At 70.0% G+C, this 81,873-nt stretch carries 28 protein-coding genes and 4 pseudogenes; 11 read left to right on the top strand and 21 right to left on the bottom strand.

Annotated features, from left to right (window positions below):
* Nucleotides 1-93: 93 nt before the first annotated feature.
* The 3 genes and pseudogenes from ABZ370_RS36395 to ABZ370_RS36385 all read right to left on the bottom strand — a co-directional run.
* Nucleotides 94-427: pseudogene (locus ABZ370_RS36395) on the bottom strand (transposase); the annotation flags it as partial.
* A 307-nt stretch (nucleotides 428-734) separates the two neighbouring features.
* A complete protein-coding gene (locus ABZ370_RS36390) occupies nucleotides 735-1,640 on the bottom strand; it encodes an NADP-dependent oxidoreductase (protein ID WP_358630184.1) in 906 nt (301 codons plus the stop codon).
* Between the two features lie 382 nt (nucleotides 1,641-2,022).
* On the bottom strand, nucleotides 2,023-2,874 hold the full coding sequence (locus ABZ370_RS36385) for a recombinase family protein (protein WP_358630181.1): 852 nt from the start codon (nucleotides 2,872-2,874) through the stop codon (nucleotides 2,023-2,025).
* A gap of 272 nt (nucleotides 2,875-3,146) precedes the next feature.
* Here ABZ370_RS36385 and ABZ370_RS36380 point away from each other — a divergent pair, with 272 nt between their 5' ends.
* From ABZ370_RS36380 to ABZ370_RS36370, 3 genes are all read left to right on the top strand, one after another.
* Nucleotides 3,147-3,716, top strand: coding sequence for a TetR-like C-terminal domain-containing protein (locus ABZ370_RS36380; protein ID WP_358630178.1), 570 nt, complete (start codon nucleotides 3,147-3,149; stop codon nucleotides 3,714-3,716).
* Nucleotides 3,717-4,087: 371 nt separating this feature from the next.
* Nucleotides 4,088-5,704 carry an AMP-binding protein gene (locus ABZ370_RS36375; RefSeq protein WP_358630176.1) on the top strand — a complete coding sequence of 539 codons (1,617 nt, stop codon included), beginning with the start codon at nucleotides 4,088-4,090 and terminating at the stop codon, nucleotides 5,702-5,704.
* Between the two features lie 4 nt (nucleotides 5,705-5,708).
* On the top strand, nucleotides 5,709-5,912 hold the full coding sequence (locus ABZ370_RS36370) for a hypothetical protein (protein WP_358630173.1): 204 nt from the start codon (nucleotides 5,709-5,711) through the stop codon (nucleotides 5,910-5,912).
* 458 nt (nucleotides 5,913-6,370) lie between these two features.
* On the opposite strand, the gene ABZ370_RS36365 is transcribed toward ABZ370_RS36370, so the two are convergent.
* The 5 genes from ABZ370_RS36365 to ABZ370_RS36345 all read right to left on the bottom strand — a co-directional run bounded on the left by ABZ370_RS36365 (nucleotide 6,371) and on the right by ABZ370_RS36345 (nucleotide 11,970).
* Complete coding sequence (locus ABZ370_RS36365) at nucleotides 6,371-7,189, bottom strand: Tn3 family transposase (protein WP_358630170.1); 819 nt, start codon at nucleotides 7,187-7,189, stop codon at nucleotides 6,371-6,373.
* 267 nt (nucleotides 7,190-7,456) lie between these two features.
* A complete protein-coding gene (locus tag ABZ370_RS36360) occupies nucleotides 7,457-8,902 on the bottom strand; it encodes a DUF4158 domain-containing protein (protein WP_358630167.1) in 1,446 nt (481 codons plus the stop codon).
* Between the two features lie 70 nt (nucleotides 8,903-8,972).
* A complete protein-coding gene (locus tag ABZ370_RS36355) occupies nucleotides 8,973-9,329 on the bottom strand; it encodes a hypothetical protein (protein ID WP_358630164.1) in 357 nt (118 codons plus the stop codon).
* A gap of 110 nt (nucleotides 9,330-9,439) precedes the next feature.
* The gene (locus tag ABZ370_RS36350; RefSeq protein ID WP_358630162.1) at nucleotides 9,440-10,660 is read right to left on the bottom strand and encodes a DMT family transporter; all 1,221 of its coding nucleotides are present in this window, start codon (nucleotides 10,658-10,660) and stop codon (nucleotides 9,440-9,442) included.
* A gap of 656 nt (nucleotides 10,661-11,316) precedes the next feature.
* Nucleotides 11,317-11,970 carry a GPP34 family phosphoprotein gene (locus ABZ370_RS36345; RefSeq protein WP_358630159.1) on the bottom strand — a complete coding sequence of 218 codons (654 nt, stop codon included), beginning with the start codon at nucleotides 11,968-11,970 and terminating at the stop codon, nucleotides 11,317-11,319.
* Between the two features lie 128 nt (nucleotides 11,971-12,098).
* On the opposite strand from ABZ370_RS36345, the pseudogene ABZ370_RS36340 reads away from it, so the two are divergent.
* Both ABZ370_RS36340 and ABZ370_RS36335 read left to right on the top strand, forming a co-directional pair.
* Nucleotides 12,099-12,710 (top strand): annotated as a pseudogene (locus ABZ370_RS36340) (prolyl oligopeptidase family serine peptidase); the annotation flags it as partial.
* A gap of 430 nt (nucleotides 12,711-13,140) precedes the next feature.
* Nucleotides 13,141-15,033 (top strand): S9 family peptidase, encoded by a 1,893-nt coding sequence (locus ABZ370_RS36335; protein WP_358630156.1) that lies wholly within the window; start codon nucleotides 13,141-13,143, stop codon nucleotides 15,031-15,033.
* Between the two features lie 179 nt (nucleotides 15,034-15,212).
* On the opposite strand, the gene ABZ370_RS36330 is transcribed toward ABZ370_RS36335, so the two are convergent.
* Entirely contained in the window at nucleotides 15,213-16,049 is an 837-nt protein-coding gene (locus ABZ370_RS36330) for an SDR family NAD(P)-dependent oxidoreductase (RefSeq protein ID WP_358630153.1), read from the bottom strand.
* A 102-nt stretch (nucleotides 16,050-16,151) separates the two neighbouring features.
* On the opposite strand from ABZ370_RS36330, the gene ABZ370_RS36325 reads away from it, so the two are divergent.
* Nucleotides 16,152-16,964 carry a helix-turn-helix transcriptional regulator gene (locus ABZ370_RS36325; protein ID WP_358630150.1) on the top strand — a complete coding sequence of 271 codons (813 nt, stop codon included), beginning with the start codon at nucleotides 16,152-16,154 and terminating at the stop codon, nucleotides 16,962-16,964.
* A 146-nt stretch (nucleotides 16,965-17,110) separates the two neighbouring features.
* Here the strand turns inward: ABZ370_RS36325 and ABZ370_RS36320 are convergent, their stop codons facing one another.
* On the bottom strand, nucleotides 17,111-17,725 hold the full coding sequence (locus ABZ370_RS36320; RefSeq protein ID WP_358630147.1) for a helix-turn-helix domain-containing protein: 615 nt from the start codon (nucleotides 17,723-17,725) through the stop codon (nucleotides 17,111-17,113).
* A gap of 123 nt (nucleotides 17,726-17,848) precedes the next feature.
* Here ABZ370_RS36320 and ABZ370_RS36315 point away from each other — a divergent pair, with 123 nt between their 5' ends.
* Nucleotides 17,849-19,225 carry an FAD-binding oxidoreductase gene (locus ABZ370_RS36315; RefSeq protein ID WP_358630144.1) on the top strand — a complete coding sequence of 459 codons (1,377 nt, stop codon included), beginning with the start codon at nucleotides 17,849-17,851 and terminating at the stop codon, nucleotides 19,223-19,225.
* A 337-nt stretch (nucleotides 19,226-19,562) separates the two neighbouring features.
* Here the strand turns inward: ABZ370_RS36315 and ABZ370_RS36310 are convergent, their stop codons facing one another.
* Nucleotides 19,563-20,372 carry a class I SAM-dependent methyltransferase gene (locus ABZ370_RS36310; RefSeq protein ID WP_358630141.1) on the bottom strand — a complete coding sequence of 270 codons (810 nt, stop codon included), beginning with the start codon at nucleotides 20,370-20,372 and terminating at the stop codon, nucleotides 19,563-19,565.
* A 1,021-nt stretch (nucleotides 20,373-21,393) separates the two neighbouring features.
* Between ABZ370_RS36310 and ABZ370_RS36305 the strand changes: the two genes are divergently transcribed.
* Nucleotides 21,394-21,519, top strand: a complete 126-nt coding sequence (locus ABZ370_RS36305; RefSeq protein WP_358630138.1) for a hypothetical protein — start codon at nucleotides 21,394-21,396, stop codon at nucleotides 21,517-21,519.
* A 1,370-nt stretch (nucleotides 21,520-22,889) separates the two neighbouring features.
* On the opposite strand, the gene ABZ370_RS36300 is transcribed toward ABZ370_RS36305, so the two are convergent.
* On the bottom strand, nucleotides 22,890-23,522 hold the full coding sequence (locus ABZ370_RS36300) for a DUF6668 family protein (protein ID WP_358630135.1): 633 nt from the start codon (nucleotides 23,520-23,522) through the stop codon (nucleotides 22,890-22,892).
* Between the two features lie 352 nt (nucleotides 23,523-23,874).
* On the opposite strand from ABZ370_RS36300, the gene ABZ370_RS36295 reads away from it, so the two are divergent.
* Nucleotides 23,875-24,747, top strand: a complete 873-nt coding sequence (locus tag ABZ370_RS36295) for a hypothetical protein (RefSeq protein WP_358630133.1) — start codon at nucleotides 23,875-23,877, stop codon at nucleotides 24,745-24,747.
* Nucleotides 24,748-24,761: 14 nt separating this feature from the next.
* Here the strand turns inward: ABZ370_RS36295 and ABZ370_RS36290 are convergent, their stop codons facing one another.
* From ABZ370_RS36290 to ABZ370_RS36280, 3 genes are all read right to left on the bottom strand, one after another.
* Nucleotides 24,762-25,337 (bottom strand): sigma-70 family RNA polymerase sigma factor, encoded by a 576-nt coding sequence (locus ABZ370_RS36290; RefSeq protein WP_358630130.1) that lies wholly within the window; start codon nucleotides 25,335-25,337, stop codon nucleotides 24,762-24,764.
* Between the two features lie 232 nt (nucleotides 25,338-25,569).
* On the bottom strand, nucleotides 25,570-26,454 hold the full coding sequence (locus ABZ370_RS36285) for a hypothetical protein (protein WP_358630127.1): 885 nt from the start codon (nucleotides 26,452-26,454) through the stop codon (nucleotides 25,570-25,572).
* A 232-nt stretch (nucleotides 26,455-26,686) separates the two neighbouring features.
* Nucleotides 26,687-26,938: a transglycosylase SLT domain-containing protein gene (locus ABZ370_RS36280; RefSeq protein WP_358630124.1), complete on the bottom strand. Its 252-nt coding sequence runs from the start codon at nucleotides 26,936-26,938 to the stop codon at nucleotides 26,687-26,689.
* A 913-nt stretch (nucleotides 26,939-27,851) separates the two neighbouring features.
* Between ABZ370_RS36280 and ABZ370_RS36275 the strand changes: the two genes are divergently transcribed.
* Both ABZ370_RS36275 and ABZ370_RS36270 read left to right on the top strand, forming a co-directional pair.
* Nucleotides 27,852-29,642 (top strand): sulfatase, encoded by a 1,791-nt coding sequence (locus ABZ370_RS36275; RefSeq protein WP_358630121.1) that lies wholly within the window; start codon nucleotides 27,852-27,854, stop codon nucleotides 29,640-29,642.
* A 540-nt stretch (nucleotides 29,643-30,182) separates the two neighbouring features.
* Complete coding sequence (locus tag ABZ370_RS36270) at nucleotides 30,183-31,346, top strand: RICIN domain-containing protein (RefSeq protein ID WP_358630119.1); 1,164 nt, start codon at nucleotides 30,183-30,185, stop codon at nucleotides 31,344-31,346.
* 901 nt (nucleotides 31,347-32,247) lie between these two features.
* Here ABZ370_RS36270 and ABZ370_RS36265 read toward each other — a convergent pair.
* From ABZ370_RS36265 to ABZ370_RS36240, 6 genes and pseudogenes are all read right to left on the bottom strand, one after another.
* Nucleotides 32,248-32,805 (bottom strand): annotated as a pseudogene (locus ABZ370_RS36265) (type VII secretion system-associated protein); the annotation flags it as partial.
* Nucleotides 32,806-33,167: 362 nt separating this feature from the next.
* Nucleotides 33,168-33,485 (bottom strand): hypothetical protein, encoded by a 318-nt coding sequence (locus ABZ370_RS36260; protein ID WP_358630116.1) that lies wholly within the window; start codon nucleotides 33,483-33,485, stop codon nucleotides 33,168-33,170.
* A gap of 61 nt (nucleotides 33,486-33,546) precedes the next feature.
* Entirely contained in the window at nucleotides 33,547-78,726 is a 45,180-nt protein-coding gene (locus tag ABZ370_RS36255; RefSeq protein WP_358630190.1) for a lonely Cys domain-containing protein, read from the bottom strand.
* A gap of 273 nt (nucleotides 78,727-78,999) precedes the next feature.
* On the bottom strand, nucleotides 79,000-79,368 hold the full coding sequence (locus ABZ370_RS36250; RefSeq protein ID WP_358630114.1) for a hypothetical protein: 369 nt from the start codon (nucleotides 79,366-79,368) through the stop codon (nucleotides 79,000-79,002).
* Between the two features lie 3 nt (nucleotides 79,369-79,371).
* Nucleotides 79,372-79,818 carry a YbaB/EbfC family nucleoid-associated protein gene (locus tag ABZ370_RS36245; protein ID WP_358630112.1) on the bottom strand — a complete coding sequence of 149 codons (447 nt, stop codon included), beginning with the start codon at nucleotides 79,816-79,818 and terminating at the stop codon, nucleotides 79,372-79,374.
* Between the two features lie 65 nt (nucleotides 79,819-79,883).
* Nucleotides 79,884-81,873 (bottom strand): annotated as a pseudogene (locus ABZ370_RS36240) (microtubule/TRAF3 and DISC1 binding protein); the annotation flags it as partial.

The following is an 81,873-nucleotide window of genomic DNA, read 5'->3' as shown; positions in this document are numbered from 1 at the left end:
CCAACACCAAGCTCGCCTCAGTCACTACAAACGGCGTGGCCACAGCCCCTGAAAACTGCCCAGCAATCAGAACAAGCACCGTTGCAGTACTAGGGAGAAACGCGTCTGGATGGCCTGTTGGCGCAGGTTTCGCAGGTGGGTCAGGAACGCTTTGGCCCTCCGGCGCTGTCGGTGCGGATGAGGATGTCGGTGCCGTGGCGGTGGGCATCGGGGATCTGTGCGAGGGCGGCGTCCAGGGCGGTGATGTGGTCGCTTGTGGTGTTCGCGCCGGCGTTGCCCGGCCGCAGCAGGCCGGAAGGGGCCTCGCCGGTGGCCCCAGGAAGCGCAGCAGTGGATGGAAGCCGAAGCCGCCTTTGCAGGTGGCGGCTGCCTGTTCCTCTCGCCAATGGCAGGTGTCGAGGGTGGCGTCGAGGTCCAGGACCACGCCGGGCAAGCTCGCCGAATTCCTCCGCGCCACCGAGCCGGACGACGCCGAGCGGGCCGCGCTCGAGCAGGGCGTGGCCGTACGACGAGGTCGGCTACGCGCTGCGCATCACCGCCGCTCCCGCCGTGCGCTGCCAGCCGCCCGGCGGCCCACAGGGCGCCCCGACCGTGCCGAACGCAGCGCAAGGCCCGCCGGGAGTACGAGAACCGCATCAACACCCTCGTGGCAGGCGTCCAGCGCTGAGCAGTCAGCGCCAGCCCACCAGGGTCATCCCGTGGCGGGCCGACCGCGTCTGGGCCGTGCCCCCACTTCAGATGCGGATGACGATCTTTCCGCGTGTGCGTCCGCGCTCGGCGTGCGCGTGGGCGTCGGCGATTCCCTCCAGGGGGTAGGTCTGTTCGATACGAGGTGTGTAGCGGCCTTGCCGGCCCAGTTCCGCGGCCGCGGACAGGAGGGTGGAGTCGTTCTCCGCCCATACCACATGCGTGCCCAGGCGCTGCCCGCCTGCTGGGTCGGCGAGCGTCGCGACGCGCGTCGGGTCGCCCGTGATCGCGACGAGGTCGTCCAGCGAGGCGGAGGCCGCGGTGTCGAGGGCGATGTCGACGCCGTGCGGAGCGAGAGTGGTGAGGCGCTGTGCGAGGCCGGGGCCGTAGGTGGTGGGAACGGCACCGAGAGAGGTGAGGAACTCGTGGTTGGATTCGCCGGCTGTCCCGATCACGGTGGCACCTTGTGCTACAGCGATCTCGACTGCGGCGCTCCCCACGCCTCCGGCGGCCCCCTCGACGAGAAGGGTGCGCCCCGTGAGGGAGCCGAGCGCGTTCAGTCCACGCATCGCGGTCACGGACACCAGACCGGCGCCCGCGGCCTGCTCATCGTTCCACGTGTCGGGAGCATGGGCCCAGGCCGAGAGGATGGCCAGCTCCGCAGTTGCGCCGGTGACACCGCCCAGCCCGAAGACACGGTCGCCGATGCGCATGCCCCGCACTCCGGCACCGATTTCGTCGACCACGCCGGCGGCCTCGCGCCCGGGAATGGCGGGCAGGTCCAGGGAAACAAGCCGCTGCAGCGCGCCGGTGCGCAGCTCCCAGTCGATGGGATTGACGCTGGCCGCCGCGACGCGGACACGGATCTCACCAGCTCCGGGGTGGGGGTCGGGGGCCTGCTCGATCACCAGGCTCTCCGCTCCGCCGTATGCACGGAAGCGGGCTGCGCGCATAGTGTCCTACCTTGCCTTCATGAATTAAAATGTCGTATTTATTCATGCAATTCCAGGACAGACCGGTCCGACCGGTCCTGTCCGACTTCGGTGTGCCCTCTGGCGAGCAACAACGGGACTACGGCGCCGACGGTTCAGCCGGAGGTACGGCTCCGAGGGCCCCGACCGCGGAGCCGTCGGCCCTGCGCCCCCGAAACCACGCCGAAGCGACATGTAGCCGAGAGTGACGTTCTGCTCCATGCCGGGTGTTGAGGATTGCGCCCGGCGGGATGTGGTGCGTGGATACCGCTGGTCCACCAGCCGCTGAAGGACGGGCCGCCCTTCCCGAATTGGAGGGTGACGCGGTACGTGGCGGCCTGTTCGTCGCTTTCGCCGCGCGCGGTCATACCTGCAGGCCCTGTGCGGCTTCGGTGAGGGTGCGGTACAGCGTGGACAGGCTGGGGTGCTGGCCCTTGTGCTTGCCCCGGGTGATGAAGGTCTTCTGCCGGATCTCCTTCATGGGGGTGCCCTTGGCGGGCAGGGCGAGGGCGTACTCGGCCTGGCCGGCGTCCAGCGACGGCGGGCGTCCGCCGGTCCTCCCGCGCTTGCGGGCGGATCCCTGCCCTTCCAGGGTGCGTTCGCGGGTATAGGTGCGTTCGGCGCCGGACAGTACGGCCAGGACGCCGAAGAGGATGGCGCCCTGGCCGTGGCAGTCGCCGGGGCCGCACAGGCCGGTGATGGGGCCGGTGAGGAACTCCAGGGCGATGCTGGCCTTGCGCAGGTCCTCGACGGTGACGAGGAGGTCGGTGCCGCGCCCGAGGCGGCGGAACTCGTGGACGGTCAGGATCACTTGGACGTTCGGGTGCCGTTCCTGGAAGCGGCGGGCCATCGCGACGGCCTTCTCGTACTCGGGCCAGACCTTGACGCGGGTGGAGACCTGCTCGTGGAACACCTGGAAGCAGATCGACTCCAATGCATCGAGCTGGGGCTGGAGTTCCTGGGTGGCGGTCGAGCAGCGGGCTCGCTTCGGCGCCGGGCTCGGGCCGATGGCCCAGCGTTTACCGGGGCCGCGGTCGGGCGGGGTGAGGATGTGGAGTTCCTCGGCGACGCGGGGCACGAGCTGGAGGCGGCGGGTGTGGTACTTGACCGCGGTCTTCCCGGCGCCGGTGCGGCAGGCCGATCCGGCGGGCACGTCACAGGTCGGGCAGGGGTGGCGCTCGATGGCGGTGGGGGCGTCGAATTCCTCGTCTGGCACGCTTCAGAAGCTACCGGTGTGACGTGGCCCCAAGAAGGCATTTCAACACAAAGCGGACACCGGGCGGGGCCGGTGCGGCGGTTTCTCATTTGGCCATCTACGAGAACCCGGGGCCACCTCTGGATGGTGCCGCCGGGTTGGATGGCTGCGCCCCCTCGGGCGAGTCGACGGCCCCGGTGGCGTCGGCGGTGCGGAAGTGGAGCCGGGAACAGACTTGCCTGAAAGCTTCAGGTAATTGCATGATGGTCTTCGTTAGAGCGGAGGAGCACATCATGGCCCGAGCAGGACTGAACCTGGACACACTGGCCCAGGTCGGCGCCGAACTGGCCGACGAGACCGGCTTCGGCCAGGTGACCCCGTCGGCCCTCGCCCGGCATGTCGGCGTAAAGGTCCAGAGTCTGTACGCCCATGTGGCGAACGCGCAGGATCTGAAGACCCGTATCTGCCTGCTTGCCCTGGAGGAGATGGCCGACCGGGCCGCCGACGCGGTGGCGGGGCGCTCCGGAAGGGACGCCCTGGCCGCACTCACTGCCGTGTACCGCGACTACGCCCGGCAGCACCCGGGCCGGTATCAAGCCTCCCGCTTCCAGCTCGACTCGCAGACCGCGGCCTCCAGCGCCGCGGTGCGGCACTCGCAGATGATGCGGGCCGTCCTGCGCGGCTACGGCCTGCCCGAGCCCGAGCAGACCCATGCGGTCCGCCTGCTCGGGGCCGTCCTCCATGGCTTCACCGACCTGGAGCTCGCCGGATCCTACGCCCACAGCAGCCCCGATCCCGGCGAGTCGTGGACCTGGTCCATCGATGCCCTCGACCGCCTTCTCCGTACCTGGACCACCGCCTGACCGCTGCTCCCATCCCCCGCCGGGGGTGGGCAGGGCTCACAGATCATCAGGGAAGCAATGACAAGAACGAACGTCCGGCGCACGGTTACCACCGGTGCCGTTGTCACCACCGCGGTCGCGGCGACCGTCGCTGTCGGCCTCGGGGCCTCGGCGGCGCAGACCACGAGCAAGCCCGCCGCCCCGGGTCGTCGATTCCTGGAGCACCCGGCCCGCGAGCCCTGTACCGGGCCGAGAACCAAGAACTCTTCGGTCTTCGCCAGGCAGAGCAGTGACGGATGTGATGCACCAGCACAGCCACTCGCCCGCCTTGCTCGCCGTCGTGTCGGGTGAGTGCGCAAGAACAGCACAACGCACATCAGGAGGAAATTGATATGTCCGTAACTTCCCTGCCTTTCCGCTCGTTCGTGGATGACATCCTGGATTCGCTCGGGGTCGCACCCGCACACGAGGCGCTGGTTCACCAAGGCCGACGGATCACCGCCGGGCAACTCCGCGGCCTGGTCCACCGGTTGGCACACGCACTGCGCGCCCAGGGCCTTGGGCGCGGGCAGACCGTGACGCTGCTCAGCGGCAATCTCCCCGAGGCCCTGGCCGCCCGCTATGCCGCCAACCTGGTCGGCTGCCAGGTCAACCACCTCTACAACAAGCTCTCCGCCGACGCCCAGGCCGCCATCGTGCGCGACGTGGAGACCCAGGCGCTGATCGTCGATCCCGCTTACGCCGAGCAGGCCGCCGAGGTCATCGCCCAGGCCCCGGTGCCGCACGTCCTGACGCTCGGCGTCAGCAAGCTGGGCACCGACCTGCTGGAGCTGGCTGCCGCCGAGTCCGCTGAGCCGATATCGGGCCTGGCCCGCCCCGGGGACATCTGTTCCATCCGCCACACCGGCGGCACCACCGGCCACCCCAAGGGCATCTGCACCAGCTTCGAGAGGGCCGGCCGGATGCCCCGCACGCCCCGCGGGGAAGAGGCCGCCCTGCCCCGACAGTTGGTGGCCACCACCCTCGCGCACGGTGCCGGGCTGATCGCTGACCACCTACTGGCCGAAGGCGGCACCGTGGTCCTGCTGGATGCCTTCGACCCGGGCCAGGTGCTCGCGGCGATCGAACGCGAGCGCATCACCCACCTCTACTTGCTGCCGCCGCTGCTGTACCGGCTCGTGGATCACCCGGACGCGGGCCGTACCGATACCTCAAGCCTGCGTCAGCTGATCTACGGCGGCTGCCAGGCGTCCCCGGCCCGCATCGCCGATGCGATACGCCGCTTCGGCCCCATCCTCCTGCAGGGCTACGGCCAGACCGAGTCCGGCAGCATCAGCGTCCTCGGGCCCCAGGACCACGACCCGGACCGCCCCGAACGGCTGCGCTCCGCGGGCAGGGTCCTCGACGGCGTCGAGGTGGCCATCCGCGACACGGACGGCCACGACCTGCCCCACGGCGAACACGGCGAGATCTGCGTCCGCTCCCAGCACGTCATGCAGGGCTACTGGAAGCAGCCCGAACTCACAGCCGAGGTACTCCGGGACGGCTGGCTGCACACCGGCGACGTCGGATTCCTGGACAACGAGGGCTACTTGACCATCGTCGACCGGATCAAGGACATGATCGTCGTGGTCGGCGGCCACGTCTACACCACCGAACTGGAGGACCTCCTCAACTCCCACCCCCAGGTACTGCAGAGCGCGGTCTTCGGCGTGCACGACAGCGACCGGACGGAACAGGTGCACGCGGTGGTGGTGCGGGCCCCGGATGCCGAGGTGGACGCAGGCGAACTGCGGGCCATGGTCCGCAAACAGCGCGGAGACATGTACGAACCGGCGCGCATCACCTTCGCCGAACAACTGCCGCTGACGGACACAGGCAAGCCGGACAAGAAGCTGCTGCGGACCCGCACTGCACAGGCAAAACGAGGTCAGCCCGCTCTCCATCGAGGAACAGGCTTCCGTCCTGGGCCGTCAGTGGCCCCAGCTGGGACTGGGCAGCACCGATGACTTTGTGGCCGCCGAGGCGGTGGCAGCCATCACCCGCATCAGCAACGGCAACTTCCGCCTGACTATCCGCCTCGTCGACCAGATCGAACGCGTCCTGGAGATCAACGAGATGACCACCGTCACCAAGGAAGTCGTCGAGGCCGCCCGCGAGAACCTCGTCATCGGCGTCATGTGCCCCTCACCCACGAGCGCCGTCGCACGCCCCTGACGGTAGGGCCATGCGACGGAGCTCTGGCCGTTCCACAACCCGTCTCCCGCACCGGCAGAACCACAACCGAGGACATGTCAAATCGGCTGAGTATCCACACCACCAACCCTTAAAGGTCACAGCCGGAGACTTTCACGCTGCACGTGTACGACAGGGGCAGCCCTTGCGCCACCCGCAGCTGCCCGGCCTGCCCCCGCCCAGGCCCTGAGACGGCCCGCACACACCGGGCTCCCGGGCAGGGAGAGTGACGGCCCCCGCCCGGGAGCCCGGCCAACGACCCGGCTGCCCAGGAGCGGCGTCGGCCTGGTCACGGACCTTCAGGATGCCGGTCCGGCCGCAGGGTCCGGTGCCGGCCGAGGAGCCCGATGATCCGGGGCGGTGCGCGGACCAGGCACCACGGGGCGCCCGCGCGAGGGCAAGCCGGTTGTTCATGTCCAGCTCGAAGCGGCCATACGGATTCACGTGCGTCCAGAACAGCGGGGACAGGGCTCTCCGGTCATGGCCCGGTAGGTGGGGTGTTTGGGGCAGCCTCGGGTGAAGCGCCGCAGGACCTGCTCGGCCTCCGCGGTGCCCAGGCGCAGGGCGGTGGTGTACTTGACGATTTGGTCGTACTGCTGACGGATCAGCTTCCAGTCGATCGTCTTCTTCGACAGCACCGGCCCCAGCTGCGGCCAGCTCTCGTCTTCTCTGGTGGCCGGTCGGTACAGGCGGGCGGAGCCGACGTTCTTCAGCCTCGGCAGCAGGTTGAAGCCGAGCATGTGGGCGAAGGCGAACCCGACGATGGAGGCGCCGTGCGTATCGGTGTACTGCCGGTCGACGACCATCTCGGTGCAGTGCCGCAGCACTCCCTCGATCATCGCCGCCACCTCCGAGGCGGAACAGGACTTCAACTGGCTGTCGACACAGACCGACTTCCGCTCGACGTGCCAATAGATCATGACGCCCGGGCCGCGGTAGCGCTGGTGCCACTCGGTCATGAAGTTGCTGGACCGGGAGCCGAGCTTCTTGCTGTCGCTCGCGCAGGCGGTGCCGGCGCCCCACCACTGCTCGTCGCGGGCGGTGAAGGTGGAGTTGACCAGTCTCACCAGCGCGGAGCGCATGTTGGCGCGGTTGACGAACAGGTGCCGCACCCGGCGCAGGGCCGCCTCGGACTCGCCGTGCTTGCCCGTCACGGTGACCCGCTTGATCCCCATGTTGGTGCCCAGCGCAAAAAGGACCAACAAGAGCCGTCGGCGCAGCACGGCCTTCGGCGTGACCTCCCGGGTGGCCACGGACACGAACTCGTCGGTGAAGTTCGTGGCGAACTCGGCCTCTTTCTGCCGCCGACTTCGAGGACAACCGGGACGTGCGTTACGACGTCATCAAGCAGTCGCTGGACGCGAAAGCGTTCACCGACGGCCTGGAGAAAAGGCTCCGCGCCGCGCTCACCCGCTTCGATACCGCGCTCGAACTCGGCACCACGGGCGGGGTGGAGATCACCACCAAGCGCGGCGAGCCCTGGATCAAGGTGTCCCCGCTGGGCAAGCAGGAAGAGCCGGAGAACCTCACCGCACTGAAGACGGAGATCGAACGCCGGTGGGGCACCGGTTCGCGCCCACCACCCATATCTCCCTGCGGCGCAGCGCGTCCCGCAGCGAGACCAGGACGCACAGCTCGTAGGGGATGCGCTCGACGCGGTCCTGGTCGTCGACCACGGCCTTGCGCCACTGGTCCGGCACGACCTTGTCGAGGGGGATCTTCTCCGCGTTGTCGAAGTATGCGCCCTCCGAAATGGGCTGGTCCAGATACCGCTTGAGCAGGTCGATCGCGCCCATCACCGGCCGGTAGACGGTGTTGTTGCTCTTCAACTCCAGGGCCTTGAGCAGCGGCTTGAGCATCCGCCGCCAGTGCCCGGAGTACGACGAGCGCAGCACGGTACGCCCTCTTGCCTTGTAGCGGGCCTCGTTCGCCGCGGCCTCGGCCGCCAGGGCCTTGAGGGTCTTCTCCCCGCCGACCACCGGATAGATCACCCGCCGCACGGTGCCCGCCGACTCCGCGAGCGCCGCCTCAGCGACCCGCAGCATCATCCTCTCCTTGCCGCGGACCCGCTTGAGCTCCTTGACGAACTCGCCCTCGGCCTTCTTCCCCGCCCGCGTATTGATCTTCTGCACCAGCTGGATGAACAAGTCCACCAGGGTGTCGGTGATCTCCGTCTGCCGCACATGGCACAACGTCGCCAGCAGCGTGTAACGCACGGGAGGCTTCGCCGCCCGCAGATCCGAGGGGTACTCCTTCGACGCGCGGGCCCGCCAGGCGGCCACCTGCTTCTCCGACACATCCGCGAACAACTTCGGCGTCATCTGCAGTTTCCGCACCCGCCGCAGCTTGGTGATCTCACCCAGCAGCGACTCCAGGCCCAGCCCGGCCGGGTCCGCCATCAGCTCGGTGAAGAACGTCTGCCCGCCGCCGACACTGGCCTTCTCCTCACCGTCCCCGCCGTCGTTCTCGGCAACCAGATCGTCCAGCCTCGACCGCGTCGCCGCAGACAACCGCCTGGTGGTGGTCGCGCAAAACCGGCTCTCGAAGGTGTTCACCGCCGAGCCCACCACCCGCGCCACCTGGCCGGGCGTGGGAGGCTCTATCGACTCATTGCGGCAGCGGGCCACCACCGCCTCCGCCAGCCGCTCGCGCGAGAGTTCCACCGGGCACAGCTCCTCGGCCGGCCACTCAGCAATCTGGGCCTGGTCCTCCTTGGTGCACTCGCGGAACCCGTACGCCTCCCGGACCTCCGTGCGGTGCCGCTGGATGGCCCGGCCCTTCCAGTCGTACGCACTCCACTGCTCCGCACCAACTTTCACCTGCTGGGCCACGTACGACACGGCCGCCGCCGGGACCTCCCCCGGCGTTCCCGGGAAACGCGCCTCGGCCTCGAAGAACTTCAGCATCAGCGCGAAGCCCAGGCGATTCGCCCCGGACTTGTTCCGTACAACGGTCGCCCTGAGACAGGGCACGGCTCTGTAAGAACCCCGAAATCCCCAAGCCCCAACAGGCGCCCCCCCTTCGCCACACCATTACGTACCGTTACTTGTCGCTGCGGCATAGCTTCGGGAGCGCACAGTAAGAAGGTTCCACCGTGCCCAGATGGTTGATCTGCGCGATCAGCCATGGCCGACCCGGCCCGGGTGAGGAGCCGGTCCCAGCGGCGAAGACCGCTCCGTCGAGCCGGCCTCCGGATTGGTCCAGCACCCCAGCAGCCTCTCCAGAGCGCCCTTCCGGCCTACCGAGATCGGCGACGATATCCGCGTCGCGCAGGTCTATCCCGATCACGGTGTACGCGGCTGCAAGCAGCATCAACGTGCCCTGGCCGGCGCCTGATACGCCCGCGCCGACACGGCACTTCGCCCAGATCGCGGTCGGCTTCGGCATCTCCATCAGCACGGCACACACCTACATGACTCGTGGCCGTACATCACGCGGTGGCGAGCACGGGTGACCCGAAGTACGGAGTACGGCCGCTGAGCGGCCTGTGGCACTTGGCGATCAGGCTCTTACTCCTCCTGCGGCCTGCCCGAATACATGGTGTCGAAGGCCCCGGCGCCGTGATAGGTGAGCGTGATCGTCGGATTCTCGTCCCTGCTGAGTCCCGCCCATTCCACTCTGGGATCCCGTTTGGCATGGTGCCCGAAAGGCTGGGGTTCCGGTGACGTCGGCCAGGCGGCCATGAAAGCTCGGTGCGGCGTGGTCAGTTCCCGCTCACCGGTGGTGAATCCACCGGTCGTCGACGGTAGTTGTGGTGTGTACGGGGCGTGGTCCGGATACGGCGGTGTTCCCTTGCGGCGTTTGCCTTGCTGTGGCGCGGCTTGTTCCCCGTCGCCGCTCGTTACCACGACGGTGACGCCGACGATGATCAGCAGGAGCCCGGGGATGGATGTGGGCTCGACACCTTGCCCCATCAGCCACCATGCGGCGAAAGCGGCCACCGGAGTCTCCAGCAGCAGGAGGACACTCATCGTCGTTGCCGATGCCCTGCCGAGGGCGAAGTTCATTGAGCCGAGCCCCAGAAGCTGGGGGAGGATGAGCAGCCCGAGCAGCGACAGGTGGGTGGATGTATCGAATCCTGTGAGTGGGATGTCGGCCAGCCAGCAGACGGCGAGGAGTTCCAGGCCGCAGACCAGCGAGGTGACCGTCGAATACATGGGGGTACTGATATCTGTGCGAGCCTTTTGACTCAGGGCGGTGTATCCGGCCTGAGCCACGGCCCCGGCGAGGGCGAGTAGATCGCCCATCAGTGCCGCGCCGCCGGACTGTATGTCGAGACCGGCGGCCGCGGCCGCTCCCACCACGGCGAGCGTCAGACCCGCCCAGGTCCTGCGAGGGACCCGGACGCCCTGACCCGCGGCGATGAGGGCCTGCCAGACGGGCTGAGTGGCCACGAGTGCCGTGGACATGGCGACCGTGGTCATCCGCGTGCTCGTCATGAAAGCCGCGAAGTGGAGGGCGAGCGACGTGGCCGCGAGGAAGCCGTAGGCCAGGGGCCGCCACTGCTCCCGGCGCAGCAGGCCGCGTTCACCGCGTGCGACACGCACCACCTCGCGGCGGCGCAGTATCAGCAGGAACGGCCCGAGCGTAACGAAGCCCAAGGCGTTGCGCCAGAAGGCCATGGCGAGCGGCGAGGCGGAGGCGGCGGCAGTGAGAGGGGCGGTGGCCGAGATGGCGACCACGGCGACCGCCATCGCCGCGACGGTCAGCGGATCGATTTTGGATTTCACGCGCCCGCACCGCCGGCCGCGGTCGGTCGGGGCGTGGCCGGCACCGGGGCTTCGCGGTCGCCGTCCGGCAGGTGAACGGTATGCCCCGAAGGCAAGGGCGTGAGCGCGGTGAAGTCGTTCAACTTCTGTCCAGTATTCACCATTAAGTACATGTCTTCTGTGTCCCCGAAACGGGGGTGACGGGTAGCAGGGAACGAACCCTGAAGGCTTGGAAGAGAGGTGGGGCGGGCCACCGCTGACTCGTCCTCACCGTTCAGGCGGCCCGTGGGGCAGCAGAAGCATGGCGAGGGCGGCGGAGGAAATGTGGCGTGGCGCGGGACCGAGGGGGTGCGGTCCTTGGTGTCACTCGTCTCAACGTGGAAAAGCTCGCCGCGGTTCATCCGTGGACGGGCGGGGACCCGTGGCGGGTGGCCGGGCGATGCCCCTCCACGCCGAGCAGGGGGCGGCAACCGGGCCTCGGCGGCCAGCGCCGCCACTGCTGCCACTCATTCGGATGAGGGAACAACACGCGGCATCTCAGGGCAAGTTGGTTGGTCACGAACCTCGCCCGGTATGCGCGTACCACACCAACGGCGCAGAGGCCGTGAAGCAACGTGTTGATCCGGTCCCTTTGGGCTCGCGTTCTGAGGACGCGCGCATTTTTAGGCTTGACTTGGTCAGCTCCACCCGCCGCCGACAGACCGACTGGAAAGCACCGAGTTTGACAGGGCTTTGCGCAGGCCCGGTATTTCTCGATCGAATTTCTTGGCGAGTTCCTCTAGCGTGTGCTTGTACTTACGACGCTCGGAACGGTCCAGTACGACCCCCATGGTCGCGTCGCTCTCCAGGGCGATCACCGGCAGCGCCACTTGCGCCAGGGGCAGAGTGGACGGGTCGGGAGTGGTGGTGACCCGCGTACGCAACGCTTGCTGCACGGCTCGGGCCTCCTCTTCCCGCCGCAAGACAACCTTGCTCCCTCCAAGCAGGCTCAAGGTGAGGCCGGTCTTCTTTTCGATGATCCCAGCAGCCGCCAACTGGTCTTCGACCGGCTTCTCCGCCTTGTGCGCAGCGTTGTGCACCAGTGGAATCCAGCGCTTCGGCCTCGCACGCAGCTCTTCCCAAACAGAGGCGAGAAACGGGTCGGTCGGTGGCAGGTCTCCAAGTGGGCGAACGTGGCGTCCGTCGGGCTCAGCCTGTCCCGCAAGGACCAACTCGACCAGGGCCGCAGCGCGCAGCCGCTGACCGCGAAACTGCAGAAGAGTAGCCGGAAACTTACCCTTCTCGAAGGCGTAGGCGCACAGGTAGATCTGCTGGGGAAGCGTGAGATCCATGTGGACTCCTTGAATGCGTGGAAACAGGACGGGGTGACTATTGACACCCCTCGCCATCAGTTCAAACTGATGTGGCGCGACACACAAAGGCCGCGTTCCGTTAAAGCACTGACTGAGGCTCCCCCTGCATGGAAGGTGCTGACGAGTTCACCGTGAGCGACCTCACCAGTGCGTCACTAAATGCAAGCCTGACACTTAGTGACAGATCTCGACTACCCCTCGCGCGTGTGATCTGGGCCACGCATTCACCGCCGATCGATCAACCGTTTGCGGTGAGGCAAGGCTCGCCGGGATGGCCCCGTCCGGCCGGATGCGCGCATCACCGAGCTTTACCCGATGACAGGGAGGCGCGCTTGGTCGGCATCGGGGGGTTCTCCGACAAGATGCACGACGACCTCATCGACGGCATGCAGTGGACGGTCGACCAGGGACACACCGACCTGGAGCGCCTGGCGATCACGGGCGGCTCCTACGGCGAATACGCGTCACTGACCGGCGCCACTTTCGCCCCGGACGTCTTCGCCGCCGTCATCGACGTCTCCGACCTGGCCAACTTCATGCGCAGCTGGCCCGGCTCCGTCAAACCGATGCTCGCCTACAACTGGTTCACCCATGTCGGCGACCCGGCCAACCCGGAGCAGGATGCCGACACGCTTGCCCGCTCCCCGATCAGCCGCGTCGACCGTATCCGCACACCATTGATGGTGGTGCACGGCGCCGGCGACGCCCGCGTCGAACTGGCCGAGTCCGACCAGTTCGTCGAAACACTGCGCACGCAGGATGCCCCCTGTCGAGTACACCGTCACGCGGGACGGCCATACCATCGCGAATCGGAGTACGTGATCACCCTCTACACCGCCGCAGAACGCCTCCTGGGCAGCACATCCAGGCTTCGGGACCCACAAGGCGTAAAGACGCACGGCTTCGTCTGCCACAGCCGAGCTGACGCGTGGGTCAGTCGCAGACCCGAACGCGGAGTCGGGACATGTGGTCGATGGCCTCGCGGGCGGCTCAGCATGTGGCGCACTTGCCATGACTGTCACTTAATGACAATGTCATTAAGTGACAGTCCCGCCCGCTGGACGAAGCTGCGGATCCGCCTAGAGCCCCTGCCGTTCAGCCGCGGGGCCTCACCACTCGCCGTCGGGCACAGCCACAGGAAGGACCGACATGGCATTGCCGAAGACCATCAGCGTCGAGGAGCTCTTCGCCCCTCCCGTCCGTTCGAGAGCCTCCCTCTCGCCGGACGGTACCAAGATCGCGTACCTGGCTCCCTGGGAGAACCACCTGAACCTTTGGATCGAGAGTGTCGACACGCCCGGGGACGCCCGGCGGGTCACCTCCGAGGACCGCAACCTGCTGAGCTACCACTGGACCGACGATCCGAGGTGGCTGCTCTATACCCGGGACCAGGGGGGCGACGAGAACCGGCACCTGTACCGCGTCGATCTCGAAGACCCGGACGCAGCGGCGACCGACCTGACTCCCTTCCCCGGCGCACGCATCATGGATCTGAAGCTGCCCGCCGCGCGGCCGGGGAAGGCGGTGTTCTCCTCGAACAGCCGGAACCCCGCCGCGTTCGACCTCTTCGAGCTGGACATCGCCACCGGTGACCTGCGGACCCTCGCGGAGAACACCGAAGGCGCTGCCACCACCCTCTTCTATGGCGGCAGCGGAGACCCCTTCACCAGCGACGTCACCGAACAGGGCGACCTCCGGCTCTCGCGCTGGAACGAGGCCACGCAGACGTTGCGCCACATCACGCAGTTCGACGGTGCGGACTATCCGCTGGGCGTCTATCCGCTGGAGGTCACCCCCGACGCCGGCGGCGTGCTCTTCGGTTCGTACCGGGGCTCGGACAGACTCCGCCTGGCCCGGCTGGATACAGCAACCGGCGAGGAGACGGAGGTCGACTCCCACCCGCGGTACGACCTGGACACACGAGCCCGTGTCTTCCCCGCACTGCCCTCGCCTCTCATCTTCAGCCGGCGTACCGGCGAGCTCATCGGAGTTCGCTACCTCGGGGAACGACAGGTGATCCACGCACTGGACCCGCACTTCGCCGAGGTCTTGGAAAACCTGAGGAACCTGTCCGACGGCGACCTGGCCCACATCTCGTCCGACGAGAGCGAGCAGCGGTGGGTCGTCAGCTTCGCCCACGACCGCGACCCCGGGGCCACATACTTCTACGACCACTCCTCGGGCGAGAGTCGCCTGCTGTTCCGGCCCCGTGGTCACCTGGATCCCGGGCAGCTGGCACCGATGACACCGGTGACGATCACCGCTCGGGACGGTCTCGCGCTCCCCTCCCACCTGACCCTGCCAATCGGGACAGAGCCGCATCGACTGCCGCTGGTCCTGCTCGTGCACGGCGGTCCCTGGGACCGGGACAGCTGGGGATTCAACCCCCTCGTCCAGCTGCTGGCCAACCGGGACTACGCGGTGCTTCAGGTGAACTTCCGCAGCTCCACGGGGTACGGCAAGTCGTTCATGAAGGCCGGCATCGGGGAGCTGGCCGGCAAAATGCACGACGACCTGATCGACGGTGTGAACTGGGCCGTCGAGCAGGGATACGCGGACCCGGACCGGGTGGCGATCCTGGGCGGCTCCTACGGGGGCTATGCGGCACTGGTCGGAGTCACCTTCACCCCCGATGTCTTCGCCGCCGCGGTGGACATCTTCGGGGTCTCCGACCTCGCCAGCTTCATGCGCAGTCAGCCGGAGTTCGTCCGCCCGGCCCTTGCCTCCAACTGGTTCCGCTGGGTCGGCGACCCCGCGGATCCGCAGCAGGAGGCCGACATGCTGGCCCGCTCACCGATCAGCCGGGTGGACCAGGTTCGTACACCGCTGCTCATCGCCCAGGGCGCCAACGACGCCCGGGTAGCGCAGGCAGAATCCGACAACATGGTCCAGGCGCTCCGGGCACGGGGGGTTCCGGTCGAGTACATGCTCATGGCGGACGAAGGGCACTCCGTCGAGAACCCGGAGAACTTGATCGCTTTGTACCGCGCCGTGGAGCGCTTCTTGGACGAGCATCTCGGACACGGCCGGGACGAGGCGTAACCGCCGTCCGGGCCGTGGCGGTCGGCGGTCGGCGGTGCCAGCGCCCGCTCCGTCAGGGAGGCCGGCCCCGTCGCCGCGGACCTACGGCGTACGGGGCCACGGGGAAGTCGCCGATGGCCATACGGTTCACCACCGCGACCCAGGATCTGCCGGATAGGACGTCGTCTCGGTAGCGACTGTTATGTCAATGCGTGGGTGAGCTCGTGGGCCCGCTGCCACAGTCGGGCACCGAGACCCGCGTCCGCGGCAGGGGTGCGCAGTGGCTCCGGCTCAAGCCGGTTGTAGAAGACGTCTCTCAGTTTGCCGCGGTCGGTGGTGGCGATCCTGATGATGGGCTCGGCGCCCTCCTCCGGTGACCGCGTCAGGCGCCGGCCGATCAGGCTTGCCTTTGCTGCCGTGACCAGTGCGGAGTCGCGGTCGAGGCCGGAGCGGACGGTGCCGGGGTGGAACGCGACAGCGGCCATGGTGTCCGGTGCCCGGCGGTTGATCTCGGCGGCATGTACGACACTTGCCAGCTTCGAGGCGTTGTACGAGCGCATCTGCCCGTAACGGCTCCGATTCTGATCCAGATCGTCCGGGTCGAGCTTGCCGAACCGGTAGAGACTGGAGCCGGTGTTGATGACAAGGGCGGAGGGAGCCTGCAGGAGCTTCTCCCAGAGAAGCGATGTCAGCAGGAAGGGAGATAGGAAATTGACCTGCATGGTCAATTCATGACCGTCTGACGTCGTTTTCCGCTTGGGCGAGACGATGCCGGCGTTGTTGACCAGGATGTCTATCCGCGGTACGCGGGAGATCAGGTGCTGAGCGAGTTCGCGCACCTCGCTGAAGCGCGCGTAGTCCGCGGGAAGGGCGATGCCACCGACTTCGTCGGCGACAGCACGGGTTCTGGTCACCGCACGGCCCACGACTACGACTGACGCGCCCATCGCGGCCATCCGCCGTGCCGCGGCCGCGCCGACGCCGGAACTGGCGCCGGTCACGACGGCGGTCAGGCCGTCAAGTGTTTCTGCTGCCATGGACCAGACGCTAGGTCCCGCGTTGCGGCAGAGGAAGCGAGCCGTGACCCTGGTGCTGCCGGCACCAGGGTCCGTTGCTCGTTCCGGCTTACCCTTGCCCTCATGGATGACCGCACCATAAATCTGCTGGGCGACTATCTGCGTGCCCGTCGCGAGCTGGTGCGTCCTGCGGATGTCGGTCTCCCTGAGACCGCACGACGGCGCGTGCCCGGCCTGCGCCGCGAGGAAGTCGCGACTCTCGCCGGTATCAGCGTGGACTACTACCTCGGTCTCGAACAGGGACGTGACCGGCGGCCGTCAGCGGAGATCCTCCGGGCGCTCGCTCAGGCCCTACGGCTCGACGAGTCAGCGACCACGCACTTGTTCGCGCTCGCCAACTCTGTCCCGCGTTCACGCCGGCATGCTCACCGCCATCGGGTGTCTCCCACCTTGGCTCGGCTGATCGACTCCTGGCCGGCGACGCCCGCGTTCGTACAGACTCATACGTTCCTGGTGCTGGCAGCGAATCCGCTGGCCCAGGCCCTCTCACCCGCGCACACACCGGGAACCAACCTCGTCCGAACCGTGTTCTTGGAGCCGGACAACTTCCTGGTCGAACCGGATCCGCGTCAGGACTTCGTGGCGTGCCTGCGCGGGCTGGCCGGCGCGGAGGCCGACGATCCGGACCTGGAAGAGCTGGTAGGCGAAATGTCCATGCGCAGCGAGAGCTTCCGACGTCTTTGGGCCCGGCACGATGTCGGGGGCCGCACCCATGGCAGGGCTACGATCGCCCACCCACGGGTCGGTACCCTCACACTCGATCTCGAACGGTTCCCCGTGCCCTCCGCACCGGGGCAGCAGCTGGTGGTCTACTCCGCAGAGGCGGACAGCCGGTCGCATGAGGCACTGCATCTGCTCGCGGAATCAGCCGACTGACAAGTTGCCATTTCGATTGCACTGGTGTGGAGGCCGACGGGGCAATCGGGGCGATCACCCTGGACACGACCAACCCGGCTGCCTGACCGGATGGTCTACGACGGCGGGCCAACCGCGTCGTCGGTGCGCGACCGGTACCTGTGGTCTCAGGGTGCCGCGCGCAGGGCCACACCGGCTTGTCGGGTGAGCCAGTGTTCGGCTTGGTCGAAGGTCCAGCCGCTGTCGTCGACCAACGTGAAGAAGCCCGCGTAGCCGAAGTAGAACCACAGCACGTCGGTCGCCTGCTCCACCGTGAAGTCGGGGTGCAGGCCGCCGACCTCGTCCAGCCGCCTGGCGAGGGCGGCGACTGCGTCCCTGTACCGCCCGGTCGCGACGCGCAGACCCTCGGCGACCGCGGCGTGGTGCGGGGCGGTGGCCAGCACCACCCGCATGATGTCCCCGTACTCCTCGCGCATGCCCCGCACGGTGGCGGCCGCGTTCCGCAGAATCTCGTCCGCGTCTGTGAGTTCCGCCCGGCGGCGGTGTGTCTCCTCGACGATCGGGGCCTGGCTCCACAGGTCGACGAGCGTGCTGATCAACCCCTGCTTGCCGCCGCCGACCGCGTAGACGGTCGCGGGCGCGACCCTGGCGGTTTTGGCGATGTCCTCGACGGTGGTCGCGAAGTATCCCTGCTGGGCGAACAGTTGGCGGGCGGCGTCGACGATGGCGGCGCGGGTGGCTTCCGCGTACTCGGCGCGGCGGCTCGTGGGCGATGACGTCATGGCCTGGTGAGCATAGCGGTTAAGCCGAGTTCAGAGCATTCAGTTGTTCATCAGAGGTTGACTCTGATCAATAGAGTCATATTCTGAACGCGTCAACTACCCATCTCCGAGGCAAGGCAGCTCGTGACCACATCGACGGACAAACGGATCGACCGCCTGGCCGACACCCTTCGCCGCACGATCGACAACGGCCAGGTCGTCACCTCCGGGTCCGCCTACGACGCCGGCGTGAACGTGTGGAACGGCGCGGTCGCACACCGCCCCGACGTGGTCGTCCGCTGCGCCACCCCCGCCGACGCCCGGGCGGCAGTCCTGGCCGCCCAGGAGCACGGCGTCCCGCTCTCGGTGCGCGGCGGCGGACATGACTGGGCCGGCCGGGCGCTGACCGACGGCGGCCTGACCATTGACCTGTCCGGCATGCGTGAAGTGCGGGTGGACCCGGACACAGCGGTGGCCGAGGTGGCAGGAGGAGCGACCGGCGCCGACCTCGCCCGCGCTGCCCGGCCCTTCGGCCTGACCGCGGCGACCGGCACCGTCGGCACCGTCGGCATGGCGGGCCTGAGCCTCGGCGGCGGCTACGGGCCGTTGAGCGGCCGGTTCGGGCTCGCGCTGGACAACGTGCTGTCCGCGGACGTAGTGCTCGCCGATGGCTCACTGGTCACGGCCGACGCCGAGCGGGAGCCGGAATTGCTGTGGGCGCTGCGCGGCGGCGGCGGCAATTTCGGCCTGGTCACCGCGATGCGCGTCCAGCTCCACCGGACGCCGACGCTCCTGGCCGGCCAAATCCTGTTCCCCTGGGCGCAGGCGTCCGCGGTGCTGGCCCGGCTGGCGGAGTTCGTGCCCGAAGGGCCCGACGAGCTGACCGTGCAGTGCGGCGTCCTCGCCGGCCCGGACGGAGCGCCCGCAGTGTTCGTCATGCCGACGTGGAGCGGCGACGACGCCCGGGCCGGCGAGGAAACGCTGGCGCGGCTCACCGCCCTCGGTGAACCTCTGGTCGCTCAACTCGGCCCCACCACCGGTAACGACATGCTGGCGAGCACCGACGCGATGTTCCCGTACGGCAAGCACGTCGAGATCCGCACGCGGACGGTCCCCGCGCTCACTTCCGCTGTGCGGGCAGCGCTCCTCGACGCAGGTGACACTTTGACTTCGCCGCTGTCCGCCGTCTCCCTCCACAGCCTGCACGGCATCGCGTCCCGGATACCCGCGACGGACACGGCATTCGGAAACCGCACTCCCCATCTCATGGTGGAGACCATCGCCCGCTGGGAACCGGGCGACCCCCGGGAGCCGGAACACCGCGCATGGGCACGTGACGTGTCCGCGGTGCTGGAATCCGAGGCGATGCCGGGCGGTTACCCCAACCTGCTAGGGCCCGACGAGACCCAGCAGATCGCACACGCTTACGGACCGAACACCGAACGGCTGCTCGCGGCGAAGCACCGATTCGACCCTGATGGGGTGTTCCGCGCCATTCCCCTGCCGGTCCCGTCCGTCTGAGGTCCGCGTCTTCCCACTGCCGACCTTCAGTCCGGCCACAATCGGTGACCTCCGGGTCAAGGGCCGCGCCGCCAAGGTGTACGACGCGGCCATCACCGCACTCCGCAGCGCGTCAAAGGCAACAACTTCTCAGGTCAGCCAGGCAGGTTGCTTCGGGACGAAGCGGTCCGGCCATCAGAGTGTGCCCGCATGACCGACGACGCTCCTGCCTGTCCCGAGTGCAGCCACATGCAGTTCGGCGGTTTCGTCCTCGCCAGGCGCGAGGACGGTGGCCAGCGGCTGTCGGCACCAGCCCAAACGCCCCGGCCCGAGCACGGTCCGGGGCGAAGTGTCGAGCTCAGGGAACGCGGGCCCAGGCGGCGGCCAGTTCGGGGCTCCAGCACATCGCACCTGCCTCCTTGAGCTCACGGGCTATCCGCTCGGCCACCGTATCGACGTCCACCTCGGCTTCGGTGACCTGGCCGTGCGCCAGCACCGCGGGGAGGAGGCTACGGACACAGCCCTCCATGTACTCCGGCATGACCGATTCGGCGGAGCCCGCCGACCCGGTGGCGGCCGCGCCCTCTACGGACAGGCCGGCATCACGCAGGATCGACGCGGTCTGCTCGCCGAGGTCCGGCGTGAGACCGGCAGCACGCAGCGCATCGATCATCCAGCCCATGCTCCTGGTGACCACCGGGGTCGGCGGCACGGAGCGGGTGCGGGTGAGATTGCACTCCTGGAAGGACACCACGCCACCGGTGCGGACGAGTCGGGACAGAGCGCGTATGGTCGCGGCCGGCTTTTCGAGGTGGAGCAGGATCAGCCTGCCGACCACCGCGTCGACCTGCTCGTCCAGCCGCAGGTCGGTCAGGTCCGCCTCGAGGTACGACACGTTGGTCAGGCCGGCGTCGGTGGCGCGGGCGCGGGCCGACTCCAGGATGGTCGGGTTCATGTCGACGCCGATCACCGCGCCGTCCGGCCCGACCAACTCGGCGAGCAGCATGCTCACGTCGCCCGCGCCGCAGCCGACGTCCAACACCCGCATACCCGAGGTGATCCCAGCCAGGCGGAACAGGTACGCGCTGTGCGGAGCGAGGATATGCGCCTGAAGCTGGAGCCGCTCGGTCTCGGCGGACGTACGGCCCATCACATAGCCGTCGGTCATGTCCCCACCCGTCCTGCCGCGGTGACAACCCCGTATGAACGACCTGAGCGGTTGAAGCCGCCGGACAACAAAGTCATCGGGGCGGCCGGCCCTGTGCCGAGAGCCGGCGTCAGCACCGATGACGCGCGTGGCACACGACGGCTGCCGAGACGGGAGGACATTGCACAACCTCCGTGAGGCATTGGTGGTTCCTTTGAGCGAAGTGGGTCTGCTTCCGGTCTGAGCAGACTGAACTCCGGACGTATCCGGTCGGCAAGCAAAACGTTCTTGCCGGGACATCGGTTCACCACCTTCCGCCCCCAGATGCCGACCTGGACGGATGAGGCGGAGGCGGTCGGCCTCGGGCGGCCCAGGGTCTTTCGCGGCGGTGAGACCGGCCATTGAACCGCTCCCGGTGTCCATCCGTTCGTGCTCTACACGTTGTCGCTCCGTGCAAGGGAGCGGATTAGCGAGAGACGCCGTGGCCACCGTGCGCCCCGGATCTCTCAGGTGGCTGTCGCCGCTTCCGATTCGAGGGGAATCACATGGCCTTGTTCGAGTATCCATCCGTGGCGGCTGGTTCCGCCCGTCCCCCCGTGGGCGACACGGGACGGATGATGCGGATGATGGCCGACCATGGGGGCCACCGCGGCCGCGGCGGAGTCGCTGGACCCTGGCTCGACGTTCCGGTTCCTGCGACCGTGCGCCTCGCTCGGCCTGGCCGCATCGACGGACGGGAAGCGGTTCGAGTGCACGTCCCTGCTCGACACCTTGCGCACCGACGAGCCCGGCTCCCCGCGTGATCTGGCGTTGTGGGGCGGTACCGAACGCACTGGCTGCCCTGGGGACGGCTGGCCGACGCAGGTACGCACCGGCACCGCCCCGGCACGCGCCGCCCTCGGCGCGCCGGTCTGGAACTCGTCAAGGCTGAGGCGCGCCCGGCGAACTGCGCACCGAAATGCGCAGCCTCGTTCTCCGACACATAGTCGAACAGGGGCGGGCCAACGTACAGCACTACCACAGCGCCTCGGGTGAACAGGTCGTGGCCATCGTCGACAGTGACATCCACGTCGAGCCCGACGCGGTGCGTGACGCAGTGAAGGCATACGCGGAACTCAAGGTCGACGAGCTCATCTTCATCCCGGCGCTCGCCGAAGTCGTCCGCTGAGCAGTGCTGTCCGGCGTCGCGGTGGGTGGTGAGGAGATCCCCGCACGTTTACGCGCCTGGGCGCACTCGATGGAAAGGGCCAAGAAATGAGGGTTATGTCGAGGTACCGACCTTGCTCGGAGATTACATTGGAAATTCTGAAGGGCGGGGAGATGACGCTTACCACGCCCACGACGCAGATATGGTGCACACCAAAAGAGACGGCCATGTGGATTGCGCTGCGTGAGCACAAGGGAAACCCCGAAGCAGCCGCTGATCGGCTCTCCGCCGCGTGGGGCTCAGGCGCGTTCAGCGTTTACGTGGAACTCATGGACCGGATAGAGAGGTGGCGTCATGCGGGTCTGCTCTCGCGAGAGGACATTCCGCTCTGAGCATCAGATGCGCGACGATCGCTTCCTCATGGCCCTGCCGAACAAGCGATGAGTCCGGTGGAGTCCTGACCGGGTGGGCGCCCGGTTCAGCGGTTGCGCCCCGCCCGTACAGACCAGCGCCTGGCCTGGTGAGTTGCCGACCCGGCGCCCGGCCCGCACGGGCGGGGCACGCCTCCAGGATGGCGAGGACCTCAAGTCCGGTCGCTGATCCGAGGGCGGATGGTACACCCGGAGCGCCGCCACGCCCTCGGCCACCTCGGCTCAGGTCTTCAGGCAGGCGCCACTGGTGGTCGTCGCGATCACCGCATGTGAAGAGCCTGAGGTTGGCGTGCGGGGACTTCTTGTCCGTCCTCGCCAGGTCCAGGCACGTGTCGCCGCTCTTCTGGTTGCGGATTCAGTACGTGCCGCCCGGGCGCTTGTCGAGCCACCAGAGCTGGTTGTCGATCTCTGCGCCGCCGCAGTGGTACTCCGTCACCGGTGTCCTGATCAGGACGGGACCTACGGCTGGTTCTTGATCAGCACCGGACCGCTGGGGACACCGGGGCCACCACCGGTCTTCAGGGGCTCCTTCGGCTTCGACCGCCGCGGTGTCCTCCGCCGCCGGCCGGTCGGGTGGGGGTCATGGCGCGCCCGCCGTCCGGCGTTCCACGGGCCCCCTCCGACGTCCCGCCCGCCCCGTCGGCGCCCCGCGCAACCCTCGTACTGCCCGCCCGTGCGCCGGCGATCTGTCCGTGAGCGCCGCCGTCCCGGTCCGTGGGCGCGTTCTCCTCCGCCCCCGCCCGCTCGGCGATGTACGCGTCGCGGCGCGCGCCGACGGTCTGGGTCCGGGGTCACCGTCCGCCAGTCGTCGGCGGCCAGGTAGCGCACGCTGATCTGACTGGTGGCCAGCAGGGCGCCGACGGGGGGTGCGCGCGTAGCAGCGCGCCACGTCCTCGCCCGCCACGGCCGGGCCCGCCGCCTTGGACGAGGGAAGGGCGACGGCGCCGTACAGGTCCCAGGTCACGCCCCTCCGGGGGGGGCGGTGGGCACCTCCTGCCGCTCGTCGGCCAGTTGGGGATAGACGTCGTGACCGTCGTCACCGCCCGCCGATGAACGCGGGGCAGGTCGTTGGCGCCGGGCGGTGCCTCTCCCCCGCCGATGTCGGGCACGCCCGAGGGCTGCGGGGACGTGGGCCAGGTACGGGGAGGCGTCCGTGACGGCGGCCAACAGGCTGGACAACTTGACACCTTCCTGGTCGAGTTGGGTGAGTCGGTTCAGGTCGCGCGCGAGGGACACGCACTCCTTGGGCGGTTCATACGTCTCGCCGAACCGCCAGGGCCCCACCCACGGGATTTCCCACAGCCGGGGCACAGCGCCGGAGACCAGCCGCACCCGGTTCCGCAGGATCCGGGGAAGCGGGCCGGGAGCGTCGGCCACGACGACCGGGCCCAGCAGATCGACGCCGGTGACCATGCGCGAGGCCCACTGCTGGGCGGCGTTCTGCGCGGCTTCGAGGCCGTGCGCGCTGGAGCGGGCGACCAGTACGACCCGCTCGGAGCCCCGGTGGCCGGCCAGGCGCGACCCGCGTCCCGGCCGCCGGGCACGGCACGCTCCAGCTTGCTGACACCCGCGCCGCCGTGCACGCCCAGCCACCACCACGCCAGCCCCGCGGCCGGGTGGCCGACAGCGCCCGCTCCGGCCGCGGCACTCCGGTGCACTGAGGTGCCGCCGGGCCGGTGAGTCCGGTCGTCACGCCGTGAACCGATTGCCGGGGTTTCCCGTTAGTGCCCCCGGAGAGCCCGGCTGCGGCAGCCAGGCATTGACCACCTGCGCATCCCCTGCCAAGGCATCTCCTTCGACCGCCGACACAACAGGCACCTCATACACATAAGTTGACAATCATCCGTAACCATCTCTTTCCTGGCTTAGAAAACGTAAGGATTGATTCACCCATGTCGGATCACAGGACCTTCCCGGAGGTCGCGGATCATTCGGGGTGCCGCAGATGAACGGCCGTCCCGGCCGCGCGGGACCGGCGACGCCGGTCAGGGGATGCGCCAGCGAACCGGACGGCACCATATGGCACCTGACCATCTCGTCCGACGGAGAGGTGGGCGAGGCCCCGGGTGGTGGGCCGCGCGCCGCGGCGTCGAAGAAGCGCCGCGCGAAACGCCCGGAGACGGCGGCGGGCACCGAGCCGGCGGCAGCGGTCTCCGGCGTCTCCGGGTCCGGACCCCGCACCCGCTCAGGGGCCGGAGCGCACCCTGATTCCCTGTCCCGGGTGGCGGAGTCCCTGTCCCAGGTGACGGACCACCTCGAGGCGGGCCGTATCGACCAGGCCACCAGCCTCGTCGCGCAACTCGACGAGCAGGCCGCGAGCGCCCTCGGGGTCTCCCACCCCGACGCACTGCGCATCCGCGAGGTCCGGGCCCGGGTCACCGCCCTTGCCGGGGATCCGGTCGGCGGCGTCCGGTTGTACCGCGACGTGGCCGAGCGCTGGTACTACCAAGGGGACGGCGAGCAAGCCGAGTCGATGGCGGGCCGAGCCGAAACGCTGTGGCGGCAGATCACCGACCCGGAGCAAGCGCTGTCCGCCGGTGACGCCGTGATCCGTATGCGCAACCAGATCCCGGGCAGCGCCGGTCACGCGCTCACCGCCACCCTGGAACACCGGGCGTGGCTGCTGGAGGCCCACACGGCCCACGATGCACCCCACGCGTCCCATGCACCCCATGCACCCCATGCACCCAGTGCCCACGACGCGAACGGGGCGGGGACGCGGGAACCCTCCGTGGCGGTAGAATCGCCCGAACCGCCAAGTCCCCGTCCCGTCCTGACCTGGGAGCGGCCCGCGGTACGGGACCGGCCGACCGGCTGAGCGAAGATCCCGCGTCACGCCGCGGACGGGTAGGCCCACGGAGGCTTCTCACCGACCTCGTCGTCGGCGCTCTCGACGAGGCCCATGGCCAGCCGCAGGGCGCGTACCGCGTGATACGTCCGCGACTTGACGGTGCCCGGCGGAATACCGAGCAACTTGCCCGTCTCCTGCGTCGACCTGCCGGAGTAGTACGTCTCGTACAGCACTTCCCGGTGCTTGGGCGACAGTTGCCGGAAAGCCTCCCTGATAAGCAAGGAGGTAAGCAACCTGTCCACGTCGTCGGGCCGGGTCACCAAGTCGTCCAGCCAGTCGTTGCCACTGACCTCCTGGGGGCGCGTCATGCGCAACCGGTAGTCGTCGACGACGAGGTTGCGGGCCACCCTGAACAGCCACGGCCGAATCGGCCGGTCGGTGTTCAGGTCCTGCGTGCGCCAGCAGCGCAGCAGCGTCTCCTGCACCACGTCCTCGGCCCGGTATCGGTCACCGCCCAACAGCCGTACCACGTAGGCGTACAGAGGCCCCGCCTGCTCGTCGTAGAGCGTGTGCAGCGCGCGTTCCCGGGCGCTCTCCGCCCCCGAAGAACCAATCATGGTCCAACTCACGTTCGTACTACTCCCTCGATGCGTGACCTCGTCGAGGTCAGGCCGCCAAGCAGGGCTCGGAGGCCGCGATTCGGGGCGAGTGTTTCGAGCGGAGTTCCACATCGCTTTGACGTTCGATTGACAGACGGAACAGTCGATTCCGGTGATCCGGAAGGCGGGATACCGCAGCGGCGGGGCGGCTCTTCCGCCACATTCACGCCGCTGACCTGCGTGTTCCCTCTCAGGTTGCTCCGGTTTCTGGCGTGGCGGTCGCGGCGGAGAGGGCGTGTATACGGCGTTTGACGTCGCGCACCAATGTGACGTCCCCCGCGGCATCACGGCCCTGTTCCGCAAGCCCGGACCACACGGCGAGCAGCTCCCGGCCGTAGTCAGCGGCGGACGCCGGGTCGTCGATCAGCCGCCAGGCGGCAAACGCGCGCATCAGCTCCTCATGGGCGCGTGGATCACCCTGCCGGTGGCGGACCCGCGCGAGTTCGAGACACATGGCGGTCGCGGCGGAGTAATTCCCGCACCGGTGCGCCGTAAACGCCTTCAGCGCGTGTGCTTCGAGAGTGAAAGGGTGCTCGTCGCCGAAGGTGCGGGCCGCGTGTTCCCGCAGCCCCGAGGCGAGCGCCACCGCGCGTTCGAGGGCGCCGGTATCCACGGCACGGGTGATGTGCGCGACGAGGACGGCGAGTTCGTCCGGCACCCGTGTGCCCCCGTGGGCGGACCATGTGCCATCGGCGAACGATCCGGCGGGCGGCGGTTCGGCGGGCGGCGGTTCGGCGGACGACTGCCGCTCCGTCCCGGCCCCCTCCGGGTCACTCCCGTGCCGCAGTATCCGGCTCGAACCGTCGGGGGCGACCTCGATGCGGGTGACGTCCCCCTCCCGCCGGTTGTCGATCACCGCCTCGACGGGTCCGCCCCGGGCCCGCGCGTGTCGCTGCAGCGCGTCGAGCACGGCGATGTGGAGCGGTTCGCCGTCCGGTACACAGAAGGGTTCACCGTCGAGGTTCGCAGTGCCATCTCGGCGTATCAGCACCTCGATGGGGAACGGCGACCGCCGCGATGTGCCGTCGTGTGCGTCGTGGTCCTGCCGGACCCGGTCAGGCCGCTCGCTGGGCATGGCGTCGCTCCTCGCTGTACTGGTCACTGACGGCCCGGGGGATACGACGACCCGCTGGGAATCGGCCGTGGGCTCATGCTGGGGTGCTCCTCCCCGTCCGGCGGTTTCATGGCACCGGAGTACAGGGCGAACGAGCTCCTGACGCCCATGACGTAACCGTTCGCCGGGGATCCCGCCGGAATACCCTTCGCACCCTTGATCGTGTCAAGGCCGATGTCGTACGCGGCCAGGGTCAGGTCGAGAGGGTCGCCGTTGACCTGATCGGTGTCCAGGAGCGTGTCAGGCCCGAGGTCTTGTCGTTGTCGTTCTCGTCCTCGCCCCATTTTTTGAACGTGTCCGGCGGCACCTGGGAGATGCCCTCGGCGCCGTTGATGCCGACCAGTTCCTTGTTCCACCCGGACTCCTGCTGGATCTGCGAGGCGATGACGACGGGGCCGATCTGTGAGCACAGGTCCCCGATTCCCGTAGCTGCCCGACGGACCACCGCGAGCCCCGCATGCCGCAACGGGCACAGCGGCACATCAGTTCAATGCGAATCCGTCGCGTTACGTGACACGAGGGAAGGAGTGGACACACATGGGCGTCCCTTCGGCGCTGTCCGGCGGCCCGCAGTTGTGGGCCCGCGGACCGACCACGAAGCAGGCTGCCCCGGCCCCGGCCGGTGCCGACCGCACCATCGGGGCGCTCGGCACCGGCCGATGCGACGATGCGCGCGGGTGTGACCACCGCCGAGCGGATGGGCGACCGACTCGACCCGCCGATGACCGCGGCACCAGCTCCGTACGGGCGGTGAGCGTGGTGCCCATCACCGGCAGCTCACCACGCTCGGCACCTTCCAGGAGCGCCCGCTGGGACAGCGCGGCCCGGGGCCGGGTCGTACAGGCCGGGCTCCGGTCCGGGAGGGCATCCAACGGCTTACCCGTCCGCCCGTCCTCCTGCACCACCCCCTCAAGCTGCCAGCCGGTGGGGAGGAGGCATCAGTGCCTGCGCGCCGGCGTCACCGCGCGCACCAGCCACTCGCCGAGACCGGGCGCCCCCACGGGATTCACCGGTCGCGGCTCAGACGGTCACCACGGAAGCCCCCGCCCACCGTTCAGCCGATCCCGTCCGGCGGCATCGCGGCCACTCATGTTCCCGAAGAGGGTTGAACCGAGTCCGCGCTCGCCCCGTAGTAGCGACCGACGAAAACCGCACGCGGAGGAGACCCCGACTCCAAAGGAGCGGGCCATCTCCGTTCGACTTGCAGGTTCCAAGATTGGTTGAGATACGGCTTCTGAGCACAAGATGTGAGCCGAGTCTGAGCACAAGAGGTGAACGTAAAGGCGGTTCCCGTGAGAGACACACGACCTGCCCGATCGGGCCTATCTCCACGGACGGGTGTTTTGGATACCGGACCCATGAAAGCCACGATCACCGCGAAGACCGCGGCGAAGACCGAGAGGGGTACGGCGGGAAGGCGCCGACGCTCGGGGGTCTCCGTACCAACCACCGTACTCAGCCTGCTTCTTCTGCTGCCGGCCGCCACGGGGTGCGTCAGCGTCCAGGACGAACCGGAGGCCGAGAAGAAGCGGCCCAACGTGCTGATGGTGATGACCGACGACCAGTGGCTCGAGTCGATGAGAGTCATGTCCGAAACCCGGAAGCTACTGGGCGACGAAGGCGTCACCTTTGACCGCTACCACCCGTCATCACCTCTGTGCTGTCCCTCACGGTCGACCTATCTGAGCGGGCAGTTCGCGCACAACAACGGCGTACGGCACAACTCCGCCCCGCAGGGCGGCTACGACAAGCTCAACGAGAAAAAGACGCTGCCGGTGTGGATGCAGAAGGCCGGCTATGTCACCTCGCACATCGGCAAGTACCCCAATGGTTACGGCGTAAAGGACCCGAAGCACGTGCCGCCCGGCTGGGACGAGTGGCGCGGCGCGATCGATCCGACCACGTACAGGATGTGGGGCTACCAGCTCAACGAGAACGGGAAGCTGCACACCTACGGGAAGCCCGGCGAGGAGGACCCGAAGCTCTACCAGACCGATGTGTACCGTGACAAAGGCGTCGACTTCATCAAACGCAAGGCCGAAGGAGACAAGCCCTTCTTCCTGAGTCTCGCCTTTCTCGCACCGCACAGCGAGATTCTGCCGAATAGGGAGAAGGTGAACTCGGGAGACCACCCGGAATCCGGGCAGACGCCGCATCCGGGCGTCGGGCCGTCCCCGCGTCCGGGCGTCGGGGATGCCCCCCGTCCGGCGCCTCGCCACAAGGGCGAGTTCGCGAACGAGAGGCTGCCCGAGAACCCCGCGTACAACGAGAGCGACATGCGGGACAAGCCACTGTTTCTCCAGAAGCGCCCGAATCTGGACAGCGAGACCACCGCGCGCATCACCGAGAGCTACCGGGGACGGCTGGAATCGCTGCTGGCCGTCGACGAGGCCGTGGAGAAGCTGATGAGCACGCTCAAGTCCACTGGTCAACTGGACAACACCTATGTGCTGTTCGCCGCCGACAACGGATTCTTCTTCGGCGAGCACCGCGTACCGACGGGAAAGTTCCTTCCGCACGGCGCGTCGGGACAGGTGCCCATGCTGCTGCGCGGCCCCGGCATCGACGCGGGGCAGCACTCGAAGGAACTCACCAGCAACGTCGATCTGGCCGCCACCATCTCGGACATCGGCGGCGCGGACCCGGACCTCGCACTCGACGGACGGTCACTCCTGCCGTACGGGCGTGATCCCCGCAAGAGCAGCGGCAGGCCGGTGCTTCAGGAGATCGCGGAAGGTGCCCGCAGCACACCGGTGGCTCCCCCGGGCCCCGTCAAGCCCCCGGCCGGGGGGCCGCCGAACGACGACGTCTCCGCGGGCCGGGCCGCGGCTGCCGGGGACCTCGACATGGATGGCCCCGCCTCGTCCACCCCTCAGTCGCCGGGGAAGAAGCGGATGGACGGCAAGGGGGAAGAACTTTCCGCGGCATACGAGGCAATCCGCATCGGCGACTATCTCTACGTCCGCTACAGCGCCGGCGGCCGGGAACTGTACGACCTGGCTGTCGATCCGCACGAATTGAGCTCACGCCACAACGATCCCCGTTACAAGAAGGTCCGCACATTCCTCGACCAACAGCTGGACAAGCTGCAAGGGTGCGTGGGCCAGGAGTGCCGGGAGGAAATACCACAGCCTCCCGAGCCCGAGTGAGCCGCCGTTCTCCAGCAACGCCAGATCCTGAAACGCACCCCGGTATGTGCACCGGATGAATATCGGTAGGGACCTCAATGAGCCCGGATGGGCAACCAGCCAGCTCCGCCGGTAGGGCGCCGAGCAAGGCGTTCGCCCTGCCGCGGCTCTGGTCTCCCTCGATCCGCTTCCCTGTCAGCTTCTGTCCACACTGTAACTGTCCCCACGGTGTCAGACTCACCGCCGGCACCAGGAGGAGAATCCATGTCCGATCAGCACAAACCCGGTGAGGCGGAGGCGCTACCCGGCCGCCCCACCGCCGAACCCTCGTCGCGTGAGCGACGACAGGCCTCACCCGATTCGTCCGAGCGGTCGTCGACTCCGTCGGACGCGGCGTCCGTCGCGCGGAGCCTCATCGGCCGGCGCTTCGGAGGGCGATCCGGTGGGCCCGACCGCCCTACGGCAGCGAACGCGGCCGGGGAGGGCGACGAAGAGGGCGGCGCGAGCCGCCGAAGTGAACATGGTGGCCAGACGCGGGACGCCGACGACGACACCGGGCCAATGAGTTTGCTGGGCAGGAGCACCACCCGCGCGGCCACCACCGGGGAGCCGTCCGCGGCCACTGCCGCCGAAAAGGGCGAGACCACCGCGAAGCCGGACGGCGACGCGCGGGGCACGGACACGATACGTACGGAGACGAGCACCGCCTCGGCGAGCACGAACGCCGACGGCAAGAGCGGCGAGTCCGCCGCCGAGGGTCAGGCCGGTGCCGGAAAGGCCCGTGGGACCAAGGCGAAGGGCGTCGCGTCCGGCGCCGGACAGGGAGCGGTCCCCGTGGCCCCCACCGCCGCCGCGGCAGGGGACGGCGGAGGGCCCGACGACCGGCACGGCGACCTCTCCGGCCGTCCCAGGAAGCCCATACTGGCGGGTGCCGCCCTGGGGGGCGTCCTCCTCATAGCCGTGCCGCTGCTCGTCATGGGGATGGGCTCGAAGGAGGACAACGACCGGAAGAGGACGACCAACGCCGCGGCCGACACCGTCCTGGAGGAGGACGGCTCCCGCGCGGGCGCGTTCGTCGAGAAGTCGCCATCGCCGTCCGAGCAGCCCGCGGAGAAGGAGAAGGAGAAGGAGAAGGAGAAGGATTCCGCTCCGCCCAAGCCCACCGCGGACTCGTCGCCCGGCAAGGAGGAGCCGCAGAAAGAGGCGGAGCCCGCCAAGACCCAGAAGCCGTACCGGGCACTACCGCCCACGATGCCGATGCTCACGCAACGGGTGCTCATCAAGAACCGGGCGAACGGAACCTGCGCCGCCCCGCCCGGCCCGGGCGCCGACGACGCCCCGGTCCGCCACTTGGCGTGCAACAGCAAGCCGGACGGCAACCAGCTGTGGGACCTGGAGAAGAAGCTCTCCAAGGCCGGCCCCGGCGGCAAGGACCTCTTCGCCATCCGGAACGTGTCGGACAACCGGTGCATGGACCTGCCCGGCTCCGGGCCCGTGGGCCCCTCAACGCCCGTGACCGAGTTCCGGTGCAAGACCACCACCGATGACAACCAGCTCTGGTGGGCGGACAAGAAGGCCGACGGCCGCTTCTGGATCCGCAACTACGCCAGCAACCAGATGTGCCTGGACTCGTTCGATACGAACGACAAAAACCGGAAACTGCAGATCTACCCGTGCGCGGCGGAGGACACCAACAACCACGAGTGGTTCTTCACCAAGTCCTGACGCGGCCCCGCGCCACCCTCAACGGTCCGCCTCTCCCCGCTGCGGGGAGAGGCGGACCGTGACCGTCATCCGAGGCCCTCCCGCCTGTTACCGGAAGGTCCACTTCTCCTCACCGCCCTCCTTCGCGGGGCTCTCGCTCGCCTTGGGGCGGGGGTTCCGAAGAGTCCTCGGGCTTGCCGCAGGGGCGGTGCGGTCGGGGCGCGTCGGGAACGTCACCCCGGGGGTGGGGTCCCTCTCCTCGGCGGTTTCCTGTCGTCGTCGCGCCCGATGAGGAACGCCGGCGGTACGGCGATGAGCAGCACACCCAGCATGGCCGGCCCGGCGAGCAACGCCTTGTCCGGCCGACTGGTCGGCCGGGGGCTCGTCGCCCCCGTGCGGAGGGCCGGAGCCGGCCGATGCCAGGGGCGACGCCGAGGCCGATGTGGAGCGCTTCGTACGGGTGGTGCCGTTCTTCGCGGTGGCGGCCCCGGCGTCAGCGGTTCCGGCGTCAGCGGTTCCGGCGGAGGCGGCCTGCGTGGCCACTGGGCCAAGTGGTCCTCGGCCCCCCTGCCCGGCTCACTCACCGGGGCGGGCGGCCCGGACGGCTCACCCGGCGTCTCGGCCCGGGTGGCCGACCGGCGCGCCACGGCGCCGGTCGGCGGACCCTGGCGGGCGCGCAGGGCGTTGCCGTCCGCGCCGCTCAGCTCGCCTCGCCCGCGCCGGAGTCCGGGAGCGGTACGTCGGTGACGCTCTTGGGAGAGGCTGCCCTCTCACGGGGCGCCTCCACACCGCCCGCCGCCGCGGTGTCTTCCGCGGCCTCGTCCGCCGGCGGGGTATCCTCGCTGGTCAGCATGGTGGGCCACGCGACGCCGGCCTCCTCGTCCTCGGCGGTCTCCTCCGCGGGCGCCTCGGCCGCGGCGGCCATGATGTCCGCCAGGCCGTCTGTGGTCATCACCATGCTGACCGGGGCGGAGCTGTTGATGCACAGGCTGTGCCCCTCTGGCAGCCGGTCCAGCAGCGCGGGCACCCGCACCCGCTCGAAGCCCAGGCGTCCGGCGGCGTGCAGGTAGAGCGGCGAGGTGAAGATCGGGACCACTGCGGTGCCGTCCGGCGCCGACGCGCTCACCGGTTCGCCGTTCGCGGTGACGAGCACCGCCACCTCCGCCCTGGCAAGCGCGGCGGTGATGTCCTCCGCCGGGCCGTAGCGGGTGGTGGCGAGCTGGATGGCGGCGTCCACGTCGTCCTCGGGCACGGGCCAGCCGAGCGCCTCCGGGGAGGGCTGGTAGTTCTCGTTGTCCTGCCACTCCACGATGTCGCCGTCGTCGTCCGAGCGCCACTGGCCCACCACGGCCCAGTCCGGCGGCGGGCCCTCGCCCTGCCACGCGGGGTCGGTCAGGTAGAGCCAGTGGTTCGGCGCCAGCTTGGCGGCCTTGACGAACTCCTCTGGTGGCTCCGGCACCGCGTTGTCCTCGGATATCACGGGTGCCGCCCCGTCACCGGCGGGCGCCTCGGGGGCCGCGGTGGCGGTGGCCTCCCCGGCCTCCGCGGCGCCGGTCGACGGCTCGTCCGTGTCGGTTCGGGTGACCTCGGCGGAAGCGCCGTTGTCGCTCATGCTGTCCTCGCTTACTCGGCCGACTGGCTCACTGCTGGAAATGCTTGGCATGGTCGGTGAAGTGGGTATGCTCCGGCGACCATCTGGTGTGCCCGCCGCGCCCCTCGAGGCAACTGGCGCCCCGGAGAGCCCGGCGTACCCGTAACTCGCTCACCGGGGCGAGCCGGGCCACCTGGGCGGAGGAGCCGGAGTGGACCGGCTCCCGGAACTCGGGCCACTCATCGGGGAGATCAGTTGCCCGCGTCTGTGGGCGGCGCGTCGCCCGGGCCGACCGCCATGAACGAGCAGTGCCTGTCGAGTTCGACATAGTTCCCGGGAGGATTCGGGCCGACCCAGTAGTGGTCAGCGAAGTCGGCGTACAGCATCGGGTTCGCCGGCAGCCTCTCGGCGAACGTGAAAACCGGCTGAGGACCGTTCCCCGGGGCCGGCGCGGGCGCGTAGGGGGAGCCGGGCGTGGGGGTGGCCGCCTGGGCGGGCGCGGGTGCGGGCGCCGTCATGACCTCGCGGTGCACCTCCCACGCGGCCGTGTCCAGGTCCAGGGCGTCCACACGCCGTCGGCGGTCGGGAGGGCGAGGCGCGGGGGCCCGCCACCGGTGGTGGTATCCCCCGTCACCGAGAACCCTCCTGAGCCGTGCCGGGGGCCTCCTGGGCCGTGCCGGGGAGCCGGACACTGTCCTGGGCGTCCCACAGCGCCGACTCGAAGACCTGTGTGGCCGCCTCGAGTTCGGTGAACAGTTCGGGCAGATCGTCGGATTGCAGCAGCCACGCGCGCTGGAGCCGGCCGACCTTCTCCCGCACCGCGTGCAGCGGCTCCAGGGCGCCCGGCAGCGTCGAGGAGCCGGCCACCGCCAGGGCGGCGTCGACTTCCTTGAGGAGGTCGGCCAGCTGACGATAGATCACGCGCCGGACTACGACCGTGGCCTCCGTCCCGGCCCGCCGACCGGTGCCGATCAACGTGGTGATCGACCCCAGCAGCCCTTCGAGGGCGACGGCTTCCCGGACGGCCTCCGGCCACGGCGCGGCGGCGGTGTCGTCCCGGGTCAGGGCCGGGTTGTGGCTCATCGCCGCCGCGAACTCCCTCGCCATGACAGGGAGAACGATGCCGTTCAGCGGAAGGGACGAGGGACGGTAGGGAGCGCCGCGCGCCTCGAAGAGCAGGCGGCCGTTCTCGGCGTCCACGCCCATGGCGCCCATGCCGAAGTCCTTGTCCAGGTCGCCGGTGTGCAGGGGGAAGCCCGGTGGGGGCGAGAGGAGGTCCTTCTTGAACGGCCCCTCGCCACGGCCGTGGACGATCGAGTGCAGCCAGTCGATCCGGGTGGGGCCCTCGTTGAGGTTGTTGTCCTTGTCCTCGTAGGGCTCGCGGAACACCCGGTCCGCCGGGGAGTGGCCGAGGGCCCGCATGAGGTCCGGCATCTCCTGGCCGCTCGGGGTCAGCAACAGCGCGTCGATGTCCCGGCGGTCGTCGTCGTCCAGCAGTCCGTCGTGGATGGAGCAGAAGTCGCTGCGGGTCATCAGCCGGAAGGCGGCCACCACATGGCGGCGGATGCGCCGCGCCTTGCGCATATCGTACTTGGCCCCGCCCCGCTCCAGGTACAGGACGATCAGCCGCAGGAACCCCTGGGCGCGCGGCGAGAGGGGGCGACCGTGTTCCCGGGCGAAGAACTCCTCGACCTCGGACACCCGCTGCTGGAGCCGCTCCGCCTCCTTCGGTACGAGTAGATCGTTGGCGGTGTCGGCGAGGTCCTCCAGGCCGGTCCCGTACGTGGCCTGGAGGACCGCGTCGAACCTGAGGTTCCCGGCCGTGACGGTCGCGTCCTGGACCACCCCCGCGGGGTCCAGCCCCGGGACTGCGGCGAACAGGTCGGAGAGCTGGAACCGGCGGTCCGGGGCGGCCATGGCCATGGTCCGCATGCTCCCGACGACCGCGATGATCTGACGGAGGGCGTCCTCGGCCTGCCGCATGTCCGACGCCGGGTCCAGCACGAACTCCAGGTTGGAGCGGGTGTACGGCGGATCGTCGGGCGTATCGGTCTCCAGGCGCCAGCCCTTGCCGCGGAAGAGCACCACGCCCCGGGCGTAGAACGGCACGGTGACGCCGAGTTCCAGCTCGAAGCCGACCTTCGCGGTCAGCCGCGGCGACAGGACCGGCTGCTGCCCGGCGGGGGCCGCCGCCCCGGCGAGGTACCGGTCGCCGTCCCGGACCAGCAGAACGGACACCTCGGCGCCGGAGCCGTGCTCGGCCACCACGCCGCCCGGCCCGGCGAGGGTGACGGCGACGCCCAGCTCCCGGGCGACGGCGGCGGCGAGGGCCGAATCGATCGCGCGCGCGGTGGCGGCCGGGTCGGAGGAGAGGCCACCGTCGGTGTCGGCCAGCAGGTGGAGACGCTGGGCCGGGGTGAGCCGGAGGTCGCGGACCGGCAGCGCGTTGCCGAGCAGGACCGCCTCCATCTCCTGGCCGGGTTCGAGCGTCACACCGGCCGCGGTGAGCCTGGCGACGTCGATCGCGCGGCTGCCGTCCAGCGGCGGCACGCCGGCGTCCGACAGCTCGGACTCAGTCACCCGCTGGGCTGCCCAGTCGCGCAGCTCCCCGTCGGCCACCGGCGGCTCCGCCCCGGCCTCGCGCAGGGCGTGGGCCAGCGCCGCGCCGAAGGTGTCGCCGGACGCCTCGACGGCGTGCGGGGCGACGGTGCCGTGGGGCCGGGCGTGGGATCCGGTCGCCGTGTCGGCCGAGTCCCCCAACGGCCCGTGCACCCCGAACGTGGCCCCCGGGTCGGGCGCGGGCGTGACCGGCGTGGCGGGGACGGTGGTACCGAGCACGGTGGTGGGCGGCTCCTGGAGGGCGACGTAGCCGGGGGGCGCCTTCCGCCCTACGAGGTGGAAGTCCTCGGCGGTCAGCGGGTTGCCGCCCGGGTCCGGCTCCAGGGCGATGGTGGTCTTCCCCGTCGCCGGGTCGGTGAAGAAGACGGGCGTGCCGTACGCGGCCCACATGAAGCGGCCCGAGCGCTGCGCGCCCAGGACCGGCAGGCTGCCCCCGGCCGGATCGCCGGGGCGGCGACGCGAGCGGGGAACCATGAGGACGACCCTGGTCGACAGCGGGAGTCGGGCGGTCGCGGGGTCGCGGTACATCAGCTCGCCGATCTCGTCGTGCGGCGCCGCGAGTCCGCGCACCTCGACCCGGGTGGCGTCACGGCGGTCCGCCCGGTACACCCACGGCGAGACCTCCGGCCGCCGCGGGTTGTACCAGGGGGCCTGGACCGTGGAGTCGGCCACCAGGGTCCCGTCGGGCGCGCGCCGCAACAGGGTGAGCTTCGTCCAGTCCAGGTCGACGGTGCCGGCCGGGTTTCCGGTGTGGTCCCGGCCGATGATCGAACCGTCCTTGGCACGGATCATCGTGGTGGGCGCGAACGCCCCGCCGCTGGTCTGCAGGTGGTACTCCGCCAGTTCCTCGCGTACCAGGCCGCGGCCCTGGGCCAGCGCGCGCCGTACGAGATGGAGCATGGGAATCTGCTGGGCGGGGTCGGGGGCGTCGAGGTGCAGGATCTTGGCGGCCTCCTCGCCGATCTTCTGATCGCCGCCTATGGCACGGAAGTTGGCGATCAGCTCACGGCCGCTGACGTCGTTCCACAGCAACTGCGACCGCTCAGCGGCGCCGACCGGCGCGTCCGCGGGCAGGCCCAGGAACTCGATGGCCCGGCCGTCCACGCCGGGATCGCTCATGGTCGTCTGCAGGACGCTGAGAATGATCTGCAGCGAACGGCGGTCGACGTAGTCGGAGAGCTTGGTACCCGGGACCTTGGCAATCTGCTGCCCGGCCCGGTACAGCACCTGCGCCTTGCCCTCCTGGTCCAGCGGGGTGCCCGGGGCGTGCTTCTTGTGGTCGGCCTGTGCCACCCGCGCGAACAGGTCCAGGGTGAACAGGGGGACGAGGTCCAGCGCGCGGTCGTTGCGCAGCATCCGGTCCAGCGCGCCCGCGCCCCCCAGCAGCACGGGGTAGGCGGCGTGCCGCTCGATCGTCACGCCGAACTGGCGGCGCACCATCCGGACCAGGCGCAGGGTCCGTTCGCGGATGTGGTCCGGGGCCGGGCCCGGACCGCTGTGCAGTCCGGCCATGCGGGCCCGATCGTCCAGCTTGGCCCCCTCCGGCTCGTGGAGCGCCCGCTCGATGCCGAACTTGGTCCCGCTGACGTCGTTGGCCACGGCGAAAAATGCCCCGTCCGGTGTGACGACACGGTTCATGACCCGGCCCTGGGTGGCGTACACGGTCTCGAGCTTGTCCCGGTCCCGTTGCGCGTCGTTGACGAACTGCTGGGCCCCGGAGACGACGCCGAGCGGGTCGGGGACGTACGACGGCGGACTGAACCGGCCGAAGCGGGGCACGCTGCCGGGCTGCGCGGCGTCGGAGCACAAGAGTTTCACCGTGGAGGTCCCGGCAGGCTTGGCCTGCCAGCTCCGCCGCCGCCGCAGCGCCCCGGAGGACTGCGCGGCCGAGACGGCCCGCGGCCCGCCGGTCGTCTCCCACACGGCCCAACCGGGCCCGCCGTGCTTGATCTCGAAGAACGGGCCGGCGCCAGGACCGCCCACCGGCCAGGGGACCTTGACCGGCGCGCTGACGGTGTTGGTCGTGGGGTCGTAGTGGACGAAGTGCGTCGCCTTCGCCAGTTCCCGCGCCATGAGGGTCCTCAGGCGCAGGGTCGCGGGGGCCTCGTCGAGCGAGACGGACAGATGTCCGGTGGCGCGGTGGTCCCGGCCGGCGACGGGAAGGGAGACCACCTGCTGTTCCCACTCCTCGCCCCCGTCCTCCGGCCCGGGCGGCATGGTGGGGTCGCTGAGCAGCCAGTCCCCGACGATACCCAGATGCTCGGACACGTCGATGGCGATCCCCAGCCAGCCGGCATGGTCCGGCAGATCTCCGACACCCACGGTTCCACTGACAGACCAGACGTCCCGGCCGAGCGTGAACGCGGCACCGCGCGGGAGGAGTGTGTCGCCGACCGCCGCCAAGGACACGAGCATCAGCAACGGAACGTCCCCCGGCAACGCCCCCAACACCTGGGAACGTCCCAGCAGTTCGGCCACGACCTCCCTGCGCGCCTCGCGCACGAACCCGCTGTGGCCCCGCACCGTGACCCTGGTCATGGACCCCTCTGCCCTCAGCACAAAGGGCCGCGGTCCACCGGACCATCCGGCGCGATCGGGCTTGTCGAGGACCAGCCGGCCATCCGGCTGCTGGACACCCTGGAACACGGTGTCAAGTTCGATGGGCATGTCCAGCGGCTGGCCGGTCCAGTCGATGCCCCTCACGCCGTTCGGCGTGGTGAAGTGCACGCCGGAGCCGACCGAGCCGTTCAGGCCGAGGTAGAAGGCCGCGAACTCGGTGAGACGCGTGGCGTTCGCCACCTCCGGGTCCGACGCCACCCTGAGCACATCGGTGCGTTCGGCCCAGGTGAGGGGGGCGTTGTCGGGGAGGCTGAGCACGTACCGCGTCAGCGCGTCCAGATCCAGTGGACCGCCGCGCAGTTCGGGGACGCCGGCGCGCAGCGCGTTCAGCCGCCGCAGCGCCTCCGGCACGCCCGGCTGCGGCCCGCCGTAGAGGTCCCGCATGATCTGGGCGTAGTGCGCCTCCGGGTCGTACGGGGCAGTGGGCACGGCCGACGGCACGGGCGTGGCACCGGCAGGAGGGGCCATCATGTCCGCTTCGGGGCCCTGAGGACTCATCCAGGCATGCACCGGCCAGCCGGCCGGTCCCACGGCGGTCAGCTCAAGGCCCTGCTCGACACCGGGCGCCGACGAGGAGGCGGGATCCGCCAGCGGAATGTGGACCGCGTCGGCACCGTCGCCGTCGCCGTCGGTGGGCACCAGGTACATCCCGGAAGCGTCCGCCGTGAGCGTGTACGGAAACGTCTCGTGTGCCTCCAGGACCGCCTCAGCGTTCAGGGCACGGCCGATCCACCCACTGTCCCCATACAACACCACCCCCGTGGACCCGTGCACGAAGTCATCACCGATCCGCCACCACCCCTCCGGACCGAGCTCCTCACCACCGGGAAGCGTGACCCAGCCCGCCTCGTTCACCTCATAGGACAACGGCCTGGAGGAGGACTCCAACACACGCGTCCAACGGAACGACCCCGGATTCTCACCGGCATTCCTGGGCGCCTGCCCAACGGGAACCTCCCTGACGCCACCCGTCCTGGGCGCCTTGCCGACCGTGACCCGGGCGACATCACCCGTCCACGGCTCCGCAACCGTCACCCCACGCCCCAGCGGCCAATGCTCCACCAGCGGATCCACCCCGGTATCCGACGACCCTCCACTCAGACCACCAGAGCGCCTCGACGGACCGGCCCCGTGCGAACTGTGGGAAGGCCGCGACGAACGCGACCGCGGCTCAGCCGCGCCCCCGGATGCCGTGGTGGGAGGCGCGTCGGTGAGCCCGATCCGATTCCCGGCCTCCCACAGGGCCGCCTCGAACGCGCCTATCCGGGCATCGAGTTCAGGAAGGACTGCGAGCACGTCACCGGATGGGGTGAGCCACGTCGTGGACAGCTCTCGCATGCTCTCCGACACATCACGCAGGCGCGCCGTGGTCTCCTGCAGCTCCGACGAGGCGCCGGCCGCCAGCAAGGCATCGAGCGTCTTGTTCGCGTCCATCAAGGTGCGCCAGATCGTGCGCTTCCTCGTGCCCTCGGGATCCCCGGCCTCCCGCCTGACGCGGACAACCACCTTGGTGAGCTGCTGCAACGTCTCGCCCAGCCTGCCCGCCATCTTGACGGCCTCCGGCAGTGACGCGACGAGGCCGGGGGCTTGCGTCAGTGCTGGGTTGCGGCGCATCGCCCTGGCGAACTCCTGGGCCACGACGGGGATGACGACGCCGTTCAGCGGCACCTTCCCGGGACGGTAGGGCGCGCCGCGCACCTCGAAGATGATGAGCTGGTTCTCGGTGCCGACTCCCATCGCTCCCATACCGAAGTCCACATCCAGATCTCCGGTGTGCAGGGCGAAACCCGGCGGAGGAGAGAGGAGGTCCTTCTTGAACTCGCCCTCGCCCCTGCCGAGCACGATCGAGCGCAGCCAGTCGATCTTGGTGGGACCGTCGTTCAGCGCGTCGTCCTGGCCCTCGTACGGCTCGGGAAACACTAGATCCGCCGCGTCACGGCCCAGCGCCCGCATGAGGTCGGGAAGCTCCTGGTCGGCCTGGCGGAGCAACAGCCGGCCGACGTCCTCGCGCTCCTCGTCGGTGAGCAGTCCGTCGTGGATGGCACAGAAGTCGCTGCGGGACAGCATCCGGAACGCCGCAGCCAAATGCAACCGCACCGCCTCGAACTTCACCGCCTCCGCCCGTGTCAGATACATAAGGATCAGCCGCACGAACTCGCGTGCGCCCGCTGTCAGGGGCCGGCCGTGCTCCTCGGCGAAGAACTCCTCGATACGGGACGCCTCCTGCCGGATCCTCTCCACCTCTTTGCTCGGCAACAGGTTGGAGATCTCCGAGTTGAGGTCCGACAAGCCGATGCCGTACGAGACTTGCGTGACCGCCTGGAACCTGACGTCCTTGGCCGTGACGGTCGTGTCCCGCATCAGCTCAACGTCGTCATCCAGGCCCCCGCCGAGCACGTCCGACAGCCGGAATCGGTGGTCCGGGTCGGCCAGCGCCAGGGCCCTCATCCGGGCGACGAGTCCGACGATGTCCCGCAGGGCGCTTTCGACCCGCGCCATGTCCAACATCGGATCCAGCACGAACTCCAGGTGGGAGTGGTCGTACGGCGGGTCGTCCGGCGTGTCGGTCTCCAACCGCCATCCGTTGCCACGGACCAGCACCACACCCCGAGCGTAGAAGGGAACTGTGACGCCGGGAAGCTCCATCTCGACGCCGAACTCCGCACGTCGGGGCGGCGAGAGGCGCTCCCCGGGCACCTGCGGCGTGGTCTCGCCCTGACTGTCGTCTTCCTGCGGCTGCCCGGGGATGCCCGCCACCCCGGGCACGTCCCCGTCACCGTCACGCACCAGCAACTCGGACCGGTCGGCGGGCGAGCCGTACACGCCCGGCACGCCACCCCGGTCCACGACGTAGGGGCGAGGCGGTTCCTGCGCCGGCGTCTGCGAGGACGGCGGCGGGTCGTCCACCACGGCCGGGGAGGTGTCCGGGCCCGGCGAGTGTGCCATCTCGTCGCCGTCCGGCTCGGAAGCGGGCATCAGATCGGATGCCGGAGTGGAGGCCGGCTTCGGGTCGATGTCCATGGGCTCAGACGACGAGAACCCAGCCACCGCGGCGGCCCACGGCGCGGGCGTGGCGGACGCCGAGGGCCCGGCGGCCGACGGCCCGGGGGCTGACGACGCGGGAGCCGACGGCGCGACCGGCCCGGGGGCCGCGAACGGCTTCCGGACGTCGCCCGGGCGCACGACCCCGAGATCGGACACCGGACGCGGCCGTCCCGACCAGTCCGGCTCCAGGGCCACCGTGGTCTTCCCCGTCCGGTCGGTGTAGAGCGTCGGCTTGCCGTAAGCGGACCACATCTGCCGGCCCGCCAGCAGAGCGCCCTGGCCCGGCAGGCTGGCAGCGACCGACTCGCCGGGACCAGGCCGGGCCCCCTCGACGAGGAGGATGACCGGAACGTTCAACCGCTTCCCGCCCAGCGCCGGGTCGCGGTAGAACAACTCGCCCATCTCGTCGTTCGGCACCGGGCCACCGAATGAGACCGCGCCCTTCCCCTTCGCCCGGTACAGCCAGGGCACCGGCGCGTCCGGGTCATTCGGATCGTGCCAGGGCGCCGGTTGCGTGGAGTGGGCGACGAGGCTTCCGTCGGGCGCACGCCGCAGCAGGGTGACCTTGGTCGGGTCGAAGTCGATGGAACCCGTCGGGCTGCCGGTGTGGTCACGGCCGATCCACGAGCCGCTCTTGCCGGCCAGGAGCGTGTTCTTGGCGAATGCGCCGCGCAATTCCAGGTGGTACTCGGCCATTTCCCTCAGCGAGCGGGGGTCGCGACCTCGAGCCACCGCCTTTCTCATCAGCTGGGTCATATCCACACGCCGGGCCGGATCGGGGGTTTGCAGGTGAAGCATGCGGGCGGCGTGACTGTCCCACGCCTGCTCGCCGCCGAGCTTCACCCGTCGCAGGAAATCCTGGGTCTTGGCCTCTGCCCACAGCATCCGCGACCGTTCCGCATCGCCCACCTGGCTCGGGTCCGACAGACCGAGAATATGCGCGGCGAAGGAATTGAAGTTGGGGAGCGCGAATATGTTCACGACGTGCTCGAGTACCGGCAGCCGGACAAACGTAGTGAGACCGAGCCCCCCTCGGCTCTTTCCCAGCCGCTTGTCCGCGTTCTTCAGCACGGCCGCGTAGAGATCCCGTCCCGTGAGCGTTGGAGAGCCGTCCGGCTGCTGCGTCTGCCACGCGGCCACCACCTGGTTGAGCAGTTCCATGGTGAACAGGGGGACACGTGCAAGCTTGAGATCGTTGCGCAGCATTTCGTGCAGAGCGACGACGCCCTGTCGCAGAGCCGGATACTCCTGCGACTGGTCGATCCGGGGACCGAACACCTTGCGCAGCATGCGGACCATACGCAGCGCCTCGACCTGGTACTGCTCCGGCACCGGGTCCGGCCCGTTGTACAGCCCGGCATCCCGGACCCAAGCATCCAGCTTCTCCCCCTTCGGCTCCGGCATTTCCAGCACCGGGGGGTATATCCGGCCCCGGGAGTCAGTGTCCAGGACGATGAAGTCGCCATCCACCGTCCTGGCGCGCGGCCACCACTTGCGCCGGACGGCGTACACCGGGCGGTCCTCGTCGGTGGCCATTTCCTGGGACTCGGAAACCACCGCCAGTGGATCGGGTACGAAGGGGGGCGGGCCGTAAGGACCGGCGAAACCGATGCCCTCGGGCACTGCGGTCCGGCACGCGATCCTCGCGATGGGGTGTTCCTGCGGCAGCCGCCTCAGGCTTGGCCGACGTTTCAAGGCACCAGAAGTCCGCGACCCGCCGGTCTCCAGGGTCTCCCCATCCTCCAAAGCCCACGTGCTCTTGCCCGGACGGCCGTGCTTGACTTCGAAATACGGGAGGGGGTCCTTCGCCTCCACCCACGGCAATTTCACCGGTCGGCTTGTCGCATCGGTCCCTGTGTCCCCGTAGACGAAGTGCGTCGCCGTCGGAAGGTCCAGGAGCATACGGCTCATCAACCACGTGCCGACAGGTCCCTCGTCGAAGCGGATGGACATGTGCCCGGTCGACCGGTGGTCCGGGCCGATGGCGGGGAAGGAGACCACGCGCTGCTCCCACTCCTCCTCCTGGCCGTCGTCGTGGGATGGCATGCCCGGATCAGTGAGCAGCCAGCCCCCTACGAATCCGTTCCCCTCGGTCATGTCGAGACCGATCACGTACCGGGCGGGCCTGTCGGGCTCCGCCGGCAACAGAAGGCTGATCACCATGCCGCTTGAGGCCCACACCCGCCGGTTGAGCAGGTCGGCGCCGGCCCGCAGCTCCTTGAGCCTGAAGGCGGCCGCCAAGGGAACGCCCATCAGCACGGAAACGTCCCGCCCCAGACCCGTCAGCACCTCATCGAGGCCGAGCAGCTCGAACACGACCTCCTTCGGAGCCTCGCGCTTGAAACCGTTCCAGCCCCGTACCGTGATCGTCCACCCGTTCCCGTCGGACACCACCGCGTACGTCGGACCCCACGGGGACGGCTTCGGACCCCCCACAGGAGCGTGGGAGCCATCCGATTGCCTGTCGAAGTCGTAGACGCTCGCCAGGTCGAGGTCAGCGTTCAGGGGTTCGCCGGACCAGTTCAGGCCCCGCGCCCCATTCGCGGTAGTGAAGCGGAACGCATCGGCGAGCGCGCCGTTCGACTTCAGGTAGAAGGCAGAGAGCCGGGCCAGGTTGGAGGCGTTCTCCATCGCCGGGTGCGACGCCACCCGGATCAGATCACCGCGCTCGACCCGGGTCACGGGCGCGTCCGGATCCAGCATCAGTACGTGCAACGCGAGCACATCCAGGTTCAGCGGCCCCCCGCGCAACTCGCGAACACCCCGCCGCAGCTCGTCCAGCCGCCTCAGCGCCTCCCGCACCTCCGGCCTCGGCTCGCCGTACAGCTCCCGCATGAGCGTGTCGTAGTGAGCCTCCCGACCATCCAGGGCGGTGAGCGCGGTCGCCGGAGCACCCTGCGGCCCCGGCGCGCTGGGAGCGCCATCGGCGAAATGGGCCGGCAGGGTGCTCAGCCAGCCATGCGCCGTCCGGTCACCGGGACCCCGAGCGGACACCCAGCGACCCTGATCCCCGTCGCCGGAGTGGCGCCGCTTGGTCCCACCCGGAGGGCCGGCGCTGTCGGGGCCGGTCTCCCGAAGCCGTACGTCCTCGACCTTCCGCCCCGACGCGGGCTCCATCAGCGAGGAACCGGGATCCGCCAGCGGAATGTGGACCGCCTTGACACCGTCGCCGTCGGTGGGCACCAGGTACATCCCGGAAGCGTCCGCCGTGAGCGTGTACGGAAGCGTCTCGTGTGCCTCCAGGACCGCCTCAGCGTTCAGGGCACGGCCGATCCACCCGCTGTCCCCATACAACACCGCACCCGTGAGCCCGTGCACGAAGTCATCACCGATCCGCCACCACCCCTCCGGATCGAGCTCCTCACCACCGGTAAGCGTGACCCAGCCCGCCTCGTCGACCTCATAGGACAACGGCCTGGAGGAGGACTCCAACACCCGCGTCCAACGGAACGACCCCGGATTCTTACCGGCATTCCTGGGCACCCGCCCAACGGGAACCTCCCTGACGCCACCGGTCCTGGGCGCCTTGCCGACCGTGACCCGGGCGACATCACCCGTCCACGGCTCCGCAACCGTCACCCCACGCCCCAACGGCCAATGCTCCACCAGCGGATCCACCCCAGTATCCGACGACCCACCAGGCAAACCACCCTGCCCGGCCACCGGGACGGCCGGCTCCCAGGCGCGCGTGCTGTGGAACCGGGGGGTCAAATCGAACGGGGACAGCTCCAGGTATTCGCCCACCGAGACCGCGGCCTCGGCCAGGAGGAACGGCAGCGCCGCAGGGAGCGGCGGCTCGGGCTGACCACTCCCGCCGAAGTGCGAACCGATCAAGCCCCGCAGCTCTTCCCACGTCAGCGGAGACTGAGCGCCCCTGGCCCGATCCAGAGCCCAGAAGCCCCGCAGCAACGCATCGAACGCGGCGTGGTCGTCCTCCAGCAGCGGCCCGTAGATCAAACGGATCGCCCGCACCCACCGCAGCACATACTCGGCCCGGCCCCACTCCCCCGTCACCCGCACCGCCAACTGCCCCAGCTCCGCCATCGACGGCTCAGGACGGAAACCCGCCCACCAGGCGCCCTCCGCGAGCTGCAACCGCGCATCGAGGTTCCAGTCGGCGGGGACCAGAACAGGCGCCTGACCACTGGCCGTCGCCCACTGCCACCCCTCCAGACCGTTGGCGAGCAACTGGCCGGCGATGGGATGCTCCAGCGGGTCGTACACCCACGGTCCCGCCAGGTCGGCAACCGGCCAGAACCCGGCCACACCCGGCGGCAGATCGAACAGGTGGGCGTCGACGGCGAAGAGGAAGTCGACGATGCGGAAGTAATCGAAGAACCGGACGCCGCCGTTCGACAAGGCCAGGGCGGCGGCACGGCTGTCGCCACGGAAGCCCACGATGTAGGCCTTGTCGAACGGCAGCGGCTGCGGGGCGCTCTCCTGCGCCACCAGCCCCTGCTCCACCAGCACCCGCTGTATCAGGGTGAACTGCTTCGTGCGGGACAGCAGACCGTACGTGCGGTCCCCCCACCAATCCCCGTCCTGGAGGGATGCGACGCCCACCGGCTTGCCCGCCGGGTCCTCCGGGTCCCGGACCCTCGCCAGTGACACCTCGTCCACGAGAACGCGGGTCCCGTCCATCGCGACGATCTCCGAGGCCCATCGCAGCGCGGGGGGCGTCTGCGCAGGGTCGGCGAGGACGGCGAGGGCGCTCCACGCGGCCTCGAAGATGGCCCGGTGCGCCTGCTGCCCCTCTGGGGGAATCTGCGGCAGCAGCGCGAACGCCTCGTCCACGGCCTCCCGCAGACGCTGGTGGACGGGGTGGCCGGCGGACAGCCGGCCCAACGCGTACTCGCCCAGCGCAAGCGCGATGTTCCTGCTCTCCACCAGGCTCATCAGCTTCCGGGGCATCCTCTCCCCGACCTGCGGCACACCCCCCAACGCGGCCACCTTGAGGAAGGCCGCGGTGTCCCGGACCACCGGATTGTCCAGGATCCGCCGGATGGACTCGTGGAGGACATCATCGGGGAGCGGGGCAGGGAGCGACCGCGCCCGCTCGTAGGCGCTCAGGCTGAGCCCCGAGACCTCGTCGACAGCACGCGATATCTGCTCGGGCGTCATGTACACGCCGCCGTTGTAGCCGAATCGCCGCAGCTCCGGCAGAACCAGCGCGACGTCCAGCCGGCCCTCGTCGGTGTCCAACTCGTAGTCGTCGGTGCCGATCGCGCCCCTCTGGGCGACGGCAGTGCCCTGGGATGTGCGCCCGGTGAGTATAGCCGTCCAGTATTCGCGGGCGGTCACATAGCCATTCGCGGTGTCGAAGAACCCCACGTCGAACGGCTTGTCCGGCGTCGCTCTCGCCCGATGGAACTCCAGCAGTTCGGAGAGATGGTGGACGAGCATTTCCGTGAGCTCGTCGTAGCGCTCGTTGAGGAACGTCCGGGTGCGCGGCCGGAGGGTCCGCCGGACGCGATCCATCGGATTCCGGGACGCCACCAGCAGAAAGTTCTTGGTCAGGAGATTCTCGCGGCCTGGCCGATCCGCGGCCTGGCTGCGGATCGGCCAGGCCGCGGCGTGCTGAGACCCCCACCATCCGTAGCCGAAGACCTCGTCGACGTCCGGAATGGCCGCCAGGAACGGAACAAGATCATTCTGCGCGCCGTCATGACCGAGGAGACGGTTCACGAACGCCGTGGTGGTCTTCTGCCCGAAGAACCGCATCGAGACCGTCACGGCCTCAAGTGTGGGCTCATTCGCCCGATCCAAGGCGAGGTCCTGGAGCGCCCCGAGGCCGAGGGTGACGATCCCAGGGGTGAGGTGGAAGTAGGAGCTGTCGCTTGAGTCCACTACGGCCTGTCCGACCGTCGTCCGCTCGCCCCACTCGGTGGGCGTCCAGCCGCCGAGGGTCTCCAGCAGTTCGGAAAGCGGGACCGGAACCCCCCGTTCATCCGGGATCGCCAGCGCAGCCCAGATCCGGTTCAGCTGCCTCAGCGCCTCCTGAGGGGGCCACCTTCGCTCCCCCGGGAGCGAAGCCATCGGGTCGTCCATGACAATCTCGGCGATACAGTAGCCATTCAGCTCGGGCGCCTGCTCCCCCGGTGCCACCCGCGGCTTCGAGCGGTGGAACCGTCCGTCGGCGGTTACCCAGTATGGGCGAGCGTCCGTGACGATCTTGAAGCCGGGACCATGAGCCAGCTCCAGCTTCATTGGGCTACCGGTCAGCCCCTGAATGCGGAGGGGCCGATCCTCCTCGACCTCCAAGCCGGTGGCACCGTAACGGCGGCCGGTCGCCGCGTCGAGCTGCGCGTGGGCCGGGGAAGCCGACTGCATGAACGCCGGCAGCGCGTGCGTGACCCGCCCGTCGAGGTCGATCACCACCGCATGCGCATCGGACGGCGCGACCTCCGGGGGAAACCCCGAGATCCGGCGACCGACACCCTCCGACACGTCCACCCACACCACTCCGCGGCCCTCGCCCTCGCCGAGGTTGTACGCCGCGAAGGCATGGCCCAGCCGCTCCGCGAAGACATGTCCCGGCTGCCGGCCCTGACGCCGCGCCAGGACGAACGCCGCCGCGCCCGCCCCTGCCTCGGCGACCGCCTTCTCCACCTCCTCCCACGACCGCACCCCACGCCAACCGGGGCCCGCCGCCAAAGAGGACGCCGCCGAGTTCCCACTCAGCGCCGAGTCGTCCAGCGCACGCGGCCGCACCGAACCGGCCTTCGCCGGGCCGGCCTCTTCCGGGCCGGCCTCCATCTCCGCCGGGCGCACCCCCTGCGGGTACAGCTCCTCCCGTAGCGACCTCAGCAGGACCAGGCACCGCTCCTCCGACATCCCCTCTGCCGGCCCCTCACCCGCCACACGGTCCACCCGCTCCTTCAGCTCCACACGGCTCAGCACCGAAAGGGGCTCACGAGGTCCGACAGCGCGATGCCGCCGACGGCCGGCCACCGTGCCGCCGGACACCGTGTCCGGCGCCGGAGCCGTACCGGCGTCGACAGCGCCCTTGGTGACACCTCCCCCGGGGGGCGGGCGGCCGTCCAGCGGGCGGACGTCGGCGGGCACGGTCGGCCGCGGCCCGTCGGCCTCGGGCGGCTCCGTGTCCCGCACCGTTCCGGCCGTGCGTGTCGACGGCTCGTCCCGCGGTGGCGTGGCCACGGTCTCCGGCGACGGGGACGTCGTCTCGCCCTCCGGAGACGTCACGGACACCGAAGGAACCGGCATCTCGGACGCCCAGCCGTGCAGCGGCCCGGGAGTGAAAGGCAGGTGGACCGGGCCGGTGACCGTGCGCAGGACCAGATCGACGGGGCGCCGCGCGCGGTCGGTGGCGCGGGCCGCCGCGTCCAGGGCGAGCCGGATGTCGGCCGGGAGCGTGACCCCGAGGGTGTTCAGGGCCGCGTCGGGCGTGACGCCGTCGTTCAGAGCCTGACCGACGGCGTCCAGCGTCCGCCGGGTATCCCGCCCGACCTCGCCCGCGTCCAGCCACACCTGCGCCCGCGCGTCCTCCTCGGCGAACCCCCCGGCGAGCCGGTCGCCGAACTCCTCGGGGCGCAGCGCCCGCCAGTCGGCCGGCCCGTTCCCGGCGAGGACGGCCGGGGCGTCGTAGACCTGCGGGGAGGGGCGGGCCGGGACGATGCCGAGGCCGAGTACGTCCTCCAGGGCGGAGCGCGCCACCAGGTTGCCGGTCACCCAGCGGGTGCCCTTCGGGCCGCTGACCTCCAGAACGGTGTGGGCGGTGAGCACGAATCCGAGCTCACCGCTGTCGTCCGGCTCGCCGTCGGCGTTCTCCGAGACCGGTACGCCGCGCTTGATGATGGAGCGGCTGTAACTCATGCTCCCGGAGCTCTGGCCCTGGGATGTGCTCGCTCCCGCCAAAGGGGACGTGCCGCCGAGCGTGTGGGTGTTGTTGTCGGTCAGCCCGCCCTTCAGCGGGCTGGCCAGGGAGGAGGTGTGGGTCCGGCTGCTCGAGCCGCCGGCGTTGTGGACGGTGGTGCTCACCTGCTGGGACTGCACCTCCCTGCTGGAGCTCTCCAACTGCGGCCCGTACAGCGCGACCCCGATCCGCGCGGAGCCGCCGGAGGGCTCCTTGCCGGTGAACCGGGATGCCTGTGCGGGTGTCAGGGCGACCTTGCGCCGCCGGATGAGGTCGCCGACGCGGCGCATGGTGGCCTCGGCGGACTCCGCGGTCTTCGGAAGGCCATCGCCGCGCAGATCCGGGTCGACCTCCCGCAGCGCGTCGGCGAGTTCGTCCGCGGCGTCGAAGTCGTACACGGCGAGCGGCTGGGTCGGGGTCCAGCGCGCGGTGTCGGTCAGCCGGCCCCGTTCCGGATCGGTGCCCGCTTCGGTGCTCGGGGCGGGAGCGGAGGCGGGAGCGGAGGCGGGAGCGGCCAACCGGGGGTCGGACCGATGGACGTCCGGGGTGATCAGGGCCGGCGGCGGGGCGGGGAGTTCCGGGGTCCCGTCCTCCAGCCGCGGTGGGGTCTCGCTGCCGGGGAAGCGGAGGGTGACGGTGGCAGGGACGACCGGGCCGGAGGCGGGGGCCTGGGTATTCCGCGTGGGCAGGGCAGCGTCGCGGCCCAGCACCCGGTCCAGCCAGCGGGTCAGCCCGCTGGTCTCGGCCGCCGACAGCCCACCGCCCAGCATCCGCTGCGCCAACTTCCCCACCGAGACGGCCCGGTTGATCAGGAAGCCGGGCGCCGTGTTGTTCAGGCGGACCGAGGTGACCTCTACGCGGTACTCGTACGGCACCCCCGGGAACTCCACGACATTCCGGAAGGTGCGCGGCCAATTCTGGTCGTACCCGGTGGTGGAGAAGGAGTCACCGAGGGTGCCGACGGAGGAGAAGAAGGCCGAGAGCCCGCCGCTGCCGGTCCGGCCCGTCCCCGGCAGGTTGACGTCACCCGCCACGCCCGAGCTGAGGTCGAATCCAGTACTCCGGGATGCGGTGTGGGTGATCGTGCCGGCCGCGGAGTTGAGGTTCTCCAGACCCGAGTACGCCAGCGGCGTGCCGCGCAGCGCCGCCAGGTCGGTGCCCGGGGCCGGGCGGGCGTTGAGCGCCACCTCCACCAGGTACAGAGCACCGGCGCGCCCCCGGTACGGGAAGTGGAAGCGGTGCCAGTGGCGGGCGCCACCGGCCACCAGTGACCGCAGACCGTTCGCGGCGCCGATGTCCGCGATACGCGAGGCGAGCCCGCGGACGTGGGAGCCGCTGCCCGGGGTGAGGGAACCGGGCGCCTCCCGCCGCACGGCGCCGCGGATGGCCTGGACGACCTCGTCCAGCGAGCCGGTCGGCAGGGCCTCGGGCACCGAGGCGTAACCCAGCGAACGGCCACCGGAACGCGCGAAGTGCCTCGCCATGAACCGGTCCATGGGCGGTTGGGGAGACGGCTCGAGGCCGGCCGGCCGGGCAAGCTGCGGATTCTGCCTGACCCGGTGTTCGGGTACCCAGAAGACCACCCCGCCGGGCACGGTCACGGCGTGGGCCACCGAGCTGTGCGGGCCGATACCGAAAGCGTTCGCGACCGCGTTGTCGAGGCCCTTGTCCAGGTGGATGAGGTACGTGGCATGGGCCCGGAACCGGTGCAGCGGGTTCCTGGCATGCGGCTCGATGGTGATGCGGTCGGTGAAGGTGCCGCTGGTCTCGGTCTTGCCGCGCCCCGTCGCGATGTTCCGGCCACCGCTGCCGGAGACGCCGCCGGGGTGTTTTTCGCCGGTGTGCAAGCCGGTCAGGCTGGTGCCCAGCGCCCCGGAGAGGTCCTCGAAGGTGCCGTGCGAGGCGGATTGGGTGGTGGTGAGGTGGTTCTCCGCCCACGTGGAGGCGTCCGGGTCGTTATCGGGGTTGAATCCCGTCCCCTCGTACACCACGTCGTGCAGGAAGCCGATCATATTGCCCTGAGCGTCGGTGCCCACCACGTCACCCGCGGCATCGGCCTCGAAGACCAATCCGCTGCCGAAGATCTGGGGCGCGCGGGAGAGCAGGTAGGTCGACGACAGCGATACCCGCATCACCTGCTGGACCGGGCTCTCGGTGTTCGTGATGGGCGCGCCGACGACCCTGTCCCTCAGCATCCGCGCGGGCACGCCGAAGGCGGTGACGGCCGAGGGCAGCGCGTCGAGGAGGTTGGAACCCGCCGCGTCGGCCCACTGACGGATCCGGGCGAACGCGCTGGGCTCCGAGGCCGAGCGCAGCGCGTCGAGGAAGGTGGGGTCCGCCGGGTTGGCGCCCTTGAACAGCTGCTGGAACGCCCCGGTCAGCGCGGCGGTGCCGATCGCGAGGTTGACGTGGGCGGAGGCGGGGAGCAACACCACGTCCTGCGGGCGGGAGCCGTCGGCGTCCGGTGTCATCCGCGCCTTGCGGAAGTCGTCGTGCGTCGCCCGGCGGATGCTGACCGGGCCCAGCGGGGCGGGAGGATGGCCGAGGGTGCGGCTCAACGGCACAGCGAGGGTCACGGTGCCGTGCGCCGTGAACGTCGCCAGCGGGGTGCCGCCGTTTTCCGAGAACACCCTCATGACGTGGGTGACCTGGTTGTCGAAGATCCCGAGCCCGGGTTGGGCGAAGGTGAGGCCGTGGACCTCGTATCCGGAGGAAGACGCGGCGGAGCGGCCTTTTCCCCCCGTGGCGGAGGCGGTGTACGGGATGCCGCCCTCCAGGGTCCAATCGCCGTTGTCCGAAACCGGGCCGCTGACCCCGGCGGAGACGCCGACGAACCCCGAGTGGCTGGAGCTGCGGGACTCGCTGCCCGGGACGCCCATGCCGTTGACGTTCATCAACGACCAGCCCGGCAGGTTCTTGCGGTGGTGGGGGTACGTGCCGTCCCTCTGCTCCACGGACGTGTCGAAGCCGATCCGCCAGACGCCGTGTCGGAGGGGCAGGCTGAAGTAGCGCGGCTGGTCGCCGTCCGCTCTCTGGTCGAGCCCACCGGTCTCGCCGATCTGGGAGCGCCAGATGGTGAGCTTGCGGGCGTTTTCGAGCTGCGCTTCGACGATGTCGTCGCTCAGCCAGTCGCGACGCCGGTGCTCGGTGGGCGGCAGGAAGCCGAGTCGGCGCCCCAGGGTCTCCAACTGGTCGTACAGCTCCTCGGCGCCGGTGACCTTCAGCGGGGTGACGTCGACCCCCAAGGACTTCATGCTCGCCAGCTCCGGCGGAAGGTGGCGTTCCGCGCCGGGCCGCACCGGGACACCGTTCACATCGGCCAGGGTGGGCACCCGCATGGACTGCTCCCAGGGCCTGTGCAGGGTGAAGGGGTCGGTCGTGCCGCCCCCGGCGCGCACGAACTCGACGACGTAGCTGATGTCCGCGTTCGTCAGGAGACCGGGGTTTGCGCTGATCAGGCCGCGCCAGTCGTACGCCGTACCGCCGGAGTCGAACACGACGGACCGCTGGTGCTCATAGCCCCCGCCGAGGACGAAGTTCCCGTCCGGGCTCGGGGCGCCCTGGAAGGTGGGGGTGACGCCGAACTCCCCCTTTATGGCGTTGAGGATCGACAGCCCGGTCTCGACGCCGACCGTGTGCAGCAGGTCGGATTCCAGGACCGGTGTGCCGTTGGTCTTCGCCAGCCAGTCGGGGTCCAGGGCGTTGAGCCGCGCGGAGACCTTCAGGAAGCCCAGCGGCTCACCGCTGTGGTCACGGAGGACGGGCGAGACGTAAGCGTCGGCCAGCATCAGCCGCAGGCCGCGCTGGTTGTTCTCGGTGAGGAACACGCGCAGTTTGTCGATGGATTTGTCCGACATCCGGCGCAGGTGGGGGCGTAGTTCGGGCGCCGCGAGGATCGCGTCGAGCAGGGCGGACGGGTCGTAGATGGTGTCGACCCGGTGGAGCCAGAGCTCGTCGGTGAGGGTCCACACGTCGGCGGGGAGGTCCTGCGGGGCCACCGGGCCGTACGGGCGCTCCGGCGGGTTCTGCGTGAGGTAGTCCGGGAACCACGCCATGAGCCGGCCGGGCGCGGGTGCGGCGGCGCTCCAGGCGTCGTCGCGCCGGGACGGCGTGGTCGTGGTGGTGGCCGTGGTGGTGGCCGTGGTGGACGCGGCCGTGAACTGAAACGCCATCCGGTAGTCGTAGGCATGTGAGCGCTCCGCGGAGAACGCCAGCGCGGTCATCACGGTGTGGCCCTCCGGCATGTCCACGTGGATGGCTTGCTGGTTGTGGGTCGGCGTCACCTTCGGGGTGATGGTCACCGAGGCCACCGCGGGGTTCTCCGCGTCCTGGATCGGCGTGGTGTAGCTGTAGGCGAACGGCAGGCTCCGGATGTTTCCGGTGGCGTAGCTGTCGCCCGTGTCGACCCCGGTCCGGTTGCGCTCCTCGACGTACACCCGCCGGCCCTCGGGCGAGTCGTCCGCCATCGTGGGGGCGAGCTGGTGGTCCGAGAGTTCCATACGCACCGACACCTCGTACGTACGGCCCCGGTAGGTGACCGTGCGGACCATCCCCTTGGCGCTCGCCAGATACGACTTCGCGTACCGCAGCTCAGCCTCGCTGTACTTGGCGGCGATCTCCTGGTCGAGCGTGGCCGTGTCACCCGGGTCCTGCGCCTCCGGGTCGCGGGGCGGTGCCTCGACGTGGGCTCGGGCCCGTACGGTCTGACCGAGCTGGGAGTGCAGCCAGGTGATGGTGTCCTCAGGGAACGTGACGGGCACCGATCCCTGCAGCCCGCGGTAACCGTGGCCGAAGCCGGTGACGAGGCGGGAGAGGCCCGGGTCGGCGGGGGCGGGGTTCTGGTCCGGCTCCGCGTCGGACTCCTGGTCCGAGTCCGGCTCCGAGCCCGGGTCCGATGCCGGCTCCTGGTACGAATCCGGCTCCGGCGGGACGACCGCCGGGCGCGGCAGCGTGTTCGGGCCGACGGAGTCGGCGGGCTCCACACCGGCAAGGTCCTGCCCGTCCCGGTCGCGCGCGGTCCCGGAGGGAGGCGCGCTGAGCACCGGGGGCGGAACCGGGAGCGGGGCCGCCAGCGTGTCCACGGCGGGGCTCGCGGGGCGGTGGCCGCGAGGACGGCGGTGGGACGCGTCGCTGGTCACCTGCCGGAAGGGCGGGGGGGCGTTCTCCGGGTTCGCGAGTTCGACCGGATTCCGGAGCCGCCAGTCCCGCGCCGTCACCGTCGTGCTCTGCGACGACGGGTTCAGGGCGAGCACGGGGTGCGGCTCCCCGCTCGGGTGCGCGATCCCCGACTGGGCACGGGTGAACGCCACGATGCGGCCCAGCCGGTCATTCAGCAGGTCCGCCAGGAGGGAGCGGCGGTAACCGGGGATGTCCAGCACCAGGACGCTCTCCAACTCCCGGCCCATCAGCTTCGGGTGCTGCGCCAGCAGTTCCACGACCTCCCCGAAAGGCACCCGGTAGACCGGCCACTGCGCGTCACCGAAGCGCAGCCGCAGCGCGTTCGGGTCCGACGGGTCGTAGGACGCCCGCACCACGAAGGGCATCGGAAGGTCGTCGCCGGCCTGGTCCTTGCCCGCCCACGGGGCCTCCTCCAGGCCGCCCGGCGTCTGGATCCGCGAGGTGTCCAGGGCGGTGGCCTTCGTCCCGGTGGACCAATCCTGCCCGGCGATCTCATCGCCCCGCAACGGGTCGAACAGCTCGTCGGCCTTGAGGTAGGCGCCGGACTCCAGGTGGAACGCGGCCAGCGCGTCGGGATTGTTCGCGTCCCGGCCGCGGGCGAACGCCTTGGTAGTCAAAGTCCGCAGTTCCATGCGCCGCCCGTCGTCCACCGGGTCGGTCGTCTCCAGGTGGAGGGCCTTGCGGGCGAGGGTGTCGACGTCCGGGCCGGGCCGGTCCAGCAGCTCGTGGGCCCTGACCCGGGCCCAGAACACCCGGGACCGGTGACTGTCGTTCACCTCCAAGGGTCGGACCTTCATCAGGAACGCGACGGTGTCGTCGAAGTCCCGCGGGCGGGGGTGTCCGTCCTTCCAGGTGCTCGCCGCGTCGACCGCGGGCGGCAGCGTCACGAGGTCGGCCAGGCGCGTGCCGGGGGCCGCGTCCGCCGCCTTGAGGAGCACCGTCCGGTAGTCCGCCCGGCGCGCCTCGGTCTGCCCCGCGGGCAGCGACGCCTCGACGATCCGGTGGAAGAGGTCCATCGTGAACGGGCCCGCGCCGCGGAACCTCGGGTCGGCCTGCCACATGCAGTCCAGGGCGGCGGCGCCGTCCAGCAGCTTGGCGTAGCGGGGGTCCTTCTCGATGCGTACGGCGTCGTCCACCTCATTGCCCAGCACCAGCTTCAGCGCCCGCACCAGACGCAGCGTCCGGTGCCGCTGCTTCCCGGACACCCGCCCGCCCGGACCGCTGAAGCCGATCGCCCGCGCCCGGCGGCTCAGCTCACCGGCCCTGGGCTCGGGGAAGAACTTCGCCCGCGCGGACCGCCGTCCCTGGGGGTCGGTGTACAGGAAACGCAAGTAGGCCCCGTTCGTGATACGAGCGAGCGCCGCGCTCCGGATGGTGCAGCGCACCTTGCGCCGCTGGCCGTTGGCGTAGCGCTGGCCGATGGGCACGTCCTCCAGCGGGTCGGCGACATACGGCCCGGCGTAGGCATGGTTGGGGAGTAGTTCGTTCAGGGGCACCCCGGCGTCCCGGAACGAGCCCGCCCAGCAGATCTCCAGGTCGCTCCAATGGGTCTTGGGGTAGCCGGACAGGCTGTTGCGCCGTGCCCGGGCCCAGCCCTCCGTTTCGGGACCGTCGAGTCTCCTGGTGCGGCCGTCCTCCATCGGCAGGTCGATGCCCTCGGGGAACCCGTGGCCGCTCTGGTAGACGGCCGGCTTCGCCTCGTCCGGGTCCCTGTCCGCCGGGACGAACAGCGGGGACATGAAGCCGGTGGCGGGGTTGAAGTGGGTGAAGTGCTTGGTCTGGTCGATGTTGCGGAGGTAGTCCTCCCGGTTCTCATCCAGATCGGCGGCGTCGAACGCGGAGCGGCCGACGAACTGCTTGGTGTGCTTACTCACGATGGCCTGGGTCACCACGGCGTGGTGCCAGTCCGGCACGTCACCGGGCGATCCGGGGTCGCGGTCGGGGCTGTTGGGCACCCAGTCGCCCTGGGCGCCCCCCTTCTGCCGGACCACCCTGATCTTCGCCCGCCCCGACGGCTCGACGGTCAGCTCCACCTCGCCGATGTGCGCGTGCACCGTGCGGCCGGTGCGGAACGCGAGCATGCGCGGCAGGTAGAGCAGGCCGTGTCCCGCGCGCGGGATGGCCAGCGCAATCGGCACGCCACCGGGCACCAGCGAGTTCAGGACGGGGTCGTGCGCCATCAGCTCGACGAACTCGCCGATGCCCAGCGGGCGGGTGGTGCCGTCGGGCCACGGCACCACCACCCGGTCCCGGCCGCCCTTGGCGGCCACGACGTAGAGAGGCTCGTCCCACGCCCACGACGGGTCGTCCACCCCTACGTCGGTGATCTGGCCCCCGTCCTTCGTGACCGCCTCGACCGTGGTGGTGTCGATGGAGGCGACCTTGTCGTCCGTCCAGTTCAGGCCCGCGGGGTCGTTCGGATTATGGGCGTCGGTGAACCGGAACCGGCTGTCGAACAGGCCCTGCTGCTGGGCGTGGAACGCCCCCAGGGCGTCCAGGCCGGTCGCCCGGCCCGCCCGGTCCGCGTCCAGCACCAGGTCCAGCAGTTCGTTCCGGACGTCCTGGTCGACCCTGAGGCCCTGGGGCAGGTGGAGGAGACGCCGGGCGAGCGTGTCCACGTCCAGCGACCCATGACGCAGGCTCTTCTCCCGGCGGCGCAGCCGGTCCAGCATCTCCACCGCCTTCGCCCGGTCGGCGGAGATGATCCGGATCGTCGTCGGCCGGGGGAACTGGGGGATGTTCCCGTTGGTGGGGACCTCGGGGTGGCCGGTCCGCTGGATGGGGAACTGGGTGGCCTCCAGGCGGGGCGCTCCGGCCGGCACGAAGCTCTGGAGGACGCTCAGCGCACCGGCCAGCTCCAGCATCAGCGCCCGCTGCGTGACACGGGCCCGCTCCGCGCCGCGCTGCCGGGCCAGCTCCTGCAGGGCCGGCAGTTCGCCCTTGGAGCGCACGTCGTCGCCGTAGCCGACGACGACGATCTCGGGCAGGGGCACCCCGGCGCGCTGGTTCCGCAGCCCGGCGGCGGCCAGGCGGCGGGCCAGGGTCCGCAGCTTCGCGGTCTCGGCGGGGGACAGTTCGACGGACGGACTGGTGAACCTCACCTCGGCCTGCGACGGCAGCAGGCCCCGGGAGGCGGGCTTCGCGGCGGGTTGGGAGCTGCCCGGGACGGAATCCGACTCCTCGTCCGACGATTCGCTGTCTTCGGACGTGTCGGAGGCGTCCTCGTCGGAGGAGTAGAGGACGTCCGAGAACACGCCCGCCGAGGAGTCGGAGGACTCCGAGGAACCCCAGGACTCCGAGGAATCCCAGGACTCCGCGTCCGATTCCGGCTCCCCCTCTCCCGGGACGTCCTCCATCCCGGCGTCCGAGTCCGAATTCGACTCCGAACTCTCCGACTCCGACGACGTGTCGGCTTCCTGCATCTCGACGTCGGACGAGTACACGGCGGCAGACGACACCGCCGGGCGGGGGCGGGGCGCGAACAGGTCGGCCTCGGTCCACCGGGGGCGCAGTCCCAGCTCCCGGCGTCGGGTGTCGGCCAGTTCGACGGCCGAGCGGGCGTCCGGGCCGTGGGCGAGCAGATGCACGGCGACGTCCCGGACCGCCGCCCGGAACGCGTCCCCGGCGTACCGGACATCGGTCCGGGCCGCGTCCGGCCCGGTGGGCAGCACCAGGAAGGCGGCGAGGTCCCAGGCCCCCGCGGCGTCCCACGCCGTGGTCTCCCGCGCCGCCGCGTCGTCCCCGGGCTCCGTGTCACCTTCCGGCGGGGCCGCGCCCTCGCGCGCCGCGGTGTCCGCCGCGAACGCGTCGAACGCCGACCGCCACAGCCGCCGCGCCACCGCGGCCGCGACCGTGTCGATGCCGTCCGGCCCCGGCCCGGGCCGGCCCAGCAGCAGCCGCACCTGGACCAGCGGGGCCAGATCCCGCGCCGGGAACCAGCCGGCGCCGAGCTCGACCTGGATCACCTGGCTCGGCGTCAGGGCGACGCCGAGGTCTCGGAGCTGGTCCGCCGTCACCTGTGCGTCGGGGGCGAGCCGGGGCGCGCCGGAGGTCAGGTCCGTCTCCTCCACCTGGCGCGCGAGCCAGTCCCGCCGGTCGTCGTCCAGCCCGGGGGCCGGGGCGGTGTCCCCGAGCCTGCCGGCGGCGGCCAGCCGGGTGGGCGGCACGCCGAGGGCGTACAGCCGCGCCGTGGCGTCCTCCAGCCACTCCAGGGCCTCCTGGAGCCGGGCCGCGGCGGCCGGGCCGGTCCCGGCGGTCCCGACGGCCTCGGTCACGCCCTGCCGTGCCCGCGTGTGCTCGTCCCAGGTGAGCGCGAGGGTCTCGGCTTCCTGGCGGGCGTCGCCCCGAGGCGACCCGGACGGCGCGTCGGCGGTCTCCACCGTGGACGGCGCGTCGGCGGTCTCCACCGTGGACGGCGCCTGGCCGGCCTGCGACGGGTCCTGGGTACCCGTCCGTGCCTGGCCGCCGGAAGGGTCCTGGGTGCCGGACGGAGGCGTGCCGAGCGGCGGCAGCAGGCCGTGGTTCACCGGCCGTGTCCGCTCCTGTCCGCTCGGCGGGGGCTTCGGCGCGCCCTTGCCGGCGGCCGGTCCTTCCGGGGGCACGACGACCACCGACGGGACCGGGGCGGGCCGCGTCGGGGGCGGGGGCGGGGCCGGCCGGGTGCTCCGGAAGTTCCAGGGGGCGCGCGGGTTGCCCGATCCGCGCGGGATCGCCGCGAGGAAGTCGCCGCCGCGCTCGTACAGGACGATGGCGTTGCGGCCGTCGGGGGACGCGCTGCCAAAGGTGTCGATCGTGCCGTTCTCGTGCACGAAGGTCACGTGCAGGCCCCTGCCGTTCGCGACCAGTTCGGCGGCGAGCAGGGCCGTGTCGCGGTTCCATCGGCGGGCGGCCCGCAGATGCGCGCGGATCAGGCCCTCGCGCACGTGTGGGGGCAGCGGCAACTCGGCAGGTAGCCGGCCGCCGCCGCGCTCGAACTCCCGGCGCAGCCTGTCCGTGAGCGGACGCCGGAACCCGGCCTCGTACAGCTCCTCCACAGTGAACCTGGCCCGCGGGTCGAGCCGGACCCCCGTCGGCAGTGGCTCGGTGTCCAGCAGCTCGGCCAGTTCGTCGACGACGTCGAACCCGTGGTCGCCGCGCGGGTCGGCCCCGAGGGCGACCGCGACAGCGGAGTAGAACATGTTTCCCACCCCGATGTCGGTCCCGACCAGGTCGTAGACGAAGCCGTCGGGGTCGGCCAGCGTGCGGGGGTCGCTCGCCGCGTCGAACTTGGGCTGGTCCGCGTAGGTCGCGTCGTCCAGACCCTCCCAGGTCCACGGGCGGGTGGCGTGGGCGGTCAGCAGGGACTCGTCCACCGGGTCCATGGGCTTCGGCGCGGGCGGCGGCCCCTCGGCCACCGCGTCCGGTCCCACAGCCTGGAAGTGCCCGTCGGCCAGGTACAGCACGACGCGCTCGGCGTCGTCGGGCAGCGGGCGGCGCGCGTCGGGGGCGAAGTCCTGGAACGTGCCGTCCTCGCGGACGACGCGCACGCCCACCCCGTACCGGCGGGCCGCGAGCGCGGGCAGCACGTCGGCGGCGCTGTGGTTCCAGCCGGTGTCGTTCGCGGCGTCCGCCGCGCGCCGCAACTGTGCGGCGGCCAGTCCGCGGCGCTGGGCGGGGCTCAGCGGCTGGTAGCGCCGGTCGGGGGTCGGCCGGTCGCCGGCCGAGTGCGGGATCACGCCGAGGCTGTCGAACTCCCGGCGCTGCGGGGTGTCGGTGCCCAGGTCGAGGGCGGCGGAGTCCAGTTCGGCGGCGGCGAAGGTGTCCGACTCGTCCGGGGAGAGGAAGGCCAGCAGCGGGGAGTCCAGCGGCAGCCCGTCCACCACGTCGGCGAACACGCTCCGCAGCCCGGTGACGTCGAGGGGCGTGCCGTCGGCGCGGGTGCGGGCGGCGGGCAGCGCCTGCTGGAAGGCGCGGTAGAAGGAGTTGTCCGCGGGCACGTCGTGCAGCCGGTGGGTGGTCCCCTCGGGGGATTTCACCGCGGGCGCGCCGTCGTCGAGGGCGGTCACCGGGGTGTAGCGCGGCGGGGCGGCGGGCGGCTCCTCGAACATCTCGTCCCGGGCATCCTGGGGCCGCTCCGTCCCGGCAGTCTCGGTACCGGTCTCCGTCCCGGCGGTCTCGGCGCCGGGCGTCTTCGGGACCGTGGTGCCCGTACCGGGGGTGCCCGTGGGGCCGGTTCCTGGGGTCTCTCCCTCGGGCTCCTCGACGATCGTCTCCAGTCCGCCCGGCGCCCGCTTCGGCTCCGGCATCAGCTCCGTCACCGTGGGCTCGGGCAGCCCGGCGCGGGTCGGGACGGCGCCCTCCTCGGCGCTCGGCGGGTCCTCGGGCAGCCGGTACCAGCGGGTCAGCCGGTCGGTCTGGGCCCGCAGGTGGTGGAGGGCCTCCGCCGCCGTCTCGGCCTTGCCCTCCTGGTCGCTCACCTCGGTGAGGCACGCGTCCAGGGCTTTCCGCGCCGCCCGGTGGGTCTGGGCCGCGGCGTGGGCCGCGTCCCGCGCGCTCGCCACGCGCTCGGCCGCCGCGGCCCGGCGGGCGTCAAAAGCCCGCCGTGCCTCCGCCACCATCCGGTCCCGCTCTCCGCGCCGGATGGACTCCACCAGGGCGTCCGCCTCGGACAGGGCCTTACGGGCGTGCGCGAGCCGCGCCTCGTGGGCCTCGCGCCGCGCGGCCGGGGCGGTCTCCGCCAGGGTGTCCAGCGCGGCGTCCTTGTACGCCTGCATCGCCTGCCCGGCCCATTCGATGGCGGACCGCAGGGTGCCGGCCACCGAGTCCGGGAAGTCGTCAGGGGCCTGCTGGAGCACGGCGTTCGCGGCGGCCGTCGCCGCGGCGAGGTCGCGCCGCGTCGCGGCCCGCTCGTCACGCTCGGCGTTCTCGGCGGCCCGGCGCTCCCTCCGTGCCAGGGCGCGCACCGTCCGGGCGGCCTCGGCGGTCTCCACCAGATCGGGCAGGTCGCGGCGCAGTTCCCAGTACTTCGCGTCCGCGTCGTCCCAGGTCTCGGCCGCGTCCTTGACCTTGTCCCAGGCCTTGGCGACGGTCTCGGGGAAGGTGTCGTCGGTGATCAGCCCGAGCCCGCGGGCGACGTCCTCGCGCACCCAGGCCAGCACGTGGGTCTGCGCCTCGACGCTCTGCGGGCCGGGGTCGACGCCGCCGAGCGAACCGAGTACGTGCTTGCGGATCCACTGGCTGGACGACAGGTCCTTGAACTGCCGGTGGACGTCGGCGACGCTCAGCCAGGCCGTGGGGATCGCGAACGCGAAGACCCGGCCCGTGCTGGGCTTGATGTTCACCTGGCGCGCCTGGTCGTTGGCGATCAGGCGCCCGTCGCTGTCGGAGGTGTCGGCACCGGTGCCGGTGGCCCCCGGGTTCGCCCAGCCGACGGTGTCCGATTTCAGGGCGGGGGTGCCGCCGATGACGGTGTTGTGGTCGCCGCCCTGGGAGGCGGCCGCGTTGTCGCTCTGGGTGATCCGGGTCGAGGACTCCATCCGGGCGCCGTCGGCCACCGCCAGGAGCTGCGCACGCGTGAAGTCCGGCCGGGAGAACACCCGGAGCGCGCCCTCGGAGTGGTCCGAGATGGCGTTCGCCACGAGGCCGCTGGTCTCGTAGCCCGCGTTGCCCGACGCCTGCTCGAAGAACGCGGAGAGCGCCCCGGAGCCGTGTGCGTCCTCCAGCACCTGCGCGGAGCCGGTGCCCTCGGCGGTCAGCGGGGTGGCCCGCGCCGTGCGCAGCGCCCGCTCCAGCTCCTCGCCCGTGACCTCGCCCGAGAGGGCGGCCAGCCGGTTGTCGTACGCCTTGCCCAGGGCGAGGGTGCTCGCCGCGAGGATGCTCTGCGCGCCGATGATGTTGCGGACGTGGAAGCCGTTCCGCGGCGGGGCGAACGGGCTGTCGGTCCCGTCCGGCAGCGCGATGGACCGCCAGGCTTCGAGGCCGCCGAAGCCCCCGCGCAGCGGGTTGGCGGTCCCGGTGAGCACGTTCACCGCGGGCGGCTCGTCGGCGATCTCCGGCGGGGCCAGCGGGTCGGGGCGGTCCGTCGGGGCGCCCGGGGCGGCGTCCGGCCGCATCAGGCTGAGCGGCACGATCTCGCGCTGGCTGCCGACCTCCCCGCTCTCCTCGATCCGCCGGGACGTGCCGTTCCAGCCGCCCTCGCCCCGCTTGCTGCCCATCTCCATGGTGATGCGCAGCCGGTAGCGGGTGGCGAACTCGGCGTGCGGCTCGCTGGTGCTCGAGGTCCACAGCCGGCCGCGGATCCGGGCGTCGGTCGCGGAGAGGTTCTGCCGGTTGGAGCCGGTCTCGGTCAGCGACGGTCCCGCCATGGGCACGACGGCGTCACCGGTGTGGACGCCCTCGTTGACCAGCGTTCCGGCGTCCTTGCCGCGGCCCACCCGGGAGGTGTCGCTGAAGCTCTCGACGGCCCACCGGTTGTCCCACAGCTCGGTGCGGGGCCACAGCCGCACGAACTCCTGCTCGCCCACGGGTTCGAGCTGCACCCGGACGCGTACGTTCCGTCCGCCGATCTGGATGCGCTTCCAGCCGAAGGCGCTGATCCGGGCCGTCACCGAGGAGCCCATCCCGGCCATCTCGCGGCGCAGCGCCCGGGTGACCCGGGCCGAGGTCAGTTGGCGGATCGCCTCGCGGCTGTCGTCGTCCAGGCCGCTGTCGCGCAAGCGCTGCTCGAACCGCTCCACCACGGCGGTGGTGTCCAGGGAGTTGACCGGGTACGTGGCGAACGGGGCCTTGTGGAACCACCGGGGCTGGAGCCACCGGCGGCGGGTGTACCGGGGGCCGCCGCCGGACTCGTCGCCGGCGATGAGGCCGAGTTGGTGGGCGATCCGCTCGGGCAGGTGCCCCAGCCAGCCGCCCTTGACCACCTGGCGCTCACCGGCCCAGTCGTGCAGCCTGCGCACCACCGCGCCGAGCGAGGAGAGGATGCCCGAGGAGCGGGTCTCGGCGGCCACCTCGTGCTCGGCGTCGCCGGTGGCCAGCACCTGGTGGCCCTGGTCGGACCGGGTGATGTCCGAGGTGACGGTGCGGGTGATGGTGCCGCTGGAGCCCCGGCTGCGCCACCACGGCCGCCAGACCGCGCCGTAGCTGCCGGTCACCCCGGGCCCGCCGGCGTGGGAGTGTCCGTAGACGGCCGTGATGCCGGCCTGCTGGGTGAAGCTCTTGGTCTGCGCCCCTGACGCCTTGGTGGAGCCGCCGACCGTCACCTCGGTCTCCATCGGCTGCGGCCGGGTCAGCGCCCGCACGTTGGTGATCCGCATCCGGTGGACGACGGTGGCCAGCCAGTCGATGTAGGGGCCCTTGCCGAACAGGCCGGTGGTGCGCGACCCGGTGGCGCTCGCGTTCTGGTCGGCGTTGGCCGTCAGGAACTGCGCCTGCTCCGGGCGGACGGCGGCGTCGTGCGCGGGGGCGCCCTCGCGGGTGAGCTGCCATTTGCCGTGGGACGCCTTCTCCAGGACCCGGTCGACGATCCCCCGGGCCTCCTTCGGGGCCACCACGGAGAGAGTCTGGTGGGGCAGCCCGTCCAGCGGCCCCGGGTCCCGGCCGTCCTCGGTGGAGGCGTCGAGCAGTTGCCTGGCGTCGGCGCGGGACATCGGGGACCGGGTGACGGGCTTCGGGTCCAGGAACGGGTTGTCGGCGCCCGGGGCGTGGGGGTCGGTCGCCGGGGAGTGGTCGGCCGGGACGCTGAGCAGCACCTTGCCCCGGACGGCCGGGACCTCGGCGTTGCCGCCGATGATGTCGCCGCGGCCCTTGGGCCCCAGGACGAACAGGTGGGTGCCGAGGATGCCGAAGCTGACCAGGCCGCGCAGGAGACTGCGGGGCCGCCAGTAGCCGCCGGTGCTGACGGTGAGGGCCAAGTCGTAGGAGTACAGGTTGCCCGGCTTGGTGGTGATCGCCATCTGGTCGAACGTGGCGGTCGAGCCGAAGCCGGACTCGTCGCGCGTCTGCCATCCGGCCTGGTAACCGGCCTGGCCGGTGAGGGCGTGCGCGGCGAACCCGATGTTGTCGGTGGCGGTGTCCCGCAGCGCCACCACACCTTCGAGGCCCAGTTCGGTCCCGTGGACCGCGTGCTGGACCTCGTCCAGGTTCGTGACACCGGGCGCGCTGTGGCGCAGGATCGTGTCCGTGGGGCCCGCGAAGGCGCGGTTGGTCAGCTCCGCGTCGAGCCAGATGTAGGAGTAGCCGCGGGTGAACCGGCCGGGGTTCACCAGGCCGATCCGCAGGCCCGTCCGGCTCATCGCCTCCAGGTTGCCGGCCATGCTGTGGTGCGACAGCGCGTTGATGACGGTGAGCGTGTTGTGCAGCACCATCTGGTAGTGCGCGTGGTTGCGCCACCGCTTGTCGTCCGGGTCGCCGAGGTCCTCCAAGCGGGCCACCATGGTGGGGTACTTGGCCTCGACGGCGGCCACCACCTGGTGGGTGAAGGATTCCAGCCGGGTGCGGTCGGCGAAGGTGACCTTCGGGCTGTCCTCGGCGGACGCGGTGTCCTGCTCCTCCACGGGGAGGTCGGTGCCCTCGGTGGACTCCGGGAACCTGCGGCTGTACTGGCCGCCCGCGTACAGGAACTGCACGGGCCGGGACATGCCGAGGGTCGGCGGACGGTTCTCGGTGAGGTAGGCGGGGGCGAACGGCTCCGTGCGCCCGAAGGCCGTCTCGTCCTCCATCCCGGCCAGGCGGCGCGCCTCGGAGCGCGTCATCCGGTCCAGGCTCCAAGTGGGGAACGGCGTCGCCCTCGCGTCACCGGTCTTGCGGATCCAGACGGTCTTCTCGACCCGGTACAGGTCGGTGGTGACGCTCTTGGCCCGGCCGACGGAGCGGACCGCGCCCGAACCGCCGGTCATCGCCGAACGGCCCCGGACGTGCCCAACGCGCGCGCTGCCGCCGAGCTGGATGCGGGGCTTGACCTTGTCCATCCAGCCGGAGATGAACCCGAAGCCCGGCACGTTGAACGTCGGCCCGACGAAGAGGGTGATGTCCCTGGAGAGCGCCTTGGTCTGCTTCCGGGTGTTCTGCACCGTCAGGAAGGCCGAGTCGCGCAGCTCCGCCTTGTCGGTCTCCGAGGCCAGCACGGCCCGCCCGGGGACGATCCGTTCGATGACGAAGCTGCCCAGCGGGGTGTTCTTCCTGTCGTCGGCGAACAGCGGCTTGCCGGGCACCGCGGACTTGGCCAGCCGCCCGGAGAGCTGGTGGAAGTTCTGGGAGGACAGGAAGCGGTCCAGCTCGCGGTAGGCCGATGAGTTGGGTTCGGCGCCGATCCGGTCCACCGCCCAGTCACGGATCCGCGCGACAGGGCCGAAGTCCTCGGTGACGACGAGCCGGTAGTCGGACTGGGGACCCAGGTCGAGGGTCTTCGGGGTCCGGCGGAACGCGGCCTTCCGGGTCGCGGCCTCGGGCAGCCGCGCCTTGAGACCGTGGCGCACGCCGAAGCCGAACTCCACGTCCGGGGCGGCCTCCCGGGCCGGGCGGGCCCGCCAGCGGGTGCCCAGTACCCCCTGCCTGGCCGGGCGCGGCTGCTCAGCGTCGGTGATGCGCACCTCGATGTACGCATCGTCCAGGAACGGGTGCGAGGTGTCCCACCCGCGGGTCTCCCCCACGTTCAGCACCTGGTCCTGCGCGGAGTAGGTGACCTCGCGGATGCCGCCCAGCCGCATGCCGAGCCGGCCCCACAGGGAGACGACCGTCGGCTGCGGTCCCAGCGGCACCGTCGGAGCGAACTGGCGGGTCTGGCCGATCGTCTTGGACCCGCCGATGCTGGCCTGGGCGCGGTAGCTGTTGTCGACCCTGGTCGGCGAGGCCCCGTCGGTGAACTTGGTCCACTCGCCGTAGTTGCGCATCGTGATGTGCAGCTTGCGCAACCGGTCCGATTCGGTGCGGTAGACGAACTCGCGGCCGTCCCCGGCGAAGGTCTGCGGACGCTGCCGCATCGCCCGCTTGATCCGGCGGAAGACGGACTCCTCGATGCCGCCGCCGCGCACCCGGTGGCGCTCGGAGCGCTCCTCGCCCGGGGCGGTCTCCGGGCCGCGGGCGCGCATCTCGATGTCGATGTGCTCCGAGATCCGCTCCCCGCTGCGGATGTGCACATCGCTCTGCCCGAAGGCGATCGGCATGGCGGTGTCGTCGGACTCGTCCCCGGGGAGCGGCAGGAAGCCGTCGACGTAGCCGGGCATGCGGCTGTCGTCGGTGAACGCGCTGGGCCGGTGCACCCGCGGCGGCGGCAGCATCTCGGTGGCGACGCGCGCCGGGCGGCGCTCGTCCAGCTCCTCGTCGATCTGCACCCCGGCCGGCCGCGACCCGGGCTTCTGGCCGGGCGGCGGGGTGGTCCCCAGGGACGAGGGTGGCTCGGACGGCGGCGAGGGCGGCGGGGCGGGCGGCGTCGTGTCCCGTACAGGCGGCTGCGTGATCCTCCTGGGAGGGGCAGTCGGGCCCCGGGTGATGACCGATTCGGGGGCATGCCCCCCCGTGGTCAGAGCCGGAGGATGCGTGCGTGCCCAGTCGTCCTCGCGCCTCGACCGCGTCGGGTCCGCCGTCAGCACGATCACGTTCCGTTGTGCCCGTCTGTCATCCACCACCTTGGCGGGGTGTGTGGGCCTCAGCACGGTCCTGGCCGTCCCCTTCCGGGCCGCCAGGGCCTCCGCCATCCGGTCGCCTCCCGGACCCGCGCTCGGTCCGACCAAAGCGATGGGCGTCTTGAGCGGGCGCATGCGAAGGTCGGGGTCGAGTCCGAGGAGCGCGACGATCTCCTCATACGGCACCCGGCGGGTGCCACCCTTGGGCCAGGGAACCTCGACACGATCCTGGTCACCGTCGACCATCAAGAAGAACGCATCGGTGTCCGTGGCTGTGCCTATCTTGCCCTTGGCCGTCCTGCCGTTGTGCGACACCCGGTAAACATCCGTGTCCAGTGCGTCACGGAGGGGCCTGACGGTCAGATTGCGGCCCGTCATCTTACCGGTGAGCGACGCGATCTCGGTGGTCCGGGAGAGCAACCCGTTGCGCTGGAGGTCATACGCGGCCAGCACCACATCGTCATACACATCGAGGCCGACCAAAGCGGCCGCCGTCATGGTCCACAGGGCCTTCTCCCGGAGATCGTCCCGCTGCGACTCGGGGACGGCACCCTCCATGTGCAGGAAGCGTTTCGCCGAGGCGTCCGAGTCCGGGCGGGCATCCCACGCCTGTCCGGACTTCACCATCGCCCAGAACACCTGCGCCCGCAAAGGCGCCCCCAGACCAGGAAGACGACCGTCCTTCAGCCCCAGGGAGGAGGCGACCTCCGGGGTGAGCAGCCCCATCCTGGCCACGGTGGCGTCAAGGCGGCCGGAAGCGGAGGCCGGGACGAAGTCGTGCAGGGTGGCGCGGCCGGACGCGCCGTCCAGATGCTCCCGTGCCTCCTTCAGTACCTTCCCGACGGCGTCGTGAAGCTCGGCGTCATCCTTGAACGGGGTCGGCCGCGACTTCGGAGTCCCCGGCTCAGTCCCCGGCTCCGCGAGCCGGGCACGCACCACATAATCCAGCAAATCCAGGCTGAAGGAACTCGCCTCGGCCAGCTCCTGATCCTTGCGCCGCATCGTCTCCAGCGCCCCGATGCCGCGCCAAAGCTTCTGATACTCCCCCGCCGGATCGTCCCTGTCCTTCTCGATCTCGTCACCGAAGACCTCACGCAGAGCACGCACCAACAGCAATGCGTCATCCAGGTCGTCCTTCGACACATCGGCGGATTCCGGTATGTCGAAGGCGGTCCGCGCGAGACCGTCGAGCACCTCCGGCTTCGGCTTCGGCTCCAGCCAGGCCCACCACCCTTTCTTCCCCCAGGCAGTGGCAACGATCGACTGCCCGCCCTCGGAGCGCCCGCGGACCTCATGACTGGCGTGCGCCCGGTTGAGGACGATCGCCGGATGGTCGACTATCTCGGCTACCTTTCGTGCCGGGGAAAGGGTCCTCAACGGATCGGCCACAAAAGGCACGTCGGCGCCCTCGTTCAGAGCGAGAGGGGGACCGTCGAAGGCCGCGTTGGCAAAGCACGCCCCTATGACGATCGGATCCCTGGGGTCGAGCGCCTGAACACTCGGGCGGCGCCTCAGGAACCCGCCGATCTGCTCGGCATCCGCGGCCTTCTCTCCCTCCTCTCCGTCCACCCGCGCGTCCACCACTTGGAACCAGCCCGGAACGCCGTGCGACCCAAAGTGATAAGCCTTCAGCCTGGCCCACTTCGCATCCTGCCAAGGCGCGATTCTCTTGTAGGTGACAGGGTCGATATGGGTGACCTGCATGCGTTGGACGTCGACAAGCGTCGGCTCTCGGGGGATCAGATCGCGGGCGGTGAACACCATACGACCGACGGGCCTCTCGGTCTTAGGATCGGTGACAGTGGCACTCTTCATATGCCGGTCCATCAGCTTCGAGCCGTCGGCCAGGATCATGAATCCGTCCCCCTCCCTGGCCCACGCACCATCCGGGCCCAGATCATCGGGCTCGCTGGAGATCCACTTACCCAGCGCCACCATCTGCGCCCGCTGGTCCGCCACCCTCTCTTCCACCTCCCCGTTCACGCCGAAGGACCACCGAGGTATACCGCTGTGTGCCCGCACCTTCCGGTCAAGCACGGCGGATATACGCCGCGGCATCTCCAGCCCACCGTCACCCGCGCGCGGCACCATGAGCGTCAGCCGGGCGTCCTTATGCCGCTTGGCCAGTTCCCCGTCCATGGCGAGCAATTCGGCGAGCTCATCGCCCGGAACCCGGCGCGTCGAACGGTCCGGCCACAGCCCCATGACGTGGTCCTGCCCGCCATCCGCCTCGAGAAGGTAATCGGCCTTGATACCGCGTATGTCCCGCCTCCCCGTGGCAGGCGGCGCGTGCGTGCGCTTGAAGCTACGACCGACCACCACACCGTCGACGGGAGAGAACATCAAAGTCCGCTCCGACAGCAGATCACCCCCCTTGGGGTGGGCGAGATGGAACGCCCCCAAAGCCGCCAGACTCGTATCCCGCCCCTCCGCCATCGCCTCGCGCACCAGCGCGTACAACTGATCACGCACCGCCCCACCCACCCGAGCAGACGGCCCCAGATGCAGGATCTTCCGAGCCAGCGGCACCGGATCGAAGGACCCCTCCCTGAACTCCGGAACCGTCTGACGGAGAGCGTCCAGCCGCTCCACCGCTGCCTGCATCTCGGGCGGCACCTGCCCGGCGACACGACGCGGAAGCCTCGTGCGGAGCACATTCGCCACCAACGCCGCACCCTGCCTGGCAGACCTCAGAGCGCCCCGCGTCCCGGCGGGTGCGGAGTCGGGCGCCGGCGGGGCCACCGGCCCGGTGCTGCGGGGGGCCGCCGGGGGGAGGTCGGTGACCGTCCGCACCATCTGCAGGGACGACGATTCCGCCGCCCGCTCGATCGCCGCCATCTCATCCGGACCACCCGTATTGACCGGACCGGGAACGGTGCCGGTCACGCGGTCCTCGTCGCGCGAACGCCCCTCAACGCCCTCCTTGTCCGGCGAGAGCGTGCCCAGGAACAGGTCAGGACGCCGCGGCCCCTGCGGCTGAGCCGCCGAGAAGGAAGGCAGCGGCGGCGACAGCCGCGAGGACGATTCCCCTTCCGACGTCAGCCCTGCCGGCGCCGGCCAGTTTTCCAGGCCGCTCATGATAAACGGCAGATCCGAAGCGCGCCGCAGGGGAACTGGGTCGATCGGCTGGAAATTGGGATCGAGCTCGATCGAAAAGAAATCGGACCCTACATAACCATCGAACGGCCGATCGTCCACCTTCCCGAACTGGGCATCTACCCAATAGACCTGGCCGTCGAAATTAACGCCATTGAACTCGTGGCTATTCCCATCCTGAAGCCAGACTCTGACGATCGCGGACGAACCATGCCCACCGGAAAGCAGTCGCCTCCCGATGGCCTCATACGCAGAAGCAGAGATCCGGGAATAATCGCGCTCATCACCGTGATCGTGATGCCGCCACTCCGTGCCCAGCCACCTCGCCGTACGCGCCGGACCGTCCAACTCCGCACCGAACCTACCGTTCGGCCCCGCCGCCAGCACCGGCGCCGCAACCGTCGGCCGACCATGCCACGACGCCAGAAAACTGCGGCAGACATCAACGCAGTTGAAGTTCCGCGCCGCGTTACCCGCCCGCCTGCCATTGATCAACCGCACCCACCGCGCACTGCCAGCGCCGGTGCCCGCGGTGTTGAGCCAGTCCCTCCAGCCGGCGCCCCGGGGTTGGGGGAACCGCGCGAACCCACCACTGTCATCGCGCGGGAATGCGCGCTCCAGCCGCTGCTGGTCGTGAGCCTCCGGCCGCCCCAGACCACCCGTCGGCAGACCGTACGGCCGGACCTCAACCACACGATCCAGCGGAGAGACCACACCCGTGAACGTCGCCGGCACACCCGCCGCCGCATACGCGGCACTCGTCGCAGTCACCGGAGCGTCAGGGTACGGCGGACCACTCACTGGCACGTAAGCACTACCGCTGGACCAGCCCTGCCCCGACGGCGACTGCCCATCGGGACGGACGAACGTGTCGGTCGGCGCGGTCGTCGGCTCGGTCGCCAACTCGGGTGTCGCCTCCGGCTGCCCCGCCTGCGCGCCCGTGTACGCCACGAACCCGGACCCGGTCGCCCAGGCATCCTGCACCGGCCGGTCGTCCGCGCTCCCCGGCGACAGCCGGAACCACGCGTTCCCCGGCACGGTGGTCATCTCGCCGTCGTCGGACACCGCACCACCGGGCGGGCCGAAGACCCCCAGCCCCGGGACACTCTCCAGGCGCTCCGACGGTATCTCGATGTCCTCCGCGTACTCACTCGCGTTGGCCGGGACGTAGACAGGGGCTCCGATGGTGGCAGCCACCTCGGAGGCCCAATTGACCAGCCCTCCAGAGGTGTCCTCAACCGGGTGGGCGATCACCAGTGGTTGCCCCGGCGACCAGCCCAGGTGGGGCAGCAACGCGATGAACTCCGCCGCGCTGAGCCGCTTGTGTCCTCCGAAGCCGAAGACGTTCGGTACCAAGGGGCGGCGCTGGAATACCACCGTCGTCACGAAGCCATCGCCCCCGGGGAGCATGGCGCGCAGCCGGGTGACGGTCGCTTCCTCCCCCCGGTCGGCCGCACCGTCGGTGGGACGGAACACCGCGCCACCGGGCACCTTCTTCACGAAGACACTGCCCAGCGGCTCCAGCCCCTCCAGACCCGGAACCCCGGCTGGCTGCAGCAGACCGGAAGAGGCGTCATCGGCCTGCCGAGCGCCAAGACCGCCGTACCACGGTGTCACCGCGAAGCGGGCCAGGGCCTGTTCGCGATCCTCGGGCCGCCAGAAGATCGTGTCCAGCATGTCGCGCAGGCGGTTGGTCTGATCGGGCGCGTCCGGCTCGAAGACCGTCACCGTTCCTGGCCCACCGCCCGCATGGCGCACCTCCTGCACCACCGCGGCGTGCGCGCCCGCCTCCTCATGGGCGGGCGGTCGCCAGTCCGGAGCGTGGCCCAGCCGCAGGGCCGCGTGCACAAGACCCAGCGCGATCTTCACGTTCGTCTGGATCTCCGCTTCGTCCAGGCTGCCGTCCGGCTGCCGGAACTCCACGTGGTCGGACCCCTTGCCCTGGACGCTCTTGAAGCTGAGCGCGTCCTCGTTCCTGCCGCTGGGAGTGTCCCAGACGCCGTGATAGCCATCGTGCCGCTCGGGCAACTGCCGGGCGTGCTTCAGCCCACGGTGGCCGTCGGCGCGCGGGTCCGTCCCCAGCCGGATCAGCTCGTCGTAGTTGCCGGTGAACAGCGCCCGCAACGCCTCATACGGCCGGACATCCGTACCGAACTGACGAGTTCCCACATGAACGTGCGAGCTCGTCCGCTTCGTGATGCGACCGCCGTGCTCGCGGATGATGCCCACGACTGTCCGCAAGTCCATCCATGTCTGCTCGGTGTCACGCAGGATGGGCGCGATCAGCTCGCCGTCCACAGTGGGGTCGGTCTCCAGGCGCCACCCGTCCCTGGCATCCGAATACCCCTCATCCACCGCCCGGTGGTACCCGTGGACCTCGGACTGGCTGGTCAGTCCGGCCGCTCTCAGGTCGGCGAGGATCGCCGACCGGGCGTCCGCCCTCTCCTCGTCCGTGAGGTGCTCGGGCAGATCGAATTCGATCTCGACGCCGAACTCCAGACCACCGCGGGCCGGGTCGGCCAAGCCACCGGTCGCGTCCTCCAGCATGTACGGCACGGGCCGCTCGCCCCGCGCCACGCGGTCGGCAACCTGCTGGAAGGTCTGTTCCAGCACCTCAGGCGTCGTTTCGGGCGCGCCGCCCATCGCCGACCACCAGGCCAGCGCGTGCTCCCGTGCCACCGAGGCCGGCACCTGCACGGGAGAGGCACTGCCGGGAGCCGGACCCGGGGTCCCCTCCGGCAACCGGGACCGGAGGGCCCCGAACAGCGTCGCGTCGGCTTCCACCGTAGGCGGCTCCCCAGCCGACTCCGCCGACGCCGAGCGCGGACCCTGCGGCCGCAGATCCGCGGACCCGGTCGCCTCCGACAGCATCTCCCCGATACTGGCGAAACTGTTGGTGGGCGCCGGCTCGAAGATGTCCTGCGCTGGTTCCGGCATAAGCGCGGAAACAGTGCGTGCGGCTGTCGTCGGGGGTGCGAGGAGGGTCTCCGTCGACTCCTGCGAGGACTCGCTCTCGGTGGCGGGTTGTGCCGGAGCCGTCTCCTCGTCGGGGAGCGTGCCGCCGAGCCAAGGGGGGTCGCCCGGCCGCCGGTAAAGCGCCCGCGTATCGGCGCCGTACCGCGGAGCCGTCGACGGGCCCGCCTGGGCCGCGGGAGCGGGAAGCCGCAGCGTGCCGTTGCGCGCCGCCAGGAGCACCTCCTGCAGCAGGCCGGGCGTCACCGGAGACGGAGCGTAGCCCGCCTGCCAGGCATAGTCGGCCGTGATCTGCTCCAGCAGACGCCAGGTCAGCGGCCCGGACTCGACCGACCCAGCACCCTGCCACAACCGCTGCATCTCCAGCGCTCCGAAGTCCCGGATCAGAGCGCGGAACTCCAGCACACGAGCGGGATCAGTATCAATACGAACGCCATGAGTCTGACGCAGCGCGAGCACCCAGCGCAGCACCCGGGTCGTACGCTGCGCCACGTCGGCGGGCAGGCCCGCCAGGTCAGCCCACTCGCTGAGCACGGCACCGCTCGGCGGCGGCGGGAACTCCATCCAGCTGAACGCGGGCCGGTCGGGATCGTCAGCCTTGAGCAGCCGCGCCGGCCGCCGGCTGTCAGCGGCTCTGACCGACACCAGGGCGTCGGAGACGAAAATGGTGCGGCCGACCTGGGCGGCGATGGCCAAAGCCTCGGGCGGGGATTCCAGCAGGTCCGCACCCGGCCGGACCCTCCCCATTTTGCACCACAGCAGCCACACCGGCCAGTGGCCGGGCATCCGCTGCAGGCTGGGACGCCGCCGCAGCACACGGCCGAGCTGGCCGGGCTCCAGACCCTGGTTGGCGCCGGTACTCCAGCGCGGCAGCTGCGGCCAGCCACGGTGACCGTGTCCCATCGCGATGTAGGACTGCGCCAGCGGACGGGGCAGCGGTAGCAGCCCGCTCTCGCGGCTGCGGTCGACACCGGGCAGCCCCTCGTTCGAGTCGATGTAGTACGCCACCGTCGACAGCTCACGCAAAGCAGGCTCAAAGATGGCCAATTCGGTCCTGTTCAGGAAAAACCGGCCGGTCAGCGACTGCCCGTCCACCGTGATGAGCGGATACGACTCCACATCGGACTCGTCAAAGGCCGAGCCGTCGCGGGCCAACAGCCGCGCACCAGGGCCGTGCGTACTCATACCCGGGTCACTGGGGAACCAGATACCGACCGGCTCCCGCAGCGGATCCACATCCAACAGGCTGATCCGCAACACACCACCGCCGCCGGGCGGGGAAGACAGCCTGAACACCCCGTAGGTGGACCACACGCGGGTCCGGGCGTGGTCCGCGACCAGCCGCGGCAGCGTGTCGACCGAGCTGTTCTTCGGAGGCGGCACGAGCAGCACCACCGGAGCGCCCGGAGAACGGCTGGGGTCAAGAGCGATCAGTGCGGCGAACTCGTCGTCGTCCACCTCCACCGGATTGCCGTACCCATCCCGCACAACGATCCGGTCCGAGCCCTCATCCCGTTCGGCCACCACCACATGCGGACGGACACCCCACGGCGCGGGCGACGAGACAGCAGCCCCACCGCGAGCGGCAGGCATCCACACATAGTCGACATCAAGCGCGAGACCACCGCTACCTGTCCAGTTACGCCCGGAATAACGCCCGAACGAATCACCCAGCGCAGTGGGCGACGACACGGCCCCCGTCCTGGACAGCTGATAGGCCTTGATACTCGCCACACTGCCCGCCCAGCCCCGCCGACCGGCACTGGCCGTAACCTGCAGCAACTCCCGATACAGATCGAACGTGACAGGCACCCCGCGGCCAAGGTGCAGAACACCACGCGCCAGATCAGCCAGATCAAGCGGAGAACCAGCCGTCCGGGGGTCAGCCGCACGCGCATCGTCGAGCAAAACCAGGGAGTTGTACAACTGACGGTAGTCATGCTGCCCCTCGATACCGGGACCGAACATCTGCTGCATAGCCGCGGCCAACCGCCTGCCAGAAGTCCGCGTCGGAGGAGCCAGCAGATCCCCCGGATCCCCAGGCGACGTCTGCTCCCCGCGCCCAGCCGACGGCAGGACGACCGACTCCACACCGGAGACGGCCTGCGGAGAACCCGCGGCCTCAGACGGCGGCACCGGCACATCGGACTCCTGCCCCACCCCGCCCTCGGCCCGATCCCACAAAGCACGGAAACCCGTCAGCAGATACGGGTTGTCCCACAGGCCGGCGAAAGCCGCCTTCCGACCCGGACCATACAACCGCCGCAGCAACGGCAGCAGCTCCGGATCAAACTGCTCCACCCACTCCGAGCCGTTGTTACGCGGAGCACCGGTGCCAGGATCGGTGCCCGTATTCGCACCCATGTAGGCATTGCTGAGCTGAGCGAAGTACTCATGCACACTACTGGAGGAGTAATTGGGGAGGCGACCGTCCGGCCACTGCTCCGAAGCACCCCTGGCCCGCTTCGCCTCGTAAACAGCCTCGATCCGCTCCTGGTCCTGACGGCTCAGCACCGACTCGATCGCGTGAGCCACTTCATGACGGGCAATGGAATAGCCGTCGACCGCATTCTCGGCACCGACCACACCAGTGGTCTCACCCAGCAGATTCTCCTCGGAGAACGCCCCCACAAAACGCCGTGACCTGTACATTCCCCGCTCGAAGTCAACACGACTACCCCCGATATACGTGCCGCGCCGATCAGCGAACTCGGGGAGAGACGTCAACTCCGTACCCCTGGGCACCACAATGAACTGCCGACCCCCGGTCAGCAGCGCCACCGCTACATCCAAATCCCCCAGCATGCCCCCAACCAGAGCCTCCGCCACTTCCCGAGCCGCCTCCGGCTGCTCCACACCCGAAGGGACGACGACAAGCCATTGGGTCGCCAGGGCCCCGAAGTCCGCCGCGGACAACGTGGCACGCAAACGCTCCACCAACGCCCTGTCCTTGGCCAGCTCCACCCGGTCCTTCGCAGACAACGACGCCAACTCCGCAGCACGCTCATCCACCCCCATGGCCGGGAACCGCGCGGCAAGATCGGCCAAAGCGGCTGGGGCGTTCAACCCCGGCACCGAGGCGTCGGCGGGGTCAAGCAGCGTCTCGGTGCCGGGGTGGGTGTCGGTGTCGGTGTCGGATAGCGGGTCGACCATGGAGTCGACGTCGGTGCCGGAGGCGGCCTCGGTGTCGGAGGCGCTGTCGTAGCCGGAGTCGGACGGGATGCGCGGCGTGTCGGCCGGGAGGCCCTTGGACGTGGTGGCGGTCGCGGTCGGCGGGGGCGGGGACGGGACGACCGTTTCCTGGGCCTGGTCCTGCGGCCCCTCCGAAGAGGTGACAACAGGACGGGGAGCGGGGGAAATCGGGGCCGATGGGACGGGGGGCGTGGTCGTGGCGGTGGCGCGGGCGAGGGGGCGCAGGCCCAGGCCGGTGCGGAGGGTGTCGGCGAACGCGACGCTCGAATCCGCGTCCGGTCCGTGCGTCAGCAGGTGGTCGGCGACCTGCCGCACCGCGTCCCGGTACGGGGATTCGGCGTGGCGGGAGTCCGCCAGGACGGGGCGTATCTCCAGCGGCAGCACCAGGGCGATGGCGCTGTCCCAGGCCCGGTCGGCCTCGGCCTCGGTCGGCTGCGGGGTGCCGGTGTGTGGTGCGGTGGCGTTCGGCTGCGGTGTCGCGGTCTGTGGTGTCGTCGCCGACGATCCCGTATCACCGCTCAGCGCCGCGGCCTTGAAGTCCGTGTACGCCGAGTCCCACATCCGCTGCGACGCGTTGGCCGCCACGGCATCGATCTCCACCGGCCAGAGGGTGGGCTGGGCCATCAGCAGGCGTACCTGGTCGACCGGGTCCAACGCGCCGACGGCGATACGGTCGCCGGTGGTGGCCGCCTCCGTCTGCGGGCTGGGGACCGTGATGCCCGCCTCGCGCAGATCGGCCGTGGAGACGGTGGCGTTCGGGCCGTGCAGCCGGGGCAGGTCCTGCGCAAGGCTCTCCGGCAGGTCCTCCGTCGTGAGCTGCTGGGCGATCCACTCGCGCTGGACGGCGTCCCGGTGGACCTGGGGCGGGGAGTAACCGGGGTCGTTCGGCCCGGCGGCGTGCGGTGTGACACCCAGGTCGCGCAACTGGACTGCCGCGTCGAGCAGTTGATTGTGCGCCTGCTGGGCCCGCGCCTGGGCGTCCGTGAGCGCGACCGTGGTGTCAGGGCCGATGCCGACGTTGTTGTCGGCCGCCGCATCGATGGTCCGGCCGAGCTCGTCAACGGTCTGGGCGGCGTTGACGTACGTGGCGAGCGCTCCCCCGTAGTTCTCGCGCGCGTGGGTGATCTCGGCCTGGTGCTGGGCGTTGGGGGCACCACTGCCGGGGGTGTGCGGGGCATCGATGACGCCCGGCGGGGCATCGTTCTGCTCGGAGCCGAGGTCGCCGGGGGCGTTGTAGCCGTCGGCGAGTCCCCCGTTCAGCTGCGAGCCGGGGGATACGGGGGGCTGCGGGCTGTTCAGGGGAAGCTGATTGCTCGAAGAACCCTGGTTGCCGAGCGCACTCGGGTTGTTGAGCAGGTTCGAGGTGTTCGGTCCGTCCTCGCCGGTGAGGGGGTTCGAGGTGTCAGAGGTGTCCGGCAGAAGCGAGTCGTTCAGGAACTCCGACGAGGCGTCCAGGTCACTCTGACCCTTGAGGAGATCCGGGTTCTTCAGATAGGTGCTTGCGGCGTCGGGAGTGGTCTGCGCGTTCGAAGCAGGAAGCGTGGAGATGTCGGGGACATCGGAAGAGGTGGACGTGGTGTCCGGGAACTCCGGCTCCGAGTCACGGTCGACGACGCTGGAGGAAGAGTCGTCGTACGACGAGATGGACGAGGTGTCCGAGCCGTCGTAGTCGGCGACTGTGCTCTGGGGCGGCGGCGTGATGCCGTCTCCGCCGGGGACGTACGGGGCGTTGGGGGTGTTCAGGACCGAGGAGTCCACGGTCGTGGTGGCGTTCGGGGAGGGGGGCGTGGGCGTCAGGTTCTGTGAACCTGGGTCCGAGTTCGTCGCGGAAGCGTCCCGGGAGCCGCCCACGATGCGGTTGAACAGGATCTCATTCGTCTTGTTGTTGAACTGGGTAAACTTGTTCCCGTCGGGGAACATTTTATTGTTCAGCGATATGGAAGCCTGCAGCACCGCCCCGGAGCTGTACGTGTCAAATACCCCACTCATGCCGGCGCCGAGGAAAGAATCCGTATTGAACTGACCGAAGACGGCGGCCTCGGCCCCCGCCTCACCGATCCCGTGGACCACGAACGTCGTGGGAGCGTCGAACACCACATTGTTGAGGTTATGCCTGGTGAACAGATCACTGAAATCCACACGGAACTTACCGAAAAGGTCCGTGTCGAAATTGTTCTTGAAGATGTTCGACAGCTTGTTCTTGATCTGGTGCACGAAGGCGCCGAGACTACTGATGAAAAAGTCAGCCAGGGCGCCAACCGCCACGTTGAGCCCGACGTCCGTCCAGTCGATGCCGTTGGGCTTCTGCCCGGGGGAGTTGATGACCATCGAGGTGAGCTGAACCACGATGCTCTGGAGGCCCTCCGTCAACCCCCCGGACCCCGCCGACAGAATGGGGATCATTCGCAGGAGGCGATCCACCGTCATGAGAATCGACAGCCTGGCCCTCATTCGGGCCAGGATCATCTCCGAAGCCGAGGCACCGCCGGTGAAAGCGGCCATCACGGCGAGAATCGCCAATTCCGCGATAAGCGAAATGACTTCGAGGATGATTTCGAAGTGGGCCTGCTGGATCTTCAGGGACATGTTTCCCTGGTTCTCCGCGAACCCATCGAGCATCGTCACTACTTGCTGAATGGTGTCATTGCCGCTGTGGTTCGCCACCGTGGACATGGCCTGCACAAAGCTGTCCGCCACGGACCGGGGAAGGGCCTGCTCCGCCCTCTGTATCGCTTCCAGAAGCATGGAGCGAATCTCGAGCAGCCCCTGCCCGAGGTTCAAGTAAAGGTCACGACTATCCCACGCCAGCCGCGCCCTCGCCTGCAACGGCTTCTCGCCGATAAGGACGAAGAGCATCGTACTGACGTCTTCGGGATACTCGATGTCGAACATTTAGCGCTTTCCGTCGTCCCCCGCGATGTCGGGCCTCTGCGACATCGCATCATTGATCTCGTCCCCAGTTTGCTGCTGGGTCCGCCTCATATCCCTCGAGCTCTGCGCCAAGGCCGACCGCAGCCCTTCCCCGAGGCCATCCAGGGAAGCGAGAATGTTGCCGATGGTTTTGTTCTGTTCCTGGTACACCGGGTCAGCCTTGTCGAAGAACTGGTCGTCGTATCCGGCCCAGCCTACGACGGCGGCCTCGGTGTTATGGAAGTCGTCGGAGACCTTCTTCACCGCCCCCGGAATCGCTCCTATCTCGGTCTGAAGCCGCTCAAGGTCCTCGGGGCTCCCCGTGTACTCACCGTAACCAGCCAATGCCATCCCTCACTCGGTGTCTTCGTCGATCTCGTCGCGCAGCCGGTTCCTGCGCGACCGGCCGGAACCGGTCTGGCCGTCGGCGCTCAGCGCCGAGCCGAAGATCCGGTCCCAGTCGAGGTCGATTCCCCGGCGCATCGACCCTTCGGGGCCGGGCTGGGTGAAGGGCGCGAAGGTGTCCATCACGCGGCGGGCTATCTGAGCTCGTCCCTTCTGAGCGGCCTCAAGGATCGAGGCGGCCAGTTGAGGGCCCGTCATGCTCTGGTGCTTGTTGTCGAGGAAATTCAGCTTCGTGAGCTCTCCCTGCGCGCCGACGGTCACCTCCACTACGCGATCGTTCGAGCGCACCGTCGCGGAAGCCTGCCGGAGATCCGACTCCGCCCGCGCGACGGCGGCCTGAGTGGCCTCCAGTTCGGCCATGGCCTGGGCTATGCGCTCCTGCAACGGTTCGGTCAACGGATGCTCCCACGAAGGTGGATAGAGGTCGTTATGCGGCATCGATCAGCGCGAGGGTGCATCGGCTAGCGACCGATCACGGCCGGCGAGCCTCCCTCGTCGGTGCCCCAGACGTCGTCTTCTTCCGGCTCCCAGACCTCGCGCTCACGGTCGCTGCTCTCGGTCTCCGCCTGTCCGGGCGCGCCGCCTCCACCCGGAAGGAACGGGTTGCTGCCGCTTGTATTGACGGTTTGCTGACGGTCGTCGTACAGACCGCCCTTGCCGCGCGGGGGGGCGCTCCGGCGGTTGCTGACCACATCGCCACTGTCGATCACATTGCGTACGCGTTCGGAGGGACCGCCTTGGCCGCCTCCGCCCTGGCCGCCCATGCCGCCCATGCCGCCCATGCCGCCCATCGGCATACCGCCCCCCATACCGCCGCCCATCTGGCCGGGGCTGCCCGGCGGCGGCCCGCTGTTCAGGGGGGTACGGTTGCCCGAGGACTTCGAGGACGTGTCCTCCGATGAGCCGGACCCCCCCGCCGGACTGTCGTCGTACGGCTTGTCGTCGTACAGCTCCTCCTCGTAACTGGAGTCACCGTAGTCGTACGTGGGCGGGTTCAGGCTGCTGGAGCCGCCACCTCCGGAGTCGCCCTGGCTGTAGTTGGGCGGCGTGCTGTTCCCGTCGTTGAGGTGACCCGTGGTCGTCGTACCGTCCGGGCTGGTGATCGAGGTGGCGCCGGTGTCCGGATCCACCTTCGAGATACTGCCGTCGGGATACTCGGTGACCACCTGCCCCTGCGGATCCAGGTGCGTCGTGCTGCCGTCGGGGTTGGGCAGTGAATCATCCGAGTTGAGCGGCCCGGAATACGAGCTGCCATCGGGCCTGGTGATGGTCGAGGACTGGGAATCCGGGTCGACTATTGACTGCGTGCCGTCCGGGAATTCCGTCACGACCCGACCCTGCGAATCTATATGCGACACGCTGCCGTCGGGGTTGGTCAGCGAGTCGTCGCCGTTGACCGGTCCGGAGATGTTCTCCGGCGAAGGCTGTGGCAAGTCGCCATCGTTCAGTGCACCATTGAGCTGCTGCTGTTGCTTCTGATACTCGTCCTGCCGCTCCTGCTGTTGCTGCTGGACCTGTTCCTGCCGGTCCATCTGCTCCCGCTGGAGCCGCTCCTGCTGCTCCATCTGGTCCCGCTGGAGCCGCTCCTGCCTCTGCTGGTTCTCCTCCTGCTTCTGCTCCTGCTCCTGCCGGATCTGTTCCTGCTTGGCCTCCGCCTCGGCCTGCTTGGCCTCCGCCTCCTTCTCCTTCTGCTCCTGCTCCTTCTCCTGCTCGACCTCCTTCTGCTCCTGCTCTCGCTGCAGCTCCTCCTGGCGCTTCTGCTGTTCCTGCTGAAGCTGTTCCTGCTTCTTTTCCTGTTCCTTCTGCTCGGCCTCCGCCTCCTTCTCCTTCTGCTCCTGCTCCCTTTCCGCCTCGGCCTTCTCGGCCTCCGCCTCCTTCTCCTTCCGCTCCTGCTCCTTCTCCTGCTCGACCTCCTTCCTGGCCATTTCCTTGTCCCGCTTTTCCTGTTCGGCCTTCTGCACAGCCGCCTGCTGGAGCTGGAACGCCTGCGCCTGCCGTTGCATTTCCTGCTGGTTTTTCTCCGCCGCGGCCTGCTTGGCTTCCTGCTCCTTCTCCTTGGCGGCCGCCTCAGCTTCCGCCTCCTTCTCCTTCCGCTCCTGCTCCTTCTCCTTGGCTGCCGCCTTCGCCTCTGCCTCCTTCTCCTTCCGCTCCTGCTCCTTCTCCTTGGCTGCCGCCTCCGCTTCCGCCTCCTTCTCCAGCCGCTCCTGCTCGGCCTTCGCCTCCTTCTCCTTCCGCTCCTGCTCGGCCTCCGCCTCCCTCTTCTCCTTCTCGTACTTCGCGTCAGCGGCGGCCTTGTCCGCCGCCGCCTTGTCCTCCGCGGCCTTCTTGTCCCGCGCGTACTTCGCGTCAGCGGCCGCCTTGTCCGCCGCCGCCTTGTCCTCCGCGGCCTTCTTGTCCCGCGCGTACTTCGCGTCAGCGGCCGCCTTGTCCGCCGCCGCCTTGTCCTCCGCG

Source organism: Streptomyces sp. NPDC005962, assembly GCF_040629205.1.
Classification (GTDB): Bacteria; Actinomycetota; Actinomycetes; order Streptomycetales; family Streptomycetaceae; genus Streptomyces.
This window is presented reverse-complemented; position numbering and strand designations above follow the sequence as displayed.

Bases quoted from the DNA above. Each gene is read 5' to 3' on its own strand.
- ABZ370_RS36390 (WP_358630184.1), bottom strand. From the start codon at position 1,640: ATGCGCGCAGCCCGCTTCCGTGCATACGGCGGAGCGGAGAGCCTGGTG.
- ABZ370_RS36380 (WP_358630178.1), top strand. From the start codon at position 3,147: ATGGCCCGAGCAGGACTGAACCTGGACACACTGGCCCAGGTCGGCGCC.
- ABZ370_RS36375 (WP_358630176.1), top strand. From the start codon at position 4,088: ATGTCCGTAACTTCCCTGCCTTTCCGCTCGTTCGTGGATGACATCCTG.
- ABZ370_RS36345 (WP_358630159.1), bottom strand. From the start codon at position 11,970: ATGGATCTCACGCTTCCCCAGCAGATCTACCTGTGCGCCTACGCCTTC.
- ABZ370_RS36335 (WP_358630156.1), top strand. From the start codon at position 13,141: ATGGCATTGCCGAAGACCATCAGCGTCGAGGAGCTCTTCGCCCCTCCC.
- ABZ370_RS36330 (WP_358630153.1), bottom strand. From the start codon at position 16,049: ATGGCAGCAGAAACACTTGACGGCCTGACCGCCGTCGTGACCGGCGCC.
- ABZ370_RS36325 (WP_358630150.1), top strand. From the start codon at position 16,152: ATGGATGACCGCACCATAAATCTGCTGGGCGACTATCTGCGTGCCCGT.
- ABZ370_RS36320 (WP_358630147.1), bottom strand. From the start codon at position 17,725: ATGACGTCATCGCCCACGAGCCGCCGCGCCGAGTACGCGGAAGCCACC.
- ABZ370_RS36310 (WP_358630141.1), bottom strand. From the start codon at position 20,372: ATGACCGACGGCTATGTGATGGGCCGTACGTCCGCCGAGACCGAGCGG.
- ABZ370_RS36295 (WP_358630133.1), top strand. From the start codon at position 23,875: ATGAACGGCCGTCCCGGCCGCGCGGGACCGGCGACGCCGGTCAGGGGA.
- ABZ370_RS36290 (WP_358630130.1), bottom strand. From the start codon at position 25,337: ATGATTGGTTCTTCGGGGGCGGAGAGCGCCCGGGAACGCGCGCTGCAC.
- ABZ370_RS36285 (WP_358630127.1), bottom strand. From the start codon at position 26,454: ATGCCCAGCGAGCGGCCTGACCGGGTCCGGCAGGACCACGACGCACAC.
- ABZ370_RS36275 (WP_358630121.1), top strand. From the start codon at position 27,852: ATGAAAGCCACGATCACCGCGAAGACCGCGGCGAAGACCGAGAGGGGT.
- ABZ370_RS36270 (WP_358630119.1), top strand. From the start codon at position 30,183: ATGAGTTTGCTGGGCAGGAGCACCACCCGCGCGGCCACCACCGGGGAG.
- ABZ370_RS36255 (WP_358630190.1), bottom strand. From the start codon at position 78,726: ATGCTCGATGGGTTCGCGGAGAACCAGGGAAACATGTCCCTGAAGATC.
- ABZ370_RS36250 (WP_358630114.1), bottom strand. From the start codon at position 79,368: ATGGCATTGGCTGGTTACGGTGAGTACACGGGGAGCCCCGAGGACCTT.